The sequence below is a fragment of the Caballeronia sp. Lep1P3 genome, from assembly GCF_022879595.1.
In the GTDB taxonomy this organism is placed as follows: domain Bacteria; phylum Pseudomonadota; class Gammaproteobacteria; order Burkholderiales; family Burkholderiaceae; genus Caballeronia.
Map to the genome: position 1 here is coordinate 57,672 of NZ_CP084265.1, position 115,343 is coordinate 173,014.

97 protein-coding genes, 2 tRNA genes and 2 riboswitches (1 of these 101 only partly in view) are annotated in these 115,343 nt (G+C 64.4%); of the genes, 63 read left to right on the top strand and 36 right to left on the bottom strand.

Annotated features, from left to right (window positions below; genetic code table 11):
* The first annotated feature begins 35 nt into the window (after positions 1-35).
* The 6 genes from htpX to LDZ27_RS00265 all read left to right on the top strand — a co-directional run bounded on the left by htpX (position 36) and on the right by LDZ27_RS00265 (position 6,435).
* Complete coding sequence (gene htpX / locus LDZ27_RS00240; RefSeq protein ID WP_244814802.1) at positions 36-890, top strand: zinc metalloprotease HtpX; 855 nt, start codon at positions 36-38, stop codon at positions 888-890.
* Between the two features lie 166 nt (positions 891-1,056).
* Positions 1,057-2,505, top strand: coding sequence for a 16S rRNA (cytosine(967)-C(5))-methyltransferase RsmB (gene rsmB / locus LDZ27_RS00245; protein WP_244814803.1), 1,449 nt, complete (start codon positions 1,057-1,059; stop codon positions 2,503-2,505).
* Positions 2,502-3,098, top strand: coding sequence for a DUF4390 domain-containing protein (locus LDZ27_RS00250; protein WP_244814804.1), 597 nt, complete (start codon positions 2,502-2,504; stop codon positions 3,096-3,098). The genes rsmB and LDZ27_RS00250 overlap by 4 nt, the downstream gene beginning before the upstream one ends.
* Positions 3,099-3,120: 22 nt before the next feature.
* Positions 3,121-5,547 (top strand): PAS domain-containing sensor histidine kinase, encoded by a 2,427-nt coding sequence (locus LDZ27_RS00255; RefSeq protein WP_304657148.1) that lies wholly within the window; start codon positions 3,121-3,123, stop codon positions 5,545-5,547.
* Positions 5,548-6,264, top strand: a complete 717-nt coding sequence (gene esaR / locus LDZ27_RS00260; protein WP_244814806.1) for a response regulator transcription factor EsaR — start codon at positions 5,548-5,550, stop codon at positions 6,262-6,264. It abuts the gene before it with no gap.
* 95 nt (positions 6,265-6,359) lie between these two features.
* Positions 6,360-6,435, top strand: a tRNA-Phe gene (locus LDZ27_RS00265).
* Positions 6,436-6,564: 129 nt separating this feature from the next.
* Here LDZ27_RS00265 and hslU read toward each other — a convergent pair.
* The 9 genes from hslU to LDZ27_RS00310 all read right to left on the bottom strand — a co-directional run bounded on the left by hslU (position 6,565) and on the right by LDZ27_RS00310 (position 15,696).
* Entirely contained in the window at positions 6,565-7,902 is a 1,338-nt protein-coding gene (gene hslU / locus LDZ27_RS00270; RefSeq protein ID WP_244814807.1) for an ATP-dependent protease ATPase subunit HslU, read from the bottom strand.
* 12 nt (positions 7,903-7,914) lie between these two features.
* Entirely contained in the window at positions 7,915-8,451 is a 537-nt protein-coding gene (hslV, locus tag LDZ27_RS00275) for an ATP-dependent protease subunit HslV (protein ID WP_244814808.1), read from the bottom strand.
* Between the two features lie 348 nt (positions 8,452-8,799).
* On the bottom strand, positions 8,800-9,216 hold the full coding sequence (dksA, locus tag LDZ27_RS00280; protein WP_061122132.1) for an RNA polymerase-binding protein DksA: 417 nt from the start codon (positions 9,214-9,216) through the stop codon (positions 8,800-8,802).
* Between the two features lie 567 nt (positions 9,217-9,783).
* Complete coding sequence (locus LDZ27_RS00285) at positions 9,784-10,851, bottom strand: GTP-binding protein (RefSeq protein WP_244814809.1); 1,068 nt, start codon at positions 10,849-10,851, stop codon at positions 9,784-9,786.
* A gap of 122 nt (positions 10,852-10,973) precedes the next feature.
* Positions 10,974-12,173 (bottom strand): class I SAM-dependent rRNA methyltransferase, encoded by a 1,200-nt coding sequence (locus tag LDZ27_RS00290; protein WP_244814810.1) that lies wholly within the window; start codon positions 12,171-12,173, stop codon positions 10,974-10,976.
* Between the two features lie 33 nt (positions 12,174-12,206).
* A complete protein-coding gene (gene xerC, locus LDZ27_RS00295) occupies positions 12,207-13,118 on the bottom strand; it encodes a tyrosine recombinase XerC (protein WP_244814811.1) in 912 nt (303 codons plus the stop codon).
* 20 nt (positions 13,119-13,138) lie between these two features.
* On the bottom strand, positions 13,139-13,855 hold the full coding sequence (locus tag LDZ27_RS00300; protein ID WP_244814812.1) for a DUF484 family protein: 717 nt from the start codon (positions 13,853-13,855) through the stop codon (positions 13,139-13,141).
* A 33-nt stretch (positions 13,856-13,888) separates the two neighbouring features.
* Positions 13,889-14,761 carry a diaminopimelate epimerase gene (dapF, locus tag LDZ27_RS00305; protein WP_244814813.1) on the bottom strand — a complete coding sequence of 291 codons (873 nt, stop codon included), beginning with the start codon at positions 14,759-14,761 and terminating at the stop codon, positions 13,889-13,891.
* Between the two features lie 50 nt (positions 14,762-14,811).
* On the bottom strand, positions 14,812-15,696 hold the full coding sequence (locus LDZ27_RS00310) for a lipid A biosynthesis lauroyl acyltransferase (protein WP_244814814.1): 885 nt from the start codon (positions 15,694-15,696) through the stop codon (positions 14,812-14,814).
* A 272-nt stretch (positions 15,697-15,968) separates the two neighbouring features.
* Between LDZ27_RS00310 and metK the strand changes: the two genes are divergently transcribed.
* The 4 genes from metK (at position 15,969) to LDZ27_RS00330 (ending at position 21,672) form a co-directional block, all read left to right on the top strand.
* Positions 15,969-17,156, top strand: coding sequence for a methionine adenosyltransferase (gene metK / locus LDZ27_RS00315; RefSeq protein ID WP_244814815.1), 1,188 nt, complete (start codon positions 15,969-15,971; stop codon positions 17,154-17,156).
* A 373-nt stretch (positions 17,157-17,529) separates the two neighbouring features.
* Entirely contained in the window at positions 17,530-18,636 is a 1,107-nt protein-coding gene (gene ada, locus LDZ27_RS00320; RefSeq protein ID WP_244814816.1) for a bifunctional DNA-binding transcriptional regulator/O6-methylguanine-DNA methyltransferase Ada, read from the top strand.
* A 735-nt stretch (positions 18,637-19,371) separates the two neighbouring features.
* A complete protein-coding gene (gene gshA, locus LDZ27_RS00325) occupies positions 19,372-20,991 on the top strand; it encodes a glutamate--cysteine ligase (protein ID WP_244814817.1) in 1,620 nt (539 codons plus the stop codon).
* A 141-nt stretch (positions 20,992-21,132) separates the two neighbouring features.
* On the top strand, positions 21,133-21,672 hold the full coding sequence (locus LDZ27_RS00330) for a hypothetical protein (protein ID WP_244814818.1): 540 nt from the start codon (positions 21,133-21,135) through the stop codon (positions 21,670-21,672).
* A 10-nt stretch (positions 21,673-21,682) separates the two neighbouring features.
* Here the strand turns inward: LDZ27_RS00330 and LDZ27_RS00335 are convergent, their stop codons facing one another.
* Positions 21,683-23,245 (bottom strand): DHA2 family efflux MFS transporter permease subunit, encoded by a 1,563-nt coding sequence (locus LDZ27_RS00335; RefSeq protein WP_244814819.1) that lies wholly within the window; start codon positions 23,243-23,245, stop codon positions 21,683-21,685.
* Positions 23,246-23,343: 98 nt separating this feature from the next.
* Positions 23,344-23,835 (bottom strand): MarR family winged helix-turn-helix transcriptional regulator, encoded by a 492-nt coding sequence (locus LDZ27_RS00340; protein ID WP_244814820.1) that lies wholly within the window; start codon positions 23,833-23,835, stop codon positions 23,344-23,346.
* 184 nt (positions 23,836-24,019) lie between these two features.
* On the opposite strand from LDZ27_RS00340, the gene LDZ27_RS00345 reads away from it, so the two are divergent.
* Both LDZ27_RS00345 and LDZ27_RS00350 read left to right on the top strand, forming a co-directional pair.
* Positions 24,020-24,301 (top strand): hypothetical protein, encoded by a 282-nt coding sequence (locus LDZ27_RS00345; RefSeq protein ID WP_244814821.1) that lies wholly within the window; start codon positions 24,020-24,022, stop codon positions 24,299-24,301.
* Positions 24,302-24,544: 243 nt separating this feature from the next.
* The gene (locus tag LDZ27_RS00350; RefSeq protein ID WP_244814822.1) at positions 24,545-26,101 is read left to right on the top strand and encodes an efflux transporter outer membrane subunit; all 1,557 of its coding nucleotides are present in this window, start codon (positions 24,545-24,547) and stop codon (positions 26,099-26,101) included.
* 15 nt (positions 26,102-26,116) lie between these two features.
* Here the strand turns inward: LDZ27_RS00350 and LDZ27_RS00355 are convergent, their stop codons facing one another.
* The 12 genes from LDZ27_RS00355 to gspD all read right to left on the bottom strand — a co-directional run bounded on the left by LDZ27_RS00355 (position 26,117) and on the right by gspD (position 37,682).
* Complete coding sequence (locus LDZ27_RS00355; RefSeq protein ID WP_244814823.1) at positions 26,117-26,896, bottom strand: type II secretion system protein N; 780 nt, start codon at positions 26,894-26,896, stop codon at positions 26,117-26,119.
* On the bottom strand, positions 26,893-27,396 hold the full coding sequence (gspM, locus tag LDZ27_RS00360; protein WP_244814824.1) for a type II secretion system protein GspM: 504 nt from the start codon (positions 27,394-27,396) through the stop codon (positions 26,893-26,895). Before gspM ends, LDZ27_RS00355 begins: the two co-directional genes overlap by 4 nt.
* The gene (gene gspL / locus LDZ27_RS00365; RefSeq protein WP_244814825.1) at positions 27,393-28,757 is read right to left on the bottom strand and encodes a type II secretion system protein GspL; all 1,365 of its coding nucleotides are present in this window, start codon (positions 28,755-28,757) and stop codon (positions 27,393-27,395) included. The genes gspM and gspL overlap by 4 nt, the downstream gene beginning before the upstream one ends.
* 31 nt (positions 28,758-28,788) lie before the next feature.
* The gene (gene gspK / locus LDZ27_RS00370) at positions 28,789-29,904 is read right to left on the bottom strand and encodes a type II secretion system minor pseudopilin GspK (RefSeq protein ID WP_244814826.1); all 1,116 of its coding nucleotides are present in this window, start codon (positions 29,902-29,904) and stop codon (positions 28,789-28,791) included.
* Positions 29,901-30,584 (bottom strand): type II secretion system protein J, encoded by a 684-nt coding sequence (locus LDZ27_RS00375; RefSeq protein ID WP_244814827.1) that lies wholly within the window; start codon positions 30,582-30,584, stop codon positions 29,901-29,903. Before LDZ27_RS00375 ends, gspK begins: the two co-directional genes overlap by 4 nt.
* Positions 30,562-30,957, bottom strand: coding sequence for a type II secretion system minor pseudopilin GspI (gene gspI, locus LDZ27_RS00380; protein ID WP_244814828.1), 396 nt, complete (start codon positions 30,955-30,957; stop codon positions 30,562-30,564). Before gspI ends, LDZ27_RS00375 begins: the two co-directional genes overlap by 23 nt.
* Complete coding sequence (locus LDZ27_RS00385; protein ID WP_244814829.1) at positions 30,957-31,436, bottom strand: GspH/FimT family pseudopilin; 480 nt, start codon at positions 31,434-31,436, stop codon at positions 30,957-30,959. The genes gspI and LDZ27_RS00385 overlap by 1 nt, the downstream gene beginning before the upstream one ends.
* Positions 31,437-31,451: 15 nt before the next feature.
* Positions 31,452-31,916 (bottom strand): type II secretion system major pseudopilin GspG, encoded by a 465-nt coding sequence (gspG, locus tag LDZ27_RS00390; RefSeq protein WP_370653334.1) that lies wholly within the window; start codon positions 31,914-31,916, stop codon positions 31,452-31,454.
* A 142-nt stretch (positions 31,917-32,058) separates the two neighbouring features.
* Positions 32,059-32,472 carry a general secretion pathway protein GspC gene (locus LDZ27_RS00395; RefSeq protein WP_244814831.1) on the bottom strand — a complete coding sequence of 138 codons (414 nt, stop codon included), beginning with the start codon at positions 32,470-32,472 and terminating at the stop codon, positions 32,059-32,061.
* The gene (gspF, locus tag LDZ27_RS00400; RefSeq protein ID WP_244814832.1) at positions 32,472-33,689 is read right to left on the bottom strand and encodes a type II secretion system inner membrane protein GspF; all 1,218 of its coding nucleotides are present in this window, start codon (positions 33,687-33,689) and stop codon (positions 32,472-32,474) included. Before gspF ends, LDZ27_RS00395 begins: the two co-directional genes overlap by 1 nt.
* A 4-nt stretch (positions 33,690-33,693) precedes the next feature.
* Entirely contained in the window at positions 33,694-35,205 is a 1,512-nt protein-coding gene (gene gspE, locus LDZ27_RS00405; protein WP_244816161.1) for a type II secretion system ATPase GspE, read from the bottom strand.
* A gap of 5 nt (positions 35,206-35,210) precedes the next feature.
* A complete protein-coding gene (gspD, locus tag LDZ27_RS00410; protein ID WP_244814833.1) occupies positions 35,211-37,682 on the bottom strand; it encodes a type II secretion system secretin GspD in 2,472 nt (823 codons plus the stop codon).
* Positions 37,683-38,283: 601 nt separating this feature from the next.
* On the opposite strand from gspD, the gene LDZ27_RS00415 reads away from it, so the two are divergent.
* Together LDZ27_RS00415 and LDZ27_RS00420 are read left to right on the top strand one after the other, a co-directional pair.
* A complete protein-coding gene (locus LDZ27_RS00415; protein WP_244814834.1) occupies positions 38,284-38,730 on the top strand; it encodes a lytic transglycosylase domain-containing protein in 447 nt (148 codons plus the stop codon).
* A 126-nt stretch (positions 38,731-38,856) separates the two neighbouring features.
* Positions 38,857-40,041 (top strand): GTP-binding protein, encoded by a 1,185-nt coding sequence (locus tag LDZ27_RS00420; protein ID WP_244814835.1) that lies wholly within the window; start codon positions 38,857-38,859, stop codon positions 40,039-40,041.
* A 192-nt stretch (positions 40,042-40,233) separates the two neighbouring features.
* On the opposite strand, the gene LDZ27_RS00425 is transcribed toward LDZ27_RS00420, so the two are convergent.
* Complete coding sequence (locus LDZ27_RS00425; protein ID WP_008352404.1) at positions 40,234-40,512, bottom strand: HU family DNA-binding protein; 279 nt, start codon at positions 40,510-40,512, stop codon at positions 40,234-40,236.
* Positions 40,513-40,942: 430 nt separating this feature from the next.
* Between LDZ27_RS00425 and mnmC the strand changes: the two genes are divergently transcribed.
* The 7 genes from mnmC to LDZ27_RS00460 all read left to right on the top strand — a co-directional run bounded on the left by mnmC (position 40,943) and on the right by LDZ27_RS00460 (position 49,986).
* Complete coding sequence (gene mnmC, locus LDZ27_RS00430; RefSeq protein ID WP_244814836.1) at positions 40,943-42,781, top strand: bifunctional tRNA (5-methylaminomethyl-2-thiouridine)(34)-methyltransferase MnmD/FAD-dependent 5-carboxymethylaminomethyl-2-thiouridine(34) oxidoreductase MnmC; 1,839 nt, start codon at positions 40,943-40,945, stop codon at positions 42,779-42,781.
* Positions 42,782-43,585: 804 nt separating this feature from the next.
* On the top strand, positions 43,586-44,788 hold the full coding sequence (locus LDZ27_RS00435; RefSeq protein WP_244814837.1) for a cation:proton antiporter: 1,203 nt from the start codon (positions 43,586-43,588) through the stop codon (positions 44,786-44,788).
* A gap of 35 nt (positions 44,789-44,823) precedes the next feature.
* Complete coding sequence (locus LDZ27_RS00440) at positions 44,824-45,939, top strand: YbdK family carboxylate-amine ligase (protein ID WP_244814838.1); 1,116 nt, start codon at positions 44,824-44,826, stop codon at positions 45,937-45,939.
* Between the two features lie 732 nt (positions 45,940-46,671).
* Complete coding sequence (locus LDZ27_RS00445) at positions 46,672-47,316, top strand: MarR family winged helix-turn-helix transcriptional regulator (protein ID WP_244814839.1); 645 nt, start codon at positions 46,672-46,674, stop codon at positions 47,314-47,316.
* Between the two features lie 166 nt (positions 47,317-47,482).
* Complete coding sequence (locus LDZ27_RS00450; protein WP_244814840.1) at positions 47,483-48,199, top strand: glutamine amidotransferase; 717 nt, start codon at positions 47,483-47,485, stop codon at positions 48,197-48,199.
* Positions 48,200-48,267: 68 nt separating this feature from the next.
* Positions 48,268-49,380, top strand: coding sequence for an NADH:flavin oxidoreductase/NADH oxidase (locus LDZ27_RS00455; RefSeq protein WP_244814841.1), 1,113 nt, complete (start codon positions 48,268-48,270; stop codon positions 49,378-49,380).
* A gap of 153 nt (positions 49,381-49,533) precedes the next feature.
* Entirely contained in the window at positions 49,534-49,986 is a 453-nt protein-coding gene (locus LDZ27_RS00460) for an SET domain-containing protein (protein WP_244814842.1), read from the top strand.
* Here LDZ27_RS00460 and LDZ27_RS00465 read toward each other — a convergent pair.
* The 3 genes from LDZ27_RS00465 to LDZ27_RS00475 all read right to left on the bottom strand — a co-directional run bounded on the left by LDZ27_RS00465 (position 49,973) and on the right by LDZ27_RS00475 (position 52,849).
* Entirely contained in the window at positions 49,973-51,481 is a 1,509-nt protein-coding gene (locus LDZ27_RS00465; RefSeq protein WP_244814843.1) for a sensor histidine kinase, read from the bottom strand. The two genes, LDZ27_RS00460 and LDZ27_RS00465, sit on opposite strands and share 14 nt — an antisense overlap.
* Before the next feature lie 26 nt (positions 51,482-51,507).
* The gene (locus LDZ27_RS00470) at positions 51,508-52,194 is read right to left on the bottom strand and encodes a response regulator transcription factor (RefSeq protein ID WP_035962098.1); all 687 of its coding nucleotides are present in this window, start codon (positions 52,192-52,194) and stop codon (positions 51,508-51,510) included.
* A 238-nt stretch (positions 52,195-52,432) separates the two neighbouring features.
* Positions 52,433-52,849 (bottom strand): hypothetical protein, encoded by a 417-nt coding sequence (locus LDZ27_RS00475; protein ID WP_244814844.1) that lies wholly within the window; start codon positions 52,847-52,849, stop codon positions 52,433-52,435.
* Between LDZ27_RS00475 and LDZ27_RS00480 the strand changes: the two genes are divergently transcribed.
* Positions 52,832-53,335 (top strand): Lrp/AsnC family transcriptional regulator, encoded by a 504-nt coding sequence (locus tag LDZ27_RS00480; RefSeq protein WP_244814845.1) that lies wholly within the window; start codon positions 52,832-52,834, stop codon positions 53,333-53,335. The two genes, LDZ27_RS00475 and LDZ27_RS00480, sit on opposite strands and share 18 nt — an antisense overlap.
* Here LDZ27_RS00480 and LDZ27_RS00485 read toward each other — a convergent pair.
* Together LDZ27_RS00485 and LDZ27_RS00490 are read right to left on the bottom strand one after the other, a co-directional pair.
* Complete coding sequence (locus tag LDZ27_RS00485; RefSeq protein WP_244814846.1) at positions 53,293-53,823, bottom strand: class IV adenylate cyclase; 531 nt, start codon at positions 53,821-53,823, stop codon at positions 53,293-53,295. The genes LDZ27_RS00480 and LDZ27_RS00485 overlap by 43 nt on opposite strands.
* 73 nt (positions 53,824-53,896) lie before the next feature.
* Positions 53,897-54,799 (bottom strand): LysR family transcriptional regulator, encoded by a 903-nt coding sequence (locus LDZ27_RS00490; RefSeq protein WP_244814847.1) that lies wholly within the window; start codon positions 54,797-54,799, stop codon positions 53,897-53,899.
* 128 nt (positions 54,800-54,927) lie between these two features.
* On the opposite strand from LDZ27_RS00490, the gene LDZ27_RS00495 reads away from it, so the two are divergent.
* The 27 genes from LDZ27_RS00495 to LDZ27_RS00625 all read left to right on the top strand — a co-directional run bounded on the left by LDZ27_RS00495 (position 54,928) and on the right by LDZ27_RS00625 (position 85,546).
* Positions 54,928-56,604, top strand: coding sequence for a GMC family oxidoreductase (locus LDZ27_RS00495; RefSeq protein WP_244814848.1), 1,677 nt, complete (start codon positions 54,928-54,930; stop codon positions 56,602-56,604).
* A 331-nt stretch (positions 56,605-56,935) separates the two neighbouring features.
* On the top strand, positions 56,936-57,715 hold the full coding sequence (locus tag LDZ27_RS00500; protein WP_244814849.1) for an ABC transporter ATP-binding protein: 780 nt from the start codon (positions 56,936-56,938) through the stop codon (positions 57,713-57,715).
* Complete coding sequence (locus tag LDZ27_RS00505; RefSeq protein WP_244814850.1) at positions 57,712-58,473, top strand: ABC transporter ATP-binding protein; 762 nt, start codon at positions 57,712-57,714, stop codon at positions 58,471-58,473. Before LDZ27_RS00500 ends, LDZ27_RS00505 begins: the two co-directional genes overlap by 4 nt.
* A gap of 80 nt (positions 58,474-58,553) precedes the next feature.
* The gene (locus tag LDZ27_RS00510; RefSeq protein WP_244814851.1) at positions 58,554-59,774 is read left to right on the top strand and encodes an ABC transporter substrate-binding protein; all 1,221 of its coding nucleotides are present in this window, start codon (positions 58,554-58,556) and stop codon (positions 59,772-59,774) included.
* Between the two features lie 79 nt (positions 59,775-59,853).
* On the top strand, positions 59,854-60,738 hold the full coding sequence (locus LDZ27_RS00515; protein WP_244814852.1) for a branched-chain amino acid ABC transporter permease: 885 nt from the start codon (positions 59,854-59,856) through the stop codon (positions 60,736-60,738).
* Positions 60,738-61,709 (top strand): branched-chain amino acid ABC transporter permease, encoded by a 972-nt coding sequence (locus LDZ27_RS00520; protein WP_244816162.1) that lies wholly within the window; start codon positions 60,738-60,740, stop codon positions 61,707-61,709. Before LDZ27_RS00515 ends, LDZ27_RS00520 begins: the two co-directional genes overlap by 1 nt.
* Positions 61,710-62,180: 471 nt before the next feature.
* On the top strand, positions 62,181-63,347 hold the full coding sequence (locus LDZ27_RS00525) for an ABC transporter substrate-binding protein (RefSeq protein ID WP_244814853.1): 1,167 nt from the start codon (positions 62,181-62,183) through the stop codon (positions 63,345-63,347).
* Positions 63,348-63,582: 235 nt separating this feature from the next.
* Complete coding sequence (locus tag LDZ27_RS00530; protein ID WP_244814854.1) at positions 63,583-64,755, top strand: ABC transporter substrate-binding protein; 1,173 nt, start codon at positions 63,583-63,585, stop codon at positions 64,753-64,755.
* A gap of 116 nt (positions 64,756-64,871) precedes the next feature.
* Entirely contained in the window at positions 64,872-65,927 is a 1,056-nt protein-coding gene (locus LDZ27_RS00535) for a branched-chain amino acid ABC transporter permease (protein WP_244814855.1), read from the top strand.
* Positions 65,928-65,931: 4 nt separating this feature from the next.
* Positions 65,932-67,716: an ATP-binding cassette domain-containing protein gene (locus LDZ27_RS00540; RefSeq protein ID WP_244814856.1), complete on the top strand. Its 1,785-nt coding sequence runs from the start codon at positions 65,932-65,934 to the stop codon at positions 67,714-67,716.
* The gene (locus LDZ27_RS00545; protein ID WP_244814857.1) at positions 67,713-68,462 is read left to right on the top strand and encodes an ABC transporter ATP-binding protein; all 750 of its coding nucleotides are present in this window, start codon (positions 67,713-67,715) and stop codon (positions 68,460-68,462) included. The genes LDZ27_RS00540 and LDZ27_RS00545 overlap by 4 nt, the downstream gene beginning before the upstream one ends.
* A gap of 154 nt (positions 68,463-68,616) precedes the next feature.
* The gene (mnmG, locus tag LDZ27_RS00550) at positions 68,617-70,578 is read left to right on the top strand and encodes a tRNA uridine-5-carboxymethylaminomethyl(34) synthesis enzyme MnmG (protein WP_244814858.1); all 1,962 of its coding nucleotides are present in this window, start codon (positions 68,617-68,619) and stop codon (positions 70,576-70,578) included.
* Positions 70,575-71,225 (top strand): 16S rRNA (guanine(527)-N(7))-methyltransferase RsmG, encoded by a 651-nt coding sequence (gene rsmG / locus LDZ27_RS00555; protein ID WP_244814859.1) that lies wholly within the window; start codon positions 70,575-70,577, stop codon positions 71,223-71,225. The genes mnmG and rsmG overlap by 4 nt, the downstream gene beginning before the upstream one ends.
* A 61-nt stretch (positions 71,226-71,286) precedes the next feature.
* Complete coding sequence (locus LDZ27_RS00560) at positions 71,287-72,102, top strand: ParA family protein (RefSeq protein ID WP_244814860.1); 816 nt, start codon at positions 71,287-71,289, stop codon at positions 72,100-72,102.
* A complete protein-coding gene (locus LDZ27_RS00565; RefSeq protein WP_244814861.1) occupies positions 72,099-72,998 on the top strand; it encodes a ParB/RepB/Spo0J family partition protein in 900 nt (299 codons plus the stop codon). Before LDZ27_RS00560 ends, LDZ27_RS00565 begins: the two co-directional genes overlap by 4 nt.
* A gap of 14 nt (positions 72,999-73,012) precedes the next feature.
* Positions 73,013-74,149 (top strand): SLC13 family permease, encoded by a 1,137-nt coding sequence (locus LDZ27_RS00570; RefSeq protein ID WP_370653336.1) that lies wholly within the window; start codon positions 73,013-73,015, stop codon positions 74,147-74,149.
* 276 nt (positions 74,150-74,425) lie between these two features.
* Complete coding sequence (locus LDZ27_RS00575; protein ID WP_370653403.1) at positions 74,426-74,950, top strand: ATP synthase subunit I; 525 nt, start codon at positions 74,426-74,428, stop codon at positions 74,948-74,950.
* Positions 74,951-75,123: 173 nt separating this feature from the next.
* Positions 75,124-75,975, top strand: coding sequence for a F0F1 ATP synthase subunit A (atpB, locus tag LDZ27_RS00580; protein WP_244814862.1), 852 nt, complete (start codon positions 75,124-75,126; stop codon positions 75,973-75,975).
* Positions 75,976-76,064: 89 nt separating this feature from the next.
* A complete protein-coding gene (gene atpE / locus LDZ27_RS00585) occupies positions 76,065-76,334 on the top strand; it encodes a F0F1 ATP synthase subunit C (protein WP_244814863.1) in 270 nt (89 codons plus the stop codon).
* A 136-nt stretch (positions 76,335-76,470) separates the two neighbouring features.
* Positions 76,471-76,941: a F0F1 ATP synthase subunit B gene (locus LDZ27_RS00590; protein ID WP_244814864.1), complete on the top strand. Its 471-nt coding sequence runs from the start codon at positions 76,471-76,473 to the stop codon at positions 76,939-76,941.
* 2 nt (positions 76,942-76,943) lie between these two features.
* The gene (locus LDZ27_RS00595; protein WP_244814865.1) at positions 76,944-77,486 is read left to right on the top strand and encodes a F0F1 ATP synthase subunit delta; all 543 of its coding nucleotides are present in this window, start codon (positions 76,944-76,946) and stop codon (positions 77,484-77,486) included.
* 57 nt (positions 77,487-77,543) lie between these two features.
* A complete protein-coding gene (atpA, locus tag LDZ27_RS00600) occupies positions 77,544-79,085 on the top strand; it encodes a F0F1 ATP synthase subunit alpha (RefSeq protein WP_244814866.1) in 1,542 nt (513 codons plus the stop codon).
* 67 nt (positions 79,086-79,152) lie between these two features.
* Positions 79,153-80,037, top strand: a complete 885-nt coding sequence (atpG, locus tag LDZ27_RS00605) for a F0F1 ATP synthase subunit gamma (protein ID WP_244814867.1) — start codon at positions 79,153-79,155, stop codon at positions 80,035-80,037.
* A gap of 44 nt (positions 80,038-80,081) precedes the next feature.
* Complete coding sequence (atpD, locus tag LDZ27_RS00610; protein WP_244814868.1) at positions 80,082-81,476, top strand: F0F1 ATP synthase subunit beta; 1,395 nt, start codon at positions 80,082-80,084, stop codon at positions 81,474-81,476.
* A 125-nt stretch (positions 81,477-81,601) separates the two neighbouring features.
* Positions 81,602-82,027, top strand: a complete 426-nt coding sequence (locus LDZ27_RS00615) for a F0F1 ATP synthase subunit epsilon (protein WP_175938650.1) — start codon at positions 81,602-81,604, stop codon at positions 82,025-82,027.
* A 236-nt stretch (positions 82,028-82,263) separates the two neighbouring features.
* Positions 82,264-83,994, top strand: coding sequence for an AMP-binding protein (locus LDZ27_RS00620; RefSeq protein ID WP_244814869.1), 1,731 nt, complete (start codon positions 82,264-82,266; stop codon positions 83,992-83,994).
* A gap of 604 nt (positions 83,995-84,598) precedes the next feature.
* A complete protein-coding gene (locus LDZ27_RS00625) occupies positions 84,599-85,546 on the top strand; it encodes an alpha/beta hydrolase (RefSeq protein ID WP_244814870.1) in 948 nt (315 codons plus the stop codon).
* 4 nt (positions 85,547-85,550) lie between these two features.
* On the opposite strand, the gene LDZ27_RS00630 is transcribed toward LDZ27_RS00625, so the two are convergent.
* Positions 85,551-86,381, bottom strand: a complete 831-nt coding sequence (locus LDZ27_RS00630; RefSeq protein ID WP_244814871.1) for a transporter substrate-binding domain-containing protein — start codon at positions 86,379-86,381, stop codon at positions 85,551-85,553.
* A gap of 188 nt (positions 86,382-86,569) precedes the next feature.
* Here LDZ27_RS00630 and hemE point away from each other — a divergent pair, with 188 nt between their 5' ends.
* The gene (gene hemE / locus LDZ27_RS00635) at positions 86,570-87,667 is read left to right on the top strand and encodes a uroporphyrinogen decarboxylase (protein ID WP_304657149.1); all 1,098 of its coding nucleotides are present in this window, start codon (positions 86,570-86,572) and stop codon (positions 87,665-87,667) included.
* A 438-nt stretch (positions 87,668-88,105) separates the two neighbouring features.
* A complete protein-coding gene (locus tag LDZ27_RS00640; protein ID WP_244814873.1) occupies positions 88,106-90,352 on the top strand; it encodes a primosomal protein N' in 2,247 nt (748 codons plus the stop codon).
* A gap of 10 nt (positions 90,353-90,362) precedes the next feature.
* Here the strand turns inward: LDZ27_RS00640 and LDZ27_RS00645 are convergent, their stop codons facing one another.
* Positions 90,363-90,524 carry a hypothetical protein gene (locus LDZ27_RS00645; RefSeq protein ID WP_244814874.1) on the bottom strand — a complete coding sequence of 54 codons (162 nt, stop codon included), beginning with the start codon at positions 90,522-90,524 and terminating at the stop codon, positions 90,363-90,365.
* A 297-nt stretch (positions 90,525-90,821) separates the two neighbouring features.
* Between LDZ27_RS00645 and putA the strand changes: the two genes are divergently transcribed.
* Positions 90,822-94,748 carry a trifunctional transcriptional regulator/proline dehydrogenase/L-glutamate gamma-semialdehyde dehydrogenase gene (gene putA / locus LDZ27_RS00650; protein WP_244814875.1) on the top strand — a complete coding sequence of 1,309 codons (3,927 nt, stop codon included), beginning with the start codon at positions 90,822-90,824 and terminating at the stop codon, positions 94,746-94,748.
* A gap of 101 nt (positions 94,749-94,849) precedes the next feature.
* Entirely contained in the window at positions 94,850-95,998 is a 1,149-nt protein-coding gene (locus LDZ27_RS00655; RefSeq protein ID WP_244814876.1) for a branched-chain amino acid ABC transporter substrate-binding protein, read from the top strand.
* 59 nt (positions 95,999-96,057) lie between these two features.
* Here LDZ27_RS00655 and LDZ27_RS00660 read toward each other — a convergent pair whose 3' ends face one another.
* Positions 96,058-97,752: a thiamine pyrophosphate-binding protein gene (locus LDZ27_RS00660; protein ID WP_244814877.1), complete on the bottom strand. Its 1,695-nt coding sequence runs from the start codon at positions 97,750-97,752 to the stop codon at positions 96,058-96,060.
* A gap of 300 nt (positions 97,753-98,052) precedes the next feature.
* Here LDZ27_RS00660 and flhF point away from each other — a divergent pair, with 300 nt between their 5' ends.
* Genes flhF through LDZ27_RS00675 form a run of 3 tightly spaced genes read left to right on the top strand, consistent with a single transcriptional unit; the run spans position 98,053 to position 101,442 of the window.
* Positions 98,053-99,780 carry a flagellar biosynthesis protein FlhF gene (gene flhF / locus LDZ27_RS00665; RefSeq protein ID WP_244814878.1) on the top strand — a complete coding sequence of 576 codons (1,728 nt, stop codon included), beginning with the start codon at positions 98,053-98,055 and terminating at the stop codon, positions 99,778-99,780.
* Positions 99,773-100,690, top strand: a complete 918-nt coding sequence (locus LDZ27_RS00670) for a MinD/ParA family protein (RefSeq protein WP_244814879.1) — start codon at positions 99,773-99,775, stop codon at positions 100,688-100,690. The genes flhF and LDZ27_RS00670 overlap by 8 nt, the downstream gene beginning before the upstream one ends.
* A gap of 20 nt (positions 100,691-100,710) precedes the next feature.
* Positions 100,711-101,442: an RNA polymerase sigma factor FliA gene (locus LDZ27_RS00675; RefSeq protein ID WP_244814880.1), complete on the top strand. Its 732-nt coding sequence runs from the start codon at positions 100,711-100,713 to the stop codon at positions 101,440-101,442.
* Between the two features lie 16 nt (positions 101,443-101,458).
* Here LDZ27_RS00675 and LDZ27_RS00680 read toward each other — a convergent pair whose 3' ends face one another.
* Together LDZ27_RS00680 and LDZ27_RS00685 are read right to left on the bottom strand one after the other, a co-directional pair.
* Positions 101,459-102,541, bottom strand: a complete 1,083-nt coding sequence (locus LDZ27_RS00680; RefSeq protein WP_244814881.1) for a GGDEF domain-containing protein — start codon at positions 102,539-102,541, stop codon at positions 101,459-101,461.
* A 194-nt stretch (positions 102,542-102,735) separates the two neighbouring features.
* Positions 102,736-102,811, bottom strand: a tRNA-Arg gene (locus LDZ27_RS00685).
* Positions 102,812-103,102: 291 nt separating this feature from the next.
* Here LDZ27_RS00685 and LDZ27_RS00690 point away from each other — a divergent pair.
* Positions 103,103-103,999, top strand: a complete 897-nt coding sequence (locus LDZ27_RS00690) for a cytochrome c5 family protein (protein ID WP_244814882.1) — start codon at positions 103,103-103,105, stop codon at positions 103,997-103,999.
* 18 nt (positions 104,000-104,017) lie between these two features.
* On the opposite strand, the gene LDZ27_RS00695 is transcribed toward LDZ27_RS00690, so the two are convergent.
* Entirely contained in the window at positions 104,018-106,105 is a 2,088-nt protein-coding gene (locus LDZ27_RS00695; RefSeq protein WP_244814883.1) for a UvrD-helicase domain-containing protein, read from the bottom strand.
* A gap of 225 nt (positions 106,106-106,330) precedes the next feature.
* Between LDZ27_RS00695 and LDZ27_RS00700 the strand changes: the two genes are divergently transcribed.
* A complete protein-coding gene (locus LDZ27_RS00700; RefSeq protein WP_244814884.1) occupies positions 106,331-107,374 on the top strand; it encodes an oxidoreductase in 1,044 nt (347 codons plus the stop codon).
* 2 nt (positions 107,375-107,376) lie between these two features.
* Here LDZ27_RS00700 and LDZ27_RS00705 read toward each other — a convergent pair whose 3' ends face one another.
* A complete protein-coding gene (locus LDZ27_RS00705; RefSeq protein WP_244814885.1) occupies positions 107,377-107,655 on the bottom strand; it encodes a hypothetical protein in 279 nt (92 codons plus the stop codon).
* 164 nt (positions 107,656-107,819) lie between these two features.
* A riboswitch (glycine riboswitch) is annotated at positions 107,820-107,930 on the top strand.
* 8 nt (positions 107,931-107,938) lie between these two features.
* Positions 107,939-108,074: riboswitch (glycine riboswitch) on the top strand.
* 116 nt (positions 108,075-108,190) lie between these two features.
* On the opposite strand from LDZ27_RS00705, the gene gcvT reads away from it, so the two are divergent.
* From gcvT to LDZ27_RS00730, 5 genes are all read left to right on the top strand, one after another.
* Entirely contained in the window at positions 108,191-109,312 is a 1,122-nt protein-coding gene (gene gcvT / locus LDZ27_RS00710) for a glycine cleavage system aminomethyltransferase GcvT (protein ID WP_244814886.1), read from the top strand.
* A gap of 66 nt (positions 109,313-109,378) precedes the next feature.
* Positions 109,379-109,759, top strand: coding sequence for a glycine cleavage system protein GcvH (gene gcvH / locus LDZ27_RS00715; protein ID WP_244814887.1), 381 nt, complete (start codon positions 109,379-109,381; stop codon positions 109,757-109,759).
* 55 nt (positions 109,760-109,814) lie between these two features.
* Positions 109,815-112,745, top strand: a complete 2,931-nt coding sequence (gcvP, locus tag LDZ27_RS00720) for an aminomethyl-transferring glycine dehydrogenase (RefSeq protein WP_244814888.1) — start codon at positions 109,815-109,817, stop codon at positions 112,743-112,745.
* A 186-nt stretch (positions 112,746-112,931) separates the two neighbouring features.
* Positions 112,932-113,963 (top strand): alginate lyase family protein, encoded by a 1,032-nt coding sequence (locus LDZ27_RS00725; RefSeq protein WP_244816002.1) that lies wholly within the window; start codon positions 112,932-112,934, stop codon positions 113,961-113,963.
* A gap of 19 nt (positions 113,964-113,982) precedes the next feature.
* Positions 113,983-115,343 carry the 5' portion of an L-serine ammonia-lyase gene (locus LDZ27_RS00730; RefSeq protein WP_244814889.1) on the top strand. The gene runs 28 nt beyond the window's last position, so 1,361 of the gene's 1,389 nt are visible here — the first part of the coding sequence; it begins with the start codon at positions 113,983-113,985; the stop codon falls past the right edge of the window.

A 115,343-nucleotide genomic window follows, 5' to 3' on the forward strand; every position in this document is an offset into this window, starting at 1 on the left:
GTGCGCACCGTATTCAGGGAGAGGGAGCACCGCATATGTTCAACTGGGTCAAAACCGCGATGCTGATGGCAGCGATCACGGCCCTTTTCGTCGTGATCGGCGGGATGATCGGCGGCTCGAAAGGCATGATGCTCGCGCTGATCGTCGCGCTCGGCATGAATTTCTTCTCGTACTGGTTCTCGGACAAGATGGTCCTGCGCATGTACAACGCGCAGGAAGTCGATGAAACCACCGCGCCGCAGTTCTATCGCATGGTGCGCGAACTCGCCACGCGCGCGCAATTGCCGATGCCGCGCGTCTATCTCATCAACGAAGACGCGCCGAACGCGTTCGCCACGGGCCGCAATCCGGAACACGCGGCGGTCGCGGCGACCACCGGGATTCTGCGCGTGCTGTCCGAGCGCGAAATGCGCGGCGTGATGGCGCATGAACTTGCGCACGTGAAGCATCGCGACATCCTCATTTCGACCATCTCGGCAACGATGGCCGGCGCAATCTCCGCGCTCGCGAACTTCGCGATGTTCTTCGGCGGACGCGATGAAGAAGGCCGCCCGGCCAACCCGATCGCCAGCATCGCCGTTGCGATTCTCGCGCCGATCGCGGGCGCGATGATCCAGATGGCGATTTCCCGCGCGCGCGAATTCGAGGCGGACCGCGGCGGCGCGGCGATTTCGGGCGATCCGCAAGCGCTCGCGAGCGCGCTCGAGAAAATTCACGCGTATGCGTCGGGCGTGCCGTTCCCGGCAGCGGAAGCGCATCCGGCCACCGCGCAGATGATGATCATGAATCCGCTCTCCGGCGGCGGCATCGCCAATCTGTTCTCGACGCACCCGTCCACCGAAGAGCGCGTCGCGCGTCTCATGGAAATGGCGCGCACCGGGCGCATCTGAACGCAAGCGTCTTCGCGGCGCGTTGCACGAGAGGCCGCTCCGGGCGTATGGGAGCGGCCTTTTTTCGCTGATGGAACCGCTCGGCGCACGAACCGGGCGCATTTGCCGCGCACGTTACAATCGTCGTTTGCACGCGTGCGCAAGCCGCAGAACTCCCGCATCCGACATGACCGACAAGCCTTCCCGGCGACACGCCGCCGCGCATCAGCCGTCGCGCGCCGCATCGCGCATGAGCACGCTGCATCTCGCGCCCGACTCGCTCGCGTTCGCGCTCGATGGCGCGGCCCAGGCCGTCGGCGCCGTGCGCGCCGGCTCGGCCTTGCCCGCCGCCATTCAGACGGTCGTCGCAACGGCTGGGCACGCCGCGGCGCGCGGGGCGATTCAGGACATCGCGTATCGCGCGATGCGCCGCCTCGCGCTCGCCGATGCGCTCCTGCACAAGCTCGTGCGCAAGGCGCCGCCGCCCTACGTCGGCAACGTGCTGACGTGCGCGTTCGCCCTCCTCACAGACGACGAAGCCCACGCCGCGTATGCGCCGTTCACCGTGGTCGATCAGGCGGTGAGCGCGATCGCCGCGCGGCGCGAGTTCGCGTTCGCGAAAGGGCTCGTGAACGCGGTGCTGCGCAACTTCCTGCGCGAGCGCGATTCGCTCGTCGCGGAAGCGTCGCAAAGCCCGGTCGCGCGATGGAACTATCCGCAATGGTGGATCGATTCGGTCGAGCGCGCTCAGCCCGATGCATGGCAGCGCATTCTCGAAGCGGGCAACGTTCAGGGTCCGCTCACGTTGCGCGTGAACGCGCGGCACACGACTGTCGACGCCTATCTGGACGTTCTGAAGGCCGCGCACATTGAGGCTCAAGCCGCTGGCGCGCAGGCGGTGCGGCTTAAAACGCCGATGCCCGTCGATCGCATTCCCGGCTTCGCGCAAGGCGTCGTCTCCGTGCAGGACGCGGGCGCGCAGCTCGCGGCGCAATCGCTGAATCTTCGCGACGGCATGCGCGTGCTCGACGCGTGCGCCGCGCCCGGCGGCAAGACGGGCCACATTCTCGAACTGGCGGATGTCGAACTCGTCGCGCTCGAAAGCGACGCGGACCGCGCGGGCCGCATCGCGCAGAACCTGGAGCGTCTGAAGCTGCAAGCGCATATCCGTATCGGCGATGCAGGCGATCCGTCGCAATGGTTCGACGGCGCGCCGTTCGATCGCATTCTCGCGGACGTGCCATGTTCGGCGTCGGGCATCGTGCGGCGGCATCCGGACATCCGCTGGCTGCGCCGGTCGTCGGATATCGCGGCGCTCGTCGCGGAGCAACGGCGCATTCTCGCGGCGCTGTGGCCGCTTGTGGCGCCGGGCGGCGAACTGCTCTACGTGACGTGCTCGATCTTTCCCGAAGAGGGCGAAGACCAAGCGCGCTGGTTTGGAGCGTCGCATGAAGATGCGGTACGATTGGACGCGCCGGGGCAATTGCTGCCGACAGCGGCGCGCGCGAGCGCCGGTGCGGTCGAGAATTCACCGGACGGTACAAATGTCGAACGCTCCGCTTCCGGCGAGGACGGGAAAACGGAACCCTTCGCGGATCACGACGGATTCTTCTACGCGCGCTTTCAGAAACGGTGACGATCAAACGCTTTTTTCCGCTTCGGCTCGCGGCCGTCATCTGGACTGCGCTGGCGCTCTGGCTGAGTTTCGCCGCGGCCAGTCCCGCGTTTGCCGAGACGATCTCCGTGCAGCGCGCGTCATTGCAGGCGGACAACAACGGCTGGAGTCTGGATGCGCACTTCGACTTCGATCTCAACAGCAGTCTCGAAGAAGCCGTGAACCGCAGCGTGCCGCTTTACTTCACCATCGACTTCGCGTTGTCGCGGCCGCGCTGGTACTGGTTCGACGAAGAGCCGGTCAACGTGTCGCAAAGCATCCGTCTCTCGTATCAGCCGCTCACGAACGAATACCGCGTATCGACGGGCGGCTTGCAGTTGCGCTTCGCATCGCTCAACGAAGCGCTCGCCGTCATCAAGCATGTGACGTCGTGGCATGTCATCGACCGCAATCAGGTCCATGCGGGCGAGACGTATAACGCATCGGTGCGCATGCAGCTCGACATCGCGCTGATGCCCAAGCCGTTCCAGATCGACGCGGTCAACAACCGCGACTGGAACTTGTCCTCGGACTGGAAGCGATTCACCTTTACGGCGGCAGAACGTGCGAAATAGATTTCGGCGCGGCCGCACCGACATGAAGAGTTTTGTCGTCCGGTTGCTGGTCGCCACAGTTGCGCTCACGGCGGTCCTCTTGCTCGTGATGCTGGCGCTCGCGAGCGCGAACACCGAGTTCTTCGACCGCTACTACGGCTGGCTGTACGCCGCGAACGTCGCGGTGGCGCTCATTTTCATGCTGATCGTGGTCAGCCTCACGCTCATCATCGTGTCGCGCGTGCGGCAAGGGCGCTTCGGCACGCGGCTGCTCGCGAAGCTCGCGCTCATCTTCGCGCTCGTCGGCGTGGTGCCGGGCGCGATCATTTACATCGTGTCGTATCAGTTCGTGTCGCGCAGCATCGAATCGTGGTTCGACGTGAATGTCGAGACCGCGCTCACGTCCGGGCTGACGCTCGGGCGCGGCATGCTTCAAACGTCGCTCGCGGACTTCAGGAACCGCGGCCGTCAGATGAGCGAGCAGCTTGCGAGCGCGGATCCGTCGAGCCTCACGCTCACGCTGTTGCGCCTGCGCGATCAATTCGGCGTTCAGGACGCCGTCGTGTTCGAGCGTCCGCGCGATCAATACAATCGCGATGACCTGAGCGCCGGCGGCGCGTCGCTGCGCGTGCCCGGCTTGCGGACCATCGCGCAGGCGTCGGGCAATTACTACGCGCTCCTGCCCGAAAACGAGCCGACTGGCGCGATGCTGAAAGAGGCGCAGGATCATCCGTTCGGCGCGATAGAAGGCGAAATCGACGGCGATCCGAAATCGACCGGGCCGAAGGGCGCGCTGCGTCTGCGCGTCGTCACGAAGATTCCCGATCCCATCAACACGACCGAATTCCAGCACGTCGACCGCTTCCTGCAGATCGAGCAGCCGGTGAGTCAGGAACTCGCGCGCAACGCGGACGCGGTGCAGCGCGCGTATCGCGAGTATCAGGAAAAGCGGCTCGGGCGCACCGGCTTGCGCAAGATGTACATCGGCACGCTGACGCTCGCGCTTTTCCTCGCCACGTTCATCGCGATGATGCTCGCGCTCGCGCTCGGCAATCAGCTCGCGCGCCCGCTCTTTCTGCTCGCGCAAGGCACGAAGGAAGTGGCGGAAGGCGACTACACGCCCAAGCGCGAAATCAATTCGCGCGATGAACTCGGCTTTCTCACGCAGTCCTTCAACGCGATGACGCGCCAGCTTTCCGAAGCGCGCGCGGCGGTGGAGAACAACCGCATCGCGCTGGAACATTCGAAGGCGTATCTCGAAAGCATTCTCGCGAACCTCACGGCGGGCGTGTTCGTGTTCGACCGCCAGTTCCGCCTCGCCACCGCGAATCGCGGCGCGGAGCGCATCTTCCGCCAGCCGTTCGGCGCGCTGCTCAGTCAGCCGCTCGATCAGATCGACGTCCTCGGCGAATTCGGCGCGACGGTGAAAAAGGCGTTCGCGGAGCGCGACGCGGCGGCCATCGGCAGCGGTCGTCCGGCGGGCGATCGCGGGCACTGGCAGCAGCAGGTCGCCGTCACGGTGCCTGGCGAAAACGATCCGCTGACGCTTCTCGTGCGCGGCACGCAACTTCTGAGCGCCACTGAAAGCGACACGGAAGACGCGGAGACGACCGGCTATGTCGTCGTCTTCGACGATATCTCGGACGTCATCTCCGCGCAGCGTTCGGTTGCGTGGGGCGAAGTCGCGCGGCGGCTCGCGCACGAAATCAAGAATCCGCTTACGCCCATTCAGCTTTCCGCCGAGCGCCTGCAAATGAAGCTCGCCGACAAGCTGGCTCCGCAGGACGCCGAAGTGCTCAAGCGCGCGTCGACCACCATCGTCAATCAGGTTCAGGCGATGAAGCACATGGTCGACGATTTCCGCGAATACGCGCGCACGCCGCCCGCCGTGCTCGGCAATCTGCAACTGAACGATCTGGTCGCGGAAGTGCTGACGCTTTACGGCATAGAAGAAGGCAAGAGCCCGATCAAGGTCGATCTCGCGAAGCTGCCCGTGATTCGCGGCGACGCGACGCAGATTCGCCAGGTCATTCACAACCTGCTGCAGAACGCGCAGGACGCCGTCGCCGATGTCCCCGAGCCGCGCGTGGTGCTCGAAACGAGAACAGTAGAATATGGCGAGCCCGATGCCTCGGGTCATGCGCGCGTCGCGGTTCGGCTGAGCGTATCGGACAACGGCGCGGGCTTTCCGGCGCGCATCCTGTCGCGTGCGTTCGAGCCTTACGTGACAACGAAGGCAAAGGGCACGGGTCTGGGACTTGCAACGGTGAAGAAGATCGTCGACGAGCATGGCGCGCGCATCGACATTCGCAACCGGTCTCGAACGGGCGATGTCGTGGAAGGCGCGCAAATCTCGATTCTGTTTCTTCAACTCGCGCAAGCCACCGCCGCCGATGGCGCAACGCCTTCATCCGCAGCGGCCGCGAAACACGGAACGACAAAAGCAACAGTGCAGACAAGGGCAGCTTAAATGGCAACCATCCTGGTGGTAGACGATGAAATGGGGATCCGGGAACTGCTCTCCGAGATCCTGAGCGACGAGGGACATGTGGTGGACGTGGCGGAGAACGCGCAGCATGCGCGCGAGTACCGCTTGCAGCAGACACCGGATCTCGTGCTGCTCGACATCTGGATGCCCGACACCGATGGCGTGACGCTTCTGAAGGAGTGGGCCGCGCAGGGCAAGCTGACGATGCCCGTCATCATGATGTCGGGGCACGCGACCATCGATACGGCGGTCGAGGCGACGAAGATCGGCGCGCTCAATTTCCTCGAAAAGCCGATCGCGCTGCAAAAGCTCCTGAAGGCCGTCGAGCAGGGACTCGCGCACGGAACGGCTGCGCCGGCCATCGCGGCGGCGACGAAGCCGCCGGTGAACGCGGGCGCATCGGGCGTGGCGATCGCGGCGGCGCTGCCCACGGCATCGGCGCTCAATGCTTCGTCCACCGATGCGCACGCGAGCGGCGCGGCGCAGACTCAGGCAGGGCAGACGGCGTCGATCTCCTTCGACATTCCACTGCGCGATGCCCGCGATGCGTTCGAACGCGCGTACTTCGAGTATCACCTGGCGCGCGAGAACGGCAGCATGACGCGCGTCGCGGAGAAGACGGGACTGGAGCGCACGCACTTGTACCGCAAGCTCAAGCAGCTTGGCGTCGATCTCGGAAAGAACAAGAGCGAAGTGTGAACTGCTCGGGTAGCCGGATTTGGACGAGATCGATAAAAATCCGGCTAAAGGCTTGAGCCGCGTGCATGACTCTGCTATAGTTTCACCTCTTCGTTGGCCCGGTAGCTCAGTTGGTAGAGCAGCGGATTGAAAATCCGCGTGTCGATGGTTCGATTCCGTCCCAGGCCACCAGAATGCAAGAAGCCCGAGAGTGTCATCACTCTCGGGCTTTTTCATTTCCGGCGAGCGGTTTGCGCTTCGCTTCGAGCAAAACGGGGCGTCGAATGACGCCTCGTTTTCTCTTCTCCAGGCGGCTGCCGCTTAAAGCACGTAGCGCGACAAATCCTCGTCCTGCGCCACTTCGCCCAGCGCGCGGTCGACATACGCAGCGTCGATCTTCACCGGCTCGCCAGCGTGGTTGCCCGCCGCGAACGACACTTCTTCCAGCAGCTTTTCGATCACCGTATAAAGCCGCCGCGCGCCGATGTTCTCCGTCTTCTCGTTCACCGAAAACGCGATTTCGGCGAGGCGGCGGATGCCGTCATCGGCGAAGTCGAGTTCCACGTCTTCGGTGGCGAGCAGCGCCTTGTACTGCTTGACGAGGCTCGCATCGGTCGAATTCAGGATCGATTCAAAGTCCTGCACGGAGAGCGAGTCCAGTTCCACGCGAATCGGAAAGCGCCCTTGCAGTTCGGGAATGAGGTCGCTCGGCTTCGCGAGATGGAACGCGCCGCTCGCGATGAACAGGATGTGATCCGTCTTGATCATCCCGTATTTCGTGTTGATGGTCGTGCCTTCCACGAGCGGCAGCAGATCGCGCTGCACGCCCGCGCGCGACACTTCCGCGCCGCCCACTTCGCTGCGCGACGCGATCTTGTCGATCTCGTCCAGAAACACGATGCCGTTCTGCTCCACGTTCTGCACGGCCTTGCTCTTGACCTCTTCGTCGTTGAGCATCTTGCCGGCTTCTTCGTCCGTGAGCAGTTTCAGCGCTTCCTTCACTTTCACCTTGCGGCGCGTCTTCTTGCCGCCGCCGATGTTCGCGAACATCGAGCGAATCTGCTCGGTCATGTCTTCCATGCCCGGCGGCCCCATGATGTCCATGCCGGCTTGCGGCACCTCGACATCCAGCTCGATGTCCTTGTCGTCGAGCGCGCCTTCGCGCAGGCGCTTGCGGAAAGTCTGACGCGTCGCGTTGTTGCTGTCGTCCTGCGTGTCGGCCGCGCCGAAACCGACCGGGCGCGCGCTCGGCAGCAGAATGTCGAGGATGCGGTCTTCCGCGCGGTCCTCGGCTTTGGTGCGCACTTTCTTCATCTCGGCTTCGCGCGTCTGCTTGACCGAGATTTCGATCAGATCGCGCACGATGCTGTCCACATCGCGGCCCACGTAGCCCACTTCCGTGAACTTCGTCGCTTCGATTTTGATGAACGGCGCGTCCGCGAGCTTGGCAAGCCGACGCGCGATTTCCGTCTTGCCGACGCCAGTCGGCCCGATCATCAGAATGTTCTTCGGCGTGATTTCCTGGCGCAGCGGCTCGGCCACTTGCTGACGGCGCCAGCGGTTGCGCAGCGCGACCGCAACGGCCTTCTTCGCGCGGCCCTGTCCGATGATGTGCTTGTCGAGTTCGGAGACGATTTCTGAGGGAGTCATGGTGGTCATCGCCGGTTTCCTTTATTCGATCGTCTCGATGACGCGATTGTGGTTGGTGTAGATGCACATGTCGCCGGCGATGGCCAGCGCCTTTTCGACGATGTCGCGCGGCGAAAGCTCGGTGTTTTCCGCGAGCGCCTGCGCAGCGGCTTGCGCATACGCGCCGCCCGAGCCGATGGCGCAAATGCCGTTTTCGGGATCGAGCACGTCGCCGTTGCCGGTGATGACGAGCGTGGCGTGCGCGTCGGCGGCGATCAGCATCGCTTCGAGCCGGCGCAGCATGCGGTCGGTGCGCCAGTCCTTCGCGAGTTCAACGGCCGCGCGCGTCAGATTGCCCTGATGCTTTTCCAGCTTCGCCTCGAAGCGGTCGAGCAGCGAGAACGCGTCGGCGGTGCCGCCGGCGAATCCGACCAGCACCTTGCCGCCATAGATGCGGCGCACTTTCTTCGCGCCGCCCTTCATGACGATGTTGCCGAGCGTCACCTGACCATCGCCGCCTAACGCGACTTTGCCGCCGCGTCGCACGGAGACGATGGTCGTGCCGTGAAATTGTTCCATGTGCGTTCCTTAACGAGACCAGAGAGCGCGCGCGGCGTCGAAAGCGACAAGCCGCGCGCAGTCGAGAATTCGATGGGATGCACGGCGCGGGGTTCCGGGCAGTGAAACTGCTCCGAACGATGGCGCCGCGCGCGCGCCTTCGCGTTGCGCGGGCGCGTCGGGATCATTTTAGGGCGGGGCGTGGTTTATCAAGTGCGCGCGCCGCATGAGCGCGATTTCGTCGGCACAAACAAAAAGGCACACGATCGACGTGTGCCTTTCTATGGCGATTCCCCGGCTTGCAGCTTTTCGCGGCGGCGCGATTCCCGTTGCGGGCGGTCCCGCGACGTTCCCGGCGCGGCGCGCGCTTCAGTCGCCGAAGAGCTTCTGGCGCAGTTCGCGGCGCTCTTGCGCTTCGAGCGACAGCGTGGCGGTCGGGCGCGCGAGCAGGCGCGGAATGCCGATCGGCTCGCCGGTTTCCTCGCACCAGCCGTAGTCGCCCGACTCGATGCGCGCGAGCGACTGCTGCACCTTCTTCAGGAGCTTGCGCTCGCGATCGCGCGTGCGCAGTTCCAGTGCATGCTCTTCCTCGATGGTCGCGCGGTCCGCCGGGTCCGGCACGATCACCGTCTCCCGCAGATTCTCCGTCGTCTGGCCGGCATTCTTGAGAATGTCCGCTTGCAACTGCTCGAGCCGGTTCTTGAAGAAGGCGAGTTGTTCCTCGTTCATGTAGTCCTTCTCGCTCATCTTCAGGATTTCGGCTTCGGTCAAGAGTTTCGTTGTCATCTGCTTGCTTCTTCAATGTAGGGCGATGTCTTCGCAACGCCCGCACTTGCGTTACCCGCATGCATGCAGCGTTTTGGCATCACGCGACACTCGATGCGGGACCGAACTCCTCTGGAAACCGATATTGGATGTTCCTCCGAAAACGAGGCATTTGCATGGCCCTTTCCGGTCCGCGGCGCGCTGTCTTTCTTGGCCCTCCCCGGCCAGCCGAGACATCGTCCGACGGGACATCCCTTCTCCTGACATCCGACGGCAAAACGCCCGAAGACACGCGCCGAACGGATCTGCCCTTCTCCAGTGGGGCTGTATTGTAACTGAACCGCAATTTCCGACTAAACCTACGGAAAACCCTGTCAAAAACTGTCGGAATTTCCAAAAATATAACGCCTGAACGTACAAAAAGCGATGTCGATTCGTGGGCGCGATTACACATCGGAAACGAAAGTCACACGAAAAACGCCGCACGCGAAATTCGCGGCGGCGTTGCGTCGTGATTCGTGTTATTCGGGCTGCACGTGCCGTCGCGCCCGCGCGGCATCGCAGTCGTAGCGAAATGCGTGCCGCGCCTTACTTCACGAGACAGGCGTCGAGGCCGTCGGTAATCAGGTCCTTCGGTAATTCGATACCGATGAACACCATCTTGCTGTTCTTCTTTTCGACCGGCATCCACTTGCTCGCGAGGTCGCTGCCCATCATCTGATGCACGCCCTGGAACACGACTTTGCGATCGACGCCCTTCATATAAAGCACGCCCTTGTAGCGCAAGAGCCGCTCGCCATAAATCTGCAGAATGCCGCCCAGAAAGTCTTCGAGGCGATTCGGGTCGAACGGCTTCTCGCTGCGATACACGAACGACTTGATCTTGTCGTCGTGATGCGCGTGATGATGATGGTGATGTTCGTGATCGTGGCTGTGATCGTGACCGCACGTCGAATGATCGTGGTCATGGTCATGCGCGTGGTCATGCGCGTGGTCATGCTCGTCTTCCGCGAGGAAATCCGGATCGATTTCCAGCTTCGAATTCAGATTGAAGCCGCGCAGGTCGAAGATTTCCTTGATGTCCGCTTCGCCGAAATTGACCGTGCGGATCGCCGCGCGCGGGTTCATGTGCAGCAGGCGATGCTTGAGCGCCTCGAGCGCATCGGCGTCGACAAGATCGGATTTCGTGATGAACAGGCGATCCGCGAAACCGACCTGACGCTGCACGACTTCGTGCTGGTCGAGCTGCGCGTTGGCGTGCTTGGCATCGACGAGCGTGATGATCGCGTCGAGCAGGAATTCGTCGGCGACCGTGTTATCCATGAAGAACGTCTGCGCGACCGGACCCGGATTCGCAAGCCCGGTGGTTTCGATCACCACGCGGTCGAAGTCGAGCGTGCCGGCCTTCTTGCGGTTCGCGAGGTCTTCCAGCGCGCGCGCGAGATCGCCGCGAATCGTGCAGCAGATGCAGCCGTTGCTCATCTGGATGATCTGCTCGTTCGTCTCCTGCACGAGAATCTCGTTGTCGATGTTCTCTTCGCCGAACTCGTTCTCGATCACGGCGATCTTCATGCCGTGCTTTTCGTTCAGGATGCGCTTGAGCAGCGTGGTTTTGCCGCTGCCCAGAAAGCCGGTCAGGATGGTTACGGGGATCATGTCGCCAGAGTCCTTGTCAATGTTCGGGAGATGCGCGGGCCGCTGCATCGAATCGACTATTGAAACATATTTGCGAAGCAGACGCCGTTGCGGGCCGCGTGTCGCGCGTAGTTTGAGACGGCTTACGCGATTTGCAACAGCAGGCCCTTGAGGTACTCGCCTTCCGGAAACGCGGTGAGCAGTGGATGATCGACGCCCGCGCCGAGCCGCTTGAGAATGCGCGCATCGACGCGGGCATCGGCGGCTGCGCCCGCGACAATCTTCTGAAACAGGTCCGCATCGATCGCGCCCGAACACGAATATGTGAAAAGCAGGCCGCCCGGACGCAGCAGCTTGAAGCCGCTCAGGTTGATGTCCTTGTACGCGCGCGCGGCGCGGTCCACGGTTTCGCGCGACGGCGCGAACTTCGGCGGATCCAGCACGATCAGGTCGAAGCGCTGGCCGTCGTCATACAGACGGCGAAGCGTCTTGAACGCGTCGGCGTCGAGCCATTCGGCCTTCTGCGCGTCGAAACCGTTCGCCTTCACGTTCTCGCGCGCGAGCGCGAGCGCCTCGCCCGACGAATCCACCGAAACCACGCGCGCCGCGCCGCCCTTGAGCGCCGCGAGCGAAAAGCCGCCCGTGTAGCAGAAGCAGTTCAGCACCTCGCGGCCTTGCGCGTTCTGCGCGACGAACGCGCGGTTGTCGCGCTGGTCGACGTAAAAGCCGGTCTTGTGGCCGTGCCGCACATCGACGTGATACCGCACGCCGCTTTCGTCGACGATAAACGTCTCGGGCGGCGGATCGCCCGCCAGCACGCCGGTCGTCTGCTCCAGCCCTTCCTTCTGGCGAATCGACACGTCCGAGCGTTCATACACGTTCGGGCAGCCAGTCGCGGCGACAAGCGCATCGACGATCGCGGGCTTCCACGCTTCGACGCCTGTCGCCATGAACTGACAGACGAGCTGCGCGTGTGCGCCATCGTCGGCGACGTAGTAATCGACGATCAAACCCGGCAGACCGTCCGCCTCGCCGAATATGAGCCGCGTCGCGCCGGTGTCGCGAACCATCGTCTGCCGATGCGCGACCGCGCGCTGCACGCGTCGCTTGAAAAAGGCGTGATCGACGGGCTCGGCTTCGTCGAAGGTCCAGACGCGCGCGCGAATCTGCGAATGCGGGCTGTACGACGCGCGCGCGAGAAAGCGGCCGTCGGCGGCGCGCACCGTGACCGTCGCGCCGGACGCGGGATTGCCGTCGATGCGCGCGATGGCGTTCGCATAAATCCACGGGTGACGGCGAACGAGCGATCTGTCCTTCGCCGGTTTGAGGGTGATGGTGTTCATTGCGGTTGTCGGAGCGGCGCGCGGCGCCGCGTGTTAGTCGCGCTTTTTCGCGCGCGGATGCGCCGAGTCGTAGACGCGAGCGAGATGCTGAAAATCGAGCGACGTATAGATCTGCGTCGCGGTGATGCTCGCATGGCCGAGCAGTTCCTGCACCGCGCGCAGGTCGCCGCTCGACTGCAGGACGTGCGTGGCGAACGAGTGCCGCAGTACGTGCGGATGCACGTTCGCCGGAATGCCGGCCATGAGCGCCATGCGCTTGACGCGCTCGCGCACGACGCCCGGCGACATGCGGTTGCCGCGCACGGAGAGAAAGAGCGCGTGCGGGTCGAGCTTGACGAACTGCGCGCGCACGTCGATCCAGGCGCGCAGCGCATCGATTGCCTTGCGGCCGACCGGCACGCGGCGAACGCGCTTGCCTTTGCCGAGCACGGTAACTTCGGCGCTGTCGAGGTCGAGCCAACTGATGGAGCTTTCGACGTGGCGAACGTCGAGGCTCACGAGTTCCGACAGCCGCAAGCCCGACGAGTAGAACAGCTCCAGAATCGCGTGATCGCGCAGCGCCTCGGGCGAGCCGGACTGCGGCGCGTCCATGAGCGTCATGGCGTCGTCGACGGAAAGCGCCTTCGGCAGCGTTCTCTCGCGCTTGGGCGCGCGCACGGTCGCGACGGGATTCGCGGGCATGTCGACGCGCTCCGCCAGCCATCGATAAAACGCGCGCCACGCCGACAGCCGATGCGCGATGGAGCGCGGCGACAAGCCCGCCGCATGCGCGCGCACGACGGCGCCGCGGATGTCGGTGGCAGTCAGCGTTTCCAGCGCGCGGCCCTTGGCGAGCGCGCGCAGTTCGCCGAGTTCGTAGGTGTAGCCGCGCAACGTGTGCTCGGACAGACGCCGTTCGTGTTCCAGCATCGCGAGATAGGTGACGATGTGATCGGCGGCGTTCATGTCTTTTGGGCTGAGTCGGCTCAGTTCGGCAGCAGGCGGCTCAACGCGGCGCTCGCGAGAACGCCGATTTGCGCGAGAAAGTCCGTCGCCATGCCGTCGTGGAAGCGGCGCGCATCGGGCGATCCCATCACGAGCAGACCGAACGGCGGCGCATCCGGTCCCGCTTGCGGGTCGCGCAACGCGACGAGCGCGATCGACTGGACGCCGCGCTCCGCCGATGCGCTGTCGTGCGCGCCGCTCGTCGCCGAGGCCGAATTCGGCGCGCCGAGCCACTGCGCCGCGGCAAAGCCGCTGTTCGCGCCGCAATACGGCGCGTCGAGACTGCCCGCGAAGATGCGCACTTCCTCGCCGACGTGACGCGCGAAATCCGCCTGGCGATACGATTCATCGACGTCCCACATGCGCAGCGCGGCGTGCGGCACGTCGAAGACTTCGCACAGGCCGCGGCTGATGGTCGACGGCAGCGCGTAGGGATCGCGCTGGCCGATCACGCGCACGGTCCAGCGGTTGAACTTCGCAGAGATGCTGTCGTTTTCGTGACCGTAGCGCAGGAGCTCGGCGAGACGGCGTTCGAGCTGCTTGTTCTTGTCGCGCAGCATTTCCATCTGGCGTTCCTGCAGCGAGACGGCGGCCTTGCCGTGCGGATTCGAAAGCCGGATGGTGCCGAGCAGTTCGGCGTGCTCGACGAAGAAATCGGGGTTGTCGAGCAGATAGTCGGCGACTTCGCGTGGATTCATGTTTGCCTGATACGTTGTGATGCGAGGTCCGGCTCAGCCGATGTCCGAAAGTTCGATTTCGCCTTCGAAGACCGTCGCGGCGGGGCCGGCCATGAAGAGCGCGGCGCATTCGTCGCGCGCGCCGTCCCAGCCGATCGTGAGCGTGCCGCCGTGCGTTTGGACGCGAACCGGCGAATCCAGCAGGCCGCGCCGGATGCCCGCCGCCACCGCCGCGCACGCGCCCGTGCCGCACGCGAGCGTTTCGCCCGCGCCGCGCTCATAGACGCGCAGTTTCACCGAATGACGATCGACGATCTGCATGAAGCCCGCGTTGACGCGCGCCGGAAAGCGCGCATGGCGTTCGATCAGCGGCCCTTCGGCCAGCACGGGATACGCGCTCACGTCTTCGACGATTTGAACCGCGTGCGGATTGCCCATCGAGACGACGGAAATCCAGCGCGTGCCACCAGCCACGTCGAGCGGCCAGAGCGTGTCGTTGCCTTCGCTTCGGCCTTCGAGACCGCTCGCATCGAACGGCACGTGCGGCGGGTCGAACACCGGCGTGCTCATGTCGACGCTCACTTCGCCGTCAGCCTGCATGGTCAGCGTGATGACGCCTTTTTGCACCTGCACGCGCACCGTGGACGCGTCCGTCAGCCCGCGATCGCGCACGAACTTCACGAAGCAGCGCGCGCCGTTGCCGCAATGTTCGACTTCGCCGCCATCGCAATTGAAGATGCGGTATTTGAAATCGACGCCATCCACGGTCGGCTTTTCGACGAGCAGCAACTGGTCCGCGCCCACGCCGAAATGACGGTCCGCGAGCGCGCGCACCTGCGCCGCAGTCAGATGGAGCGCCTGCGTGTAGCCGTCGAGCACGACGAAGTCGTTGCCCGCGCCCTGCATCTTGGTGAACTTGAGTTTCATGGCCGCTATTGTATGTGAGCCCCGACGCGACGTTTCGCGCCGCTTGCGGCTCAGTAGAAACTCGCCTCGCCCGGCGGCCGCGTCTTGAAGCGCTTGTGAACCCAGTAATACTGTTCCGGGATGCGCGGAATCTGCTCTTCGAGGAAGGCGTTCATGCGGCGCGCGTCGGCCTCGTCGTCGCCGGTCGGGTAGTTGTCCCACGGCTCGAAAATCTTCAGCCGATAACCCTTGTAGTTCGGCAGCACTTCGCCGATGAATGGCACCACTTGCGCCTTGCCCGTCTTCGCGAGCCGGCCGACGGCCGTCAGCGTGCATGTCTGGATGCCGAAGAAGGGCACGAAGGTCGAATTGCGCATGCCGTAGTCCATGTCGGCGCCGAGCATCACGGGCTTGCGGTCGCGCAGCCAGCGCAGCACGACGCGTGCGCTGTCCGCGCGGCTCGCCATGTCCGCGCCGAAGCGCGCGCGCTGCGTTTTCGCGACTTCCTCGATCTGCGGATTCGAAAACGGCTGATAAAGCGATCCGCACTGCCGATGCAGCGAGTAATTGAGAAAGATCGATCCCGCCTCGATGCCGACGAAGTGGAAGCCGAGAAAGAGCGTCGGCGGAAGATTCGGGTCGGTGAGATCGACGGCGCTGTCCAATTGGATCAGCTTTTCGAGCTTCTTCGCCGAGCCGAACCATTGCACGCTGCGCTCGACATAACTGCGGATCGCGTGCCGGAAGTGCTTCTGCGCGACGTCTTCGCGGCGCTCGGGCGACCACTCGGGGAAACAGAGCTTTAGATTCGTATGAACGATGCGCTTTCGGCGGCTCGGAATCTGATAGAGCAGCCAGCCGAGGCCATCGCCGAAACGCGCGGTGATGCCATATGGAATGACGGCCAGAAATTTGAGAAAGCCGATGGCGAATGCAATCCCGATACGCCCTAACACGATGTGCTCCAGCGAACAGAAAGGCGGCCGCTGCGAGCGGAATATTGGCGCGGGACGAATGGCTGCAAGCGTTCGGCTCTTTGATACAAGGGAAAACCGGTATAATAAAACCTTCGCCGAGTTAATGGACAACTTGCGGGGCGAAGCCGGCTAGAAGCTCGATGCATGCATCGGCTGCGTGCCGGAAAAGGACATCCGCTAAAGCGTCGCCGCTTCAGACTCCCACGAAGTCGGCTACGTGAATTTCAACCGTACTCAAAGGAGTCTGAAGCGTGTCGCACGACTACCTCTTTACTTCCGAATCCGTTTCCGAAGGCCACCCGGACAAGGTCGCCGACCAAATCTCCGACGCCATTCTCGACGCCATCCTGTCTCAGGACAAATACTCGCGCGTCGCTGCCGAAACCCTCTGCAATACCGGTCTCGTCGTCCTCGCAGGCGAAATCACGACCAGCGCGAACGTCGATTACATCCAGATCGCGCGCGACACCATCAAGCGCATCGGCTACGACAACACCGATTACGGCATCGACTATCGCGGCTGCGCGGTGCTCGTCGCGTATGACAAGCAATCGCCGGATATCGCGCAAGGCGTGAACAAGGCGCACGACGACAATCTGGATCAGGGCGCGGGCGACCAGGGCCTGATGTTCGGCTACGCGTGCGATGAAACGCCCGAACTGATGCCGCTGCCGATCCACCTGTCGCACCGCCTCGTCGAGCGTCAGGCGAACCTGCGCCGCGATGGCCGCCTGCCGTGGCTGCGTCCGGATGCGAAGTCGCAAGTCACCGTGCGTTATGTCGACGGCAAGCCGCACTCCATCGACACCGTGGTGCTTTCGACGCAGCACGCGCCGGACATCGAGTTGCCGCAACTGCGCGAAGCGGTGATCGAAGAGGTCATCAAGCCGACGCTGCCGAAGGAACTCATCAAGGGCGACATCAAGTTCCTCGTGAATCCGACCGGCCGGTTCGTGATCGGCGGCCCGCAAGGCGATTGCGGTCTGACGGGCCGCAAGATCATCGTCGATACCTACGGCGGCGCGGCTCCGCACGGCGGCGGCGCATTTTCGGGCAAGGATCCGTCGAAGGTCGACCGCTCGGCCGCTTACGCGGGCCGTTACGTCGCGAAAAACGTGGTGGCGGCGGGTCTGGCATCGCGCTGCCTGATTCAGGTTTCGTATGCGATCGGCGTGGCGCGCCCGACCTCGGTGATGGTCAACACCTTCGGCACGGGCCGCGTGTCGGATGCGGAAATCACGAAGCTCGTGCTGGAACACTTCGACTTGCGTCCGAAGGGCATCATTCAGATGCTCGACCTGCTGCGCCCAATCTACGAAAAGTCGGCGGCATACGGCCACTTCGGTCGCGAAGAGCCGGAATTTTCGTGGGAAGCGGCGGACAAGGCGCTGTTGCTCGCGGAAGCGGCAGGCACCGAACCGGTGGTGCGCGTGGCGTAACCTGCGGCGATTCGGCAGCAGCGAAACGGCAGGCCTTGCGCCTGCCGTTTTTTTTTCGCCATCCGCGCCGGGCGCGTGCGACAGAAGCGCCGGAAAAAAGCCAAAAAAAAGCCCGCCTAGTTGGCGGGCTGAATCCATATCAGGAGGAGACATGGAGGAGACAGTTCCAATCATACACAGCGGGTTGATGCGACGCAATAGAATTTTTAGTAAAAACCCCTATGGCGTCGAAGTGTGGCATCTGCGCGTCACTTTTTGTCGCAAGCGCGGATGCAACGCGGGTCAGCCGGCCAATGACAGCGCAAGAAACGGCGCGTAACCTCGTGGACGCGGCTCTACAGTCGATGCGTACCCCAAAGCCGCCGAGGTCATCATGAATTGCCCGTCCAGCATCGTCTTCCACGATTCCCTCAACCGTCGCTACGAATCCGACGAAAGCCGCTGGCAGGCTGTCGCCGGCCGCGACGCGGGCGCCGATGGCGCCTTCTTCTTCGCCGTCCGCACGACCGGCGTGTTCTGCCGTCCGTCGTGCGCGTCGCGGGCACCGCGTCGCGAGAACGTGACGTTTTTCGCGACGACCGACGAAGCCGCCGCCGCCGGTTATCGCCCGTGCAAGCGCTGCCAGCCGACGAGCCTGCCGCGCGAACTCGCGATCGTCGAGCGCGCCTGCAAGGTCCTCGACGCCGATCCGCATGAGCGCATGACGCTCGCGCAACTGAGCGATGCCGTCCACGTCAGCCCGTTTCATCTGCAAAGAGTTTTTTCGCGGATCGTCGGCGTTTCGCCGCGTCAGTATCAGGCCGCCCGGCGCGCGGACGTCCTTCGCGATGCCTTGCAGCGCGGCCACGACGTGACACGCGCGACACACGACGCCGGCTTCGGCTCGCCATCGCGGATGTACGAGGCCGCGCCCGCCGATCTGGGCATGACGCCGTCCGCGTATCGTCGCAAGGGCGCGGGGCTGACGGTGCGCTTCGCCACGGCCGCCACGCCGCTCGGCGCGGCGCTCGTGGCGGCGACGGACAAGGGCGTCTGCAAGATCGCGTTCGGCGACGACGCCGCAACGCTCGTCGATCAACTCGCGGCGGATTTCTCGCAGGCGGAACGCGTCGAAGACGGCGCGCGGATGGAGCCGTTCATCGCGCGGATTCGCGCTTATCTGCAAGGCACGCGGGAACAGCTCGACTTGCCGCTCGACATCGGCGCGACCGCGTTTCAGCGCCGCGTGTGGGACGCGCTGCGGCGGATTCCCTACGGTCAGACGCGCAGCTATACGGAGATCGCCGCGTCGGTCGGGACGCCGGGCGCGGTGCGGGCGGTGGCGAATGCGTGCGGGTCGAATCCGGTCGCGCTGGCGATTCCGTGTCATCGCGTGATCGGCAAGGACGGCGCGATTGCCGGCTATCGCTGGGGCGTGTCGCGCAAGGAAGCGCTGCTGGACTCGGAGCGCGCGCGCAGCGAGACGGGTGACGCGGCGTGAGCGTAGGGCGCATCGCGGAAACGCTCGGCGTCGGATAGGCGCGCGGGCGTCGTTTTGTGTGCGAGGGCGACTCGTGCGCCTTGCTGAACGAGGATGTCATTCATGCCCCGGTCGCTCCTGCGTTGGACCAGCGTGTCCAGCCCGCCTACGACGCGCGCTAGACCGGCAGCGCCGTCCTGATCGCGAATCGCCAGCGGTCGGACCGATGCCCGCATCCTTTCTGCGCCCGAAGAGCGCGTCCAACGCGCCTGTGAACCGCCCAGACCAACAGCGCCACCCAAGCACTGCGTAAGCGCCGTCCTGATCGCGAATCGCCAGCGGTCGGACCGATGCCCGCATCCTTTCTGCGCCCAAAAAGCGCGTCCAACGCGTCTGTGAGCCGCCCAGACCGACAGCGCTATCCAAGCACTGCGTAAGCACCGTCCTGATCGCGAATCGCCAGCGGCCGGACCGACGCCAGCATTCTTTCTGGACCCGAAGAGCGCGTCCAACGCGTCTGTGAGCCGCCCAGACCAACGGCGCCACCCAACCACCGCCCACTCCCGAAACGCCCGCCCTCACCCCAACGCACACACCCCATTTCGCGCCCCCAAACACCCCGCCCGACGCGTCGCAAAACGCGCAAATCCTTGCCTGGCTTCGCCTCAAGCACGCGCCACACCGAGATGTTAAAGTGCCCGCTACCCGAAAAAATGACCGGGCGTGAGTTGCTCGCGCTCTTCGCATAACGCTTCAATGGCAAACGAAAATCCCGCTCACCCCGCAGCCCGCGCCTATCGGCGCAGGCTTGCCGCGCTCGCGTCCGGCCCGCACGCCGACGCGTTGCGCCAAGGCTTGCGCGGCATCGAAAAAGAAAGCCTGCGCGTGAGCCCGGACGGCAAGCTCGCGATGACGCCGCATCCGCGGTCATTCGGATCGGCGCTGACGCATCCGCTTATCACAACGGACTACTCCGAAGCGCTCATCGAACTCATCACGCCGACCGAAGCCGACCCCGCGCGCGCGCTCGAACGGCTCGACGCGATTCATCGTTTCGCTTACGCGCATCTCGGCGACGAGTTGCTGTGGAACAACTCGATGCCCAACGCGCTGCCGCCCGACGACGAGATTCCGCTCGGGCTTTACGGCACGTCGAACATCGGCAAGCTGAAGCACGTCTATCGCAGCGGGCTTTCGCTGCGCTATGGCCGCACGATGCAATGCATCGCGGGCATCCATTACAACTATTCGCTCGACGAGACCGTGTGGCGCGCGTGGCAGTCGCTCGATCCCGGCAGCGCGCTGTCGGCGCAGGACTTCCGCTCGGAGCGTTACTTCGCGCTGATCCGCAACTTCCGCCGCACGAGCTGGCTTCTGATGTATCTGTTCGGGGCGTCGCCGGCGCTCAACAAGCGTTTCGTCGACGGCAAGCCGCATCAGCTCGAAACGTTCGACGCCGACACGCTTTATCTGCCGCACGCCACGAGCCTGCGCATGAGCGATCTCGGCTACACGAACAATCCCGCGCAGGCCGACCTGCTGCCGAGCTATGACAATCTCGACGCCTATCTCGACGTGCTCGCCAAAGCCGTGAGCCAGCCGTATGCGCCTTACGAAGCCATCGGCACGCAGCGCGACGGCGAGTGGGTGCAGATCAACACCAACGTGCTGCAGATCGAAAACGAGTTCTATTCGACCATCCGCCCGAAGCGCGTCACGCGTTCCGGCGAGCGGCCGCTGCATGCGCTCGCCGAGCGCGGCGTGCAGTACATCGAAGTGCGCTGCCTCGACATCGATCCGTTCGCGCCCGCCGGACTCGCGCTCGAAACCGCGCGCTTTCTGGACGCGTATCTGCTGTACTGCGCGCTGGAAGACAGCCCGCTTTTGCCGCGCGAGGCGAGCGTCGAAGCCAACGACAACTTCAGCGCAATCGCAAAAGAAGGTCGCAAGCCGAATCTCATGCTTCAGCGCGATGGCGCGCCCGTGCCGATGCAGCAATGGGCCAACGAACTGTTCGAAGCCATCGAGCCGGTCGCGGCCACGCTCGACGCGCTCTGCGGCAACGACGACCACACGCGCACGCTCGCCGCGCTTCGCCCGCGCCTGGCGGACGCGTCGCTAACGCCGTCGGCGCGCGTGCTCCAGACGATGCGCGACAAGCAGCAATCGTTCGACGCATTCGCGCTGGACCTGAGCCGCCAGCACGCGCAATATTTCCGCGACCGTCCGCTGCCGCCCGACGAAGCGCGCGAAATGGAAGCGCTCGCGGCGAAATCGTGGGCCGATCAGGTCGCCATCGAGCGTGCGGACACCGAACCGTTCGACGCCTTCGTCGCCGAGTATCGCGACTACAAGCTGACGCGCGTCGGCGCTTGACACGGCGGCACGGCAAAATGTTCCGGCGCTCGTGTCGTATCGCCGGCAAGAAATACGCGTTTTGCAACAGAGGGCAACGCGCAGAACATGGCCAGTTGCGGCCGGTCGAACATCGGCGTTTTATCGACTAACGGGGATGCGATGAACTATCGACTCATCGGCGCGGCTGCGTCGCTCGCATTGATCGCAGGCTGCGCGACGGAAACGCAGGTCAGCAGCCAGGTGATGGAACAAGCCACCGCGCCGCTCACCTGCATGAGCAAGCTCGAATGCGACGCGTGGTGGGCGCGCGCGCAGGTGTGGGTCACGAACCATTCCGAGTACAAGCTGCAGGCCATCACCGATTCGATCATCCAGACGAGCGGCCCGTCGAGCGGCAAGCGCGCGCTCGCCTATCAGATCACGAAGACGCCGAGCAACGAAGGCACCGCGACGATCGGCTTCGCGGCGCACTGCGACAGTCCGCTCGGCTGCGAACCGAATCCGTGGCAGGCGGGCGCGGACTTCAAGCAGTTCGTGCGCAACGGCTCGTCGCGGCCGGTGAGCGCGACGCCGCAAGCGGTGCAGTCGCCCGCGCCTGTTCAGCCACAAGCGCAGCCACAGCCGCAGCCGCCGCAGGCCATTCCGCTCAATCTCGACAGCCAGCCGGCGCAGTCCGTCACGCCGCTCGATCCGCAATGACGCGCGTGCGTCAGTGACCCATCGAGGCCGACGCGCCCTTTTTCGGACGCGTCAGCCACACCATCGCGGCAAGCACGAGAAACGCATAGAACGAAATGCGGAAGAAGTCGTTCGTCGACATCATGTACGCCTGCGCCGCCACGACGCGCTCCATCTGCGCGCTCAGCGCCTGCCCGGACAGGCCCAGACTGGAAAGCAGGTCCGAGTAAGCGGTCGTGCCTTGCGAATAAGCGGTCACGGATTCGGTGAGTACCGCGTGATGCCGGATCATGTCGTTTTCCCAGAACGTCGTGCTGACCGCCGTGCCGATCGCGCCGGATAGCGTGCGCAGAAAGTTCGACAACCCCGCCGCGCCCGCGAGCCGGTCGTCGGAGACGCTGGATAGCGTGATCGTCGTCATCGGCACGAAAAAGCACGCGACGCCGATGCCCTGAATCAGCCGCGGATACACGATCTGGTGAAACGGCGTATCGAGCGTGAACGTCGAGTTCCAGTAGGACACGAACGCGAACACGATGAACGCGAAGCTCGCGACCACGCGCAAGTTCATGCGATGCATGTTCTGCCCGATCATCGGCGAGAGCACGAGCGCGAGAATGCCGACGGGCGCCGTCGCGAGCCCGGCGAGCCACGGTGTGTAGCCGAGCACGGTCTGCAACCACAGCGGCAGCACCACGACCGACCCGAAGAACGCGAGAAAGCCGAGCGACGTGATGAGCACGCCCATCGCGAAATTGCGGTCGCGGAAAAGCGAGAGGTCGATGACCGGCTCCTTCTCCGTGATTTCCCACGCGAACATGAACGCGAGCGAAATGGCCGCGACGATCGCGAGCGTCACGATGAAGGTGGAGCTGAACCAGTCGCGGTCCTTTCCGAGGTCGAGCATCATCTGGAGGCTCGACACGCCGATCACGAGCAGCGTGAGGCCGACGCCATCGATGCGCTGCTTCGTGGTCTTCGTCTCGTGGCCGCGCAGGACGAAGTACGCGATGGCCGCGGACAGCACGCCAATCGGCACGTTGATATAGAAAATCCACGGCCACGTGTAGTTATCGGTGATGTAGCCGCCCATCACCGGGCCGAAGATCGGCGCGACGATGACGGTCATCGCCCAGAGACCAAGCGCGAGCCCGCGCTTTTCCGGCGGATAGCTGCGCATGAGGATGGTTTGTGACAGCGGAACCATCGGACCGGAAACGAGGCCTTGCAACAGCCGGAACGCGATCAGCGACTCGAAGTTGTGCGCGAAGCCGCAAAGCGCCGATGCGACCGAAAACAGCAGCACGGAAATAGTGAAAAGTTTTACCTCGCCGACGCGCCGCGCGAGCCAGCCGGTCAACGGCACCGCAATCGCCGACGCCACCGAATACGACGAAATGACCCATGTGCCTTCGCTCGTCGCGACGCCGAGACTGCCGGAAATCGTCGGCACGGCGACGTTGGCAATCGACGTGTCCAACACTTCCATGAAAGTGCCGAGCGCGAGGCCCATCGTCAGGAGGGCGAGAACGCCGCCCACGAGCGGAGTCGGGGCGGGCGGGGCAGCGTGTTCGGTGGTCGCGGTCGTCGACATTGTTATTATGCTCCAGCGCTTTGATTTGAGTGTCGCGGCATTCTCTGCCCAGACAGTGAAATGAGCAACCGATGCCGGCATGCAGTCGGTCGTTCGTGCTATTCGATGTCGTCGAGACCGCAGCCCGCGACAGCGTCCATCGGCGAATTGCCGACGATGCGCGCGAGCATCGCGATCAGCAGATCGAGTTCGGCGCGGCTGAATCCGTGCAATTGGTCGTTCAGCACCGCCGCGCCGATGGCCGGCAGCCGCGCGGCGGCGTCGTGCCCGCGCTCGGTCAGCCGAAGCTCCACGATGCGCCGGTCCGCGTCGCTGCGCGTTCGCGTAACGAAGCCTTTCTTCTCGAGCCGGTCGAGCATGCGCGTCATCGAGCCGCTGTCATACGACATCTCCCGCGACAGCTCGAGCGGCGTGCGCGCGCGCCCCGACGCCAGCGACAGAATCACGCCGATTTGCTGCGACGTCAGATCCAGCGGCTTGAGCGCCTGGTCCGTGCGCGCGACGAGCACGTTGCGCGCCTTCGCGAGGTGGTAGCCCAGACTCGTTTCGAGCCGGATCGTGGCGGGGTCGTAGAGCGGTTCGCTGTCCATTCGGTTTGGCGTCGGCGCGGCGTGCCGCGAAACAACATTTCCACAAAAAGCAATCGGCAGTATCTTGAAAACTGCTTGCATAGTCAATATTATTCTATGCAACGAGTTATGCGCACGACGCGCCGCCCGAGACCATGTTTTAACGCCAGCCGCGTCGTCGAGACGACGCCCCAAGGACCCACCGATGACCCGCTTCGCCCGCACCGCCCGCCGACGCTTCGGCCACGTCAGAAGCACGATTGCCAACGCCTCCCGTCACTTCGTTCCGTCGAAGCTGACTTCGTGGAAGCTCGCGTTGTATTTGATCGTGTTCCTGCTGCCGGGCGGCTCGTTCGCGGTGCTGGCGATGGGCTGGTTCGAAAACCGGCAAAAGCGGCAAAAGCGCAAAGGCGCGGCGCCCGCCAAGCAGGAGAGCGCCTCTGCGCGCGGTCTGCTGCCCGCGCCCTGTTCGTCCACCGGCCGCTGAGTCGCGTCATCGCCGGCCTGCGCGGGCGATCATCCCGAAGTAACGCGCCGTAACCGATTCCCGCCGCCGCGTAACACCCGCCTTACGGTCGAGCCGTTACCCTAACGTCTGCCCGACGCCCGCGCCGAAGCGCCGATGCCGCTCACTCAACCACGCGGGCGTTCCGTTACTATCTCGGCTGACCGCGTTCGCCACGCCGTACCTACCGCACGAACCGCCGCCGACAGGATTCCCGACAAGCAGATGCCGTACCGTCCCGCCGCTTTTCCCACGCCCGTTATTCGCGGCGCTTCCCGCACAGCGCGCCGTCTGAGCGCCATCGCGATTGCCGCAGCGTGCGCGCTGTCCGTCGCGGGCTGCGCGGTCGGCCCGAACTACCAGCGTCCGTCCACGCCAGTGCCGGCCGCCTACAAAGAAGCGCCGGAAGGCTGGAAGGTGGCGCAGCCCGCCGACCAGTTCGATCGCGGCGACTGGTGGACGATCTACGCGGACACGCGCCTGAACGATCTGGAGACGCGTCTGAACGCATCCAACCAGAGCATCGCGCAGTATGCGGCGGCGTACCGGCAGGCGCGCGCGCTCGTCGGCGAGGCACGGGCGTCGTATTTCCCGACCATCGGCGCGTCGGCTTCCGCATCGCGTGCCGGCTCCGGCGCAAGCAGCCGCACGACGACTACCGCATTCACCAACCGCAGCACGGTCAGCAACGACTTCAACGTGGCGCTCGACGCGACGTGGGAGCCAGACCTGTGGGGCAGCATCGGCCGGACGGTGAACGCGCAGAAGGCCGGGCAGCAGGGCGCCGCAGCCGATCTCGCCAACGCGCGTCTTTCCGCGCAGGCGACACTCGCGCAAGACTACTTCCAGCTTCGCTCGCTCGACGCGCAGCAAAAGCTGCTGGATGAAACCGTCGCCGCTTATCAGCAATCGCTGAAGCTCACGCAGAATCAGTACGCGCAAGGCATCGTCGCGCGTTCGGACGTGATTCAGGCGCAGACGCAGTTGCAGTCGGCGCAGGCCACCGCCATCGACAACGGCGTCGCGCGCGCGCAGTACGAACACGCGATTGCGGTGCTGATCGGCGAGCCGGCGTCGACGTTCTCGATTCCCGCGATTCCGCTCGACGCCACGCCGCCGACCGTGCCCGCCGCGATGCCGTCGGCGATTCTGGAGCGGCGTCCGGATGTCGCTTCGGCCGAGCGCAAGGCGGCGGCGGCGAACGAGCAGATCGGCATCGAGATCGCGGCGTACTTTCCGTCGCTGACGCTGTCGGCGCAGGGCGGCTTCGAGAGTTCGGTGCTGTCGCAATTGCTGCGCGCGCCGTCGCGTTTCTGGACGCTCGGCCCCGATCTCGCCGCGACGCTCTTCGACGGCGGTCTGCGCGCCGCCCGCACGGAGGCCGCGCGCGCCGTATACGACCAGAGCGTCGCGACGTATCGGCAGACGGTGCTGACCGCGTTCCAGGACGTCGAAGACAATCTGGCCTCGCAGCGCATTCTGGAGCAGGAGATCGTCGTGCAGCAGCAGGCGGTCGAATCCGCGCAGCAGGCGCTCGCGATCATCAACAATCAGTACAAGGCGGGAACAGTTGCGTTCATCAACGTGCTGACCGCGCAGACGACCGCGTTCACCGCGCAGCAAAAGCTCGCGAATATCGCGGGGCAGCGGATGGTGTCGTCGGTCGGGCTGGTGAAGGCGCTGGGCGGCGGCTGGGATGCCGCGCAGATGGATCGCGAGGCGGGCGGCGTTCAAGCGCCGGCTGCGGCTTCGTCGACCGGAACGGCGGCGGCCGGCGGCTGACCGAGCCGCCGCCTCTCACCGCGCGAACGTCAGCGCGACGGTATCCGGGTCGGTATGCCGCCCGAGCAGGTTCAGCAGACCCGCGAGATTCTCGCGCTGCTCCGGGTCCGCCTTCGCGGTCCCTTCGAACGTGGTCGCTTCCTGGGAGACCACGCCATTGCCCGTCAAAATCAGCGGACCTTTGCTCGTCGAAAGATCGATGGTCGCGGACGGCCCCTGCGCCTGCAACGCGACGCGATACGAACCGAGTGGCTTCACGCGCGACACGCGGGACGCCATGTCGTCGAGCGTGACGACGAACTGACCGTAGGCGTTTCGTCCGAGCACGCGCATTTCGGTCCACGAAAGCCGCACCGTGCCATCGAAGTTGAGCGTGTTGAAGGGCGCGCCGAGACCGGCGAGCAGCGTCGCGGGCACCGCAATCGCGCCCGGCGAAAGCGTCGCGCCGCGCCGCGTCGCATCGACGATCACGGCGTCCGGCATGGCTTCGGTCTGACGCATCGTCATGTGCAGGCGGCCCGTGAAGAGCGGCCAGAACGACGTCGTCCACTCGATGCGCCCCGGCAACAGCGTCGCGCCGGAGGGATCGCTGCCGGCGGCGAGCGTCAATGTCGCCGAGCCGTTCCACAGCGAGCCGGAAGGCTCGGCGAGATCGACGTGGCCGCCGGTCGCCTTCGCGAACTGCGGCGTGATCCACGCGGCGGGCAGCATCACGAGAAGCGTTCCCGCGACCGATAGCACCGCCACGACAAGCCCCGGCAGCGCGAGCCGGAGTCGGCGAGTCCAATAGCTCATTTCACCCCGGCCGGTTGCAGCGATGCCGTCAGATCGACCTGACCGTCCGGCTTCAGCGCCGTGACGTGCGCCTCGGACACCTGCACCTTGAACTGCTTGCGCGCGTCGTCGAGCCACATCGTCCAGTTCGGAAAGGACGCGTTCTTCAACTGAATCTGCACGGCCGCGCCGATCACCTGAATCTGCGTCGGCTGCATGCCGTTGTCCGCGAGCGACTTCGCGAGCGCATCGCGCAACGCGCCGCCCGTCGGCGTCGCGCCTTCGGCGCTTCCGGCAAGCGAGCGCGCTTCCATCGCCTGCGCGTTCATCGTCGCGAGCTGGCGCTGCATCGTCGGCAAGGTCTCGCGCAGGCGCGCGCGGCCTTCGTAGGCGGGCGCCCACAGCACGAGATAAACGAGCGCGATGCCGAGCAGCAGGCCGCCCCACATCAGCAGCGTCTTTTCGCGCGGCGTGCGCGCTTCCCAGAACTCGGAAAGCGTTGATGCGATCTGCGCTTTCATCGGCCGCTCCTGATCGTCCATTTGCCCGTGTTGGTGTCGATGGCGCCGTTCAGTCCGTTCGCCGCGAGGCGCTTGGCGAGATCGGGATCGACCTTGGTTTCCGGCTTGAAAGTGACTTCGAGACGACGGTCGCGATAGTCCAGTCCGGCGATGCCGTTCACCGGCACCGGACCGAGCGAGCGCGCGAGGCCGTCGGCCAGCGAAAGAAAGTCCGACGGCGACAGCTCGCCCGACGCCACGCGCAGACGTTCGAGATTGCGCGCCATCTGGTCGGGCGCGTCGAGGACGGCCGTCGTCTTCGGGAACGCGTTGAGCAGCAGTTCGGTCATCTGCGCATTGTTGGCGTCGCGCAGGCGTGCGAGCTGAAGCCATTGCACGTTGATCCCGATAATCGAGACGATCACCGACGCCGCCACGAGCGCGATCGGCACACGCAGACGGCGCATCGTCGCGCGGTCGAGCCGCCACGGTTGCGCGGCGAATTCGAACTGGCAGAGGTCGAAACGGCTCGCGAGCGCGTTGCGCGCGAGGGCTTCGAACGGAAGCGGCTCGGCGAACGCGACCGCCGCGTCTTTGCGCGATGCCGCGAGGCGCGGTTCGTCGCCCGGAAGATCGACGAGCGAGTAAAGCGCGAGCGGTTGATCGCCCGCGAGCGCTTCGAGCGTCGGCGCGATGGAATCGGCGGGCAGGGCGAGGCCTTCGCCCAAGGCCGCGCGTTCGCCGCGCGCAATCGCGATTTCGAAGCGCGCGCCGTTCGCGGCGGCGAGCGTCGGGGCCGGCGCCGCCGCCTCGAGCCCGCCGATGAGCGCGGGCGCCGTCGACACGACATGGCCGAGCAATCCCGCGATGAACGGCGCGGGCGGCGCTTCGGTCGCTTCTGCGGCTTCCTGCGCTTCAGCGGCTTCAGGCGCTCCGATGACGGGAACCGGCAGGCAGCGCATCGCTGGCACCGCCTTCAGATTGCGATGTCCCGCGCTCACGAACGCATCGCAGACGAAGCGGAACCATCCGCGATCGATCACCGCGACCACGCGCCGTCCATCGCCGAGCGCAATCGGATCGACGGCGATGTGACACGTCTGCGGGTCCTGGATCAACTGGTCCTCGACGACGTTCGGCAGCGCCTGGCGCAGCCTCGGCCCTTTTAGCGGCGGCAGTGCGGCGGCGAGCAGCAGCGCATCGCGGGCCGCGACGATCAGCACGGTCGCGTTGGCGCGCGGCAGAAGCCCGAGCGCGGCGCGGCCGGTGCGCTGCGTCTCGCCGCGCTTGTCGAGCAGCAGGAACGGCAGATCCGGCAGATGCCACTCCTGCGAGCGCACCGCGGGATCGCGCGGCGGTAGTAGAACGATCAGTGTGCTCAAAGGCCACTTCCTTTTGTCAGTGACATCGTCGTCAGAGCGCGTCGCGCGTATAGACGATGCGCGTGGTATGCGTCGTCGGATCGCGATAGACGAGCGTCGTGCGCTCGAGTTGCGCGCGCTCATGCTCGACGCGTCCGTGAATTACGAAATAGCGCGTCGTGACGTCGAGTTCGCTCGTATCGATCGACGTCGAGCGCACGCCCGCGCCGGTGAGCGCGAGTTGCACGTTGCCGGCGTCGTGGAAGAACACCGTCTCGCGCCGCGCCACGAACGCCTGCGCCTGCGAAAGACTCATGCCCGGCACGACGGCCGCGACCACTTCGGCGGGCGCGGTGTTCATGTTGACGGCGGTCGTCGTCGGCAGGACGGTCACGAACGGGCGCAGCTTCGCGACGGCTTCCGCCGAAAAACCCGGCACGTCGAGCAGCGAGTCCACGCTGATCATCTGCAGCGGCGCGACCGGCGCGTCGTTATCGGCGTCTTTCAGGCCGGGATCATCGGTGAAATTGCCGCCGCCCGCGCCGCCGCCGCCCTGCGCGATGGCCGCCATCGTCTCTTCCGGCGTCGTGGCGAGACTCGCGCCGTTGCCCGTCTGCGTCTGGAAACGCGTCGCGGAGCGCGAGAGGCCGGCGCGCATCTGCAAGGCGACCGTCTTCGCGAGCGCTCCGTTCAGGCCGAGCATCGTCAGAAGCCGCTGGAACGCCTGAATCTGCTCGACGTTGATCGTCAGCACGCCGGGCGTCGGCGTCGCGACCAGATTGCGCAGGTTGAACTTCGCCTGTGCGTCCTCGATCGAGCCGGACAAATACGTCGATGCGCCTTCCTGCGCGCGCACCTCGCCGATCTGCCCGAGGAAATCGGAGAGCTTCGTCTTCGCGATCGGCACGCCCCACACGCCGCCGAGATACGTGACGGTCGGCGACGTATCGGCTTCGGAACGCAAAATGAGGCGCGTCCAGTCGAGCGCGCTGCGCGAAATCCATTGCGCCTGCGCGAGCAGCCGCTGGTTCTCGATGCGTCGCACTTGCACCTGCTGGCGCCACAGCATGCCCGACACGAGAATCGCGGACAACGCGACCACCATGAGCGCGCTGATGATCGCGACGCCGCGTTGCCTCACGCTTCCGCCCGATGCACGCATCTTCATTCTCCGACGAGAAACACGCGCGTGATCGGCACGCGCAGGTTCTGCGCGCCGACCGCCACCTGAATGCCCGACACGGCGCGCGCGAGCGGCGCGTTGCCGAGCTGCGGCACCTTCAGGTTGTTGTCGTTCTGGTTGATTTGCGTGAACACGTCGGCCATGCGCGTCGTCCAGCCTTTCTGCGGAATATAGACACGCGTCGCCAGCGAGCCGACGCCGCCCATCAACGGCACGGCGCTCCAGCCATCGGCGGCATCGCCCGATGACAGCGCGCGCCGCACTTCGCCGACATTGTCGAGCGGCGGCGACGCGTATCGCACGATGCGCCCGTTCGACAGCCGATAGCGCACGACCTGCAGGCGCGGCGCCGTCGCGGGGGCGAACACACCGCGCACGATCTGCAGCGAGCCGTTGCCGAGCGATACGGCCGGCTGGCCGGCTTCGTCGTCGGTGGCGGCCTGGCGCGCGTCGATGCGCATCTGGTCGAACAATTGCGCGACCACGCGTTCGTCTTCCATCGCGTTCGTGATGGTCGCGCGGCCACGGATGATCTGATCGAGGCCGCGCCACGACAGCACGGCGATGACCGCGAGAATCGCGATGGCGATCAGCATTTCCAGCAGCGTGAAACCGCGCTGCCGCCGCGCCGCGCGCCGGGCCTCAGAGCGAGCGACTGGTTTCATTCGCCACCACCGTGACCATTTGCGCGAGATACCCGGTGCGGCCGGGCATCGTCACGAACATCTCGACGCGCCGGAAAATCGGGTTCGGCGTAGCGGAGACGCGCTCCGTGCAGACGAGCTTCAGGTTGCCCTGCGAGCAGTCGAACGTGCGCGAGCCGATGTCCGGAAAGAGGTGCGCGAGACGGATCTGCGCGAGTTCGTTGTCCGCGCTCCAGCCCGCAAGCAGGCGGCGATGCAGGTCCGCTTCGCTCGTCGCCATCGACCCGACCGCGCGCAGCGACGCGGCGAGCGCGACCGCGATGATCGCCAGCGCGACGAGCACCTCGATCATCGTGAAGCCGCTTTGTGCGAGTCGTGTAACTTGCGCGCGCATCACCTGACCTCGAAGCGGCCATTGCCGCCGCCGATGATCGTCGCGCGCCCGGCCGCCGAGACGAGCGTGATTTCCATCGGCGTGTCGATGGCTTCGGTGCCGAACACGAGCCGGCTCACCGTCTTGTCGGAATCGAGAAAGTGGATCGAGACGCCCGTCACGCCGCCTTCCCAGCGGCGCGCGCGCAAGAGATCGTCGCGCAGCGGACGCCAGCCGTCCTCCGTGCGGATGTCGAAGCGAAAGCCGCCGTCGACTGGCTGCCACGCGATCGGCCGCGCGCGCACCTGCGCTTCGTCGCCCGCGGATTCGAAGAGCAGCGCGAGCCGCTGCGCTTCCTCGTTCAGATCGGTGCGCGGATTGCGCGTGAGTTGCAGCGACGCAAGCGACACGAGCAGGCCCGCGATCACCAGCACGACGAGCATTTCGAGCAGCGTGAAACCCGCATTCCGACGCGCCGCGCTGTGCCTGCCGTGCTTCATTGCTTCCCTTTCCTTTTATTGCCACGAGCCGACGTCGGCATCGTTGCCGTCGCCGCCCGCCTTGTTGTCCGCGCCGTAGCTGAACACGTCGACTTCGCCGTGCACGCCCGGATTCAGATATTGATACTGCCCGCCCCACGGATCGGCCGGCAGGCGCTCCAGATAGCCGCCGTCCTTCCAGTTGTTCGGCACCGGTTCCGTCGTCGGCTTTTCGATGAGCGCGCGCAGACCTTGCTCCTGCGTCGGATAGCGGCCGTTGTCGAGCCGATAGAGTTTCATCGCCTGCATGATGGTGCCGATGTCCTGCTTGGCGGCCACGCGGCGCGCCTCGTCCGGACGGCTCATGATCTTCGGCACGATCAGCGCGGCGAGAATGCCGAGAATCGCGATCACGACCATGATTTCGATGAGCGTGAAGCCCCGTTGACGGCGCGCGTGGGCCTTGGTGATTTCCATGCGGCGTTGCGTCCACATTTGCATGACTACTTACCTCAGTGTTGATTTGGGCTTGAGCCCGCTATTGATTGAAGAACATGCGGCTTTCAGAACACCCGGGCCGCCGGGCATTCTATCGACCCGCTTTCATCGCGTCGTGACCGCAGTCAACGCGCGGCCGCGCGGTTCAACGGACGTAAATGGTCGGTCCCGGCGGCACCGGCGGCAGGAAGACTTCCGACTTCACGCCGTTGCGCTCGATGACGATCGACCGCGCACGCACCTCCGAGAGCTTCACGCCCTGCGTGAGCGGGCTGCCGAGCGACACCGCGCGCGCCGGCTCGCCGCCGTAGCTGACGATGGCCGCCGCGCCGCCCTGCAGCGCGAGAATGCCGAACAGATGGACGTCCGAGTTCGCCTGGCGATCGAGCTGCCCGCCGAAGATCGTCGCGGCCTGTTCGACCGACGGCGTGCGCGTCGCGGCGGCGGCGGGCGAGGGCGCCGTCTGGCGCGATGTCAGCGTGACGGCCCAGTACGTCACCGTCACGCAGAAGAGCGCGAGGGCGGCAAGCGTGAGCAGGCGGGTTTGCAGGACGTTCATTACTGCACCAGGTTATTCAGTTCGATGATCGGCAGCATCACCGCGAGCACGATCACGAGCACGATGCCGCCCATCGCGAGAATCAGCAGCGGCTCGAGCAGGCTCGTCAGGAACATCGTGCGGCGCTCGAGTTCGCGCGCTTCGCCTTCGGAGGCGCGGTCGAGCATCGTCGTGACGTCGCCTGTCGCTTCGCCCGAGCGGATCAGGTGAACCAGCACGGGGGGGAACGTCTTCGTGTTGCCGAGCGCGCGCGAGAGCGCCGAGCCTTCGCGCACGCGCACGATGGCGTCGTCGACGTTGTGGCGCATCGCGGTGTTCGAGAGCGTTTCGCCCGCCGCCTGCAGCGCGCGCAGGATCGGCACGCCGGCGGCGGTCAGAATCGCGAGCGTGCTGGCGAAGCGCACGGTGTTATAGCCGCGCACCAGCTTGCCGATGAGCGGCGCCGTCAGAAGCCAGCGGTCGAACGCCATGCGCGGTCCGGGCCGCGACAGAATGCGCCGCACGATCCACGCGATCACCGTGACGCCGAGCAGCACCGCCCACCAGTAACTGCGCACGAAGGCGGAGAGCGCCATCATCATCACGGTGAGGAAGGGCAGCGCCTGTTTTGTGCTCGCAAACACGTTCACCACTTGCGGCACGACATAGCTCAGCAGAAACGTGACGATGCCGAACGCGATGATCGTCACGATGCCCGGATACGTGAACGCGAGAATGATCTTCTGCTTCAGCGCATTGCGCTGCTCGATGTAATCCGCGAGACGCGACAGCACCAGCCCGAGCTTGCCGGTGTGCTCGCCCGCCGCGACGAGCGCGCGATAAATCTCCGGAAAGTCCTTCGGATGCTGCGCGAGCGCATTGGCGAACGAATGCCCGCCGAGCACTTCCGCGCGGATCGCGGCCATCAGTTCGCGGATGTAATCGCGCTCGGATTGCTCCGTCAGCACCGCGAGCGTTTCGCCGAGCGGCAGGCCCGCGATCAGCAGACTCGCAAGCTGGCGCGTGAGAATGGCCTGTTCGCGCTGCGACAAGCGACGCCCGAGCGAGAGCCGCTGCTGCCGTTCGCCGCGCGTGCGCGTGCCCGCCGCCTCGACGACGAGCGGCGTCAGCCCTTGCGTGCGCAAGTGGCTGCGCGCGGCGCGGGCGCTGTCGGCGTCGAGCACGCCGGTCTGCGTCTTGCCCGCCTGATCGATGGCTTCGAAGCGAAAAGCCGGCATACGCTTAGTCTCCGCCTGTCACGCGCAGCACTTCTTCGAGCGATGTCACGCCCGCGTTCAGCCAGCGGTTGCCGTCCTCGCGCAGCGTGCGCATGCCGTGCGCGCGGCCCGCCGCGAGAATCTCGGCGTCGGCGGCGTTGCGATGGATCAGCGGACGGATGGCGTCGTCGATCAGAAGCAATTCGTACACGCCGCGGCGCCCCACGTAACCCGACTGGCCGCATCGGTCGCAGCCGACCGGATGCCAGTGCTTCGCGCCGTTTTTTTCCTCGCGCTCTTCCTTGCATACCGGGCACAACTGGCGCACGAGTCGCTGCGCGAGCACGCCGAGCAGCGACGACGCCAGCAGATACGGCTCCACGCCCATGTCCGTGAGACGCGTGACGGCGGAGGCCGCGTCGTTCGTGTGCAGCGTCGCGAGCACGAGGTGGCCGGTGAGCGACGCCTGCACCGCGATCTGCGCGGTTTCGAGGTCGCGGATTTCACCGATCATGATGATGTCCGGGTCCTGACGAAGAATCGAGCGCAGCGCGCGCGCGAACGTCATGCCGATGCGCTCGTTCACCTGCGTCTGCCCGATGCCGGACAGGTCGTATTCGATCGGGTCTTCCACCGTCATGATGTTGGTGGTCGTCGTTTCGAGGCGCGACATCGACGCGTAGAGCGTGGTCGTCTTGCCGGAGCCGGTCGGGCCGGTCACGAGCACGATGCCGTGCGGCCGGCCGATCAGCTTGTCGAACTGGACGAGCGTGTCGCGCGCCATGCCGAGCGTTTCGAGGTTGAGGCGCTGCGCGTCCTTTTCCAGAAGACGCAGCACCGCGCGCTCGCCGTGACCGGTCGGCAGCGTCGAAACGCGCACATCGACGGGACGCCCGCCGACGCGCAACGTGATGCGACCGTCCTGCGGCAAACGTTTTTCGGCGATATCGAGCTGCGCCATGATCTTGATACGCGAGATCAGCGCGCCGTGCAGCGCCTTTTTCGGGCGCACGACATCTCGCAGCGTGCCATCGACGCGAAACCGCACGACGGACGCGTTCTCGAACGGCTCGATGTGAATATCCGACGCCTGCTCGCGCGCCGCCTGCGTCAAGAGCGCGTTGATCATGCGGATGATCGGCGCGTCGTCTTCCGATTCCAGCAGGTCTTCCACTTCGGGGATGTCCTGCATGAGCCGCGACAGATCGACTTCGCCTTCCACTTCGCCGACTACCTGCGCGGCGCTGCCGTCGTTACGCGCGTAGGCGGAATTGATGGCGGCGGCGAGTTCGTCGGCGGCCTTGCGCACGATCGACAGCGCGCCGAAATTGCGCGCGACTTCCGCGAGCGCGGCGTCGCTTGTGCGCTCGCTGATCCACACTTCGATGCCGTCCGCATGCTGATGCGCGAGCAGAATCTGCCCGGTGCGCGCGAAGCCGTAAGGCACGAGCCGCGCGGCGAGCGGCGATGCGGCCGTGGCCGCGCCGCTCTCGGCGTCATACGCGGTGGCCTTCGTGCTTCCGGCTGCGGCGTTCACCGTGCTCACGGTCGTGCTCCTGTCGGACTGGCGTCGAGCGGCGCGGCGCTAGGCGCATTGTTCGGCACCGCGTAATTTCTCGTCGCGGCGTTGCCCGGATACGCGTTCGTCGCGGCGTTGCTGGGCATCGCGTTGGTCGCGGCATTGCCAGGCATCGCGTTGGTCGCGCCGTTCGCGGGCGGCGGACTGACGCTTTGCGGCGCCTGCTGATACGGCTGCGGCGCGGGGCCCGCGTTCGGGTCCTGCGGCAGCGTCGTGCTCGGCACGCCGCGCGTCAGATTGTTCCAGTCGAGCAGATTCTGGGCCGGCGGGCCGCCGCCTTCGCTCGGACCGAGCGGCTTCGGCGGCATCACCGGCACGTTCTGATCCTTGATGAGGCGGTTGTCCGTCGTCGAGCCGTATTGCTGCTGACGCAGATAGTCGTAGCGCGTATTGGCGATCTGCGTGGCGGTCGCCTGATCGCGCACGATCACCGGACGCAGGAACACCATCAAGTTCGTTTTCGTGCGCGTCTTGCTCTCGCTGCGGAACAGGCTGCCGATGAACGGAATGTCGCCGAGCAGCGGAATCTTGCTGTTGTTGTTGTTGTACTGATCCTGCATCAGGCCGCCGAGCACGACGATTTCGCCGTCGTCGGCCAGAATGGTCGACTGCACCGAGCGCGTATTGATGGTCACGCCGCCCGGATCGGCCTTGGTCGTCGCATCGACGCTCGAATCTTCCTGATAAATCTGCATCTTGAGCACGCCGCCGTCGGTGATCTGCGGCTTCACGTGCAGCGTCACGCCGACGTCGCGCCGGTCGAACGTGTTGAACGCGGTCACGGACGTGGCGGCGTTCGCGGTCGGCGTGGCGTAGGAGCCCGTTACCACCGGCACGTTCTGGCCGACGACGATCTTCGCTTCCTCGTTGTCGAGCGTGATGAGGTTAGGCGTGGACAGAATGTTCGCATCGGCCGATGTCGACAGCGCCTGCAACAGACCGCCAAGGCCGAACAGATTGCCGAAGCGGTGCAGCAGGCCGATGTTCAGGCCGTTGGCGAGCAGGCCGCTCGTGGACGTCACGGACGACGGATTCTGCGCGATCGCGTTGCCTTGCAAGGTCAGGTCGAAGATGTTCGTGTTGCCCGAACCGAAGCTCGAGCTGCCGTACACCGCGTTGTTGCCGCCGTTCGAGAGCAGCAAACCTTGCCACTGGATGCCGAGATTTGCGCCCGTCGTCGCCGAAAGTTCGACGATCAGCGCTTCGATATAAACCTGCGCGCGGCGCGCGTCGAGCTGGTCGATGACCGAGCGCAGGTTGCGGTAGACCGGGTCCGCCGCGGTGATGATGAGCGAGTTCGTCGCCGAATCCGCCTGAATCATCCCGCCGCCGCTCGTGTCGTTGCCGGTGTCGTTGTCCTTGTTCGACGAGAAGCCGGTGTCGCGGTTGCCGCCCGAGCCGGACATCGGATTATTGCCGCTGCCCGAACTGCTGCTGCCGAGGCCGCCGGGCAAGGGCGGCACGCCGGACTGACCCGTGGACATCGACGAATTCCCGAGCCCGCCGCCGTTCTGCCCGAACGAGTTCGACGAATTCGAATTCGAGCTGCTGGACGAATTGTCCGAGCCGCCGCCGCCTTTGCCGAGCATCGCGCGCAGCGTCTTGGCAAGACGCGTCGCGTCGGCGTTGCGCAGCGGCACGACGTGCATGTTGCCCGGCTCGGACGTCGGCGCATCGAGCTTTTTCGCCAGCGCCTTCGCAGCGGCGAGGCGCGTGGCGCTGGAGGCGCGGAACATCAGCGAGTTGGTGCGCGCGTCGGGCGTCACCGTGACTTTCAGCGTCGCGTCCGTGCTGCCGATGCTGCCGGGATCGAGCAGCTTGTTCATCTGGTCGGCGACGTCGTTCGCGTTCGCGTTCTTGAGCTGCAGGATATCGACTTCGCGGCCCGCCGCCGTGTCGATGCCCGCGATGATGCCCGCGATGCGCCGCACGTTGTCGGCGTAATCGGTCACGACGAGCGTGTTGTTCGCGGGATAGGCGGCGATCGTGTTGTTCGGCGAGATGAGCGGGCGCAGCACCGGCAGGATGTTGTTCGCCGACTCGTTGCGCAGCGCGAACACCTGCGTGATGACCTGATCGCCGCGCGCCGCCGGCGCGTTGCCGACATACGTCGGCACGCCTTGCAGCTTGGCGTCGGCCTCGGGCACGACTTTCAGGACGCCGTGATCCTGCACGAGCGAGAAGCCCTGCATGCGCAGCGACGCCTGCAGCGTCTTGAGCGCCTGTTCCTCGGGAACCGGATTCTCGGAGACGAGGTTGAGCTGCCCCTTCACGCGGGGATCGACGATGATGGTTTTGCCGGTGGCCGCACCGATCGCCTTCGCGACCTGGTCGATATCGGCGTTGACGAAGTTCAACGTCACTTGCGCGTGCGCGGCTTGCGCGACGATGAGTCCCGCCGCCAGCAGTGCCGTCGCGGTACGACGCAGTGCCATAGGTTGTCTTTTCATGGATGTGATGTCTGAGCCGGGACTACGAAAAACCGGCTAAGGCAGCACCGTTCGTCAATCCGAGGGCGCTGCCAACCGAAGTACAGGCGCGCGTGCGCCTGGCTACGATTATTTATAAAAATGTGACGATAGCAGCTTCGTGTAACGAATTCGTACAAAGTCGTCCGACACAGATTGCCAAAAGCGGCTGCCTGCCAAAATGATTCCCACGCCCTCAAGCTTTCAGAAAACCTGCCGATAAACCGCTTGTGGCGGCCTCCAACGGACGAGCCGATGCACGCGGGAGCCGAATTGTACCTTGACTAGAATACTTTATTATTCATACGTTTAAGAATCCTCCGATAGTTCGCGGAGGTTTTCCGTTGGTCCAATTCGCGCTCTCTCCTCGACGTATGTCGGATAGCCAACTTATGGCCCGAAACGTCAGCCGGTATGATACGGGCGGTTCCGCTTGCGCGGCGCCCGCGCGATGGGTGGGTTTTCCCGATGCCGGCAGCAGCGAGACCCTTGATTTTTCTGGCGCGGGCGCCATTCGCCGCGCCGCCCGGCATGACGTTCCGCGCGCGCGGATGGAGTAGAAACAAAGATGAAGAGATTCCTGCGAATACTTGCGATGAGTTGCGGCACGATGCTCGCCGCCGCGTCCGCACACGCCGACTGCTTCGACGAAGCAGCGAAGTATCAAAAGGTCAATCCGCTCATTTTGCGCGCCATCGCCTGGCAGGAATCGCATAACAAGCCCGACGCCATCAACAAGAACGCCAACGGCTCGACCGATTACGGGCTGATGCAGATCAATTCCATCCATCTGAACACGCTGTCGCAGTACGGCATTTCGAGCGGCACGCTGATGGAGCCGTGCAAGAGCGTGTACGTCGCCGCATGGCATCTGCGGCAGAAAATGAACAAATATGGCAATTCGTGGCAGGCCGTCGGTGCTTACCATTCCGAAACGCCTGCGCTGCGCGACAAGTACTCGGCGCAGATCATCGACATCCTGCGGCGCTGGAAGCTGGTGCAAGCGACGAAGTAAATCCCCGCTTTCGAATGCAGCGCGACCCGCGCGGCGCGCGTGCGGCATTTCATGCAGAATCGTTGCTTCGAGCCAGCGCACCGCCCGGTATCGCGGTGCCCGCGCCACTTCCACTGACCGCTCGCAATGAACCAATCGTCACTGCCAGTCACCGTGCTTTCGGGTTTCACCGGCGCCGGTAAATCCACGCTTGCCGACGCGCTGCGTGCCGATGCTCATGGCGCGCGCATCGGCGTGATCCGGTGCGGCGCGGACCACGATGCGTTGCAGGCGCTCGAACAGCACGTCGCGGAACTGGCGCGGGAGACGCGCTTCGACGCAATCGTGATCGAAGCGGCGGCTACGGCGAATCCGATGGACATCGCCGAGCATCTCGCGCTCGACGACGAAGAAAGCACCGCGCATCTCGATACGTTCGTGACCGTCGTGGATGCGGCGCGCTTCATGAGCGACTACGCGTCGGCGGATTCGCTCGCGGATCGCGGCATCGTCGTCGATGACGAAACGGGCGACGAAGACAGGACGGTCGTTGAAACGCTGATCGAGCAGATCGAATTTTGCGATGTCATCGTCATCAACAAGACCGATCTCGTCGGCGAGAGCGACGTGGACCGGCTCGCGGACATTCTTCGCGCACTCAATCCGCGCGCCGTGCAGTTGCGAGCGCGGTTCGGCGTGGTGCCGCCCGCCGAAGTGCTGAACACCGGCCGCTTCGATCTCGACGCGACTGCAAGCGCTGCCGGCTGGCTCGCGATTCTCAACGACGAAGAGGCAACCGCGCGCGCCGACGATGCGTCGGGCGTCGGCCACTTCGTCTATCGGGCGCGGCGCCCGTTTCATCCGCAGCGGTTGTGGAACGTGTTGCATCAGGAATGGCCGGGCGTGTTGCGTGCCAAGGGCTTTTTTTGGCTGGCGACGCGCAGCGTCGTCGGCGGCTCGCTCTCGCAGGCGGGCGGCACGCTGCGGCATGGTCCGGCGGGCGTGTGGTGGGCGGCGCAAGACCGCAGCGAATGGCCGACCGACGATCCCGAACTGGAAGCGGAAATCGTCGCGGAATGGTTCGGCGATGCCGACGACAACAGCGTCGGCGATCGGCGGCAGGAATTGGTGCTCATCGGCACGCGTCTGGACACGGACGCGTGGCGCGTCAAGTTCGATGCCTGCCTTCTTACCGACGAAGAATGGTCGCTCGGCGCGGAGAACTCGCATCGATTCGACGATCCGTTTCCCGCCTGGGACGTCGAGGACCACGACCACGACCAAGATCACGACCACGGACCCGATTGCGGCTGCGAAACGCATTCGCATTGAAAACCGTCCGACCCGCAGCCGAAAAAAAACCCGCCGATGGCGGGTTTATCTGCGTCTTGGTCTCCGGCTTATCTCCGCCCATGCGGAAGAACCTGAGGAACAGGCGGCAAGCACGCGGTAAATGGCCGGCAATCAGTCAGCAAGCATGACAGCCGACGGCTTCTGCCCGCGCGCGCCACGAATCGCGACGACTTAGCGCTTGTTCACTGCGTCCTTGAATGCCTTGCCAGCCGTGAACTTGACGGTCTTGGCGGCCGGAATCTTGATGGATTCGCCGGTCTTGGGATTGCGGCCGGTGCGCGCTGCGCGCTTGCCCGAACCGAAGCTGCCGAAACCGATCAACTGCACTGCGTCACCTTTCGAGACAGCCTTCTTGATGACTTCGAGCAACGTGTCCAGCGTTTCGCCGGTTTGAGCTTTGCTGGCGCCAGTCTGAGCGGCTACGGCGTCGATCAATTCCTGTTTGTTCATTAAGGTTCCTTTATCGGTTTAGGTTGACACGAACAGCGCGAACGCGCCGATTATACGTGCGCAAGCCGTCCAGTCGAGTAGCGGCGGCCTTCTGGCAGGGCCGCCCGGCGATTTGGCGCGCTTTCGCGCCACGCCGTCGGCGTTGCCTCGCATGGAAGCCCTCGGGCCGCCTCAAATCGAGGCGCTTCGTATGATAGCGCAGCGCAAACCCATACAGGACAAGGGTTTCAAAGATTTACCCTTATGTAACCGGGGGTTGCGAGGGGCGCCACGACGCCAGACGGACAAATCCGTCTCATGCCGCGCGAGCCGGTCGCAAACAATGGGCTTCCGTTGGTTTTTGCCAACGCTGTCGATCGTTCCGAGCCTTGTCTGGATTGGGTTTGGCGGCGTTACAGTGCGAATCCGCATCATCATCCACATCCGACGCATGACCGAATCATCGCTTTCCCGCGAGCCGCTTTCCTCGCTTCTGGCGCCTCACGATCTGCCCGCGCGCTGGAAAGATCGGCGCGTCTTCACCTTCGTCGATACGCACGCCCGCTTCGACAGCCACGGCAGCGTGCTTGCGGCCTGGCGCGCCTGGCGTAACGACGCCGCGCGCTGCGAGCGTCTGCATCTCGTCGCGGTCGCGCCGCCGGATGCGCTCGCCGCACCGCAGCACGCCGACGAGGACGACCCGATCGCGCAGGAACTCGCCCGCGCGTGGCCGATGCCGGTCCCGGGCGTGCATCGTCTCGAATTCGAAGCGGGGCGCGTGGTGCTGACGCTTGCCATCGGCGAACCCGGCGACATGCTCGCGAAGCTGTGGCTGCGCGCCGATGCGTTCCACGTCGATGCCTCCGCCTGTCACGATTTCCGCAAGCTCTGCAAGACGCTCGCGCGCTTCGCCGGCGATGGCGCGACGCTCGACGTCACCGCAATCGCAAAAGAATCGACATGCGCCGATTGGCTGCGCGCGCTCGCGTCATCGGGATTCGAATGCAATGCCACGCGCGACGGCATCGCGGGCCGATTCGCTCCGCGCTGGCGCGTGCGCCGCCACGAACCGCCCGCGGCGTGCGTCGCGGCGACGCGCGAAGCCATCGTGATCGGCGCGGGACTTGCGGGCTGCGCGGTGACTTCGCGGCTCGCGTCGCGCGGCTGGCGCGTCACGCTCATCGAGCGCCACGCGTCGCACGCGCGCGATGCATCGGGCAATCCGGCGGGCGTGTTTCATCCGATCGTCTGGCGCGACGACAGCGTCGCCGCCCGCCTCACGCGCGCGGGCTTCCTCGACGCGCTGCGCCGATGGCACGCGCTCGAAATCGCCGGACACGATCTGCATCGCAGCCGCGCGGGACTGCTGCAGATCGCGGACACGCCCGAAGACGCCGACGCGCTCGCCGCCGCCATCGCGCGCTTCTCGTATCCGCGCGACTACGTGACGGCGATGACGCGCGCCGAAGCGTCGGATGTCGCGGGCGTCGACGTGGCGCGCGGCGGCTGGTTCTTTCCTCGCGGCGGCGCCATTTCGCCCGCCGCCGTGTGCGCGGCGCAACTGGCGTTGGCGGGCGAGGCGCTCATCGCGCGCATGAATGCCGATGTCGCGCGCATCGCGTTCGATGGCCGGGACTGGCACGCGATCGATGCCGGCGGCGAAACCATTGCGCGCGCGCCCGTCGTCGTGCTCGCCAATGCGCACGATGCGGCGCGTCTCGCCGATCTCCACGGCGAACCGACGCGCGGCGTGCGCGGCCAGCTCTCGATCGTGGACGCGAGCGCGCTCGACGCGCTGCGCGTGCCCGTCATCGGCGAAGGTTACGCGGTGCCGCTCGGCGCGCGGCGCACGCTCGTCGGCGCCACGTACGACATCGACGATGCGGACGCGTCCGTTCGCGAGTCCGGTCATGCGGAGAACGTGGAGCGCGTCGGCCGGATGCTGCCGGGACTCGGGCGCGCGCTCGCTTCTGCGGGGCGCGTGGCGTTTCGCTGCGTGACGAGCGATCGCATGCCGATGATCGGCCAATTGGCGGACGAAGCCGCCGCGCGGCGCGACGCGCATCGGCTGTCCGGCGCGTGGCCGCTCGATTTGCCGCGTATGCCGGGCTTGTATGGCGCATTCGCGTTCGGTTCGCGCGGACTCGTCTGGGCGACGCTCGCGGCGGAGCTGATTGCGTCGCAGATCGAAGGCGAGCCGTGGCCGATCGAGCGCGAACTGGCCGAAGCCATCGATCCGGCGCGTTTCTTCTTGCGAGCGCTACGTCACGGAGAAATCGGCGCGGCGTAGTTATTCTCGGAAATCTGTGGATAAGGCGGCGGATTCGGTCAGGAAGAGGTGTGCATTCGTTGTGCACGTAAACGGGACAACTGGCGCGTGTGGCTCGGACGGCCAAAAGTTGTTCCGGGTTAACGGCGCGGCGCGAACATGTTTACCGCGGGCTTCTCGGGTTTACAAATACTTGAAGTCAAAGGAAAAACACCTGTTATCCACAGATGGGGCGGCAGCTTGTTAACTACTACTACGTATATATACGGTAAACCTGTAAACCCCTGAAGACGACGCCATCGGGAGGGCGAGTCCGAGCTTCGCGCCGATTGTCCTTTCCGGTGCGTTGCAAACCTTCGGTCGCTTATACTTCATACGAATCATGAGCTTGCGGTCGTCTGTCCGGGCGTGGAGGTATGGCACAATCGCGCTTCTTCCTGCGTCGCGCCGTTCGCACCGCGCGCGCATCAATGGAACGGCGCTTGCAAGGCGACAGTCCGATCATCACGTCGCAACGTCGTTCACTGTTTCCGGCCAGCCTTCAGGTGAGCGCCGCGTTGCACCGCTTCCCAGCACCGATCGCATTGGCAATCGCAACAGGAATAGGACAAGCAGGCGCGACCGAACGGATCCGGGCGCGTCGTCCAATTCGTGCACGGCCGGTTCCGTGACGCCGTGTTCGTTCGATTTCGCTTTGCCCTGATGAACCTGCGCTCGTGACGGCAACGGGCCGGGCGCATGCGCGCCGCCTCGAGCGCGAGCGCTGCGCCGGTCACGCAACCGGACGTGCCCCTCTGCTGCAGCAACGAAGGAGAAGCCCATAAGATGAACTCGGCATTTTCATTTCTGCCCGCCTGGCCACTGCAAACCGACGCCATCCTGTGGGCGGGTCTCGCGCTCGTCACGGCCGGTCTCGCCGGAGAACTGCTGTGGCGCGCATGGCGGCTGCCGCGCATTACCGGCTATGCCGTGATCGGGCTGATCGCGGGCAATGCGGGGCTCGGCGTGATCGATTCGAGCGCGGCCGGCCTGTCGCGTCCGCTGCTCGATGTCGCGCTCGGGTTGCTGCTTTTCGAACTGGGCGGCCGGCTCGATCTGCGCTGGATCCGCCGAAATCCGTATCTGATACTTTCCAGCATCGCGGAAGCGACGCTCACCTTCGGTCTCGTCCTCATTGCGTTGATGCTGCTGCACGTACCGACGATGCCTTCCGTCGTGATCGCGGCCATCGCGATGGCGACCTCGCCCGCGATGGTCATTCAGCTGAAAACCGAACTGCGCGCGGAAGGCCAGGTCACGCAGCGTCTGCTTACGCTCACGGCGCTCAACAGCATGTACGCGGTGATCGTCGAAAAGCTGGCGGCGGGCGTGCTGCATCAGGAAATCTACGGCAACGCGTTCGCGACGATCCTTCAGCCGCTCTATCTGCTGATCGGCTCGCTCGTGCTGGCGTTCTTGCTCGCGCGCGCATGCAGTCTTCTTTATCGTCGCCTGAATGCGAACGATGAGCATTCCTTCGTGGCGCTTTTCGGGCTGGTTCTGCTCGCCATCGCGATTGCGCACATCTTCAAGCTCTCGACGATTCTCGCGCTGCTCGCGGCGGGCATCATCGTGAAGAACGCCGACGAGCGGCCGCAGCTCTGGCCCTCGCATTTCGGCTCGGCCGGCTGGCTTCTCACGGTGATTCTCTTCGCGCTCACGCTGACGTCGTTCGAGTGGCGCGACATCGCGCTCGGCGGGCTCGCGGCGCTCGGGCTGATCGTCGCGCGCTTCGTCGGCAAACTCGTCGGCGTGCTGATCTTCGCGAAACCGAGCGGGCTCGAATGGAAGCAGGGCGCGGCGCTCGGCGTCGCGCTCACGCCGATGTCCGCGCTCGCGTATCTCCTCGTCGACGATATGTACGTGCTTTATCCCGACTACGACCCGACCCTGCGCGCGATCATCATGTGCTCGATCGTGCTGCTGCAGATCGTGACGCCGTTCCTGGTGTACCGTAGTTTGTCGGCGGTGGGCGAACGGCGCGAATGAGCGCGCCGCTCCCGTATTGACCATCAAGAGGCGTCATGGCACTAGAACCTTTCATCAACTCCGAACCGTTCACCTTCGGCGTGGAACTGGAGATCCAGGTCGTCAATACGCACGACTACGATCTGACCAAGGCCGCGTCGGACCTCATGCGTCTCATCAAGGACGAGAAGATTCCCGGCAACATCACGCCGGAAATCACCGAGAGCATGATCGAACTGTCGACGGGCATCTGCACGACGCACGACCAGGCGCTCACCGATCTGCGCAAGATTCGCGATACGCTCGTCGCCGCGGCGGATCAACTGAACGTCGGGCTCGCGGGCGGCGGCACGCATGCGTTCCAGCAGTGGAGCGACCGGCAGATCTACGACGCGCCGCGCTTTCAGTACATCTCCGAGCTGTACGGCTATCTCGCCAAACAGTTCACCGTGTTCGGGCAGCACGTGCATATCGGCTGTCCCGATCCGAACAGCGCGCTCTTTCTGCTGCACTCGATGTCGCGCTACATCCCGCATTTCATCGCACTGTCGGCTTCGTCGCCGTACATTCAGGGCGTCGATACGGGCTTCCATTCGGCGCGTCTGAATTCGGTATTCGCGTTTCCGCTGTCGGGGCGCGCGCCGTTCGTGCTGACGTGGGACAGCTTCGAGGAGTACTTCTCGAAGATGGTCCATACGGGCGTGGTCAACAGCATGAAGGACTTCTACTGGGACATCCGTCCGAAGCCCGGCTTCGGCACCATCGAAGTCCGCGTGATGGATACGCCGCTTTCCGTCGATCGCGCGGCGGCCATTGCGTGCTACATCCAGACGCTCTCGCGTTATCTGGTGCTCGACAAACCGCTCACGCCGCAGGAAGACGACTACCTCGTCTACACGTTCAACCGCTTCGAGGCGTGCCGCTTCGGGATGGAAGGCACATGCATTCATCCGCAGACGGGCGAGCGCCGCACGATTGCCGAAGACATTCTCGCGACGCTCGATGTCCTCGCGCCCCACGCGGAAGCGCTCGGCTCGCAAGCGGCGCTCGCGCAGATCGCCGACATCGCGCGCGGCGGCATCAACGATGCAACGTGGCTGCGCGGCGTATTCGACAAGGAAAGATCGCTGCATGAAGCCGTGCGGCAGCAGTGCTTACAGTGGCGTGCTTAACGAATGCTTAAGCCGCGTTGAAGTCTCACTGAGGTCTCACTCTAAAACGACTTCTTAAGATCACCGCAGTGTTCGACGACCGAAGCCGCTTCGAAGCAATTCGAGGCGGCTTTCTCTTTGGGTCTGTATGAAATGCGTGCATGCAGCGCGGAATAAAACACGCGGGCGAACGTTTGACGGGAAACGAATGCAGCGTATCTCAAGGTTTCCGATTGACGTCCGTATACCAACGTAGTGGCGCTCGCTTCGTTCAAGGGTTGCTGTGGAGAACGCAGAAATTTTTGGTAATCAGTGCACCTTCGGCAAGCAGCAAGCGCTCAAAAGCACAGTGTTCCAGGCAGCGTGAAGCCCTGGCAGGCATCGCGAATGCGAAGACAACGAAATACGGCGCTTTTCCACGGGTTATCCACAGTTTTGCGTGGATAATTAAGGTGTACGTTTCGTCTCAGTCGCTTAGAATGGCGACTTTGCAGACGGAAGCGTTTGTAGTCGGCGAAAAACGAGCGCCACAGCAGCAGATAACAAGGCGCAGGATGAAGAGGGTTGCAATGTCCCCATTCAGGCAAAGCGAATTGGCTTGGTACGCCTGAATTTTGAGACGGCGGGGACCACGCTCCGGGAGACATCCCCAACAACGGACCACGTGAATCGGGGCGGCTTTCGGGACGAGGTGTTCGCGCTTCTGGCGAACGGGCCGTCGAAACCCATAAAGCGGAAAACAAGCGAAAGATCATGAGTGAAGGCGTTTACGGAGAGCAGGCGACGGGGCGGGTGACCCACGGCCTGCTGCGGCTGAGCACGGCGATGCGCAGCCAGGCATGGGAATGGGCGGAGGGCGCGGGGCTCACGCCGACCCAGGGTGAAATTCTCGTGCTGCTGATGCAGCGCAAGGGGCCGATGCGCCTCGGCGAGATCGCGCGTGAAACGGCGTTGACCGCGGCGACCACGAGCGATGCCGTCAGCACGCTCGAAGGCAAGGGCCTCGTCGAGAAGCGCCGCGCTATCGACGATGGCCGCGCGCTGGCTGTGCGCCTGACCGCACGCGGCCGCACGGCGGCGAAAAAAGCGCTGCAATGGCCGGACTTTCTCTCGAAGGCGGTCGGCACGCTGCGCGAAGACGAGCAGGCGACGTTCTATCGCACGCTGCTCAAGACCATTCGCCAGCTCGAAGCGCAGCAGCAGATTCCGGCGCATCGCATGTGCCTTTCGTGCACGCACTTCGAGGTCAGCAAGAACCCGAAGAAGGTGCCGCATCACTGCGCGCTGCTGCAGATCGACATGGCGGATACCGACCTGCGTCTCGACTGTTCGGTATACGAAGAAGGCGATCTCAACGAGCAGAAGAAAAGCTGGAAGATCTTCGCGCAGATCGGCTGAGCGGCACCTGCGCTGACCTGCGATGACTCGCACGGATCGGCGGCATTCCAGGCTGTAACGCGGCGGCGAGTCGGTTAGACTGTGCCCGTCGCGCCTCACCGCGAGGCGCGGCGCGTCACACGTTTGCCGTCCCGAGCCACGCGCAGTCGTCCACGGAAAGCCGCCGATGAAACACGAAGCCCTGGCGATTCGCCACGTCAATTTCGAAGATCTGGGCAGTCTCGAACTCGTTCTCGGCGACCGCGGTCATTTCGTGCGTTATCTCGACGTCGGACGCGGCCGGATCGATGCGCCGAATCCGCTCGATCCCTCGTTGCTCGTCGTGCTCGGCGGACCCATCGGCGCTTACGACGACGCGCAATACCCGCATCTCACGCCGCTTTTGTCGATGCTCGACAAGCGCATCGCGGCGGGACTTCCCACCATCGGCATCTGTCTCGGCGCTCAACTGATCGCCCGCTCGCTCGGCGCGCGCGTGTATTCGTCCGAGCGGCTGGAACTTGGCTGGTCGCCGCTCGCGTTGACGGAAGCGGGGCGCGCGTCGCCGCTGCATCATCTCGAAACCGTGCCCGTATTCCACTGGCATGGCGATACCTTCGACTTGCCCGAAGGCGCGAACCTGCTGGCCTCCACCGACGCATGCGCGCATCAGGCGTTTTCGTGGGGCGAGCATGTGCTCGCGCTGCAATGCCATGCCGAGGTACTGACCGACCGCTTCGAGAACTGGCTCGTCACGTATCCCGGCGACATCGCGAAGAGCGGCACGACCGCCGCCGCGTTGCGCGAGGCGACCGCGCGACACGGTTCCGCGCTCGAAGAAGCCGCTCGCGCCATGTTCGACGAATGGCTCGACCGTTTCCCGGACGCGTCGCGGCGAGGCTGACGCGCGCTGCACGAAGAAAATCGAGGTGCTATCCTCGTTCGCTTCTTTCTTCGCGACAGGCTTGAGACATGAGCGCGCTGTTCACTCCGGCAACCCTGCGCAGTCTGCAGATTCCCAACCGCATTCTCGTTTCACCGATGTGCCAGTACTCCGCCGAGCGAGGCGAAGCGACCGCGTGGCACATGATCCATCTCGGAAGCCTTGCGCTGTCCGGCGCGGGCATGCTGTTCATCGAGGCGACGGCTGTCGAGCCCGACGGACGCATCACGCCGGGCGATCTCGGCCTCTGGGACGACGTCACCGAAGCGGCGCTGCGCCCGGTGCTCGCCGCCATTCGCCAGTATTCGAACATCGCGGTGACCATGCAGCTCGCGCATGCCGGCCGCAAGGCATCGAGCCAGAAACCGTGGGAAGGCGGGCAGCTCATCTCCGTCGCGGATGGCGGCTGGATGACACATGCGCCATCGGCTGTCGCGCACAAGCCCGACGAAACGCCGCCGCTCGCGCTCGATACCGCCGGCCTCTTGCGCGTGAAGGAAGCGTTCGCGGCGTCCGCGAGACGCGCGGCGCGGCTCGGCATCGACGCGCTCGAAGTCCACGCGGCCCACGGCTATTTGCTGCACCAGTTCCTTTCGCCGCTCGCCAATCGCCGCACCGACGAATACGGCGGCTCGCGCGAGAACCGCATGCGCTATCCGCTCGAAATCTTCGACGCCGTGCGCGCCGCGTTTCCCGCCGATAAGCCGGTCGGCGTGCGTGTATCCGCGACGGACTGGGTCGAAGGCGGATGGGACATCGAGGACACGATCGCGTTTGCGTCGGAGTTGAAGAAGCGCGGCGTCGACTGGATCGACGTATCGTCGGGCGGCGTCTCCCCGCAGCAGAAGATTCCGCTCGAACCCGGCTACCAGGTGCCGTTCGCGAAAGCCGTCAAGGAAGCGACCGGCGTGACCACCGTCGCGGTCGGCCTCATCACGGACGCGAAGCATGCGGAAGAGATCGTCGGGAGCGGCACGGCCGACTTCGTCGCGATGGCGCGCGCCATGCTCTACGATCCACGCTGGCCGTGGCACGCGGCCGCCGAGCTGGGCGCGACCGTGAGCGCGCCGCCGCAATACTGGCGCTCGCAGCCGCGCGAGCAGAAGCATCTGTTCGGCGACATTTCGTTCGGACAACGTTGATGCAATCCGGTTGAGCCGAAAGCGGGCGCGAGTGTACGATACCGTCCTCACCGTCGAACGCGGCGCCTTCGAGGCCGCCGCGTTTTTTTTATCGCGCCGCGCCTGAAACGGGCGCGAAGGCATCCACCGATTCGTTAATCAAGGATTCGTTCGATGAGTTCACGCAGGGTCACCGTTCGCCGCTCGGGCGTGCATGGCAAGGGCGTGTTCGCCGTGAAGCCGATTGCCGCCGGCGAGCAGGTGATGGAGTACAAGGGCGAGCGCATTTCGTGGAAGGAAGCGCTGCGCCGCCATCCGCACAACCCGGACGAGCCGAATCACACGTTCTACTTTGCGCTCGACGACGGCCGTGTGATCGACGGCAAGATCGACGGCAACAGCGCGAAGTACATCAATCATTCGTGCGCGCCGAACTGCGAGGCCGAGGAAGTGGAAGGCCGCGTGTTCATTCATGCGCTGCGCGACATCGAGGCGGACGAAGAACTGAATTACGACTACGGCCTCGTGATCGAAGGGCGCATCACGAAGAAGCTGAAGAAGGAATACGAGTGTCGCTGCGGCGCGAAGAAGTGCCGCGGCACGATGCTCGCGCTCAAGAAGAAGTAAGCGGCTTCAGCGGCATCCGCACGATGAAGCGCGCGCCGCCTTCGGGCGCGTCCTCGTAATGCACGGTGCCGCCGTGCAGCACGACGATGTCGTGCACGATCGCCAGCCCGAGACCCGCGCCGCCTTCGACGCTCTGCCCGTCGCCGCGAAAGAAGCGCTTGAAGAGGTCGGGCTGCTGCTCCGGCGGAACGCCCGGGCCATTGTCCTCGATCACCACTTCGCCGAAGCGCACGCCGTGCGGATCGCGCCAGTCGCCGATGGTCAGCGTGATGCGCGCGCCCTCATAGCGCGACGGCGGCACGTACTTGAGCGCATTGTCGATGAGATTGGCGATCACTTCGCGCACGAGCACGACGTTGCCGCGCGCGATCATCGGATGCTCGTTATCCGGATCGTCCGTGCGCTGAAAGCCGAGATCGACGCGCGCCGCCAGCGCGCGCGGCACCCATTCGGCGCCGGTTTCGAACGCGAGTGTGGCGAGGTCGTAATCCGTGAAGCGCGCCGCCTGCTCGCCCGGTTCGGCGCGCGCAAGCGACAGCAATTGATTCGACAGCCGCACCGCGCGATCCGCCGATGCGCGCAGTTCCTTCACCGCCTCGACGGACTTCGCCGGATCGCGCGAACTGAGCGCCTGCTCCGCGTGCAGCTTCACGGCGGTGAGCGGCGTGCGCAACTGATGCGCGGCATCGGCGATGAACTTGCGCTGCGCATCGAGCGCCGTCTGCAGGCGCACGAGAAGGGCGTTCATCGCGCTCGTGAGCGGACGGATTTCGCTCGGCACATGCGTTTCGTCGACGCGTTCCAGCGAGACGTGCGTCTGGCGATTGAGCGCGTCGGCGAGATCGGTGAGCGGATTCAATTGCTGATTGACGACGCGCCACACGATGACCCAGCCGGCCAGCAGCAGGAGCAGCAGCGGCATCATGATCGCGATCAGGAACTCCACCGCGATCCGGTACCGTGATCCCACGCGCTGCGCCACTTCCACGACGATGGGATTGCCGCGCGGCTGCGGCACGCGTACTTGCGCGGCGCGCATGCTGGTGCCCTGAAACTGCGTCTCGAAGACGTAGGCGTAGTGGATGCGCCGCACCGAGGTGCCGGTGAGCGGCAGGTCGGGATCGCCCGCGATTTCCTCGTCGCCGGTGCTGATGCGGTAGACGAGCTGCTCGACGGGATCGGAAAACATCGCCTGGGCGAGCGGCGGCACGGTCACGGGCGCTTCGACGCCCGCGAGCTGAATCTGCTTGGAAATGGCCGTGGCGAGGTCCGCGAGCGAGCGGTCCACGACGTGCTGCGTGTATTGCCACGCGAGCCAGTAAGCCATGAGGCCGCTCATCAGCGCGAGCAGCGACAGCGGCGCGGCGAGACGGCGCAACAACGTGCGCCGCAGGCTCGGAGGCGCGGAATCGCCAGGCGGCTGCGATCGCGCAAGATCGAGCCAGTCTTCGCGGGCGAAACGCTGGTCGCCCGCGCGCCGGGTGGGAAGTCGCAAAGCGTTCTAGGCGTAAGCGGCCGCAATCACGCCGCCTGCCGGATCTCCTGAAGCAGATAGCCGAAGCCGCGTACCGTGACGATCTCCACACGCGTGTTTTCGAGCTTCTTGCGCACGCGATGCACGTAGACCTCGATGGCCGTATCGCCGAGATCGCCGCCGAAGTGCGTCAGATGATCCTGCAACTGCGCCTTGCTGACGACGCGGCCATGACGCAGCAGCAGCATTTCGAGCACGGCGAATTCGCGCGGCGACAGTTCGAGCGGACGCTCGTCGTTGAAGATGCGGCGATCCACGCCCGACAGACGCAAGCCGCCGAGCGTCACTTCGGGGCGCGGGACGTCGCCGTGCGGACCGCTGCGGCGCATCACCGCGCGAATGCGCGCTTCGAGTTCCTGCGGCTCGAACGGCTTGAGCATGTAGTCGTCCGCGCCGCTGTTGAGCCCCTGCACGCGGTCGTGCAGTTCGTCGCGCGCGGTGAGGATGATGACCGGCGTGTGCCGGTTGCCCTGGCGAAAGCGCGAAAGCAGCGTCATGCCGTCGATACCCGGCAGGCCGAGATCCAGAATGACGAGTTCGTGGCGGTTCTGCGCGAGCGCCTGCTCGGCGAAAATGCCGTCGTGAACCATGTCGACGGTGAAACCGGACTGCTCCAGGCTGCTTTGAATGCCGCGCGCGATGGGGCGGTCGTCTTCGATCAGAAGGATTCGCATGAAGTCGCTCAATACAATGGGTTGAGCCCGAACCGGCGACCAGGCCGGTGAGATGCGCGACGCGGCGGGGGCGGGTTCGAGCGGATCAAAACCGTTACTGCTCATGCGGCGCCGCTCGACTATCACGAAGGTTGCAAGCGGCCGACACCGAATGTCTTTCAGCCCGAAAACGGGAAACGGGAAACGAGAAACGGGCGCGCTGTCCAGCGATGGATGGCCGATGCGCCGCTGCTCGAGATCAGTTTGTGACCGGTTTTCGCAACGATCCGGGCCTTGTGCGCTGCTGATTGTACAGCGTGAATCCCAGGCGCCCATTGACGGCGGGCAGTTCGTCCCGCGCGTCGCGCGCCGAGTTTACGGAAGGTTTAAAAACCGCCTTTGCCACTGAAAGATAACCGGCGTCGCGGCTTACGTTCAGGTTTTTTTCGGCTTGCACGCCGGCCGGAACGTGCGTTTGAACGCGTAACGTGCCGCTTTCGCGGGTGTCATCGTTCGTAATACGGGCGTTACCTTGTTGGGTGGCGTAAGCGAAATCGAAACAACGCGCGAAACGCCGCGTCTGTGCGTGTTTTCGGCGGCCCACGCGCCCGCGTGCGATAAAGTCGCATTCCGACTCACGCTCGCGCCTATTCGCCTCATGCTGGAACTCGATCATTTCGACCTCGCGCTTCTCGACGTGCTGCAGCGCTTCGGCCGCGCCACGCATCAGCAACTCGGCGAGAAGGTGCCGCTTTCGCCGTCGCAGATCGGGCGGCGCCTGCAGCGTCTCGAGGCGGTCGGCGTGATCGAAGGCTATCGCGTCGTGCTGCGCCCGGAGAAGCTCGGCCTCGGCGTGACGGCGTTCACGAGCCTCAAACTCAAGCATCACGGCGATTCCGTCATCGAGCAGTTTCAGCAGCAGATCGAAACGCTGCCGGAAGTGCTCGAATGCCACGCGACCGTCGGCGACGCGGATTACCTGCTGCGCATCGTCGCGCCCGATCTGAGCGCGCTGTCGGCCTTCGTCATGAAGAAGCTGATGCGCGTGCCGGGCGTCGACAGCGTGCGCTCGAACATCGTGCTCACGACGTTCAAGCGCAACGGTCCGTTACCGCTTGCTCATCTCGCGGATGATGCCTCGGGATTGAGCAAATCGACGTAGGCGAGCGGCACGAGATCCGCCTGCGCGACGCCGAGCCGCGCGAACATCGCGTGCGCTTCCTGCTCGCCGCCCGCTTCGTCGTCGTCCTGGCCGAGCACCACTTCCAGTTCCACGAAATCGCCGAGGCCGTCCACGCGATCCAGGTGAATGCGCGTGCGCCCGACGAGAAACACATGCCGCTCCTTCGAGACGATGCCGCGCGTCGTCAGCGCCTGGGCGAGCAGCGCGTGCATCGCTTCGGGGTTCGTCACCGGGCTGCGCGTGTAGTACGAGACTTTGGGACCGTCGCGGTCGTCGCGCTGATAGAAGATGAGTTCGGAAGGCGTGCCGTCGTCGAACTGGCGCAGCTTGAGGCGGCCGGTCGGCACGTCGTAGAAGAAATCCTGTTGCCGGAAAACGAGGGGCGCATCGGGCGCGAGCGCGGCTGCGCGCTCGCGCAGTGTGTCGAAGTGATGCGCGCGTGCCTTGATTTCGATGTTGCGTGCCATGAACGAGGTCTCCGGTTGTCCATCGGTGTGTGGGCGCAGCAGCGAGACTAGCAAACATATCGTGAACGTTGGGTTACACGGACCACTGCGCATCGATGAGGCGCAGCGCCGCGGCGATCCCCGGTTCATGGCGACGCTCGGCGAGCGCGACGAACGAGAGCTGCGTCGGCACCGTGACGCCTTCGACGATCGTGAGCGCGTGCGCGTGCGCTTCCGTCAGCGCGATGGAATCGCGCGCGAGCGAAAGGCCGACGCCCGATTTCACGAGATCGAGCATCGACGGCTCCTGATCGACTTCCGCGACGATCATCGGCATCGCGCCCGCATCGCGAAAGACGCGCGACAACAGCCGGTTATGCGCGGATTCGGGCGGCGTCCAGATCCACGGCAGCCGCGCGAGCGCGGACCAGCTGCGCTTGCCCTTGTTGACGCGGTTGTGCCAGCCGGCGGGCGCGAGCACGCGATACGAGAACGGCGTGAGCCGCACGGCGTGAAAACGCTCGCCATCACGCGTGCCGTCGGTGGCGGGGTCGCCAATGTAATAGCCGACATCGAGATCGCGCGCGCGCACGCGTTCGAGCACCCAGCCCGACATGCCGTGCCGCAGCGCCGTCTCGATGCGCGGATACGTCTCGACGAACTGCCGCAGGAAACCGCCGAGCCGGAGAAATTCGGGATCGAGAATCGTGCCGATGCGCAGTGTCCCGCTGACCTCTTGCCGCAACGCAGCAGCGGCGCGCCGGACTTCGGCGGCGGCGGCAAGCGCCCGCTCCGCGTGGGGAAGGAGCGCTTCGCCGTCTCGCGTGAGCAGCAGTCCGTGCGACGTTCGCGTGAAGAGAACCACGCCGAGCATTTCCTGCAAGTTCTTGATCTGCAGACTGACGGCGGGCTGTGTGAGATGCAAATGCGCCGCCGCGCGCGTGAGATTTCCTTCGCGGGCGACGGTGAGAAACGCGCGGAGCAGGGTGTAGTCCATCGGCTGATATTAGCGCGACTTATATCGCTCTTGAACATATCTCATTGGATGCGCGAACGCCGGGCGCAGTACGCTTGGCTCCACGACTCAGCCGCAAGGAAAAGACGGCAACACAAGGAGACGACACCATGAAGCAGACCGCCCGCAAAGAAGAAGGCGAATTCGACTACATCATCGTAGGCGCGGGCACGGCCGGCTGCGTGCTGGCCAACCGCCTGACGCAGGACCCCGACGTGTCCGTCCTGCTGCTGGAAGCGGGCGGCAAGGACGACTACCACTGGATCCACATTCCGGTGGGCTACCTGTACTGCATCGGCAATCCGCGAACGGACTGGCTCTACAAGACCCAATCCGAACCGGGCCTGAACGGGCGATCGCTGTCGTATCCGCGTGGCCGCGTGCTCGGCGGATGTTCGTCGATCAACGGCATGATCTACATGCGCGGCCAGCGCGAAGACTACGACGAGTGGGCGCACATCGTCGGTGATTCGAACTGGTCGTGGGACTCCGTGCTGCCCATTTTCAAGCGCAGCGAGGACCACCACGCCGGTGCGAACGACTGGCACGGAACCGGCGGCGAATGGCGCGTCGAAAAGCAGCGCCTGAAATGGAAGATTCTCGAGACGTTCGCGCAAGCCGCGCAGCAATCCGGCATCCCGGCTACCGACGACTTCAATCGCGGCGATAACACCGGCGTCGGCTATTTCGATGTGAACCAGCGCGGCGGCATCCGCTGGAACGCGGCGAAAGCCTTCCTGCGCGAAGCGATGAAACGCCCGAATCTCACGACGATCACCGGTGCGCATACGCAGCGGCTCGTGTTCGAGAGCACGCGTTGCGTGGGCGTCGAGTATCGCGGCGGCGATGTCGGCTACATCGCGAAGGCGCGCTGCGAAGTGCTGCTCAGCGCGGGCGCGGTGAACTCGCCGCAGATACTCGAGCTATCGGGCATCGGCAACGGCGCGCGCTTGCAGCGGCTCGGGATCGATGTCGTGCGCGATCTGCGCGGCGTCGGCGAAAATCTGCAGGACCACTTGCAATTGCGCATGGCGTACAAGGTGAACGGCGCGCGCACGCTCAACACGTTGTCCGCGCGCTGGTGGGGCAAGCTCTTCATCGGCATGCAATACGCGCTCATGCGAAGCGGCCCGATGTCGATGGCGCCATCGCAACTCGGCGCGTTCGCGAAGTCCAATCCCGACGATGCATCGATCAGGCGGCCCGATGTCGAATATCACGTTCAGCCGCTTTCGCTCGAACGCTTCGGCGAGCCGCTGCATCCGTTCAATGCATTCACGGCGTCCGTGTGCAATCTGCGGCCCACGTCGCGCGGCAGCGTGCATATCGCATCGCCGGATGCGCATGCCGCGCCGCTCATCGCGCCGAACTATCTTTCCACCGAGCGCGACCGCGAAGTGGCCGTGAACTCGCTGCGTCTCACGCGGCGCATCGTGAGCGCGCCCGCGTTGTCGCGTCATGCGCCCGAAGAGATTCTGCCGGGCATCCAGTACCAGACCGAAGACGAACTCGTGCAGGCGGCGGGCAATGTCGGCACGACGATCTTTCATCCGGTCGGCACATGCCGCATGGGCATCGACAACGATCCCGCCGCGGTCGTCGACAGCCGCTTGCGCGTGATCGGCGTGCAAGGCTTGCGCGTGGTCGATGCATCGGTGATGCCGGTCATCACATCGGGCAACACGAACTCGCCGACCGTGATGATCGCGGAGCGCGCGAGCGACATGATCCGCCAGGACCGCCGTGCCCGACACACGCAGGAACGGCTCGCCACGGCATTCGCATGAACCACGCGCGTGGCATGCATATGACGACGCCGCGCATCAGCACGGGCTTTTGCGCGAGCACGCGCCATGCCCTGCATGCCTGGCACCGAAGGCCGCATCTAACGCCGCGTGAGTAAGTGCAAATCCCAATGATTGCGCTGCATCATTGGCGAGACAATGGCCCCGGATAAACGTGATGCTCGGCTTACCTCGTGCATGTCTCGATACGACATGCAACAGGCGTACAAAGCGAAGCAGCGTCCGGCGGAAGACACCGTTCGGATGCGCGCGGACAGAAAAATAAAGCGCAGGCGACACATCGTTCGGCGCCTCACTTCGCATGGAAGGGGACATGATTCTCGGCGACACCATTCTGGAAACGCGAGGGCTCACGAAAGAATTCAAAGGCTTCACGGCCGTGAATGGCGTGAATCTGCGCGTGCGCCGCGGCTCGATCCACGCGCTGATCGGACCGAACGGCGCGGGCAAGACGACCTGCTTCAACCTGCTCACCAAGTTCCTCGAGCCGACTGCCGGCCAGATCGTTTTCAACGGCACCGACATCACACGCGAGCGCCCGGCGCATATCGCGCGGCGCGGCATCATCCGGTCGTTTCAGATTTCCGCTGTCTTTCCGCACCTGAGCGTGCTTCAGAACGTGCGCATCGGGCTGCAAAGGCAGCTTGGAACATCGTTCCACTTCTGGCGCAGCGAACGTTCGCTCGCTGCGCTCAACGACCGCGCGATGGACCTGCTCACGCAAGTCGGCCTCACCGATTTCGCCGATACGAAGACCGTCGAGCTGTCTTACGGACGCAAGCGCGCGCTCGAAATCGCGACGACGCTTTCGATGGAACCCGAACTCATGCTGCTCGACGAACCGACGCAAGGCATGGGACACGAAGACGTCGATCGCGTGACGGCGCTCATCAAGAAGGTGTCGGCGGGACGCACGATCCTCATGGTCGAGCACAACATGAACGTGATCGCGGGCATCTCCGACACCATCACCGTGCTTCAACGCGGCGAAGTGCTCGCGGAAGGCAGCTACGCGGAAGTGTCGAAGAATCCGCTCGTGATGGAAGCCTACATGGGCAGCGCCGATGCGGCGCTCACCGGAGCGCACGCATGAGTACGATCGTGGAGGAGCGCCGCTCGCGCGAGGCGAACGGCGCGGCGGGCAATGTGCCCGCGCTCGAAATCGCGGGCCTGCAGGCGTGGTACGGCGAATCGCACATCCTGCATGGCGTGGACCTCAAGGTGAATCGCGGCGAAGTCGTCACGCTGCTCGGGCGCAACGGCGCGGGCCGCACCACGACGCTTCGCGCCATCATGGGCCTGACCGGGCGGCGCACCGGCTCGATCCGCGTCGGCGGACGCGAGACGATCGGGCTGCCGACGCACAAAATCGCGCATCACGGAGCGGGCTATTGTCCGGAGGAGCGCGGCATTTTTTCGAGCTTGTCGTGCAAGGAGAACCTGCTTCTTCCGCCGCTCATTGGCAATCCGAAAGAGGCGATGCCGCTCGACGAAATCTATTCCATGTTCCCGAACCTGAAGGAGCGCCGCGCGAGCCAGGGCACGCGTCTTTCGGGTGGCGAACAGCAGATGCTCGCCGTCGCGCGCATTCTGCGAACGGGCGCGAACCTGCTTCTTCTCGATGAAATCTCCGAAGGGCTTGCGCCCGTCATCGTGCAGACACTCGCGCGCATGATTCTCATGCTCAAGTCGCGCGGCTATACCGTCGTGATGGTCGAACAGAATTTCCGGTTCGCGGCGCCGCTCGCGGACCGCTTCTACGTGATGGAACACGGGAATATCGTCGAGCATTTCGGCGCCGGGGAACTCGACGCAAAGATGCCGGTGCTGCACGAACTGCTCGGCGTCTGATCGCTCGCGAGCACGATCACAACGGCAGCACCAGTAAGACCAGCAGTGCGGCAACAATCAAAAAACTCATGGAGACTGCAATGAAAAAGAAGACCCTCGCGCGCCTCTCGACTCTTTGCTTTGCGGCTGCGGCGGCGAGTGTGACGCTCTTTGCAAGCGGCGCGCAGGCAGCCGACGGCAACAGCGTCAAAATCGGCTTCGTCACCGACTTCTCGGGGCTTTACGCGGACATCGACGGTCAGGGCGGCCTCGAAGCCATCCGCATGGCGATCGCGGACTTCGGCGGCAAGGTGAACGGCAAGCCGATCGAACTCGTGTATGCGGACCATCAGAACAAGGCGGACATCGCGGCCTCACGCGCGCGCGAGTGGATCGACCGCGACGGCGTGAACGCGATCATCGGCGGCACGAATTCCGCGACGGCGCTTTCCACCGCGCAAGTCACGGCGGAGAAGAAGACGCCGTACATCAACATCGGCGCGGGCGCGGACAATCTCACGAACGAACAGTGCTCGCCGTACACCGTGCATTACGCCTATGACACGATGTCGCTCGCCAAGGGCACCGGTTCCGCGGTGACGAAGCAGGGCGGAAAGACGTGGTACTTCCTGACGGCGGATTACGCGTTCGGCAAGGCGCTGGAGAAGAACACGTCGGATGTCGTGAAGGCGAACGGCGGGCAAGTGCTCGGCGAGGTGCGTCATCCGCTGTCGGCGTCGGATTTCTCGTCGTTCCTGTTGCAGGCGCAGGGCTCGAAGGCGCAGGTGCTCGGTCTCGCGAACGCGGGCGGCGACACCGTCAACTCGATCAAGGCCGCGAAGGAATTCGGCATCACGAAATCGATGAAGATCGCCGCGCTGCTCATCTTCATCTCCGATATTCATTCGCTGGGACTGGAGACGACGCAAGGACTGGTCGCGACGGATAGCTGGTACTGGAACAAGGACGACAAGACGCGCGCGTGGGCGAAGCGTTACTTCGACAAGATGAAGAAGATGCCGGGCAGCCTCCAGGCGGCGGACTATTCGGCGGTCACGACGTATCTGAACGCCGTGAAGGCGGCAGGCACGACCGACAGCGACAAGGTCATGGCGCAGCTCAAGAAGGCGAAGATCGACGACTTCTACGCGAAAGGCTATATCCGCGAAGATGGCGCGATGATCCACGACATGTATCTGATGGAAGTGAAGAAGCCGTCCGAATCGAAGGAACCGTGGGACTACTACAAGATCACCGCGACGATTCCCGGCGATCAGGCGTTCGGCACGAAGGCGGAGTCGCGCTGCAAGCTCTGGAAGTAAGTTCATCGGCGGTTGATGCCGCAAGCGGTTCTCAAGGGCCGCTTGCGGCAGTGCTTCGATCAAACCCACGGCAGGTTCAATGGAAATTTTCGGCATACCGCTCGCCGCGATGATGAGCCAGTTGCTGCTCGGACTGGTGAACGGTTCGTTCTACGCGATCCTGAGTCTCGGGCTCGCGGTGATCTTCGGCTTGCTCAACGTCATCAACTTCGCGCACGGCGCGCTCTTCATGCTGGGCGCGATGCTCGCGTGGATGGGCTACGCGTACTTCAACGTCCCGTATTGGGCGATGCTGCTCGTCGCGCCGATCATCGTCGGGTTGCTGGGCGTCGTCATCGAACGTTCGATGCTGCGCTGGCTCTACAAGCTCGATCATCTTTACGGCTTGCTGCTCACGTTCGGCCTGACGCTCGTGATCGAAGGCGTATTCCGCTCCATCTACGGTTCGTCCGGGCAGCCGTATGACGTGCCTTCGGTGCTTTCCGGCGCGACCAATCTCGGCTTCATGTTCCTGCCGAACTATCGCGCGTGGGTCGTGGTGGCCTCGCTCGTCGTGTGTTTCGCGACGTGGTTCGTCATCGAGAAGACGCGCATCGGCGCGTATCTGCGCGCGGGCACGGAGAACCCGAAGCTCGTCGAGGCGTTCGGCGTGAACGTGCCGCTGATGATTACGCTCACCTACGGCTTCGGCGTCGCGCTCGCGGCGTTCGCGGGCGTGCTGGCCGCGCCGGTCATTCAGGTCTCGCCGCTCATGGGACAGTCGATGATCATCACCGTGTTCGCGGTCGTCGTGATCGGCGGCATGGGTTCGATCATGGGCTCGATTCTCACGGGCCTGCTGCTCGGCGTGATCGAGGGCTTTACGCGCGTGTTCTATCCGGAAGCGTCCGCGACGGTCGTCTTCGTCATCATGGCGCTCGTGCTGCTCGTGCGTCCGGCAGGACTCTTCGGCAAGGAAAGATGATGCAGAGAAAAGCGCTTTACGCCCTGTTGCTGATTGCGTTGATCGCCGCGCCGTTCGCGGGCGTGTATCCGGTTTTCATGATGAAGGTGCTGTGCTTCGCGCTCTTCGCGGCGGCGTTCAATCTGCTGATCGGCTATACGGGGCTGCTCTCGTTCGGACACTCGATGTTCCTCGCGAGCGCGGGCTATACCGCCGGTTACGCGATCCAGACGCTCGGCATGACGCCGGAACTGGGCGTGATCGCCGGCACCGCCGCTGCGACGCTGCTCGGCGTGGTGGTCGGTCTGCTGGCGATTCGCCGCCAGGGCATCTACTTTGCGATGGTCACGCTCGCGCTTGCGCAGATGGTCTATTTCGTGTTCCTGCAGGCGCCGTTCACGCACGGCGAGGACGGTCTGCAAGGCGTGCCGCGCGGCAAGCTCTTCGGCGTCCTCGATCTCGGCAGCGACGTGACGCTCTACTACGTCGTGCTCGTGCTGATGTTGCTGGCGTTCGCGCTGATCGTGCGTATCGTGCACTCGCCGTTCGGACAAGTGCTGGTGGCCATCAAGGAGAACGAGCCGCGCGCGATCTCGCTCGGCTACGACACCGCGCGCTACAAGCTGCTCGCGTTCGTGCTGTCCGCCGGGCTCGCGGGTCTCGCGGGCGCGACCAAGACGCTTGTGCTCGGCTTCGAAACGCTCGGCGATGCCTACTGGACGATGTCCGGCCTCGTCGTGCTGATGACGCTCGTCGGCGGCATGAGCACGATGTTCGGGCCGCTGCTCGGTGCGGCGATCATCGTCGCGCTGGAGGACCGGCTCGGCGATATCGGCGGCGGCCTCGCGAATATGACGGGCCTCGCGTGGTTCAACTCGCTCGGCGAATCGGTGACGATCGTGACGGGGCTGATCTTCATCGCGTGCGTGCTGGCGTTCAGGCGCGGAATCGTGGGCGAGATCGTCGCGCGCGTGAGGCCGTTGCAGGGATAGCAAGTCGTTCGGAGCGCGAAGTAATGGAAGCTGCGGGACGCATGGATTAACGGCAAAAAACGCGCCCTATTAAGGTGCTTGTATGCACCACTAGGGTAAATGCTAGGTTGTAGTGAAATGATGCCGCCATTAATATGCGTCCTAGTTCTGATGCACCCAGATTTTTGAGGTGGAGAACGAGGAGACATGAGGCACAAAGTGCCCGATCGAAAGCGCTGTTGGATGAGTCCAACAGCGCTTTTTTATTTTGCGCGACGATAATACGAATTGCATATTCAGCGGGCTTTGCGAAGCCGTTATGAATACGCGCTAAAGCGCTCGCGCATCGTCTTCAAAGTCCTTGCTGCGCCGCGCCCGCGTCCGCTAAACTGCATTTCCCGACCCGCTGGTCGGCGATTCCAGACAAGAAATCCACACGCTGTTCCAGGCATTCGCCTTTATTCGGACATTCGATTTACGGGGTGCAAATCAATGAAGTGGGCATTACGCGCAAAGGCGGTCGCTATGGCTGTCGCGGGATTATCAGCGGTTTTCAGCACACAGGTTTTTGCGGACGTGAAAATAGGCGTGACGGTATCAGCCACCGGTCCCGCTGCATCGCTCGGCATTCCGGAAAAGAACACCATCGCGTTATTGCCCAAGGAAGTCGCGGGACAAAAGGTGCAATACATCGTCCTCGATGACGCCACCGATTCCACGCAGGCTGTCAAGAACGCGCGCAAGCTCACGAGCGAAGATCACGTCGATGCGCTGATCGGTTCCACCGTGGTCCCCAACTCTCTCGCGATGATCGACATCGCCGCCGAAACCAGCACGCCAATGCTCTCGATGGCAGCCGCCGCGAGCATCGTCGAGCCGATGGATGCGAAGCGCGCGTGGGTCTTCAAGACGCCGCAGAACGACATCCTCATGGCCACGGCCATCGCGCAACACATGAGCAATCACGGCGTGAAGACCGTGGCGTTCATCGGCTTTTCGGATGCCTACGGCGAGAGCTGGTTCAAGGAGTTCTCGAAGGCGGCCGACCTCGCGAAGATACGCGTCGTCGCGAACGAACGCTTCGCGCGCAACGACGCGTCCGTCACCGGGCAAGTGCTGAAGGCGATGTCGCAGAACCCGGACGCGGTGCTGATCGCCGGCGCGGGCACACCGGCCGCGCTGCCGCAGAAGACGCTCAAGGAGCGCGGCTACAAGGGCAAGCTCTATCAGACGCACGGCGTCGCCAATAACGACTTCCTGCGCGTGTGCGGCAAGGACTGCGAAGGCACGTTCCTTCCCGCCGGGCCGCTGCTCGTCGCCGAGCAGTTGCCGGACAGCAATCCCGTCAAGCAGGCCGCGCTGACGTACAAGAAGGCGTATGAAGGCGCGTATGGCGCAGGCTCCGTGTCGACGTTCGGCGGTCACGCCTGGGACGCGGGTCTCATTCTTCAACGCGCCATTCCCATCGCTCTGAAGAAGGGGCAGCCCGGCACGCCCGCGTTCCGCGAGGCCTTGCGCGCGGCCATCGAAGACACGAAGAACTTGCCCGCGTCGCACGGCATCTTCAACATGAGCGCGAACGATCACGCCGGTCTCGATCAGCGGGCGCGCGTGATGGTGGAGATCGTCGGCGGCAAATGGAAGCTCTCGGGCAACTGATCGCCGATATGCGATTCCGCTAGAACATCGAGGCGCGTTTTATCGAACGCGCCTTTTTTTCGCGTGCGAAAGGGGAGGGCGCCACGCGCCGCGCAGGGCCTGTCGCGCTCAGGGAAAACGAGGCTAGGCACGTAGTAGCGCGGTCAATAGATTGGGGCGGCAAATCAGCCGGGGAACCTCGAAGCAGCGCACCGCAGGCGTGCGCAAAAAACACAGACGCGTCTGGAGACGAGCAATGAAAACAAAGAAAGCATGGGTGAAAAACGGCATCGCGCTGGCGGTCGCGGCGAGTGCCGCATTCGGCGCTGGCGCGGCGTTCGCGCAGGTGAAGATCGGCGTGACGCTCTCGGCGACGGGACCGGCCGCATCGCTCGGGATTCCCGAGAAAAACACCATCGCGCTATTGCCGAAGGAAGTGGCGGGCAAATCGGTCGAATACATCGTGCTCGATGACGGTTCCGATACGAGCCGCGCCGTGCAAAACACGCGCAAGCTGATCGACGAGGATCACGTGGACGCGATCGTCGGCTCGACGGTCACGCCGAACTCGCTCGCGATGATCGATGCGGCCTCCAGCGCGAAGACGCCGATGATCTCGATGGCCGCGTCCGCCGCGATCATCGCGCCGATGGACGCGAAGAAAGCGTGGGTCTTCAAGACGCCGCAGAACGACGCGCTCATGGCCGACGCCATCGCGAGCTACATGGAGAAGCACGGCGTGAAGACGGTAGGCTTCATCGGCTTCGCGGATGCCTACGGCGACGGCTGGTACAACGTATTCAACACGGCGGCGTCGGCGCACAAGCTGAAGATCGTCACGAACGAGCGCTATAACCGCACGGATACGTCCGTCACCGGCCAGGTGTTGAAGACGATGGGCGCGAACCCCGACGCGGTGTTGATTGCGGGCGCGGGCACGCCGTCCGCGCTGCCGGCGAAGGCGCTGAAGGAGCGCGGCTACAAGGGCAAGGTTTATCAGACGCACGGCGTGGCCAATAACGACTTCCTGCGCGTCTGCGGCAAGGATTGCGAAGGCGAGATTCTGCCCGCGGGTCCCGTGCTCGTGACCGATCAGCTTCCGGACGGCAATCCGGTGAAGAAGTCGTCGGCGGCGTACAAGAACGCGTATGAGAAGGCCTACGGCGCGGGTTCGCTCTCGACCTTCGGCGGTCACGCGTGGGACGCCGGCCAGATGCTCCAGCGCGCCATTCCCGAAGCGCTCAAGAAGGGGCAGCCCGGCACGCCAGAATTCCGCGAGGCGTTGCGCGCGGCGCTGGAAAACCTCAAGGATCTGCCGGTCGCGCACGGCATCATGAACATGACGACGAGCGACCACAACGGCTTCGACGATCGCGCGCGCGTGATGGTGCAGATTGTCGACGGCAAGTGGAAGCTGCTGAACGACTGAGTGGCGCGTGGCGCGCGGATTCGTGCGCCCGCTCGCATCGCAATTTCAAGACAGGAAAGCGGCGTGCCGACGGTGCGCCGCTTTTTCACGTTTCAAAGAAGCTCTGAAGAGGAAGCATGGACTTATCGATTGCCGCGATTCTCGCGCAAGACGGCATCACGACGGGCGCGATCTACGCGTTGCTCGCGCTCGCGCTCGTGCTGGTGTTCTCCGTCACGCGCGTCATTTTCATTCCGCAGGGCGAGTTCGTCGCATACGGCGCGCTCACGCTCGCCGCGCTGCAAACGCAGAAGCTGCCCGCGACGTGCTTTCTGCTCATGGCGATGGGCGCCGGCTGCTTCATCGCCGAAGTGGCGGGCATCGTGCGCTATCCGGCGCGTTATCACCGCAAAGGGCGCTTGCTGAGTCTGCTCGCCGGCAAGTACTTGCTGTTTCCGGTCGCGGTGTGGGCGCTGACGCAGGCCGTGTTCGCGCAGCCGCTGCCGATGATCGCGCAGATTGCGCTGACGCTCTTGATCGTCGTGCCGATGGGACCGTTCGTCTATCGGCTGGCGTATGAGCCGATTGCGGAGGCAAGCACGCTGTTGCTGCTGATCGTCGCGGTTGCCGTGCATTTCGCGATGGTGGGGCTCGGCCTCGTGATGTTCGGCGCGGAAGGCTCGCGCACGACCGCGTTCTCCGACGCCAACTTCACGCTCGGCAGCGTGTCGATCTCGGGGCAAAGCCTGTGGGTCGTCGGGACGGCCGTCGTGCTGATCGTGGCGCTGTACTTCTACTTCGACCGCTCGATCTCCGGCAAGGCGCTGCGTGCGACGTCGGTGAATCGGCTGGGCGCGCGGCTGGTGGGCATCGGCACGACGCAGGCCGGGCGGCTCGCGTTCACGCTGGCAGCCGGCCTCGGCGCGTTGTGCGGCGTGCTTGTCGCGCCGATCACGACCATTTATTACGATTCCGGTTTCCTGATCGGCCTGAAGGGGTTTGTCGGCGCGATCGTCGGCGGGCTGGTGAGCTATCCGCTGGCGGCGGCGGGATCGTTGCTCGTCGGCTTGCTCGAGTCGTATTCGTCGTTCTGGGCGAGCGCGTACAAGGAGGTGATCGTCTTCACGCTCATCATTCCGGTGCTGTTATGGCGGAGCCTCGCAAGCCCGCATTCGGACGAAGACGAGGAGTGAGCCGATGACCTTCCTGCATCGATATCGTTTTTTCTGGCTGTTTCTCGTCGTCGTGTTCGCGCTGCCGGTGTTGCCTGGACCCGTCGCCGTGCCCGAGTACTGGATCACGCTGCTCAACTACATCGGGCTTTATTCCATCGTCGCGATCGGGCTGGTGCTGCTCACTGGCATTGGCGGCATGACGAGCTTCGGGCAAGCCGCGTTCGTCGGCGTGGGCGCCTATGCAACCGCATTTCTGACGACGCGCTATGGCGTGTCGCCGTGGCTCGCGCTGATCGCGGGCGTCGTGCTGACGGCGTTCGTCGCGCTGCTGCTCGGTCTCGTGACGATGCGCTTATCAGGCCACTTTCTCCCGCTCGGGACCATTGCGTGGGGGCTGTCGCTGTTCTATCTCTTCGGCAACATGGAACTGCTCGGGAAGTACGACGGCATCAACGGGATTCCCGTGCTCAACCTGTTCGGCTGGCAACTCGAATCCGGGCGGAGCATTTACTACCTGATCTGGGTCGTCGTGCTGTTGGCCGTCGTGTCTGTTCAGAATTTGCTTAATAGTCGTCCCGGCCGGGCAATTCGCGCGCTGCGCGGCGGCGGCATCATGGCCGAAGCGATGGGCGTCAACACGGCATGGATGCGCGTGGTCATCTTCATCTACGCGGCGGTGCTGGCGGCTATTTCGGGCTTCCTTTACGCGCACCTGCAGCGCGCGGTGAACCCGACGCCGTTTGGCCTCAATCACGGCATCGAATTCCTGTTCATGGCGGTGGTAGGCGGGGTGTCGCACGTTTGGGGTGCGATCCTCGGCGCAACGATTCTCACCGTCCTTCAGGACTATCTACAGACGCTTTTGCCCAAGCTGATCGGCGCAAACGGCAATTTCGAAGTCATCGTTTTCGGCGTCGTGATGGTGCTCTTGCTTCAGTACGCACGGCAGGGCGTCTGGCCGTTCGTCGCGCGCATCTTCCCGCGCGGGCCGCGCGCGCATGTTCCGGATCACGGCGAGGCGTTGCCGCAGCGCAGCAAACCGTCGGGCGGAGAGCCGTTGCTGATCGTAGATAGAGCGCGCAAGCAGTTCGGCGGTCTGGTGGCCGTCAACGACGTGAGTTTCGACGTGAAGGCCGGCGAAATCATCGGGCTTATCGGTCCTAACGGCGCGGGGAAATCGACGACGTTCAATCTCGTGACGGGCGTGCTGCAGGCGACGAGCGGCGCCATCACATTTCACGGTGAACGCATCGAGAAGCTCGGTTCGCGGCAAATCGTCAAACGGGGAATCGGGCGCACGTTTCAGCACGTCAGGATGCTGCCGGGCATGACCGTGCTGGAGAACGTTGCAATTGGCGCGCATCTGCGCGGCAGCACCGGCGTGTGGCGCAGCATCGCGCGGCTGAATGCGTCGGAGGAAGCGCGGTTGATGTCGGAAGCGGCGAAGCAGATTGCGCGCGTTGGGCTGGAGAAGCATCTGTATAGCGAGGCGGGGAGCCTGGCTCTCGGCCAACAGCGGATTATGGAGATCGCGCGGGCGCTCTGCTGTGATCCGACGCTCTTGCTGCTCGACGAGCCGGCGGCGGGGCTTCGCTATCAGGAGAAGCAGCAACTCGCCGACCTGCTGCGCAAGCTGCGCGCGGAAGGCATGAGCATCTTGCTCGTCGAGCACGACATGGATTTCGTGATGAATCTGACGGACCGGCTCGTCGTGATGGAATTCGGGACGAAGATCGCTGAAGGCTTGCCCACGGACGTGCAGCAGAATCCCGCGGTTCTCGAAGCGTATCTCGGTGGAGCGGAATGATGGCGGAAGCGATTTTGGAGGTAAGCGGCCTGTCCGTGCGATACGGAAAGGTCGAGGCGCTGCACGAGGGGAAGCTGCGCGTGGGAGCGGGGGAGATCGTCTCCGTCATCGGACCGAACGGCGCGGGAAAGTCGACGCTGCTCAACGCGATCATGGGCGCGTTGCCACAGACGGGCCATGCGAAGGGCGTCGTGCGATACCTCGGCGAAGATGTGTCGGCGCTCGCCATCGAGCGACGAGTTTCGCTCGGGATGTGTCTGGTGCCCGAAAAGCGCGAGCTTTTTTCGACGATGCCGGTCGAGGACAATCTTGTGCTCGGTGCGTACCGGCGCAGGCGGGCAGGCGAGCGCGATTATCTGGACCAACTGGACCACGTTTTCCAACTTTTCCCGCGATTAAAGGAGCGGCGGAAGCAGGCGGCTGGAACGCTTTCGGGGGGCGAACGGCAGATGTTGGCCGTTGGACGCGCGCTCATGGGCAAACCGCAGTTACTCATGCTCGACGAGCCGAGCCTCGGCCTTGCACCTTTGATCGTGAAGGAGATTTTTCACATCATCAGCGCGCTGCGGCAGACAGGAGTCGCGACGCTGTTGATCGAGCAAAATGCCCGCGCCGCGCTACAGATTTCGGACTATGGCTACGTGCTGGAAACGGGCGAGTTCGCGTTGGAAGGCAAGGCGGACGAGCTTCAGCACGATCCTAAGGTCATCGAGACGTATCTCGGATTGACGAAAAAGCCGGCTTAGGCAGGACGTTTCGGCGGTTTTCAAGCGGCATGTTTCACGTGAAACATGCCGTTTTTTTCGCGCGGGCTTGGCAGACAAAATCGGGAGACAGGAAACCGATATAATCTCGCGATATCCTTCTTCAGGTTCGTGTCGTTCGCACACGAAATCTCCAATGCTTTTTCCCACAGAATTTGATGTGATCGTCGTCGGCGGCGGTCACGCGGGCACTGAGGCCGCCCTTGCTTCGGCGCGAATGGGCTGCAAGACGCTCCTCCTGACACATAACATCGAGACGCTGGGCCAGATGAGCTGCAATCCGTCGATTGGCGGCATCGGCAAGGGCCATCTCGTCAAGGAAGTCGACGCGCTGGGCGGCGGAATGGCCGCCGCCACGGACGAGGCGGGCATCCAGTTTCGTATCCTCAACTCGTCGAAGGGACCGGCTGTCCGTGCGACACGCGCGCAGGCGGACAGGCTTCTGTACAAGCAGGCCATTCGTCATCGCTTGGAGAATCAGCCGAATCTGTGGCTGTTCCAGCAAGCCGTCGACGATTTGATGGTCGAAGGCGATCGCGTAGTTGGTGCGGTGACACAGGTCGGACTGCGTTTTCGCGCGCGCGCCGTGGTTCTCACGGCCGGCACGTTCCTCGACGGCAAGATTCATGTGGGCTTGAACAACTACGTCGGCGGTCGCGCGGGCGATCCGGCCGCCGTCTCGCTCTCGGCGCGGCTCAAGGAGTTGAAGCTGCCGCAAGGGCGTCTTAAGACCGGTACGCCGCCGCGAATCGACGGGCGAACCATCGATTTTTCGAGGCTCGAAGAACAGCCGGGCGATCTCGACCCGATTCCGGTCTTCTCATTCCTCGGGCGCGTGGAGCAGCATCCACGTCAGATGCCGTGCTGGGTCACGCATACCAACGCGCGGACGCACGACATCATTCGGTCCGGACTCGATCGCTCGCCGATGTACACCGGCGTCATCGAAGGCGTCGGGCCGCGCTACTGTCCGTCGATCGAGGACAAGATCCATCGGTTTGCATCGAAAGACGCGCATCAGATTTTCCTTGAGCCGGAAGGTCTCACGACGAACGAGTTCTATCCGAATGGCATCTCGACGAGTCTCCCGTTCGACGTGCAGCTCGACCTCGTCCGATCGATGCACGGTCTGGAACATGCGCACATTCTTCGGCCTGGCTACGCGATCGAATACGACTATTTCGACCCCCGCGCGCTCAAGGCGTCGCTGGAGACGAAAGCGATCAACGGCTTGTTCTTTGCCGGTCAAATCAACGGAACGACCGGTTACGAAGAGGCCGCCGCGCAGGGGCTGTTGGCGGGCATCAACGCGGGACTGCAAGTACAGGGCAGGGAAGCGTGGTCGCCTCGCCGGGATCAGGCATATCTTGGCGTGCTGGTCGACGATCTCGTAACGCGCGGTGTTTCCGAGCCATATCGAATGCTCACGAGCCGCGCCGAGTACCGGCTGTCGCTGCGGGAGGACAATGCGGATATGCGGCTGACGGAAATCGGGCGAGACCTCGGGGTTGTCGACGACGTGCGGTGGGACGCGTTCAGCCGCAAGCGCGACGCTGTTTCACGTGAAACAGAGCGTCTCCGCACGACCTGGGTGAATCCCAAGACCCTGTCTCCGCAGGAGGCAACGGCGCTGCTCGGAAAGCCGATCGAACACGAATACAGTCTGGCCGATTTGCTGCGACGGCCCGGCGTATCGTATGACGGAATCTGCGCACTCCGCGACGGCAGCAGTGGCTCCGAAGCGCCCCTTTGCGATGATCCGGTTCTTCTTGCCCAGATCAAAGAGCAGATTGAAATTGGCGTGAAGTACGAAGGCTACATTAACCGTCAAGCCGATGAAATCGTGCGGAATGGGGCGCAGGAAAACACGCGTCTGCCGGAAGGCATCGATTACAACGAAGTGCGCGGATTGTCGTACGAAGCGCGTCAGAAGTTGAATCAGCATCGTCCAGAGACGATCGGGCAGGCATCGCGCATTTCGGGCATCACGCCCGCTGCGATTTCACTGCTGATGGTCCACCTAAAGCGAGGCCTCGGACGTCGAGGCAAGACAGCGGACGGCGGTGCGCAGGCTTCCAGCGAGACGGCCGCGCAATGACAGACCTCGCCCCGATACTGGATGCTGGCGCCGCGGAACTCGGCGTCGCGCTATCCGAGGCGCAAAAGCGGCAACTTCTGGATTACGTCGCGCTGCTCGGCAAGTGGAATGCCGTCTACAACCTCACGGCGATTCGCGATCCGCGACAGATGCTGGTTCAGCACATCCTCGACTCGCTCGCGGTCGTCCCGGCGGTGACGGCGCGTAACGCATCGACGGTGCTGGACGTAGGTTCGGGCGGAGGATTGCCGGGGATCGTGATCGCCATCGCGCTGCCCGATGTCCGCGTGACGCTAAACGATATCGTCCACAAGAAGACGGCATTTCAATCGCAGGTGAAAGCGGAGTTGCGGCTTGCCAATCTTGCTGTCGTAACCGGTCGCGTCGAGAATCTGCAGGCGGGCGTCGAAGTGCCAGAAAAATTCGACGTAATCGTCTCGCGCGCATTCGCAGACCTCTCGGATTTCGTTACACTTTCGCGTCATCTGGTTGCGAACGGCGGCCGAATCCTGGCGATGAAGGGCGTCAAGCCCGATGCGGAAGTAGCTCGACTGCCAGCAGGTTCGAAGGTCGTCGGCATCGAGCGCCTGGCCGTGCCGATGCTCGACGCCGAGCGGCATCTGGTCGAAGTGGCCTTCGATGCCTGAGTGTTCGTACCGATCCAGCCCCGCTGATCTTCTGACAGCGAAGAAACGAGGACACTAAACGATGGCAAAAATCTTCTGCGTCGCAAATCAGAAGGGCGGCGTTGGAAAGACGACCACCGCAGTCAATCTGGCGGCGAGTCTCGCGGGGCTCAAGCAGCGTGTGTTGCTGATCGACCTGGATCCGCAGGGCAACGCCACGATGGGTAGCGGCGTCGACAAGGCGGCCTGCGAGAACACCATTTACGAAGTGCTCGTCGATGGCGTGACGCTGCGCGAGGCCCGCGTTCGTCCGGAGGCTGTCGGTTACGACGTGCTGCCCGCGAACCGCGAACTGGCCGGCGCGGAAGTCGAACTCGTCGATATGGAAAATCGCGAGCGCATTCTTCGAGGCGCGATTGCCGAGATAGAAGACGACTATGATTTCGTTCTCATCGATTGCCCGCCGGCGCTCTCGCTGCTGACGTTGAACGCGTTGTGCGCCGCGCATGGCGTCGTCATCCCGATGCAATGCGAATACTTTGCGCTGGAAGGGTTGTCGGACCTCGTCAACACAATTAAACAGATTCACGCCAACCTCAACCGCGATCTCAAGGTCATCGGTTTGTTGCGCGTCATGTTCGACCCGCGGATCACGCTGCAACAGCAGGTGTCCGATCAGTTGAAGGCGCATTTCGGCGACAAGGTCTTCGACGTCGTGATCCCGCGCAACGTGCGCCTCGCCGAAGCGCCGAGTTACGGGCTGCCGGGCGTCGTCTTCGACAAGTCCTCGCGCGGCGCGCAGGCCTATATCCAGTTCGGCACGGAAATGATCGAGCGCGTGCGCGGGCTGCAAACCCATTCGATGCGGCAGGAAACGCCGTCGGAGGAACCGAAATGAGCGCTGTGATGAAGAAGAAGGGTCTTGGCCGCGGCCTCGACGCATTGCTCGGCGGCAGCGTCGACATTACCGAAGCCGCTCGCGGCGAAGGCACGCCGACGGTTCTCCCGCTCGACAAGCTGCAAGCGGGCAAGTATCAGCCGCGCACGCGCATGGACGAAGGCGCGCTGCAGGAACTTGCCGCCAGCATTCGCGCGCAGGGTTTGATGCAGCCGATTCTCGTACGCGCGACCGACGACCAGCGATACGAAATCATCGCGGGTGAGCGGCGCTTCCGCGCGGCGCGTCTCGCGGGCCTCGACGAAGTGCCGGTGCTCGTGAAGAACGTGCCCGACCAGGCCGCCGCCGCGATGGCGCTGATCGAGAACATTCAGCGCGAGGACCTGAACCCGCTCGAAGAAGCGCAAGGCATCCAGCGTCTGCTCGACGAATTCAGTTTCACGCACGAGCAGGCCGCCGAAGCAGTCGGACGTTCGCGCAGCGCGGTGTCGAACCTGTTGCGCCTACTGAACCTCGCGTCCGCCGTTCAGACGATGCTGCTCGCCGGCGATCTCGACATGGGGCACGCACGCGCGCTCCTCGCCGTCGATGCCGCCACGCAGATTCAGCTCGCGAATCATGTGATCAACCGCCGCCTGTCCGTGCGCGAAACCGAGCGCCTCGTCGCCGCGACGCTCAAGCAGACGCCTGCAAAAGCGCGCCCCGCGAATGACGGCGGCCGCGACACGCGCCGTCTCGAAGAAGAGCTGTCGGATTTGCTTGCCGCGAGCGTGAAGATCAAGGTCGGTGGACGAGGGCGCGGAAAGGTCACGATCGACTTCGGCAATCTGGATGCGCTCGAAGGAATCCTTACTAAATTGCGCGGCCGGATGGAAACGCCAAGCGCGGCCGTCTGAGCCACGCGCCTATCTTGTCCGAGTTCAACGCGAAAGGCGTTCGCCCCGATCTTCCGACGCGCGTCTGGAAGGCGATCGCCAAGGAGCCGGTGCTCGCGATTCTCGTCGTCGCGTTCGTCGTGGTGCAGATTGCGCATCCGCGGCCGGTGATGTCGCTGCCCGGACTCGTCGACTGGCAGACGGTGCTGACGCTCGCCGGGCTCCTGATCCTCACGAAAGCGATCGAATTGTCAGGATTCCTGATGTGGGCGGCGCATCGGCTCGTGCATCGCATACATGGCGAGCGCGGGCTGGCGCTGCTGCTGGTCGGGCTGGCGGCGGGTTTATCGACCGTGCTGACCAACGACGTCGCGCTGTTCGCGGTCGTGCCGCTCGCGCTTTCGCTGAACAAGCTCGCGCCGCTGCCGATCAAGCGGCTCGTCATCGTGATCGCGCTCGCCGTGAACGCCGGCTCGATCCTCACGCCGCTCGGGAATCCTCAGAACCTCTTCCTCTGGCAGGCGAGTGGCGTTGCGTTCGGCGCGTTCGTGTGGGCGCTGCTGCCGCTCTGCGCCGCGTTGATGGCGCTATTGCTCGTGCTGACCGTCGTTTTGTTCCACGCGGCGCCGCTCGACCTGTCGGGCGATGCGGAAGAGCATCGTGTCGATCGCGTGTTGTGCGGCGTCAGTGTCGTCGCATTTGCGGTGTTCGTCGCGCTCGCGGACGCGCACCACGCGGGCCCCGCACTCGCCGCGCTCGCAGCGGCGTTTCTCTTGTGGCGACGCGAAGTGGTCTTCAAGATCGACTGGCTGTTGCTGCTCATCTTCGTGCTGATGTTCATCGTGCTGCGCAGCGCGGCCGCGTTGCCGTCGATTCACGATGCAATCGCGCGCATCGGCATCCATTCGCCCGAGCGCGCATTCGCGGCCGGGGCGGTGCTGTCGCAAGGCATCAGCAACGTGCCGGCGGCAATCGTGCTCGCCGAATTCTCGAAGGACTGGCGCGCGCTCGCGTTCGGCGTGAGCGTCGGCGGCTTCGGCGTGGCGATCGGATCGCTCGCCAATCTGATCGCCGTGCGCTTGTCGGGCGAAAAGGGCATGTGGATGCGCTTTCACATGATTTCGATCCCGTTCCTCTTCGCCGCGATGGCAATCGGCTGGGCGCTCGTCTGACGCGTCCGGGCGCCTGGACGCAATCTGAAAATCTGCTTGCAATCGCAAGAAAAATCTCGGTTTCGAGACCATCTTTTAGGCGTCGTCCGCTTGGCTTTTGACACACCTAAACTATTGAATCCGTGACAACAATCGCTTACAATCGCCCGGATTTATCAGCTAGGCCACCTCGAAAGCGCCGCGAAAGCGCAAGGTGATTCCCCGGACTCTTGGTTGAATGCCGATCACAGCGCGCGAGAAAACGCGGGCGCCGTGCTTCAGGCGAAAGCGACGTCAATGCGCGAACGAAACATGCAGGCCAGCGCTCGCTCAACCGGCGATAGCAAGTCCACCGGAACACAGCCGCGCGGTTCGTCGGGCGACTCGTGGGATGCCGAGGCGCAAGATAACAATATCGTTCCGCTCACACGGGATCAGGCAGAGAAGCTGTTCGGCCCGGAGGTGAGTCGTCCATCGCGTGTCACGCCGTTTCGCGTCGTGGCAGCGCAAATGGTTTTGTCCCTGGGTGCGACGCTGTTGTGGTGGCTGTTTTACAAGCCGCCGGGCGATGCTGCGCTGTCCGCCTTTCTAGGTGGGGCAATCTGCTGGCTACCGGCTGCGTTGTTCGCGGCGCGCCTGAAAGCAGGCGCCGGCACGCAGACGATCATGAGCTGGATGATCGGGGAAGGCCTGAAGATGGGAGCGACGATTGCTATGTTCGTCGCGGTCGCGGTCTGGTACAAGAGCGCGTTGTGGCTGCCGCTGCTGGTTACATATATCGTCGCGCTCAAGACGTACTGGATCGCGATGGCCTGGCGCTGAGCCGTTGCCATGACGTGCGAGGTAAGTGCGGCGAGGCGAAGCGGCAAGTAGCATGAGATTCGTGCGGAACGCTTTCCGCACATGGGCCTCTCGCCCGGAGCCGCGACGCGAAGCGGCGGCTCGGAAGCGAAAGGCGGCGAAAGATTTTTGACAATTTGGGTGGCTTTAACGATATGGCAGCTAGCGAAGGAACGCACGCTCTGGATCCGTCCGAGTACATTGCGCACCACTTGCAGAATCTTTCCACGCATCCGCAGACGTCGATCTTCGACATCCACGTCTGGAATCTGGACACGCTGTTCTGGTCCATCGTGTGCGGTGTCTTGACCATCGTGATCCTGGGCCTCGCGGCTCGCCGGGCAACCTCCGGCGTTCCGGGCCGTTTCCAGTGCGCGATCGAAATGCTCGTGGAAATGGTGGAAGACCAGTCGAAGTCGATGATCCACGGCAGCCGCCGCTTCATCGCTCCGCTGGCGCTGACCGTGTTCGTCTGGGTCGCGCTGATGAACTCGCTCGACTTCATTCCCGTGGATCTTCCCGGCCGCGTGATCGGCTGGCTCGGTCTCGAACATGTCCTGCCGCATCATCGCATCGTCCCGACGGCCGACCTCAACGGCACCCTCGGCATTGCGCTCGGCGTGTTCATTCTGATGATCTACTACAACTTCAAGATCAAGGGCGCCGGCGGCTTCGTGCACGAGCTGCTGTCCGCTCCGTTCGGCGCGCATCCGGTTCTCTGGATCCCCAACCTCGCGCTGAACATCATCGAGTTCGTCGCCAAGACGGTGTCGCTCGGCATGCGGTTGTTCGGCAACATGTACGCCGGCGAACTGCTGTTCCTGCTCATCGCGCTGCTCGGAAGCATGTGGCACTTCGGCGCGGACGCCTCTGTACTTGGCTTTATCGGCCATGTGGTCGCGGGTACGGTCTGGGCGATCTTCCACATTCTGATCGTGTTCCTGCAGGCATTCATCTTCATGATGCTGACGCTGGTGTACATCGGTCAGGCGCACGACGCTCACTGAGCGCGTGAGCCGCAGGTCCAGAATCGCTTAGGTTTGAAGTTTCAATTTTTATAAATCCAGTTCCAAAGTCTTTAATCAAAGGAGTGAACATGAACGCTTTCATCGCCAACATCCAGGGTCTGACCGCCGTTGGTATCGGCATCATCATCGGCCTGGGTGCTATCGGCGCCTGTATCGGTATCGGCCTGATGGGCGGCAAGTACATCGAAGCATGCGCCCGCCAGCCGGAACTGATGAACCCGCTGCAGACCAAGATGTTCCTGCTGGCTGGTCTGATCGACGCGGCGTTCCTGATCGGCGTTGGTGTGGCCATGCTGTTTGCGTTCGCGAACCCGCTGCTCGCGCGTCTCGTAGCCTGAGGTTCCTCGGAAGCGAGCGTCTGATTTTTTGACAAGACGCAAAGCGGAACGGGATGAGGCGCTGATCGAGCACAACTGCCGGTTAGCGCCTTTTGATCGTTCCACTCTCCGATCAAGCAACGTTTAAGGAAACACCGTGAATCTCAACGCAACCCTGTTTGCGCAAATGGTCGTGTTTCTGATCCTCGCGTGGTTCACGATGAAGTTCGTGTGGCCGCCGTTGATCAACGCCCTCGACGAGCGCTCGAAAAAGATTGCCGACGGCCTCGCCGCCGCCGACAAGGGCAAGGCGGAACTCGAAGCGGCGCACAAGCGCGTCGACCAGGAACTCGCGCAAGCGCGCAACGACGGCCAGCAGCGCATCGCTGACGCCGAAAAGCGTGCGGCAGCCGTCGCCGAGGAAATCAAGGCCAACGCGCAAGCCGAAGCCGCGCGCATCGTCGCGCAGGCGAAGGCGGACGCCGACCAGCAAATCGTCAAGGCTCGCGAAACCCTGCGCGCCGAAGTCGCGGCGCTGGCCGTCAAGGGCGCCGAGCAGATTCTGCGTCGCGAAGTCGACCAGAAGGCTCACGCCGACCTGCTGAATCAACTCAAAACCGAGCTCTGATCATGGCCGAACTTGCAACCATCGCTCGTCCTTACGCAGAAGCGCTGTTCCGCGTGGCCGAAACCGGCGATCTCGCGGGCTGGTCCACCTTCGTCGAGGAGCTGGCACAGGTTGCGCGTCTGCCCGAAGTGGAATCGGTCGCCTCGAGCCCGAAGGTGAGCCGCGAGCAGATCACCGACTTGCTGCTCGCCGCGGTGAAATCGCCGCTGGCTCAAGGCAACGCTCAGGCGAAGAATTTCGTGCGCATGCTGGTGGAGAACCATCGTCTGCCGCTGTTGCCCGAAGTCGCCGTCCAGTTCGACGAGCTGAAGAACGCCCGTGAAGGTGCGGCCGACGCGCATATCGTGAGCGCGTTCCCCCTCGAAGGCGCACAGTTGAACGACCTGGTCGCCAGCCTCGAACGCAAGTTCACGCGCAAGCTGAAACCGATCGTCGAAATCGATCAGTCGCTGATCGGCGGCGTTCGTGTGACGGTCGGCGACGAAGTGCTCGATACCTCGGTCCGCGCGCGCCTCGCCAGCATGCAGACGGCGCTCACCGCCTGACGCTTCTTGGAAGCGCCTTAGCTGGCACGCAACAGAATTGACTATCAGGAGCGAATAATGCAACTCAATCCCTCTGAGATCAGCGAGCTGATCAAGAGCCGGATCCAGGGCCTTGAAGCGAGCGCGGACGTTCGCAACCAGGGCACCGTGATCTCCGTGACCGACGGTATCGTGCGTATCCACGGCTTGTCGGACGTGATGCAGGGCGAAATGCTCGAGTTTCCGGGCAACACCATCGGCCTGGCATTGAACCTCGAACGCGACTCCGTCGGCGCCGTGATTCTGGGTGAGTACGAGCACATCACGGAAGGCGACATCGTCAAGACGACGGGCCGCATTCTCGAAGTGCCGGTCGGTCCGGAACTGATCGGCCGCGTGGTCGACGCGCTCGGCAACCCCATCGACGGCAAGGGCCCCATCAACGCGAAGATGACCGACGCGATCGAAAAGATCGCGCCGGGCGTGATTTGGCGTAAGTCGGTGTCGCAGCCGGTGCAGACCGGCCTGAAGTCGATCGACGCGATGGTGCCGATCGGCCGCGGCCAGCGCGAGCTGATCATCGGCGACCGTCAGTGCGGCAAGAGCGCCGTCGCTGTCGACGCGATCATCAACCAGAAGGGCAAGGACCTCATCTGCATCTACGTCGCGATTGGCCAGAAGGCTTCGTCGATCATGAACGTGGTGCGCAAGCTCGAAGAAACCGGCGCGATGGCTTACACCATCGTCGTGGCGGCTTCGGCTTCGGAATCGGCCGCGATGCAATACCTCGCGCCGTATGCCGGCTGCACGATGGGCGAGTACTTCCGCGACCGCGGCCAGGACGCGCTGATCGTCTATGACGACTTGACCAAGCAAGCATGGGCGTATCGTCAGATTTCGCTGCTGCTGCGCCGTCCGCCGGGCCGTGAAGCCTATCCGGGCGACGTGTTCTATCTGCACTCGCGTCTGCTCGAGCGTGCGGCTCGCGTCTCGGAAGAGTATGTCGAGAAGTTCACCAACGGCGAAGTGAAGGGCAAGAGCGGCTCGCTGACGGCGCTGCCGGTCATCGAAACGCAAGCCGGCGACGTGACCGCGTTCGTTCCGACGAACGTGATCTCGATCACCGACGGCCAGATCTTCCTCGAAACCGACCTGTTCAACGCCGGTATCCGCCCTGCGATCAACGCGGGCGTGTCGGTGTCGCGCGTCGGTGGCGCGGCTCAGACCAAGGTCGTGAAGAAGCTGTCGGGCGGTATCCGTACCGACCTCGCGCAGTATCGTGAACTGGCAGCGTTCGCACAGTTCGCGTCCGACCTCGACGAAGCCACCCGCAAGCAGCTCGAGCGCGGCCGCCGCGTGACGGAACTGCTGAAGCAGCCGCAGTATCAACCGCTGCAGGTGTGGGAACTGTCGGTGGCGCTGTTCGCGGCCAACAACGGCTATCTCGACGATCTGGAAGTCGCGCAAGTGCTGCCGTTCGAAAAGGGCCTGCGCGAATACCTGAAGACGAGCCATGCCGATTTGGTGAAGCGCATCGAAGACAATAAAGACTTGTCGAAGGACGACGAAGGCGCACTGCATGCCGCGCTGAAGGACTTCAAGAAGTCGGGCGCTTATTGATCGGGATAGAGAGGCATCGCGCGATGCTAAAAAGAGGCATCGCGCGGCTTCGATCAGGGAGTAAGCAATGGCTGGAATGAAGGAAATTCGCGGCAAGATCAAGAGCGTGCAGAACACGCGCAAGATCACGAAAGCGATGGAAATGGTCGCCGCATCGAAGATGCGCCGCGCCCAGGAGCGCATGCGTTCCGCCCGTCCGTATGCCGACAAGGTCCGTGCAATCGCTGCGCACATGAGCGCGGCGAACCCCGAGTATCGTCACCCGTTCATGGTGAGAAACGAGGGTGCGAAGACGGCCGGCCTGATCCTCGTCACGACCGACAAGGGTTTGTGCGGCGGCATGAACACGAACATCCTGCGTGCGTCGCTGAACCGCATCAAGGAACTCGACCAGAGTGGCGTGTCCATCGAGGCGTCGGCGATCGGCGGCAAGGGGCTCGGCTTTCTGAACCGCCTGCGCGCGAAGGTTGTGTCGCAAGTGACGCAACTGGGCGACACGCCGCATCTCGAAAAGCTGATCGGCGCGATCAAGGTGCAGCTCGACTTGTACTCGGAAGGCAAGGTCAACGCGGTGTACCTGGCGTACACGCGCTTCGTCAATACGATGAAGCAGGAGCCGGTGATCGAGCAGCTTCTGCCGTTGTCGGTCGACGATTTCCGCAAGCAGGAGAGCGAAGCCGAAACGCCGAAGACGTCGTGGGATTACATCTACGAGCCGGACGCGCAGACCGTGGTGGACGACCTGCTCGTACGCTACGTCGAAGCGCTCGTCTATCAGGCGGTCGCGGAAAACATGGCGTCCGAGCAATCGGCGCGCATGGTCGCGATGAAGGCGGCGTCGGACAACGCGAAGACCGTGATCAACGAACTGCAGCTCGTCTACAACAAGAGCCGCCAGGCCGCGATTACGAAAGAGTTGTCGGAAATCGTCGGCGGCGCCGCTGCGGTCTGATTTTGCTGACCGCGTGAAAGAACACAGTATCTAAAGGAAATGCGATGAGTACTACTGCTTTGGTAGAAGGCAAGATCGTACAGTGCATCGGCGCCGTTATCGACGTGGAATTTCCGCGTGCGCAAATGCCGAAGATTTACGACGCGCTCATTCTGGAAGGCACCGAACTGACGCTCGAAGTCCAGCAGCAGCTGGGCGACGGCGTGGTCCGCACCATCTGTCTGGGTGCCTCCGACGGCCTGCGCCGCGGCACGATGGTCAAGAACACGGGCAAGCCCATCAGCGTGCCGGTCGGCAAGCCGACGCTCGGCCGCATCATGGACGTGCTCGGCCGTCCGATCGACGAAGCCGGCCCGATCGAAGCCGCAACGCTGCGCTCGATCCACCAGACGGCGCCGTCGTTCGACGAGCTGTCGCCGTCGACCGAGCTGCTCGAAACCGGCATCAAGGTTATCGACCTGATCTGCCCGTTTGCAAAGGGCGGCAAGGTCGGTCTGTTCGGCGGCGCCGGCGTCGGAAAGACCGTGAACATGATGGAACTCATCAACAACATCGCGAAGGAACACGGCGGTTACTCCGTGTTCGCGGGTGTTGGCGAGCGTACCCGCGAAGGGAACGACTTCTATCACGAAATGAAGGACTCGAACGTTCTCGACAAGGTCGCGCTGGTGTACGGCCAGATGAACGAGCCGCCGGGCAACCGTCTGCGCGTCGCGCTGACCGGTCTGACGATGGCCGAGCACTTCCGTGACGAAGGCCTCGACGTGCTGTTCTTCGTCGACAACATCTACCGTTTCACGCTGGCGGGTACGGAAGTGTCCGCTCTGCTCGGCCGTATGCCGTCGGCAGTGGGCTATCAGCCGACGCTGGCTGAAGAAATGGGTAAGCTGCAAGAGCGCATCACATCGACGAAGACTGGCTCGATCACGTCGGTTCAGGCCGTGTACGTCCCTGCGGACGACTTGACCGACCCGTCGCCGGCTACGACCTTCGGCCACCTCGACGCGACCGTCGTGTTGTCGCGTGACATCGCATCGCTGGGTATCTACCCGGCCGTGGACCCGCTCGATTCGACCTCGCGTCAGATCGACCCGAACGTGATCGGCGAAGAGCACTACTCGATCACGCGCGGCGTGCAGCAGACGCTGCAGCGCTACAAGGAACTGCGCGACATCATCGCGATTCTGGGCATGGACGAACTGTCGCCGGAAGACAAGCTGTCGGTCGCCCGTGCGCGCAAGATCCAGCGTTTCCTGTCGCAGCCGTTCCACGTTGCCGAAGTGTTCACGGGCTCGCCGGGCAAGTACGTGCCGCTGAAGGAAACCATTCGCGGCTTCAAGATGATCGTCGATGGCGAGTGCGATCACCTTCCGGAGCAGGCGTTCTACATGGTCGGCACGATCGACGAAGCCTTCGAAAAGGCCAAGAAGATCCAGTAAGGTCGGGTGTTTTTGAAGAGGACGCCAGCGCGGTTCGCTGGCGTTCACGAATGACACTGACGTAGCTAGCATGGGACGAGCGTAAGCGTAGAAGCGCGAGCGCTCGTCGACAGGAGTCGACCTAAATGGCAACCATCAAAGTAGACGTCGTCAGCGCGGAAGAGCAGATCTTCTCCGGCCAGGCGAAGTTCGTCGCGCTGCCCGGTGAATCCGGCGAACTCGGCATTCTGCCGGGCCACACGCCGCTCATCACGCGCATTCGTCCGGGCGCGGTGCGCATCGAAGCGGAAGACGGTTCGGAAGAGTTCGTGTTCGTGGCCGGCGGGATTCTCGAAATCCAGCCAGGCATCGTGACCGTTCTCGCCGACACCGCCATTCGCGGCGCCGATCTGGACGAAGCGAAAGCCGAGCAAGCGAAAAAGCGCGCAGAAGAGGCGATGCAGAACAACGCATCCGAACTCGAATACGCGACCGCGCAAGCGGAACTCGCGTATGCGGCGGCCCAGCTCGCAGCAATCCAGCGTCTGCGCAAGGCGCACGCGAAGCACTGAGCGCCGTGCAGTAAAGTCGTGAAGAAGCAGCCTTCGGGCTGCTTTTTTTATGCTCGCTGCGCCGGTGCAAAACTGCACATCCATTGCGCGCAACTTCCATTAGGCGCTTAACGCATTGATTCGTCGCGCTTTGCCCGGCGCGCCGACGAGCGATTGCGGGTAACACTCAATGCCCGCGCACGCCGTTCCCTTGCACAATTGCCTTCCGATTAGCCTTCACCGGGCGGAGACCATCGATGGCAATTGAACCGACGCAGGCCGGCGCGCAGATCGAACCGCGCGACGGGCTTTCGTATGTCCGTGGCGCGACCGATATCCCTCTCAGCGATGCAACCGTCTCGCGCTTTCTTCTCGATACCGTCGCACGCTTTCCCGACCGGCCGGCGGTCGTGTTCCGCGAGCAGGACATCCGCTGGACGTGGCGCGAGTTCGCCGATGAAGTCGACGTTCTCGCGAACGCGCTTCTCGACCTAGGGCTGCAACCGGGCGATCGCGTCGGTATCTGGTCGCCGAATCGCGTCGAATGGCTGCTCACGCAGTTCGCGACGGCGCGCATGGGCGCGGTCCTCGTCAACATCAATCCGGCATATCGGTTGGCGGAACTCGAGTACGCGCTGCAAAAGGTCGGCTGCAAGGCGATCATCGCGGCCGAGCAGTTCAAGACCTCGAAGTATCTCGAAATGCTGCAGTCGCTCGCGCCTGAGCTTGCCGATGCGCAGCCCAACGCGCTGTACGCCGTCAGGCTGCCGGAATTGCGCACCGTCATTCGCATGGGCGCAGGCGCGACGCCGGGCATGTTCAATTTCGACGACGTCATGCGTCAAGGCCGCGCCGCGCTCGATACCGCGCGCCTCGACGCGCTCGAAGGCACGCTCGATGCCGACGATCCGATCAACATCCAGTTCACGAGCGGCACGACGGGCAATCCGAAGGGCGCGACGCTCACGCATCGCAACATCGTGAACAACGCGCGCTATATCGCCATGGCGATGCGGCTCTCCGAAGCCGATTCGCTGTGCATTCCGGTGCCGCTGTATCACTGCTTCGGCATGGTGCTGGCCGTGCTCGCGTGCGTATCGACCGGCGCGGCAATGGTCTTTCCCGGCGAGGCATTCGACCCCGCCGCGACGCTCGCAGCCGTCCACGAGGAACGCTGCACCGCGCTGCACGGCGTGCCGACGATGTTCATCGCGGAGCTGGATCATCCGGACTTCGCGAAGTACGACCTCAGCCGGCTGCGCACGGGCATCATGGCGGGCTCGCCGTGTCCGATTGAAACGATGAAGCGCGTCGTCTCGAAAATGCACCTGAGCGAGATCACCATCGCCTACGGCATGACGGAGACCAGCCCGGTTTCCTTCCAAAGCTCGACGACCGATCCGCTCGACAAGCGCACGACCACCGTCGGCCGCATTCAGCCGCATCTGGAAGTGAAGATCGTCGATCCGCTCGGCGAGATCGTCCCCGTTGGCGAGACCGGCGAACTCTGCACGCGCGGCTACTCGGTGATGAAAGGCTATTGGGGTGAGGAAGCGAAGACGCGCGAGGTAATCATCGACGGCTGGATGCATACCGGCGATCTCGCGACACTCGACGCCGAAGGCTACTGCAACATCGTCGGACGATTGAAGGACATGCTGATTCGCGGCGGCGAGAACGTGTATCCGCGCGAGATCGAGGAATTCCTGTTTCGTCATCCGAAGATTCAATCGGTGCAGGTTTTCGGCGTGCCCGATCAGAAATACGGCGAGGAAGTGTGCGCGTGGATCGTGCTGCGTCCCGGCGAGCAGGCGACCGAGGATGACATTCGCGCGTTTTGCCAAGGGCAGATCGCGCATTACAAGATTCCGCGCTATATCCGTTTCGTCGACGAATTGCCGATGACAGTCACCGGCAAGGCGCAGAAGTTCGTGATGCGCGCACGCATGATCGACGAACTCAAACTGGCAGAGGCGCGGACCGCCTGAACGCGGTTCGACGCACATAAGACAAAAGGGAGCGCAGTGCGCTCCCTTTTGTTCTGGACACACGCCGCGCAAAGAAAACCGCAAACGTTTGTCTGGACGAAAAAAAAGCGGGCCTGGAGCCCGCTAAAAACCACACGCTACGGGGTTAGCGCGAGGAGACCAGCCGTGGGACACTTCGATTCAACTTAAATCGAAGAACGATCCCAACACGGATGCCCCTGAGAAGAGCTTCGACCTTTGTCGACCGACGGATCACGCAATATTTTCCAGCGCGCCCGAAACCATCCGTGTTGAAACCGTTTGAACAGATTGTGGGCGAATTGAATGACTAAGGCCGTAACAAAGTGTTTCAGGTTGTAACCCGCGCAGCGTAAGGCGCTCGGCAAACATTCTCGCGTCAAACGGCTTTTTGCCGGCCAAATATTGCCTGTTATTCGTGGGATTTATTCTTAAAGCGCGGCGTCGCTGCAGAATAGGCGTTATTGGCCGCGCGGGTTTTTGGTAAATCGTCAGAGAAAATAGCACGCGCGACCGCATGAAATCGATTCACAATCGGTTTCTTAAACGCGCGCTTATCAAAAAGACACTCGACATGGAGACTCGCATGACCATCGATTCAGCCTTGCTCCGCTATTACCGCGATGTCGCCGAAGCGTTTCCGCCGCTCGGGGCCGACGCAGGCGCCGCAGCGGTCCGCCAGCGATTCAGCGACGTCGCGCGGGCCTACGCGCGCGAGCGCGACGACGCGATCGTCGTCGAAGACATCGACGTTCCTCTGCAAGGCCGAACGCTCGCCGCACGCATTTACCGCCCGGCAAGCGCGCGCGGACCGTTGCCGCTTCTCGTGTACTTTCACGGCGGCGGCTGGGTCGTCGGTGACATAGACACGCACGACGCGCTCACCGCCCGGCTCGCGCGCGACGCGCAGTGCGCGGTGGCGAGCGTCGATTATCGTCTCGCGCCCGAGCATCCGTTTCCCGCGCCGTGCGACGACGCCTGTGACGCGCTGCTCTGGCTCGCGGAACATCGGTCGCGACTCGGCTTCGCGTCGGACAGGCTGGGCGTCGGTGGCGATAGCGCAGGCGCGCACCTCGCCGTCGTCGCCGCGCGCGAGGCCAACGCGCGCGTCGCCGGACTCGTCGGCCTGCAACTGCTGCTGTATCCGGTGATGCGGCGTCAATTCGAAAGCGCGAGCTGCGTCGCCAACGCGAACGGTCCCGGCCTCACCAACGACGAAATGAAGTGGTACTGGACGCAGTTTCTCTCCGGCGTGACGCCCGACGCCCACGATGTGCGCGCGTTCCCGCTCGCCGAGCCGTTCGAGCGCACGCCGTCGCGCGCGCTCATTGTCGCGGCTGCTTTCGACCCGCTCTACGACGACGCCTTCGAACTGAAGCGCTTTCTCGAAACGAACGGCGGCCGCGTCGAAATGATCGGTGCCGACGACATGACGCACGGATTCGCCCGCCTGCACACGCAGTCCGACGCCGCGCTCGGCTGGCTGCGCAGGATCGGCGAGCGCGCGGGCGAGCTTCTGCGCGCGGAACGCTAAGGCGTCACTTGAGCCACTTGTCGACGATGCCCTGAAACTCCCCGCTCGCGCGCGTGAGGTGCAGCCATTGATCGACGTACTGCTGCCACGCCACGTCCCCGCGCGGCAGCAGATACGCCTTCTCGCCGAACTGGAACGGCTTGTCCGGATGCACGGAACAGAGGCCCGGATTGAGCTTTTGCTGCAGGAGCGTTTCGGAGGCGTCGGTCACCATGACATCGGCGTGGCCGTCGAGAATCTGCTTGAAAATCGTCACGTTGTCCGGGTATTCGATCAACTGCGAGTGCGGAAAGAACTGCTTCGCGAATCGCTCGTTCGTGCCGCCAGGATTGACGATCGTGCGCACGTTCGGCTGATCGATCTGCGCGACGGTCTGGTACTTGTCGACATCGCCGCAACGCACGATGGGCGTCTTCCCGTCTTCCATGTACGGCGCGGTGAAGAACGCGCGCTTTTGACGATCCAGCGTCGTCGAGACGCCGCCGACAGCGATATCGCACTTGGCGAGGAAGTCGTTCATCAGGTTCGACCACGATGTCTTCACGTACTCGGCCTTCGCGCCCAGCGATTTCGCGAGGTTGTCCGCGAGATCGATGTCGATGCCTTCGAACTGTCCGTCCGGCCGCAAGAACGAGTACGGCTTGTAGTCGCCGGTCGTGCAGACGCGCAGCGTGCGGCGCGCGAGCATGTCGTCGAGACGCGAGGAAAGCGCGGGCGCGGCGGGCGTCGCCTGCGCGACGGCGCCGGCCTGAACGGTCTGGGCGTGCGCCGCGCCCGACACGAAGAGCGAGCACGCGAGCGCGCAACTGGCGAGACGGAAGAACGTGCGTTTCATCGATGCTCCTGGTTCTAGTTGTGATGGACTGCAAGGCGATGCCGACGACGATCATAACGAGCGTGCGCGTGCCTGAACATCCATCTCGAAAACGCGGCGGCAACACGCCGATTTGCCGCCGCGCTGCCGCGAAAGCGGGCAGCCGGTCCGGTAGAATGGACGATTCCCTGGCTTCAGCACCGAGCGACGTGGCACACACTCTTCTCAACGACACCTTTCTGCGTGCGCTGCTGCGCCAGCCAACCGATTACACCCCGATCTGGCTGATGCGTCAGGCGGGCCGTTATCTGCCCGAATACAACGCGACGCGCGCGCGCGCCGGCAGCTTTCTGGGCCTCGCGAAGAATCCGGATTACGCGACGGAAGTGACGCTTCAGCCGCTCGAGCGCTTTCCGCTCGACGCCGCGATCCTCTTTTCCGACATCCTCACCGTCCCCGACGCGATGGGCCTCGGACTGAACTTCGTGCAGGGCGAAGGTCCGCGCTTCGAGCGCACCGTGCGCACCGAAGACGATGTGAAGCGTCTCGTTGTGCCTGACATCGACGCGACGCTGCGCTACGTCACCGACGCCGTCAGCCAGATCCGCCGCGCGCTCACCGACGCGCAGGGCCGCCAAAAAGTGCCGCTGATCGGCTTTTCGGGCAGCCCGTGGACGCTTGCCTGTTACATGGTGGAAGGCGGCGGGTCCGACGACCACCGCACGGTGAAGGCGATGGCTTACGCACGGCCGGACCTGATGCATCGCATTCTGGACATCAACGCGCAGGCGGTGACCGCCTACCTCAACGCGCAGATCGAGGCGGGCGCGCAGGCGGTCATGATTTTCGATACGTGGGGCGGTGCGCTCGCGGATGGCGCGTATCAACGCTTCTCGCTCGACTACATCGCGAAGGTCGTCGCGGGCCTCAAGCGCGAGCACGACGGCGCGCGCGTGCCGGTCATCACGTTCACGAAGGGCGGCGGGCTGTGGCTCGAAGAGATCGCGGCGACGGGCGTGGATGCGGTCGGCCTGGACTGGACGGTGAATCTGGGTACGGCGCGCGAGCGCGTAGGCGGGCGCGTCGCGCTGCAGGGGAACATCGATCCGAGCGTGCTTTTCGCGCCGCCCAGCGTCATTCGCGCCGAAGCGCGCGGCGTGCTGGAGAGCTTCGGCAATGCGCCGGGCCACGTCTTCAACCTCGGCCACGGCATCTCGCAATACACGCCGCCGGATCACGTCGCGGAGTTGGTGGACGAAGTGCATCGGCATAGCCGGCACATGCGCGCGGGTTCCACTTCCCGTTGACAGCGATGCTGCGCCGCAGCGGAACGCGCTGCGGCGCGTGAGGCGCGGGCGGGTTATCGCAATCGCCCGCCCTCGGCGGGCTGCACAGATGTCAAGGCCGACTTATGCACATTTTCTTCGTTGCGTCGCGCCATCAGACATATGGCCGCAGATAGCCCATAAAACGCGCCTATGCGGCGACTAACTCCCTGATTTTAAACAAATTATAAGGGCCGCGTCCGATATGTGGGCAAACGCGCATAAGCGATCCTTGACATTGTTTGCCGCGACCCGACAGGCACTTCTCAACAAAGTTATCCACAGGGCTGCGGAAAGCGTCGGAAAACCAAAAATAATCGCCCACTTACCGGCGATTTTGATGTTCGACTTTAATTTCACCCCGCGCAGGCTTATGCCGTCGTCGGAGCGCGCGCTCGCCCTGTCGGGACACCGCGAACGATGAGCAACGTGTTCGTGCGCGTCGCCATCGATCAGCCGATGTCCGTGCTCTTCGACTATCGCTATTCGCTGCCGATTCCGCCGGCGATCGGCGCGCTCGTGCAAGTGCCGTTCGGACGGCGCGATGTCGTCGGGCTGATCTGCGAGGTCGCAGCATCGAGCGACGTGCCCGCCGCGAAGCTGCGCGACGTCACCGGCATCTGCGACGCATGTCCGCCGTTGTCCGCGCAGTGGCTCGCGCTCGCGGCTTTCGCCGCCGACTACTATCAGCGCGGCCTCGGCGAAGTCGCGTTGCCCGCGTTGCCGCAAGCCTTGCGCGATGCGTCGCGCTGGGCGCGGCTCTTTGCTGTGGACGAGCATTTCCGGCTGCTTCCCGCTGGCCGCGCCGAGCTTCCCGACGCGTTGCCGCCTCGCGCGACCGCGCTGCGTCGTCTTGCCGAAGCGCTCGCGGCGCATCCATCGCTCGGCGTGTCGGATGCGCGCGCGCTGCATCCGAAGGCGTCCGCCACGTTCGACGACTGGCTCGCGCGCGGCTGGATCGAGCGCGCCGCGCCCGGCGACCACGCGCTTGCGCCCGAAACGTCGGCGCCGCCGACCGGCGCCGCGCTGCTGCCGCAACTGACCGACGAACAACGCGAAGCCGTTGATGCGATAGCCGCCGCGCGCGGCTTCGCGCCGTTCCTTCTGCACGGCGTCACCGGAAGCGGCAAGACCGAGGTCTATCTGCACACGCTGGCCGCGCTTCTCGCCGCACGAGCGAATGCGCAGGCGCTCGTTCTCGTGCCGGAAATCAACCTGACGCCGCAATTCGAGGCCGCGTTCCGCGCGCGCTTCGCGTCGCTCGCGCCGGGTTCCATCGTCACCATGCACAGCGGACTCGCGGAAGGCGAACGCGCGCGCAACTGGCTCGCCGCGCATACGGGCAGCGCGCGCATCGTGCTCGGCACGCGGCTCGCCATTCTTGCGTCGATGCCCGACCTCGCGATCATCGTCGTCGACGAGGAGCACGATCCCGCGTACAAGCAGCAGGAAGGCTTGCGCTACTCCGCGCGCGATCTGGCGGTTTATCGCGCGAAACAACTGGAGATTCCCGTCGTGCTGGGATCGGCGACGCCTTCGCTCGAAACGTGGTGGCAGGCCGAGCAGGGCCGCTACGCGCGGCTCACGCTCACGCGCCGCGCCGTCGCGGATGCCGCGCTGCCGAGCGTGCGGCTCATCGATCTCGAAGAGGAACGGCAGCGGGGCCGCGCGTCGGTGGAAGGCTTGTCGGGGCCGCTCATCGCCGCGCTGAAGTCGCGGCTGGAACACGGCGAACAGAGCCTCGTCTTCCTCAACCGGCGCGGTTACGCGCCGATCCTCTCCTGCGATGCCTGCGGCTGGGTCGCGGGCTGTCCGCGCTGCAGCGCCTATGCCGTGCTGCATAAGCCGGAGCGTGTGTTGCGGTGCCATCACTGCGGCTGGGAATCGCGGATTCCGAAAGCGTGTCCGGAGTGCGGCAACGTCGATATCGCGCCGATGGGACGCGGCACGCAGCGCGTCGAGGAAACGCTCGCGAGCGTGGTGCCGGGCGCGCGCGTGCTGCGCATCGACGCCGACAGCACGCGTCGCAAAGGCAGCGCGCAGGCGCTTTTTTCAAACGTGCACGCGGGCGAGGTCGATATTCTCGTCGGCACGCAGATGATCGCGAAGGGCCACGATTTCCGGCGCGTGACGCTCGTCGGCGTGCTCAACGCCGACACCGCGCTCTTCTCGCACGACTTCCGCGCGAGCGAACGGCTCTTCGCGCAACTCACGCAGGTCAGCGGGCGCGCGGGCCGCGCGGGGCTGCCGGGGGAAGTGCTGATTCAGACGCGCTATGCGCGTCACGCGCTGTATCTCGCTTTATCGCGACAGGACTACGTGGGTTTCGCGAACGCCACGCTTGCCGAGCGGCGCGACGCGCGCCTGCCGCCGTTCGTCTATCAGGCGATGCTGCGCGCCGAAGGCCGCACGCTCGAAGCGGCGATCGCGTTCCTGGAAGAAGCGGCGGCGGCCTTCGCGCCGTTGCACGGCGCCGAACGCGTGACCGTTTATGACGCGGTGCCGCTGACCATCGTGAAAGTGTTCAACGTGCACCGCGCGCAGCTGCTGCTCGAAAGCGGCTCGCGCGCGGCGCTGCAATCCGCGCTGCGTGCGTGGCAGCCGGTATTGCGCTCGCTCAAGGGCGTGTTGCGCTGGAACGTGGAAGTCGATCCGCTCGACGTTTGATTGCTCCGCCTCAGACTTCCGCGCGCGACGCCTTGCGCGCGGCCCGACGCGGCACGGCTTTGTCGCGGGTCTCTTCTGCGCGATCCGCCCGCGACGACGCGCCCCGCACGAACAACACGACGCAGACCGCGAACATCGCCCAGACCCCGCCAACCACCAACCATGTGTTCATGCTGTGTTTCTCCCCGTAGCGGCCATTAGCTCGCCGGACGGCGGGCATCGCCTTTATATCGGCTGCGCCGAGGCATTTACTTAGGGGTTGTCCCAAAAAACTTGAGTTAGGGAAATCACTAGGCGATTTCCGCCATCGGCCGGCCTTGGCCAAAATGCCGCGAAGCCTTACCGCATAAGCGTTCGGAGGCGGTGCAACCGTCCCGAAAAAGTCGGTTGCACCTTTTAAATCAGCGGGGTACGATTCGCCAACTTTTTGGTCTCTGGCCGGTAGGCACGACCGGCAAACGAAGGAAATATGGCGAGCACAACCCTTGGCGTCAAAGTCGACGATTTGCTGCGGTCCCGGCTGAAAGACGCCGCCACGCGACTCGAACGCACTCCTCACTGGCTCATCAAGCAGGCGATCTTCGCGTATCTGGAGCGCATCGAGCACGGCCAGCTTCCGCCGGAACTGTCGGGCGTGAACGGCTCGTCCGATCTGGCTGATGCCGCCGTCGACAGCGAAGAAGACGGCGCGCCGCATCCGTTTCTCGAATTCGCGCAGAACGTGCAGCCGCAATCGGTGCTGCGCGCGGCGATCACGGCGGCGTATCGCCGGCCGGAGCCGGAGTGCGTGCCGTTCCTGATCGGTCAGGCGCGTCTGCCGGCCATCGTCGCCGCGGAAACCGAAAAGCTCGCGACGAAGCTCGTCGAAACGCTGCGCGCGAAGAGCAAGGGCGGCGGCGTCGAGGGGCTGATCCACGAATTCTCGCTGTCGAGTCAGGAAGGCGTCGCGCTGATGTGCCTCGCCGAAGCGCTCTTGCGCATTCCCGACCGCGCCACGCGCGACGCGCTCATCCGCGACAAGATCAGCAAGGGCGACTGGCGCTCGCACATGGGGCAGGCGCCGTCGCTCTTCGTGAACGCGGCGACGTGGGGCCTCATGATTACCGGCAAGCTCGTCACGACGAACAGCGAAGCGGGATTGTCGTCGGCGCTCACGCGCATGATCGGCAAGGGCGGCGAGCCGCTGATCCGCAAGGGCGTCGATATGGCGATGCGTCTGATGGGCGAGCAGTTCGTCACCGGCGAGACCATCTCCGAAGCGCTTGCGAACAGCCGCAAGTTCGAGGCGCGCGGTTTTCGCTATTCCTACGACATGCTCGGCGAAGCCGCGACGACGGAAGAAGACGCGCAGCGCTACTACGCGTCCTACGAACAGGCGATTCACGCGATCGGCAAGGCGGCGGGCGGGCGCGGCATCTACGAAGGGCCGGGCATTTCCATCAAGCTGTCGGCGCTGCATCCGCGTTATTCGCGCTCGCAGCAGGAACGCGCAATGACCGAACTCCTGCCGCGCGTGCGCTCGCTCGCGCTGCTGGCGCGGCGCTATGACATCGGCCTCAATATCGACGCGGAAGAAGCCGACCGGCTCGAACTGTCGCTCGATCTGCTCGAAGCGCTTTGCTTCGACGCGGAACTCGCGGGCTGGAACGGCATCGGCTTCGTCGTGCAGGCGTATCAGAAGCGCTGCCCGTTCGTCATCGACTATCTGATCGATCTCGCGCGCCGCAGCCGTCATCGCGTGATGATCCGTCTCGTGAAGGGCGCGTACTGGGATTCCGAAATCAAGCGCGCGCAAGTCGACGGGCTGGAAGGCTATCCGGTCTACACGCGCAAGATTTATACGGACATCTCGTATCTCGCGTGCGCGAAGAAGCTGCTCGGCGCGCCCGATGCCGTCTATCCGCAATTCGCGACGCACAACGCGTACACGCTGTCGGCCATCTATCACCTCGCGGGCCAGAACTACTATCCCGGCCAGTACGAGTTTCAGTGTCTGCACGGCATGGGCGAGCCGCTCTACGAGGAAGTCACCGGCCGCGACAAGCTCAACCGTCCGTGCCGCGTCTACGCGCCGGTCGGCACGCACGAAACGCTGCTCGCGTATCTCGTGCGCCGTCTGCTCGAGAACGGCGCGAATACGTCGTTCGTGAATCGCATCGCGGACGAATCGATTCCGGTGAAGGATCTCGTGCAGGACCCGATCGACGAAGCATCGAAGATCGTTCCGCTCGGCGCGCCGCACGCGAAGATTCCGCTGCCGCGCCAGCTCTACGGCAACGAGCGCCTCAATTCGATGGGCCTCGATCTGTCCAACGAGCATCGGCTGGCGTCGCTGTCGTCGGCGCTGCTCGCGAGCGCGAATCATCCGTGGCGCGCGCAACCGATGCTCGAAGGCGGCGACCCGCACGACGGCGTCGCGCGCGACATCCGCAATCCGGCGGATCATCGCGATGTCGTCGGCACGGTGGTCGAAGCGTCGTCGCAACAAGTGAGCGCCGCGCTCGCGAACGCGGTGGCCGCCGCGCCGATCTGGCACGCGACGCCCGTGGAAGACCGCGCCGATTGCCTCGCGCGCGCCGCCGATCTGCTCGAAGCGCAGATGCACACGCTGATGGGTCTCGTCGTGCGCGAAGCGGGCAAGTCGCTGCCGAACGCGATCGCCGAAATTCGCGAAGCCGTCGATTTCCTGCGCTACTACGCCTCGCAGATTCGCGCGGAGTTCTCGAACGACACGCATCGCCCGCTCGGGCCGGTGGTCTGCATCAGTCCGTGGAATTTTCCGCTCGCCATCTTCATGGGCCAGGTCGCGGCGGCGCTCGCAGCGGGCAATCCGGTGCTCGCGAAGCCCGCCGAACAGACGCCGCTCATCGCCGCGCAAGCCGTGCGCATCCTGCGCGAAGCCGGCGTGCCGGCGGGCGCGGTGCAACTGCTGCCGGGCGACGGCGAAACCGTCGGCGCGGCGCTCGTCGCGGATGCGCGCACGCGCGCCGTGATGTTCACCGGCTCGACGGAAGTCGCGCGCCTCATCAACAAGACGTTGTCCGAGCGCCTCGATTCCGAAGGCCGCCCGATACCGCTGATTGCCGAAACCGGCGGCCAGAACGCGATGATCGTCGATTCGTCGGCGCTCGCGGAACAGGTCGTCGCGGACGTGATGCAGTCGTCGTTCGATTCGGCCGGTCAACGCTGTTCGGCGCTGCGCGTTCTCTGTCTTCAGGACGATGTCGCCGACCGCACGCTCGAAATGCTCACCGGCGCGATGAAGCAGCTTTCCGTCGGCAACCCGGACCGCCTTTCGGTGGACGTCGGCCCGGTCATCGACGCCGACGCGAAGCGCAGCATCGACGCGCACATCGCCTCGATGCGCGAGAAGGGCCGCAAGGTCGTGCAATTACCGCTGCCGGATGCCTGCGCGCAAGGCACGTTCGTGCCGCCGACGCTGATCGAGCTGGAAAGCATCGACGAACTGAAGCGCGAAGTGTTCGGGCCGGTGCTGCATGTGGTGCGTTATCGCCGTGCGTCTCTTGATAAACTCCTCGACCAAATTCGGTCGACCGGTTATGGGCTGACGCTCGGCATCCATACGCGCATCGACGAAACCATCGCGCATGTGATCTCGCGCGCGCACGTCGGCAACATTTACGTGAACCGCAACGTGATCGGCGCCGTGGTCGGCGTGCAGCCGTTCGGCGGCGAAGGCTTGTCGGGAACGGGTCCGAAGGCGGGCGGCGCGCTGTACTTGCAGCGTCTGCTCGCGAAGCGCCCGACCGGATTGCCGAAGTCGCTGGCGAGCACGCTCGTCGTCGACGAAACCGCATCGGCCGATACGCCCGCCGCCGCGCTCACCGCATTGCGCGACTGGGCCATCGGCGAGCGCGATCCGCAGACGGCCGCGCGTTGCGACGGCTATCTGCAGCATGTACTGGCGGGCGCGACCGCGGTGCTGTCCGGTCCGACCGGCGAGCGCAACACGTACACGCTGACGGCGCGCGGCACGGTGCTCTGCGTGGCATCGACGCCGAGCGGGGCGCGCGCGCAACTCGCCGCCGTGCTCGCGACGGGCAACAAGGCGCTCTTCGCGGGATCGGCGGGCGAGCAACTGGTGGCATCGCTGCCGGCGTCGTTGAAGGCGCATGCATCGGTGAGGAAAGATCCGGCAGCCGGCTTCGACGCCGTGCTGTTCGAGGGCGACAGCGATGAACTGTTGTCGCTCGTGAAGGAAGTCGCGAAACGCCCGGGGCCGATCGTATCGGTGCAGGGCGTCGCGGCGGGCACGTTCGCCGACGCTGGCCACGACGGCGAGGACTACGCGCTCGAACGTCTGCTGACGGAACGCTCGGTGAGCGTGAACACGGCGGCGGCGGGCGGCAATGCGAATTTGATGACGATCGGTTGAGACTTTTCGCAGCGCTCGGTTCAGACAAATTCGAAGAAACGGCAGCGGGCACGGCGAACCCGGCAACAAGCTGCCATCCACACCTGGTATTAGGAGAAGCTATGAAGCACACGATGACCAAGCTGGCAGCCGCCATGACGCTCGCCGGCCTGTCGTTCGCGGGGACCGCATTCGCACAGCAGGCAGAAGACGTGAAGATCGGCTTTGCCGGCCCGATGACCGGCGCGCAGGCGCACTACGGCAAGGACTTCCAGAACGGCATCACGCTCGCCGTCGAGGATTTCAATGCGACGAAGCCCGTGATCGGCGGCAAGCCGGTTCACATCGTGCTGGATTCGGCGGACGACCAGGCCGACCCGCGCACCGGCACGACCGTCGCGCAAAAGCTCGTGGACGACGGCATCAAGGGCATGCTCGGCCACTTCAACTCGGGCACGACCATTCCGGCATCGCGCATCTACGCGAACGCGGGCATCCCCGAGATCGCGATGGCGACCGCGCCCGAATACACGACGCAAGGCTTCAAGACCGCGTTCCGCATGATGACGTCCGACACGCAGCAAGGCTCGGTCGCGGGCGAGTTCGCGGTGAAGAACCTCAAGGTGAAGAAGATCGCCATCGTCGATGACCGCACGGCCTACGGCCAGGGTCTCGCCGACCAGTTCGAGAAGGCGGCGAAGGCGGCGGGCGGCACCATCGTCGATCGCGAATTCACGAACGATAAGGCTGTCGACTTCAAAGCGATTCTGACCAAGATCAAGTCGATGAACCCGGACCTCGTGTACTACGGCGGCGCCGATTCGCAAGCCGCGCCGATGGCCAAGCAGATGAAGACGCTCGGCTTCCGCGCGCCGCTGATGGCGGGCGAAATGGTGAAGACCGACACGTTCATCAAGATCGCGGGTGACGCGGCGGACGGCACGGTGGCATCGCTCGCCGGCCTGCCGATGAACGAAATGCCGGGCGGCGCGGCTTACGAAGCGAAATACAAGAAGCGCTTCAACGAAGACGTCGAGACGTACTCGCCGTATGCCTACGACGGCGCAATGGCGATGTTCGCCGCAATGAAGGCGGCCAACTCGACGGACCCGGCCAAGTACCTGCCGTTCCTCGCGAAGACCGACATGCAGGGCGTGACCGCCAAGCACCTCGCGTATGACGCGAAGGGCGACCTGAAGAACGGCGGCATCACGCTGTACAAGGTCGTTGGCGGCAAGTGGACGACGCTGCAGAGCGTGGGCGGCAAGTAAGCGCGTTTGACTCGGTAGGAATAAAGCCCCGCGGCTCACGTCGCGGGGCTTTTGTTTTTCTACCGCTTGCCTTGCGCGCGAATCTGTTCGAGCGTCGCAGCGGGCGTGCTCTGATCCTGCGGAACGCGAATCTCGATCACGGCGGGCAAGCCCGATTCCACCGCGCGCTCGAACGCCGGCATGAACTGCTCGGTGGTGTCGACGCGCTCGCCGTGCGCCCCGAACGCGCGCGCATACGCGACGAAATCCGGATTCGTGAGCCCGGTCCCATGCACGCGATTCGGATAGTGCCGCTCCTGATGCATGCGGATCGTGCCGTACTGCGCGTTGTTCACGACCACGAAAATCACCGCGAGCCCGTACTGCATCGCCGTGGCCATCTCGTGGCTCGCCATCATGAAGCAGCCGTCGCCCGCGAACGCGATCACCGTGCGATCTGGATACAGCGACTTCGCCGCGATCGCCGCAGGCACGCCATAGCCCATCGCGCCGCTCGTCGGCGCGACCTGCGAGCGGAAGTGCCGATACGAATAGTGCCGATGCAGCCACGTCGCGTAATTGCCCGCGCCGTTCGTGAGAATCGCGTCGGCGGGCAGGCGCTCGGCGAGCGTGCGCATGATCTCGCCCAACTGGACGTCGCCGAGCATCGGCTTCGGCTTGCGCCATTCCAGATAGGCGGCGTGCGCGGCTTGCGCTGAACCGGCCCACGCAATCTCCGCGGGCGGTTCTAGCACGGCGAGCATCGCGGCGATTTCCGGCATGCCCGAGACGATCGGCAAGTCCGCGCTGTAGACGCGCCCGAGTTCCTCCGCGCCCTGATGAATGTGGATGAGCGTCTGCTTCGTCTTCGGGATGTCGAGCAGCGTGTAGCCGCCCGTCGTCGATTCGCCCATGCGCGGGCCGAGCACGAAAAGCACGTCGGCGTCGCGCACGCGCGCGGCGAGCGCCGGATTGATGCCGAGTCCGACATCGCCCGCGTAGTTCGGATGCTCGTTGTCGAGCGTGTCCTGAAAGCGGAACGCGCAGCCCGCCGGGAGCTGCCAGCGTTCGATGAATCGCGCGAAGTCCTGCGTCGCGTCCTGCGTCCAGCCGCTGCCGCCCGCGATCACGAACGGCTTCTTCGCGCTGGCGAGCAGATCGCGCAGCCGTTCCATCTGCGCGGGTGCGGGCGCTGCCGCGACGCGCTGATAATGCGGCGCCGGTGGCACGGCGTCGCAGGCTTCGGTCAGCATGTCTTCGGGCAGCGCGAGCACGACCGGGCCGGGCCGCCCGGCCATCGCGACATGAAACGCGTGACTCATGTACTCGGGCACGCGGCGCGGATCGTCGATCTGCGCGACCCACTTCGCCATCTGCCCGAACATGCGGCGATAGTCGATTTCCTGAAACGCCTCGCGATCCATGTGGTCGCGCGCGCATTGGCCGATGAGCAGGATCATCGGCGTCGAATCCTGATACGCCGTGTGCACGCCGATGGACGCGTGCGTCGCGCCCGGCCCGCGCGTCACGATCGCGACGCCCGGACGCCCGGTCAGCTTGCCGACCGCCTCGGCCATGTTCGCCGCGCCCGCTTCGTGGCGGCAGACGATCGTCTGGATCTGCGCGGTTTCGTCGTGCAGCGAATCGAGCACGGCGAGAAAGCTCTCGCCCGGCACACAGAACACGCGCTCGACGCCGTGATGAACGAGCGCGTCGACGACGAGACGCGCGCCGGTGGTCTTGCTGGAAGCTGCGAGGGAAACATCGGACGTCATGCGGATAAGTCTCCTGTTCAGTTCCGGGCGATGCCGGACGTTGCGCGATAGCCCCACAGCTTACGCCGCCGCGCGCGCGGCTGATAAGCGGAATCTTTTCCCGCGCGGACCTCGCCACCGGCATCCGCAAGCGGGCGAAGCGAGTCCATCAGTCGAAATACCCCTCTTTCCCACCCTTTATCCAGCGATAGGCGAAACGCCTTCTTCGCAATAATGGCTTCACTGAAAAGCGGACACGTCGAAAGACCGGCGGCGTTCGCCTCGCAAAGATCGCAGTCTCATACCTCATCGGGGGCAAGTTTGAACATTCGTAAATTCATCGGCGCAAACAGCCGCGACGCACTGCGACAGGTTCGTGAAGTCCTCGGTCCCGATGCCGTCGTGCTGTCCAACCGCACGCTCGATGACGGTTCGGTGGAGATCGTGAGCGTCGCCGACAGCGACCTCGCCTCGATTTCGCCGAACGCGCAGGAACAGGCCGCGCCCGCGACGTTCCCCAGCGCGACGCCGCGCGCCGCGCTCGCGCAAGCTGCGGCAGCCGCAGCCGCGAAGCAGTCGGCCGCCAATCCGTATGCAAGCGGCGACGTGTTCTCGTCGGTCTTCGGCGCGAACACCGACGCAGACGCCGACGATTTCCAAGCGGAATCGCACGCCGACGAAACGCCGCGCACGATGGCCGAATCGAATCCGTGGCTGATCCAGCATGCGCGGCGCGTGGCGGAGCAGGCCGCGCTGCCGTCGAACCGTCCGCTGACGGCGTCCGCCGCGATCGCGCGCGGACTCGGCGTGCCGGTGCCGCCGAAAGCGTCGTCGCCGAAGAACGCGGGCGCGAAGGCATCGCGCGAGAACGCGCAGCCGAAGATCGATACGCCCGAGTGGGCGCGTGAAGCCGCGCAAGTTGCCGCGCGCCGCGCCGCGCAGCACATCAACGCAAGCGCGCCGGAAGCCGTTGAGCGCGCCGATGCATCGCCGGAAAAAGCATTCGACGCGCTGCCCGCGAACGCCGCCGCCGTCGTCACCGAAGCGATCCGTGCGCGCATGGAGCAAGTCGTCAACGAAACGGTGATGAACGAACTCTCGTCGATGCGCGAGATGATGGAAGAGCAGTTCTCCGGTCTCATGTGGGGCGAGCGCCAGCGCCGCAATCCGGGCAACGCCGCGCTGACCAAGCGCCTCTTTGCCGCGGGCTTCTCGGCGCAACTCGTGCGCATGGTCGTCGACAACATGCCGGAAATGGAAAGCGCCGAGCACGCGCTGGAATGGGTGCAGGAAGTTCTTTCAGCGAATCTGCCGGTGATGGCGAGCGAAGACGCGCTGATGGAACGCGGCGGCGTCTTCGCGCTGATGGGCCCGACGGGCGTCGGCAAGACGACGACCACGGCGAAGCTCGCCGCGCGCTGCGTGATGCGCTTCGGCGCAAGCAAGGTCGCGCTGCTCACGACCGACAGCTACCGGATCGGCGCGCATGAGCAACTGCGCATTTTCGGAAAGATTCTCGGCGTCTCGGTCCACGCGGTGAAAGACGCCGCCGACCTGCAGCTCGCGCTTTCGGAGCTGCGCAACAAGCACATCGTGCTGATCGACACCATCGGCATGAGCCAGCGCGATCGCATGGTGTCCGACCAGATTTCGATGCTCTGCGGCGCGGGTCAGCCGGTTCAGCGCCTGCTGCTGCTCAACGCGACGAGCCACGGCGACACGCTCAACGAAGTCGTGCAGGCCTACAAGAGCGCCGCCGACCAGCCGCCGCTCGCGGGCTGCATCCTCACGAAGCTCGACGAAGCGACCAATCTCGGCGGCGTGCTCGACACGGTGATCCGCTACAAGCTGCCGGTGCATTACGTATCGACCGGACAGAAGGTGCCGGAGAACCTGTACGTCGCGACGAAGCGTTTTCTCATCAAGAGCGCGTTCTGCATTCCGCGCGACGGTTCGCCGTTCGTGCCGCAGGACGACGAAGTGCCGGCTCTGCTTTCCGCATTGTCCGCGCGTGCCACCACCGAACTGCATGAGGTCCGCTTTGGATAAGTTCGTGCTCGATCAGGCTGAAGGCCTGCGACGGCTGCTGACGCGCGCCGGTTCGCGCGTGGTCGCGGTCGCGGGCGGACCGGCGGGCATTGGCTGCACGTCGGCGGTGGTGAATCTCGGCGCGGCGCTCGCCGTGCATGGCAAGGACGTGCTCGTGATCGACGAGCGGCAGAACGTGGCATCGGCTGCGCGCATGGCGGGCTTGTCCGGCGCGGGCGCTTTCGCGGCGGTGATGTCGGGCCGCCAGAGCGTGCAGGAAGCGGTGACGCGCACGCCGTTCGGCTTCTCGATGATCGCCGCGCCGCGCGACGAGCGCATCAGCCACGACGCCGCGCAGTGCCGCGCGTTACTCGACGGCCCCGCGGACATCGTGCTGATCGATACGCAGCTCGACCGGCATGGCGCGCTCTCGTCGCTCGCGGCGCAGGCGCATGACTTTCTCATCGTGACGCGCGCGGCCGCGTCGGCGATCACCGAGGCGTATGCGTGCATCAAGCGTCTGCACTACGCGCATGGGATCGGCCAGTTCCGCGTGCTCGTCAATCACGTACAGAACCCGGCCGATGCGGCGGTCGCGTTCGACAACCTCTCGAGTGTCGCGAGCCGGTATCTGGCCGTGTCGCTCGTGCAGGCAGGATATGTGTCCGAGGATGCGCGCGTCACTCGGGCAAGGGAGCTGTCGCGCTCGGCGGTGGAAGCGTTCCCGGCTACGGCCGCGGCGCGCGACTACCGGCAGATCGCGGCCGAACTCCTGCATTGGCCGATGCGTCCCGCGCCGCATGCGCGCGAGACGCGCCTGGCCAGCGACGCGCGGTTTTCGGCAGGCGAGTCTGAGCAGGGCGGGCGGGAGGCGTTGCGCATGGCGCATGCGCTTTCCGGTCATGCATTGAGCAGCACGGCGTCGATGTGACAAAGACTAAGGTGACCCAGATGTACAACGCCCAAGGCAAACTCTCGCAATCCGACGTGCTTACGCGCTATGCGCCGCTCGTTCGCAGATTGGGACTTCAGCTCGTCGCCAAGATGCCGGCGAGCGTCGATCTCGACGATCTCATCCAGGCGGGCATGATCGGTCTGATGGACGCGGCGAGCCGCTACAAGGAAGATCAGGGCGCGCAGTTCGAGACGTACGCGAGCCAGCGCATTCGCGGCGCGATGCTCGACGAACTTCGCGCGAACGACTGGCTGCCGCGCAGCATGCGCAAGACATCGCGCGAGGTGGAAAGCGCGGTGCACAAGGTCGAGCAGAATCTCGGGCGCTCGGCAAGCGAAACCGAGATCGCCGAGCACATGAAGTTGCCGCTCGACGAGTATCAGTCGATGCTGCAGGACCTGCATGGCAGCCAGCTCATCTACTACGAAGACTTCGATCGCTCCGCCGACGACGAGCCGTTCCTCGACCGCTATTGCGTCGATCGTTCGGACCCGCTGTCCGCGCTGCTCGACGACAGCCTGCGCGGTGCGCTGATCGAAGCCATCGACAAGCTGCCGGAACGCGAGAAGCTCCTGATGAGCCTCTACTACGAACGCGGCCTGAACCTGCGCGAAATCGGCGCGGTGATGGAAGTGAGCGAATCGCGCGTGTGCCAGTTGCACAGCCAGGCGGTCGCGCGGCTGCGCACGAAGCTGCGCGAGCAGGCGTGGACGGGCGTGGAGGCGTAAGCGCGCGAGCGCGCGCCTAGTTCGCCTCGAAGTCGCGCGCTTCGGCGAACACCGTCTTGCCAATGCCGAGACGCTTCGCGCGATACATCGCGCGGTCGGCGGCGCGCAGCACGGCGCTCATGTCGGCGCGGCCCGCTTGCGCCGCGCTCGACAGCATGCACGCGCCGATGCTCGCCGACACCGACACCTGCCGTTCCTGCACCGACGTGATCGATGCGAGCGCCGCGTGAATGCCTTCGGTGATCGAAAGAACCGCGTCGCGGTCGCGCACGCGATGCGCGAGCACGACGAACTCGTCGCCGCCGAGCCGCGCGACGGCGTCGCTCGCGTGCGTGCGCCGCGCGAGCAGTTGCGCGAATTGCTGCAACAGCATGTCGCCGACGGCGTGGCCGTAGGTATCGTTGACTTCCTTGAAGCCGTCGAGATCGATGAGCAAGAGCGCGGTGTCCGCCACCGATGCAGCCATCGCCCGGTCGACGATCCGCTTGAGCGCATAGCGGTTCGCGAGTCCGGTGAGCGGATCGGTGGATGCCTGACGCGCTAGATCGCGGTTGGCGCTGCCGAGCCTGTCGACGAGCACGCCCAGGTACACCGACGCGGCGATGGCGCTGAGCGCCAGCCCGAGCGCCGCGGGCCGGTTCGCGCGCCACCACGGCTGCCAGAGCGCGAGCGCCACGATGACGGCGATTGCCGTCGCGCACGACACCGCGAGCGTGCGCTTCCCGTAGCGGCAACCCGATCCGATCAGAAACCAGAAAACGACCCACAGCAGCGGCAAGGCGCTTGCGCCGCCAGCGGCGAGGGCTGCGCCGAGGAGCGCCTGATCCGCGATCGTCGTGACGACGAGGCGCGTCTGCGAAGGCGAACTCGCGCGATTCACGACGAGCAGCGTCAGCGCGCCATAGCACGCGTAGAGCGCGACGATGCGCGCGACCATCGACGCATCGCGCGATGGGAAAAGCCACGCGTAGCAACAGTACGCGATGAGCACGCACGCGCCGAGAACCACGCGAAGGGTGGCCTGCTCACGTTCCGGATGTCGATGCTGCGCCCACGCGAAAGCATAGGCCCGGCGTTCTGGCGGGTGCGCGTGCTCCATGATGATCCCCTGGTCTTCGTCGCGTGGCGTCGCGTGGGTTGAGTGCGCGCGCTGTGTTTTGTGCTTGTTTTGCCCCGTTGCGATGCTGGGGTATTTTGCAGGTTTTTGGGGTGGGGTGTGGTGGGGGCGTGCGGTAATGCGTCGGGGCCGGCGGGAGGACGAAACGTCGCGAGATGCGTAAGGATGGATGATATTGGCGCGCCCGGCTGGGATCGAACCAGCAACCCCTGCCTTCGGAGGGCAGTACTCTATCCATTGAGCTACGGGCGCTTCGGCGGGAGCCTTGCGTGTAGGGTGCCAGAAGGCGGCCGCAAGACCCATGCGAATCCGAGAGAATACCCGGTTTCCATGAATCCGTCCATCGCGCGGGGCGGAAGCGGCCTTTCGCACGCCGACGCAATCGCCGCGCGATGCGGGTAAACGCCCGTTTGCACGCGCACGAGCGCCAGCGCCTTCCGTTAAACGTTCCGTCTATAATCGACCGTGCCTTCCAGCAGGCGACGCACAACGCAAAGCTGTCACTGAACCGACTCACCTAAAAAAACGGGAGACGAGACAAGCATGAGCGAAGCACCCCACGGAGCCCCGATCAAGACCCCCGGCCAACTCATCGCGGCGGTGATCGCGGGATTCGGCATTCCCGTCGCCATCATCGTTCTGCTCGCGGTTTACGTCGACAACACGACGCGCACCGGCGCAGGCACCAATCTCGACGCATCCATCGAACAGAGAATCGCACCGGCCGCGCAAGTCGATATCCGCGATGCCAACGCGCCGCGCGTCTACAAGACCGGCGAGGAAGTGTTCAAGGCCGTCTGCTCCGCATGTCACGCAACCGGCACCGCCGGCGCGCCCAAGTTCGGCGATTCAGGCGCATGGGCGCCGCGCATCAGCGAAGGTTACGACACGCTCCTGCACAACGCGCTCAACGGCAAGGGCGCGATGCCGCCGCGCGGCGGCACCAGCCCCGACGACTACAGCGACTTCGAAATCGCGCGCGCCGTCGTCTATATGGCGAACAACGGCGGCGCCAAGTTCGACGAGCCCGCGCAACCCGCGCCGGGCGCGGCGGCTACATCGGCCGGATCGGCAGCATCGGCGCCAGCGGCCGCTTCGGGCGCGAACGAGAACGCGCAGGCCGCAGCCGCCGTCGCCGCGCTGGCCTCCGTGCCGCAGACGGCATCGGCTCCGGCGGCGGGCGCGCAAAGCGCCGATGCGTCGCAGGCCGGCAAGGCGCTCTACGAGCAGGTCTGTCAGGCGTGCCACGCGGCGGGCGTGCTCAATGCGCCGAAGTTCGGCGACAAGGCCGCCTGGGCGCCGCGCCTCAAGGACCCGATGGACACCGTCTACAACTACGCGCTGCACGGCAAGGGCGCGATGCCGCCGAAGGGCGGATCGAACGCGCCGGACGCGGATGTGAAGGCGGCCGTCGACTACATGGTGAATGCGTCGAAGTAAGCGAACGCGGCGAAGGCTTCAGTTCTTCTGCAGCATCGCCTTCAGCATCGCCATGCGGTCCTTCGGCGAAAGCGGCTTCTCTTCTTCGGTGGGCGGCGGGGCATCGTCGAGCAGCATCTCGGGGATGAACCGCGACGGCTCGCACACCACCGTCTCCCGCGCGCGCTTGCGCTTCTTGCACCAGTTCAGATGCAGGCTGCGCTGCGCGCGCGTGATCGCGACGTACATCAGGCGGCGCTCTTCCTCGATGCGCGAATCGTCGATCGGCGCGTCGCCGTCCGAGCCGCCGCGATGCGGCATGATGCCTTCCTCGACGCCCACGAGAAACACATGCGGATATTCCAGGCCCTTCGACGCGTGCACCGTCGAAAGCCGCACCGCGTCCGGGTCTTCGTCCTTGCCTTCGAGCATCGACATCAGCGCGACGGTCTGAATCAGCCCGAGCAGATTCTTGCCTTCGCCGGCCAAACCGTCGGCGGTGTCGAAACCCGTCTGCTCGGCTTCCGGCGCCGCTTCGGGCTTCGTGCCCTTGCGCTTGAGCCATTCGAGAAACTCCAGCACGTTCTGCCATTTCGACTGCGCCTGCCGCTCGTCGAAGGCATCGTAGAGATAGGCCTCGTAGTGGATGGCTTCCATCATGTCGTCGAGGACTTCGGTCGCCGGATCGCGCGCGGCGCGGTCCGATAGCCGGCGAATCCACTCGCAGAACGTGCGCAGCGGCTCTACCTGACGCGCCGACAGCCGCGCCTCGATGCCGCCCATGAACACCGCTTCGAACAGCGACACCTTCGCCGCGCCCGCGAACGCGCCGAGCGCTTCGAGCGTCGTGTTGCCGACGCCGCGCCGGGGCGTCGTGATCGCGCGGATGAAGGCGGGATCGTCGTCGGGATTCGCGATCAGGCGCAAATACGCGATCAGGTCCTTGATCTCGGCGCGGTCGAAGAACGACTGCCCGCCCGAGAGCACATATGGAATGCGTTCGCGCCGCAGCACCTGCTCGAAGATGCGCGCCTGAAAATTGCCGCGATACAGGATGGCGTAGTCGCGAAACGCCGCGCGCCGCTCGAACTTGTGCGCCGAGAGGCGAAAGACGACGGATTCGGCTTCGTGCTCTTCGTCGTTGCAGCCGGTGACCGTGATCGTGTCGCCCATGCCGTGCTCGGACCACAGCTTCTTCTCGAAGAGCTTCGGATTGTTCGCGATGACGTTGTTCGCCGCCGTCAGAATTCGCACCGTCGAGCGATAGTTCTGCTCCAGCTTCACGACGTGCAGCTTCGGGAAGTCCTTGCCGAGCTGCGCGAGGTTTTCGAGCGTCGCGCCGCGCCAGCCGTAGATGGCCTGATCGTCGTCGCCGACCGCCGTGAACGCCGCGCGCGGGCCGGCGAGCAGCTTGAGCAATTCGTACTGGCAGGCGTTCGTGTCCTGATATTCGTCGATCAGCAGATAACGCAGGCGGTTCTGCCACTTCTCGCGCACCGGCTCGTTTTCCGCGAAGAGCTGCGCGGGGCGCAGGATCAGATCGTCGAAATCGAGCGCCTGATACGCGTGCAGCGTCGCCGCATAGCTCCGGTAGACGATCGCGGCCTGATGCTCGTCCTCGTTGCTCGCGAGCACGGCGGCGTGATCGGGCGAGACCATCGCGTTCTTCCACAGCGAGATGATCGACTGGATCTTGCGGATGAGGCCCTTGTCGGTCGTGCCGAGCTGCTCCTGGACCATGCCGAAGCAGTCGTCGGAATCCATGATGGAAAACTGCGGCTTCAGGCCGACGTGTTCCGCTTCCTGCCGCATGATCTGCACGCCGAGCGAGTGGAACGTGCAGATGGTCAACTGATTGACCGGCACTTTGCGGCCTTCCTTGCCGGGCGTGGTGAGCGTCTTGCCTTCCAGCAGCTTCGCGGTGCGCTCGCGCATTTCGAGCGCGGCCTTGTTCGTGAACGTGAGCGCGGCGATGTGCTTCGGCTCGAAACCCTTTCCTTCGATCAGATGCGCGATCTTCTGCGTGATGACGCGCGTCTTGCCGCTGCCCGCGCCGGCGAGCACGAGACAGGGACCATCGAGATAGCGCACGGCTTCGCTTTGCGCGGCGTTGAGACCTGCGGGCATCGTTTCGGATTCTGGAAAGTGAGGCGGGCGGCGCACGGCAAAGAGCGACGCCGCTGATTGAACTGCGAGAACCGCCGCGCAACTCGTTGAAAGCGCGACAAATTCGAGAGCGCGATGTTAACACGATAGCGCGCGGCGGGTTTTGGCCCCCGTTCGTTTTCCGGTGGCGGCAACGGGGCGCCATGCCACAATATCCGACCGATCCACGACAAGATGATGCCCACAATGAGTTCAGCACTGAAAGTCGGCCTGATGGGTTACGGTCTCGCCGGCGCGACGTTCCACGCGCCCGTCATCGAGCATTGCGGGCGGGCCGAAGTCGCGGCCATCGCGACGAGCCAGGCCGAGCGCGCGCAGGCCGATTACCCGGACGCGCGAATCGTCGCCGACTTCGATGCGCTCATTGCGCTCGACGACATTGCGTGCATCGTGATCGCCACGCCGAACGACACGCATTTCGAGCTTGCGCAACGCTCGCTCGCGGCGGGCAAGCACGTCGTCGTCGACAAGCCCGTGACGCTTTCCGCCCGCGATGCGCGCGCGCTCGCCGATCTCGCCGCCCAACGCGGGCTGCTGTTCGCGCCGTTCCACAACCGTCGCTGGGACGGCGACTTCCTGACGGTGCGTGCGCTGATCGAAAGTGGGCGGCTCGGGCGCATCACGCATTACGAATCGCACTTCGACCGCTTTCGTCCGAAAGTGCCGCAGCGCTGGCGCGAGGAAGCGTCGCGCGGCGGTGGCCTGCTGTTCGATCTCGGGCCGCATCTGATCGATCAGGCGCTCACGCTCTTCGGCGCGCCGCAGACGGTGACGGCGTTCGTGAAGGCGCATCGCGACCACGCGCACGCGCCGGACTACGTGCATCTCGTGCTCGGTTATGACGACAAGCAAGTGGTCCTGCACGCGAGCGCGCTCGCCGCGCTGGAACCGCCGCGATTCGCGATTCACGGCACGCGCGGCAGTTATGTGAAGACCGGGCTCGACGTGCAGGAAGATCAGTTGCGCTCGGGCATGCGGCCGGGCAACGCGGAATTCGGCAAGAATCCGCCGGGATTGCTGCGCGAAGTCGATGGCGATCACGACCTGCGGCATCAATTCGCGACCCGCGACGGCGCGTATGTGGAGTTTTATCGGGCGCTGGCGGCGTCGGTGCTGGACGGCAAGCCGTTTCCGGTGACGCCGCAGGATGCGGTCGATGTGATGACGGTCATCGAGCTGGCGATGGAAAGCGAGCGCGAGCAGCGGGCGGTGGCGTTCGTGCGGCGCTGAGGCTATCGCCGGTTGACGTTCCCCGACGTCGTGCTCACCTTTCCAGCGATATCGCAGCAGTTCACGTTGCCCGACACGACCGAGACATCGCCTACCTGTCCGTGCACCGCGAGCCGTTCGCAGCTTTCTGCCTGAATCGACTCGACGTTGCCGTGAATTTCGATCGTCACGCGCGGCGCGTCGCCGGTGCCGACGTCCTCGCCGTCGACTGTCACGCGGTTGCCGCGGACGGTGACGCGCTCGCCGGTCACTGTCCGGCCGTTGATCGTAATGGATGCCATTCGGGCGTTCACTTCGAAAGTAAGATCAGCATCGAGTCTAGGTGAACGCGCGAGCGCACAATCCCGATTCGGGTAAAAAATTCACGCAACCACGCAGTGAAAAAGCCCGCGATCAGCCGCGTCCGAATCCGTTTGACAACCCAATTTCCGTCGCGTAAATTCTGCCGCACGCGTCGGGAGAGCGCGTGGCCGTCGTCGTTCGCAAGACACCGAAAGCCGCGCCGCCGAAGGGGCACACCCGCAAACTCTCAGGCAAAAGGACCGGCCGCGTCGAGGAAAAATTTCCTCGCACTCTGGAGAGCGGCAGCGGTTTCATCGTCGATGAAGCCAGTTGCCCACCGAAGGGGCGCGCGATGGGCAGCGAGCACACGCTCGAAAGTCCGCGCAATCTCTCAGGTACCGAGGACAGAGGGGTCACGCATCGCAACCGCATCGCGCCATGCGCTTTGCCAGCCGCATCGGGCGGCGAGCAAAACGGCATGCCGAAGGCGAACGGCGCTGCGTGGCCTTTTTTGTTTCGCGAACCGAGGCCCCGATGACCGAACTCCAACACACGCCCCTGCATGCCGCTCACCTCGCGCTCAACGCGCGCATGGTCGATTTCGGCGGCTGGGACATGCCCGTCAACTACGGTTCGCAGATCGACGAACATCGCGCCGTGCGCACCGACGCCGGCATGTTCGACGTCTCGCACATGCGCGTCGTCGATTTCGAGGGCGAGGCCGTCCGCGAATTCTTTCGCTACGCGATCGCCAATAACGTCGACAAGCTGACGACGCCGGGCCGCGCGCTCTACTCGTGCCTGCTGAAGAGCGACGGCGGCGTCATCGACGATCTCATCGTCTACTACTTCTCCGAAACGAGCTTTCGCGCCGTCGTCAATGCGAGCACGGCGGACAAGGACATCGCGTGGTTCGGCCAGTTGAACGCCGAAGGGCAGTTCAATCTCGCGATCACGCCGCGGCGCGACCTCGGCATCATCGCCGTGCAAGGTCCGAAGGCGCGCGAGAAGGTCTGGCAAGTGCTGCCGGATACGCGCGCCGACACCGAAGCGATCAAGCCGTTCAACGCGGTCAGATTCCCGTCCACCGGCTACGGCGAACTGATGCTCGCGCGCACCGGCTACACGGGCGAAGACGGCTTCGAGATCGTCGTTCCGGCGACGCACGTCGATGCGCTGTGGAACGCGCTGCTCGGCGCGGGCGTCAAGCCGGCGGGTCTGGGCGCGCGCGACACGCTGCGGCTCGAAGCCGGCATGAACCTGTACGGTCAGGACATGGACGAAACCGTCTCGCCGCTCGACGCCGGCCTTGCGTGGACCGTCGATCTCAAAACGCCGCGCGATTTCGTCGGACGCGCGGCGCTGGAAGCGCACGGCTCGAAGGCGAACTTCGTCGGGCTCGTGCTCATCAAGGAAAACGGGCGCGCGGGCGGCGTGCTGCGGGCGCACCAGAAAGTCGTCACGCCGCAGGGCGACGGCGAGATCACGAGCGGCACGTTCTCCCCGTCGATGCAGGAATCGATCGCGTTCGCCCGCGTCCCGACAGGCGTCGCGCCGGGCGATACGGTGCAGGTCGTCATCCGCGACAAGCAGGTTCCCGCGCGCGTGGTAAAACTTCCGTTCGTGCGCAACGGCAAGGTGCTCGTCGAAATCTGAGCGCTGTCGCGCGCGTCTGTCGAAGTCAAAACCTCACGAACGAAACGAACACGCAAGGAGCATCCAATGAGCATCCCGGCCGATCTGAAATACACCGAATCGCACGAATGGGTTCGCACGGAATCCGACGGCACGCTGACCGTCGGCATTACCGATCACGCGCAGGAAGCGCTCGGCGACATCGTGTTCGTCGAATTGCCGGCGGCGGGCAAGTCGGTCGCGGCGGGCGACGCCATCGCGGTCATCGAATCGGTGAAGGCGGCGTCCGACATCTACGCGCCGGTCTCCGGCGAAATCGTCGAAGCCAACGACGCGCTCGCTTCGTCGCCGGATCAGGTGAACGGCGCGCCGTATGAAAGCTGGCTCTTCAAGATCAAGCCCGCGAGCGACGCGGGCCTCGAGAAGCTGCTCGACGCCGAAGGCTACGGCAACGCGATCGGCGAATAATCTCTCTCATCGACGGGAGCGTTTCGCCGACCGAACCGCTCTCGCAGGAATTCACATGAAGCTCGAAACCCCGGATCGTCTGATGAACCGCACTTCCCTGTCTCTCGCCGCGCTCGAATGCCACAATGCGTTCGCCGGCCGGCACATCGGTCCCGACGAGGCCGACCAGCGCGCGATGCTCGAAGCGCTCGGCTTTGCGTCGCGCGCGGCGTTCATCGACGCGGTCATTCCCGACGCGATCCGCCGCAAGGAGACGCTGCCGCTCGGCGCATTCACGCAGCCGAGAAGCGAAGCCGAAGCGCTCGCGGCGCTGCGCAAGCTCGCGGACGAGAATCTGGTGTTTCGAACCTTCATCGGCCAGGGTTATTACGGCACGCATACGCCGGCCGTAATCCTGCGCAACGTGCTGGAAAATCCGGCGTGGTACACGGCGTACACGCCGTATCAGCCGGAAATTTCGCAAGGGCGCCTCGAGGCGCTCCTGAACTTCCAGCAAATGGTGACGGACCTGACCGGCCTCGCGATGGCGAACGCATCGCTGCTCGACGAAGCCACCGCCGCCGCCGAAGCCATGACGCTCTTGCAGCGCGTCGGCAAGCCGAAGAGCAACGTGTTCTTCGTCGCGGACGACGTCCTGCCGCAAACCATCGAAGTCGTGAAGACGCGCGCGAAGCCCGCGGGCATCGAAGTGAAAGTCGGCCCCGCCGCCGATGCCGCCAGCGCCAACGCGTTCGGCGTGCTGCTGCAATATCCGGGCGCGAATGGCGACGTGCGCGATTACCGCGCGCTCGCCGAAGCGGTTCACGCGGCGGGCGGCCACGTCGTCGCGGCGGCGGACCTGCTCGCGCTCACGCTCATCACGCCGCCCGGCGAATGGGGCGCGGACGTGGCGATCGGCAATACGCAGCGTTTCGGCGTGCCGGTCGGCTTCGGCGGCCCGCACGCGGCGTACATGGCCGTGCGCGACGAATTCAAGCGCCAGATGCCGGGGCGTCTCGTCGGCGTGACCGTCGATGCGCAAGGCAATACCGCGCTGCGTCTCGCGCTGCAGACGCGCGAGCAGCACATTCGCCGCGAGAAGGCGACATCGAATGTCTGCACGGCGCAGGCGCTGCTCGCGATCATGGCGAGCATGTACGCGGTCTATCACGGTCCGCACGGTCTCAAGGCCATCGCGCTGCGCGTGAATCGCGTGGCGTCGGTTTTCGCGGCGGGCGTCGCGAAGCTCGGCTATCGCGTCGCGAACCAAACGTTCTTCGACACGGTCACGATCGAAAGCGGCGCGAACACCACGGCGCTGCATCAGGCCGCTTATGCCGCGCGCATCAATCTGCGGCATGTGAGCGCGACGCGCATCGGCGTATCGCTCGACGAAACCACCACGCGCGACGATCTCACGAAGCTCTTCGCGCTCTTCGCGGAAGTCGCGGGCAAGACGGAAACGTTCGATATCGACGCGCTCGACGCGTCCCTGACCGACCCGATTCCCGACGCGTCGAAGCGCGAAAGCGGCTATCTCACGCATCCGGTGTTCAACCGCCACCATTCCGAACATGAAATGCTGCGCTATCTGCGCAGCCTCGCGGACAAGGACCTCGCGCTCGACCGCACCATGATTCCGCTCGGCTCCTGCACGATGAAGCTCAACGCGACATCGGAAATGCTGCCGGTGACGTGGCCCGAGTTCGCGCAGATCCACCCGTTCGCGCCTGCCGAGCAAACGGTGGGCTATCGCACGATGATCGATCAGCTCGAACAGATGCTCGTCGCGTGCACGGGTTACGCCGCCGTTTCACTGCAGCCGAACGCCGGATCGCAAGGCGAGTACGCGGGCTTGCTCATCATCCACGCGTATCACGAGTCGCGCGGCGAAGGGCATCGCAATGTGTGTCTGATTCCGGCGTCCGCGCACGGCACGAATCCGGCTTCGGCGCAGATGGCGGGCATGCAGGTCGTGGTCGTCGCGTGCGATGCGAACGGCAACGTCGATATCGAAGACCTGAAGGCGAAGGCCGCGAAGCATTCGGCGAATCTCGCGGCGATCATGATTACGTATCCGTCCACGCACGGCGTGTTCGAGCGCAACGTGCGCGAGATTTGCGAGATCGTGCATGCGCATGGCGGGCAGGTTTATGTCGATGGCGCGAACATGAACGCGATGGTCGGTCTGTGCGCGCCCGGCCAGTTCGGCGGCGATGTCTCGCACCTGAATCTGCACAAGACGTTCTGCATTCCGCACGGCGGCGGCGGGCCGGGCGTGGGTCCGGTCGCGGTCGGCGCGCATCTGGCGAAGTTCCTGCCGAATCAGACGTCCACCGGCTATAAACGCGATGAGGCCGGCATCGGCGCGGTGTCGTCGGCGCCGTATGGGTCGGCAGCGATCCTGCCGATTTCGTGGATGTATATCGCGATGATGGGCGCGAGCGGGCTCACCGCCGCCACCGAAAGCGCGATTCTCGCCGCGAACTACGTCGCGAAGCGTCTCGCGCCGCATTTTCCGGTGCTGTACAGCGGACCGGGCGGGCTCGTCGCGCACGAATGCATTCTCGATGTCCGGCCGATCAAGGAAGCGAGCGGCATTTCGGTGGAAGACATGGCGAAGCGCCTGATCGACTACGGCTTTCACGCGCCGACGATGAGCTTCCCGGTGCCCGGCACGCTGATGGTCGAGCCGACGGAATCGGAGTCGAAGGAAGAGCTGGACCGCTTCATCGACGCGATGATCGCCATTCGCAACGAGATTCGCGCTGTCGAAGAGGGCCGCGCGGACCGCGAGGACAACGTGCTGAAGAACGCGCCGCACACGGCCGCTGCCGTCACCGCCGACGCGTGGAATCACGCTTACACGCGCGAAGCGGCGGCGTATCCGGTGAAGTCGCTCGTCGCGCGCAAGTACTGGTCGCCGGTTGGCCGCGCCGACAACGCGTATGGCGACCGCAACCTGATGTGCTCGTGCGTGCCGGTCTCCGAGTACGCCGACGCCTGAGGCACGGCGCGAAGCACCGCCCGCAAGCGTAAAGCATTGTCGGGCGGTTTCGCGGCGGCACGCCAAGCGGCTAACATCTCACCCCGGACGAAAGCCAATCAGGGAGTGCGTATGGCGCCGAAGGTGAACGAGACGAGCCGATTGACGACACGCGCGAGCTTCACGCTGTACACGCTCTGCGCGCTGATGCTGACCGCGAGCGCCGCGCACGCCGCGATGAACTTCTGCGCCGCGCCCGCCATGCAGACGAGCGAGCGCACCAACGCCGACCCCGGCGTGAAGGCGCTGGTGAACGCGGTGCAGTCGCACGTCGACGATCGGCCCAGGCCGCGCGTCACGCTGCATACGGAAGGCACGCTGCCGCACGAAGGCATCCGCGATGAAAGCATCGAGGCGGAGAAGGATCTCGACCTCATGCGCGACGCCGCGCTCGCCTGGCGCGCCACGGGCAACGAACGTTATTTGCACCTCGTCGATCGCTTTCTGCTCGCGTGGACGACCACGTACAGGCCGAGCTTCAATCCGATCGACGAGACGAACTTCGAATCGCTGATCCTCGCCTACGACCTGACCGCGAGCGCGCTGCCTGTCAAGACGCGCAACGCGGCGAACGCGTTCATCGGGAAGATGGTCAACGGTTACGTCGCGGATATCGACAAGCAGCCGCGTCCGCTCAAGGGCACGTACCGGAACAACTGGCAGAGCCACCGCGTGAAGCTGATCGCGATGGGCGCGTTCACCATCGACGATCGCAAGCTCATCAACGCGGCGCAGCGGCTCTTCGTCGAGCATATCGGCGACAACATCGCACCGGACGGCGCGACCGTCGATTTCGCCGAGCGCGACGCGCTGCACTACGTCACTTACGACCTTCAGCCGCTCGTGACGGCGGCGCTCGCCGCGCGCCGGCACAACCGCAACTGGCTGCGCGAACGCGCGCCGTCGGGCGCAAAGCTCGCCGATGCGCTCGACTGGCTCACGCCTTACGCGCTCGGAGCGAAAATGCACGACGAGTTCGTGCATTCGAGCGTCGCTTTCGACGCGAAGCGCCGCGAGGCGGGCTTGCCGGGCTTCACAGGTCAGTGGGAGCCGAAAAACGCGGCGGAATTGTTTCATCTGGCGGCGCGTCTCGACGGTCGATACGCGCCGGTGGCATTGCGTCTCGCGCCGACGCCGCCCGCGTGGCTCGCGGTGTGTCTGCCGTTGGCGGCGCGGTAACCATCAAGGTAGAACCATCATGGCAGTCAGTGTTTTCGACCTCTTCAAAATCGGCATCGGGCCTTCCAGCTCGCACACCGTCGGACCGATGCGCGCCGCGCTCATGTTCGCGCAATCGCTCGAACGCGACGGGCTGCTCGATGCCGTGGCATCCGTGAAATGCGAGTTGTACGGCTCGCTCGGCGCGACCGGCAAAGGCCACGGCACCGACCGCGGCGTGATGCTCGGCTTGATGGGCGATGCCCCCGATACCGTCGACGCCAGCACCATCGCGCCGCGGCTCGAGGCGGTTCGCGCGTCGCGCACGCTCGCGCTGCTCGGCACGCACGAGATTCCGTTCACGATCAAGGACAACATCGCGTTCTATCGGCAGGCGCTGCCCGAGCATCCCAACGGCATGAAGCTGTATGCGTTCGATGCCGGCGGCCAGCCGTTGCGCGAAGCGACGTACTTGTCCGTGGGCGGCGGCTTCGTCGTGACGGCGGGCGCGCCGAATACCGCCGTGCTCACGGCGCACGAGCAGTTGCCGTATCCCTTCCAGACCGGCGACGAGCTTCTCAGGATGTGCGCCGAGTCCGGCAAGCCGATCGCGCAGCTGATGTGGGAAAACGAACGCGTCTGGCGCAGCGACGACGAGATTCGCACGGGCCTGCTGCGCATCTGGGACGTGATGCAGGACTGCGTCGCGCGGGGATGCGGCATCGGCAATCCGGAAGCGGACGGGCACTTGCCCGGACCGTTTCAGGTGAAGCGCCGAGCGCCGCAGTTGTATCGCGCGCTGGCGGGCAAGCCCGAGCAGGCGCTGCGCGATCCGCTCTCGATGATCGACTGGATCAATCTCTACGCGATCGCGGTGAACGAAGAAAACGCGGTCGGCGGCCGCGTCGTGACCGCGCCCACGAACGGCGCGGCGGGCATCATTCCGGCCGTGCTGCATTACTACGATCGCTTCGTGCCGGGATCGACCGCGCAAGGCGTGATCGATTTCCTGCTGACGGCGGCGGCCATCGGCATTCTGTACAAGATGAACGCGTCGATTTCCGGGGCGGAAGTGGGATGCCAGGGCGAAGTCGGCGTCGCCTGTTCGATGGCGGCGGCGGGCCTCGCGGCGGTGCTCGGCGGCACGCCGGCGCAGGTGGAGAACGCGGCGGAAATCGGCATGGAGCACAACCTCGGGCTCACCTGCGACCCGGTGGGCGGCATGGTGCAGATACCGTGCATCGAACGCAACGCGATGGGCTCGGTGAAGGCGGTCAACGCCGCGCGCATGGCCATGCGTGGCGATGGATCGCACTACGTGTCGCTCGATTCGGTCATCAAGACGATGCGCGAGACCGGCGCGGATATGAAGACGAAGTACAAGGAGACGTCGCGCGGCGG

What these genes read in the sequence shown, in the direction of transcription:
- LDZ27_RS00255 (WP_304657148.1), top strand. Translation starts at nt 3,121, where the DNA reads ATGAAGAGTTTTGTCGTCCGGTTGCTGGTCGCCACAGTTGCGCTCACG.
- LDZ27_RS00420 (WP_244814835.1), top strand. Translation starts at nt 38,857, where the DNA reads ATGAACCAATCGTCACTGCCAGTCACCGTGCTTTCGGGTTTCACCGGC.
- LDZ27_RS00285 (WP_244814809.1), bottom strand. Translation starts at nt 10,851, where the DNA reads ATGATCCCCGTAACCATCCTGACCGGCTTTCTGGGCAGCGGCAAAACC.
- atpD (WP_244814868.1), top strand. Translation starts at nt 80,082, where the DNA reads ATGAGTACTACTGCTTTGGTAGAAGGCAAGATCGTACAGTGCATCGGC.
- LDZ27_RS00525 (WP_244814853.1), top strand. Translation starts at nt 62,181, where the DNA reads ATGAAGTGGGCATTACGCGCAAAGGCGGTCGCTATGGCTGTCGCGGGA.
- LDZ27_RS00350 (WP_244814822.1), top strand. Translation starts at nt 24,545, where the DNA reads ATGCCGTACCGTCCCGCCGCTTTTCCCACGCCCGTTATTCGCGGCGCT.
- LDZ27_RS00480 (WP_244814845.1), top strand. Translation starts at nt 52,832, where the DNA reads ATGCTGGAACTCGATCATTTCGACCTCGCGCTTCTCGACGTGCTGCAG.
- LDZ27_RS00505 (WP_244814850.1), top strand. Translation starts at nt 57,712, where the DNA reads ATGAGTACGATCGTGGAGGAGCGCCGCTCGCGCGAGGCGAACGGCGCG.
- LDZ27_RS00445 (WP_244814839.1), top strand. Translation starts at nt 46,672, where the DNA reads ATGAGTGAAGGCGTTTACGGAGAGCAGGCGACGGGGCGGGTGACCCAC.
- LDZ27_RS00470 (WP_035962098.1), bottom strand. Translation starts at nt 52,194, where the DNA reads ATGCGAATCCTTCTGATCGAAGACGACCGCCCCATCGCGCGCGGCATT.
- LDZ27_RS00435 (WP_244814837.1), top strand. Translation starts at nt 43,586, where the DNA reads ATGAACTCGGCATTTTCATTTCTGCCCGCCTGGCCACTGCAAACCGAC.
- mnmG (WP_244814858.1), top strand. Translation starts at nt 68,617, where the DNA reads ATGCTTTTTCCCACAGAATTTGATGTGATCGTCGTCGGCGGCGGTCAC.
- LDZ27_RS00490 (WP_244814847.1), bottom strand. Translation starts at nt 54,799, where the DNA reads ATGGACTACACCCTGCTCCGCGCGTTTCTCACCGTCGCCCGCGAAGGA.
- atpE (WP_244814863.1), top strand. Translation starts at nt 76,065, where the DNA reads ATGAACGCTTTCATCGCCAACATCCAGGGTCTGACCGCCGTTGGTATC.
- atpB (WP_244814862.1), top strand. Translation starts at nt 75,124, where the DNA reads ATGGCAGCTAGCGAAGGAACGCACGCTCTGGATCCGTCCGAGTACATT.
- ada (WP_244814816.1), top strand. Translation starts at nt 17,530, where the DNA reads ATGAATTGCCCGTCCAGCATCGTCTTCCACGATTCCCTCAACCGTCGC.
- dapF (WP_244814813.1), bottom strand. Translation starts at nt 14,761, where the DNA reads ATGAAACTCAAGTTCACCAAGATGCAGGGCGCGGGCAACGACTTCGTC.
- LDZ27_RS00510 (WP_244814851.1), top strand. Translation starts at nt 58,554, where the DNA reads ATGAAAAAGAAGACCCTCGCGCGCCTCTCGACTCTTTGCTTTGCGGCT.
- LDZ27_RS00460 (WP_244814842.1), top strand. Translation starts at nt 49,534, where the DNA reads ATGAGTTCACGCAGGGTCACCGTTCGCCGCTCGGGCGTGCATGGCAAG.
- hslU (WP_244814807.1), bottom strand. Translation starts at nt 7,902, where the DNA reads ATGACCACCATGACTCCCTCAGAAATCGTCTCCGAACTCGACAAGCAC.
- atpA (WP_244814866.1), top strand. Translation starts at nt 77,544, where the DNA reads ATGCAACTCAATCCCTCTGAGATCAGCGAGCTGATCAAGAGCCGGATC.
- LDZ27_RS00575 (WP_370653403.1), top strand. Translation starts at nt 74,426, where the DNA reads ATGCGCGAACGAAACATGCAGGCCAGCGCTCGCTCAACCGGCGATAGC.
- LDZ27_RS00535 (WP_244814855.1), top strand. Translation starts at nt 64,872, where the DNA reads ATGGACTTATCGATTGCCGCGATTCTCGCGCAAGACGGCATCACGACG.
- xerC (WP_244814811.1), bottom strand. Translation starts at nt 13,118, where the DNA reads ATGAACGCCGCCGATCACATCGTCACCTATCTCGCGATGCTGGAACAC.
- dksA (WP_061122132.1), bottom strand. Translation starts at nt 9,216, where the DNA reads ATGACAACGAAACTCTTGACCGAAGCCGAAATCCTGAAGATGAGCGAG.
- LDZ27_RS00500 (WP_244814849.1), top strand. Translation starts at nt 56,936, where the DNA reads ATGATTCTCGGCGACACCATTCTGGAAACGCGAGGGCTCACGAAAGAA.
- LDZ27_RS00290 (WP_244814810.1), bottom strand. Translation starts at nt 12,173, where the DNA reads ATGAACACCATCACCCTCAAACCGGCGAAGGACAGATCGCTCGTTCGC.
- gspK (WP_244814826.1), bottom strand. Translation starts at nt 29,904, where the DNA reads ATGAAGATGCGTGCATCGGGCGGAAGCGTGAGGCAACGCGGCGTCGCG.
- LDZ27_RS00660 (WP_244814877.1), bottom strand. Translation starts at nt 97,752, where the DNA reads ATGACGTCCGATGTTTCCCTCGCAGCTTCCAGCAAGACCACCGGCGCG.
- LDZ27_RS00565 (WP_244814861.1), top strand. Translation starts at nt 72,099, where the DNA reads ATGAGCGCTGTGATGAAGAAGAAGGGTCTTGGCCGCGGCCTCGACGCA.
- LDZ27_RS00680 (WP_244814881.1), bottom strand. Translation starts at nt 102,541, where the DNA reads ATGGAGCACGCGCACCCGCCAGAACGCCGGGCCTATGCTTTCGCGTGG.
- gspI (WP_244814828.1), bottom strand. Translation starts at nt 30,957, where the DNA reads ATGCGCGCGCAAGTTACACGACTCGCACAAAGCGGCTTCACGATGATC.
- LDZ27_RS00725 (WP_244816002.1), top strand. Translation starts at nt 112,932, where the DNA reads ATGCTGACCGCGAGCGCCGCGCACGCCGCGATGAACTTCTGCGCCGCG.
- LDZ27_RS00355 (WP_244814823.1), bottom strand. Translation starts at nt 26,896, where the DNA reads ATGAGCTATTGGACTCGCCGACTCCGGCTCGCGCTGCCGGGGCTTGTC.
- LDZ27_RS00495 (WP_244814848.1), top strand. Translation starts at nt 54,928, where the DNA reads ATGAAGCAGACCGCCCGCAAAGAAGAAGGCGAATTCGACTACATCATC.
- LDZ27_RS00395 (WP_244814831.1), bottom strand. Translation starts at nt 32,472, where the DNA reads ATGAACGTCCTGCAAACCCGCCTGCTCACGCTTGCCGCCCTCGCGCTC.
- LDZ27_RS00515 (WP_244814852.1), top strand. Translation starts at nt 59,854, where the DNA reads ATGGAAATTTTCGGCATACCGCTCGCCGCGATGATGAGCCAGTTGCTG.
- atpG (WP_244814867.1), top strand. Translation starts at nt 79,153, where the DNA reads ATGGCTGGAATGAAGGAAATTCGCGGCAAGATCAAGAGCGTGCAGAAC.
- mnmC (WP_244814836.1), top strand. Translation starts at nt 40,943, where the DNA reads ATGACCGAATCATCGCTTTCCCGCGAGCCGCTTTCCTCGCTTCTGGCG.
- LDZ27_RS00620 (WP_244814869.1), top strand. Translation starts at nt 82,264, where the DNA reads ATGGCAATTGAACCGACGCAGGCCGGCGCGCAGATCGAACCGCGCGAC.
- gcvT (WP_244814886.1), top strand. Translation starts at nt 108,191, where the DNA reads ATGACCGAACTCCAACACACGCCCCTGCATGCCGCTCACCTCGCGCTC.
- LDZ27_RS00475 (WP_244814844.1), bottom strand. Translation starts at nt 52,849, where the DNA reads ATGATCGAGTTCCAGCATGAGGCGAATAGGCGCGAGCGTGAGTCGGAA.
- LDZ27_RS00440 (WP_244814838.1), top strand. Translation starts at nt 44,824, where the DNA reads ATGGCACTAGAACCTTTCATCAACTCCGAACCGTTCACCTTCGGCGTG.
- LDZ27_RS00545 (WP_244814857.1), top strand. Translation starts at nt 67,713, where the DNA reads ATGATGGCGGAAGCGATTTTGGAGGTAAGCGGCCTGTCCGTGCGATAC.
- gspD (WP_244814833.1), bottom strand. Translation starts at nt 37,682, where the DNA reads ATGGCACTGCGTCGTACCGCGACGGCACTGCTGGCGGCGGGACTCATC.
- LDZ27_RS00540 (WP_244814856.1), top strand. Translation starts at nt 65,932, where the DNA reads ATGACCTTCCTGCATCGATATCGTTTTTTCTGGCTGTTTCTCGTCGTC.
- LDZ27_RS00530 (WP_244814854.1), top strand. Translation starts at nt 63,583, where the DNA reads ATGAAAACAAAGAAAGCATGGGTGAAAAACGGCATCGCGCTGGCGGTC.
- gspF (WP_244814832.1), bottom strand. Translation starts at nt 33,689, where the DNA reads ATGCCGGCTTTTCGCTTCGAAGCCATCGATCAGGCGGGCAAGACGCAG.
- LDZ27_RS00485 (WP_244814846.1), bottom strand. Translation starts at nt 53,823, where the DNA reads ATGGCACGCAACATCGAAATCAAGGCACGCGCGCATCACTTCGACACA.
- hslV (WP_244814808.1), bottom strand. Translation starts at nt 8,451, where the DNA reads ATGGAACAATTTCACGGCACGACCATCGTCTCCGTGCGACGCGGCGGC.
- LDZ27_RS00300 (WP_244814812.1), bottom strand. Translation starts at nt 13,855, where the DNA reads ATGAATCCACGCGAAGTCGCCGACTATCTGCTCGACAACCCCGATTTC.
- htpX (WP_244814802.1), top strand. Translation starts at nt 36, where the DNA reads ATGTTCAACTGGGTCAAAACCGCGATGCTGATGGCAGCGATCACGGCC.
- LDZ27_RS00520 (WP_244816162.1), top strand. Translation starts at nt 60,738, where the DNA reads ATGCAGAGAAAAGCGCTTTACGCCCTGTTGCTGATTGCGTTGATCGCC.
- LDZ27_RS00655 (WP_244814876.1), top strand. Translation starts at nt 94,850, where the DNA reads ATGAAGCACACGATGACCAAGCTGGCAGCCGCCATGACGCTCGCCGGC.
- LDZ27_RS00615 (WP_175938650.1), top strand. Translation starts at nt 81,602, where the DNA reads ATGGCAACCATCAAAGTAGACGTCGTCAGCGCGGAAGAGCAGATCTTC.
- LDZ27_RS00595 (WP_244814865.1), top strand. Translation starts at nt 76,944, where the DNA reads ATGGCCGAACTTGCAACCATCGCTCGTCCTTACGCAGAAGCGCTGTTC.
- LDZ27_RS00415 (WP_244814834.1), top strand. Translation starts at nt 38,284, where the DNA reads ATGAAGAGATTCCTGCGAATACTTGCGATGAGTTGCGGCACGATGCTC.
- esaR (WP_244814806.1), top strand. Translation starts at nt 5,548, where the DNA reads ATGGCAACCATCCTGGTGGTAGACGATGAAATGGGGATCCGGGAACTG.
- LDZ27_RS00335 (WP_244814819.1), bottom strand. Translation starts at nt 23,245, where the DNA reads ATGTCGACGACCGCGACCACCGAACACGCTGCCCCGCCCGCCCCGACT.
- LDZ27_RS00625 (WP_244814870.1), top strand. Translation starts at nt 84,599, where the DNA reads ATGACCATCGATTCAGCCTTGCTCCGCTATTACCGCGATGTCGCCGAA.
- LDZ27_RS00640 (WP_244814873.1), top strand. Translation starts at nt 88,106, where the DNA reads ATGAGCAACGTGTTCGTGCGCGTCGCCATCGATCAGCCGATGTCCGTG.
- LDZ27_RS00455 (WP_244814841.1), top strand. Translation starts at nt 48,268, where the DNA reads ATGAGCGCGCTGTTCACTCCGGCAACCCTGCGCAGTCTGCAGATTCCC.
- LDZ27_RS00675 (WP_244814880.1), top strand. Translation starts at nt 100,711, where the DNA reads ATGTACAACGCCCAAGGCAAACTCTCGCAATCCGACGTGCTTACGCGC.
- LDZ27_RS00425 (WP_008352404.1), bottom strand. Translation starts at nt 40,512, where the DNA reads ATGAACAAACAGGAATTGATCGACGCCGTAGCCGCTCAGACTGGCGCC.
- putA (WP_244814875.1), top strand. Translation starts at nt 90,822, where the DNA reads ATGGCGAGCACAACCCTTGGCGTCAAAGTCGACGATTTGCTGCGGTCC.
- gspG (WP_370653334.1), bottom strand. Translation starts at nt 31,916, where the DNA reads ATGCAAATGTGGACGCAACGCCGCATGGAAATCACCAAGGCCCACGCG.
- LDZ27_RS00385 (WP_244814829.1), bottom strand. Translation starts at nt 31,436, where the DNA reads ATGAAGCACGGCAGGCACAGCGCGGCGCGTCGGAATGCGGGTTTCACG.
- LDZ27_RS00645 (WP_244814874.1), bottom strand. Translation starts at nt 90,524, where the DNA reads ATGAACACATGGTTGGTGGTTGGCGGGGTCTGGGCGATGTTCGCGGTC.
- LDZ27_RS00700 (WP_244814884.1), top strand. Translation starts at nt 106,331, where the DNA reads ATGAGTTCAGCACTGAAAGTCGGCCTGATGGGTTACGGTCTCGCCGGC.
- LDZ27_RS00695 (WP_244814883.1), bottom strand. Translation starts at nt 106,105, where the DNA reads ATGCCCGCAGGTCTCAACGCCGCGCAAAGCGAAGCCGTGCGCTATCTC.
- gcvP (WP_244814888.1), top strand. Translation starts at nt 109,815, where the DNA reads ATGAAGCTCGAAACCCCGGATCGTCTGATGAACCGCACTTCCCTGTCT.
- rsmG (WP_244814859.1), top strand. Translation starts at nt 70,575, where the DNA reads ATGACAGACCTCGCCCCGATACTGGATGCTGGCGCCGCGGAACTCGGC.
- gspM (WP_244814824.1), bottom strand. Translation starts at nt 27,396, where the DNA reads ATGAAAGCGCAGATCGCATCAACGCTTTCCGAGTTCTGGGAAGCGCGC.
- LDZ27_RS00340 (WP_244814820.1), bottom strand. Translation starts at nt 23,835, where the DNA reads ATGGACAGCGAACCGCTCTACGACCCCGCCACGATCCGGCTCGAAACG.
- LDZ27_RS00690 (WP_244814882.1), top strand. Translation starts at nt 103,103, where the DNA reads ATGAGCGAAGCACCCCACGGAGCCCCGATCAAGACCCCCGGCCAACTC.
- LDZ27_RS00330 (WP_244814818.1), top strand. Translation starts at nt 21,133, where the DNA reads ATGAACTATCGACTCATCGGCGCGGCTGCGTCGCTCGCATTGATCGCA.
- LDZ27_RS00450 (WP_244814840.1), top strand. Translation starts at nt 47,483, where the DNA reads ATGAAACACGAAGCCCTGGCGATTCGCCACGTCAATTTCGAAGATCTG.
- LDZ27_RS00705 (WP_244814885.1), bottom strand. Translation starts at nt 107,655, where the DNA reads ATGGCATCCATTACGATCAACGGCCGGACAGTGACCGGCGAGCGCGTC.
- rsmB (WP_244814803.1), top strand. Translation starts at nt 1,057, where the DNA reads ATGACCGACAAGCCTTCCCGGCGACACGCCGCCGCGCATCAGCCGTCG.
- gshA (WP_244814817.1), top strand. Translation starts at nt 19,372, where the DNA reads ATGGCAAACGAAAATCCCGCTCACCCCGCAGCCCGCGCCTATCGGCGC.
- LDZ27_RS00560 (WP_244814860.1), top strand. Translation starts at nt 71,287, where the DNA reads ATGGCAAAAATCTTCTGCGTCGCAAATCAGAAGGGCGGCGTTGGAAAG.
- LDZ27_RS00375 (WP_244814827.1), bottom strand. Translation starts at nt 30,584, where the DNA reads ATGAAACCAGTCGCTCGCTCTGAGGCCCGGCGCGCGGCGCGGCGGCAG.
- LDZ27_RS00345 (WP_244814821.1), top strand. Translation starts at nt 24,020, where the DNA reads ATGACCCGCTTCGCCCGCACCGCCCGCCGACGCTTCGGCCACGTCAGA.
- gcvH (WP_244814887.1), top strand. Translation starts at nt 109,379, where the DNA reads ATGAGCATCCCGGCCGATCTGAAATACACCGAATCGCACGAATGGGTT.
- LDZ27_RS00630 (WP_244814871.1), bottom strand. Translation starts at nt 86,381, where the DNA reads ATGAAACGCACGTTCTTCCGTCTCGCCAGTTGCGCGCTCGCGTGCTCG.